The 114,748-nt window shown below is 59.5% G+C and carries 105 protein-coding genes and 1 riboswitch (2 of these 106 running past the window's edge); of the genes, 54 read left to right on the plus strand and 51 right to left on the minus strand.

The annotated features are described in order from the left end of the window. The 3 genes from ACN0SY_RS06235 to ACN0SY_RS06245 form a co-directional block, all read right to left on the minus strand. On the minus strand, positions 1-266 hold the 5' portion of the coding sequence (locus tag ACN0SY_RS06235) for a M16 family metallopeptidase (protein ID WP_417685434.1). It extends 1,021 nt beyond the left edge of the window; only the first 266 of its 1,287 coding nucleotides appear in the window; its start codon is at positions 264-266; its stop codon lies off the left edge, out of view. 2 nt (positions 267-268) lie between these two features. After that, entirely contained in the window at positions 269-1,675 is a 1,407-nt protein-coding gene (gene thrC, locus ACN0SY_RS06240; protein ID WP_417685436.1) for a threonine synthase, read from the minus strand. A 157-nt stretch (positions 1,676-1,832) separates the two neighbouring features. Next, on the minus strand, positions 1,833-2,414 hold the full coding sequence (locus tag ACN0SY_RS06245; protein ID WP_417685438.1) for a YqgE/AlgH family protein: 582 nt from the start codon (positions 2,412-2,414) through the stop codon (positions 1,833-1,835). A gap of 214 nt (positions 2,415-2,628) precedes the next feature. Between ACN0SY_RS06245 and ACN0SY_RS06250 the strand changes: the two genes are divergently transcribed. Beyond that, complete coding sequence (locus ACN0SY_RS06250; RefSeq protein ID WP_417685440.1) at positions 2,629-3,477, plus strand: protein-disulfide reductase DsbD domain-containing protein; 849 nt, start codon at positions 2,629-2,631, stop codon at positions 3,475-3,477. Positions 3,478-3,595: 118 nt separating this feature from the next. Continuing rightward, on the plus strand, positions 3,596-4,081 hold the full coding sequence (locus tag ACN0SY_RS06255; RefSeq protein ID WP_417685442.1) for a peroxiredoxin: 486 nt from the start codon (positions 3,596-3,598) through the stop codon (positions 4,079-4,081). 122 nt (positions 4,082-4,203) lie between these two features. Here ACN0SY_RS06255 and ACN0SY_RS06260 read toward each other — a convergent pair whose 3' ends face one another. The 8 genes from ACN0SY_RS06260 to coxB form a co-directional block, all read right to left on the minus strand. Further along, positions 4,204-4,974 carry an SURF1 family protein gene (locus ACN0SY_RS06260; protein WP_417685444.1) on the minus strand — a complete coding sequence of 257 codons (771 nt, stop codon included), beginning with the start codon at positions 4,972-4,974 and terminating at the stop codon, positions 4,204-4,206. A gap of 38 nt (positions 4,975-5,012) precedes the next feature. Then, positions 5,013-5,405, minus strand: a complete 393-nt coding sequence (locus ACN0SY_RS06265) for a DUF983 domain-containing protein (protein WP_417685446.1) — start codon at positions 5,403-5,405, stop codon at positions 5,013-5,015. A gap of 90 nt (positions 5,406-5,495) precedes the next feature. Continuing rightward, positions 5,496-6,365, minus strand: coding sequence for a cytochrome c oxidase subunit 3 (locus ACN0SY_RS06270; RefSeq protein WP_417685448.1), 870 nt, complete (start codon positions 6,363-6,365; stop codon positions 5,496-5,498). A gap of 51 nt (positions 6,366-6,416) precedes the next feature. After that, positions 6,417-7,025, minus strand: a complete 609-nt coding sequence (locus tag ACN0SY_RS06275) for a cytochrome c oxidase assembly protein (RefSeq protein ID WP_417685450.1) — start codon at positions 7,023-7,025, stop codon at positions 6,417-6,419. Positions 7,026-7,032: 7 nt separating this feature from the next. Beyond that, the gene (locus ACN0SY_RS06280) at positions 7,033-7,194 is read right to left on the minus strand and encodes a hypothetical protein (RefSeq protein ID WP_417685452.1); all 162 of its coding nucleotides are present in this window, start codon (positions 7,192-7,194) and stop codon (positions 7,033-7,035) included. Positions 7,195-7,197: 3 nt separating this feature from the next. Next, positions 7,198-8,133 (minus strand): heme o synthase, encoded by a 936-nt coding sequence (locus ACN0SY_RS06285; RefSeq protein WP_417685454.1) that lies wholly within the window; start codon positions 8,131-8,133, stop codon positions 7,198-7,200. A 146-nt stretch (positions 8,134-8,279) separates the two neighbouring features. Continuing rightward, on the minus strand, positions 8,280-9,875 hold the full coding sequence (gene ctaD / locus ACN0SY_RS06290; RefSeq protein ID WP_417685456.1) for a cytochrome c oxidase subunit I: 1,596 nt from the start codon (positions 9,873-9,875) through the stop codon (positions 8,280-8,282). A gap of 91 nt (positions 9,876-9,966) precedes the next feature. After that, positions 9,967-10,863, minus strand: a complete 897-nt coding sequence (coxB, locus tag ACN0SY_RS06295; RefSeq protein ID WP_417685899.1) for a cytochrome c oxidase subunit II — start codon at positions 10,861-10,863, stop codon at positions 9,967-9,969. A gap of 523 nt (positions 10,864-11,386) precedes the next feature. On the opposite strand from coxB, the gene ACN0SY_RS06300 reads away from it, so the two are divergent. Further along, complete coding sequence (locus tag ACN0SY_RS06300) at positions 11,387-11,899, plus strand: invasion associated locus B family protein (RefSeq protein ID WP_417685458.1); 513 nt, start codon at positions 11,387-11,389, stop codon at positions 11,897-11,899. Positions 11,900-11,949: 50 nt separating this feature from the next. Here ACN0SY_RS06300 and ACN0SY_RS06305 read toward each other — a convergent pair whose 3' ends face one another. Together ACN0SY_RS06305 and tldD are read right to left on the minus strand one after the other, a co-directional pair. Continuing rightward, entirely contained in the window at positions 11,950-13,740 is a 1,791-nt protein-coding gene (locus ACN0SY_RS06305; protein ID WP_417685460.1) for a monovalent cation:proton antiporter-2 (CPA2) family protein, read from the minus strand. A gap of 137 nt (positions 13,741-13,877) precedes the next feature. Then, complete coding sequence (gene tldD / locus ACN0SY_RS06310) at positions 13,878-15,302, minus strand: metalloprotease TldD (RefSeq protein ID WP_417685462.1); 1,425 nt, start codon at positions 15,300-15,302, stop codon at positions 13,878-13,880. A 338-nt stretch (positions 15,303-15,640) separates the two neighbouring features. Between tldD and ACN0SY_RS06315 the strand changes: the two genes are divergently transcribed. From ACN0SY_RS06315 to ACN0SY_RS06325, 3 genes are all read left to right on the plus strand, one after another. After that, on the plus strand, positions 15,641-15,889 hold the full coding sequence (locus tag ACN0SY_RS06315; RefSeq protein WP_417685464.1) for a hypothetical protein: 249 nt from the start codon (positions 15,641-15,643) through the stop codon (positions 15,887-15,889). Next, positions 15,886-16,113 (plus strand): hypothetical protein, encoded by a 228-nt coding sequence (locus ACN0SY_RS06320; RefSeq protein WP_417685466.1) that lies wholly within the window; start codon positions 15,886-15,888, stop codon positions 16,111-16,113. The genes ACN0SY_RS06315 and ACN0SY_RS06320 overlap by 4 nt, the downstream gene beginning before the upstream one ends. A 105-nt stretch (positions 16,114-16,218) precedes the next feature. Continuing rightward, positions 16,219-16,440: a DUF2093 domain-containing protein gene (locus ACN0SY_RS06325; protein WP_417685468.1), complete on the plus strand. Its 222-nt coding sequence runs from the start codon at positions 16,219-16,221 to the stop codon at positions 16,438-16,440. A gap of 41 nt (positions 16,441-16,481) precedes the next feature. Here ACN0SY_RS06325 and lpxK read toward each other — a convergent pair whose 3' ends face one another. Genes lpxK through ACN0SY_RS06355 form a run of 6 tightly spaced genes read right to left on the minus strand, consistent with a single transcriptional unit; the run spans position 16,482 to position 21,943 of the window. Next, positions 16,482-17,510, minus strand: a complete 1,029-nt coding sequence (lpxK, locus tag ACN0SY_RS06330; protein WP_417685470.1) for a tetraacyldisaccharide 4'-kinase — start codon at positions 17,508-17,510, stop codon at positions 16,482-16,484. Positions 17,511-17,514: 4 nt separating this feature from the next. Beyond that, positions 17,515-18,813, minus strand: a complete 1,299-nt coding sequence (locus tag ACN0SY_RS06335; RefSeq protein WP_417685472.1) for a 3-deoxy-D-manno-octulosonic acid transferase — start codon at positions 18,811-18,813, stop codon at positions 17,515-17,517. Then, positions 18,806-19,504, minus strand: coding sequence for a lysophospholipid acyltransferase family protein (locus ACN0SY_RS06340; RefSeq protein WP_417685474.1), 699 nt, complete (start codon positions 19,502-19,504; stop codon positions 18,806-18,808). The genes ACN0SY_RS06335 and ACN0SY_RS06340 overlap by 8 nt, the downstream gene beginning before the upstream one ends. A gap of 21 nt (positions 19,505-19,525) precedes the next feature. Further along, the gene (locus ACN0SY_RS06345; RefSeq protein WP_417685476.1) at positions 19,526-19,765 is read right to left on the minus strand and encodes a DUF4170 domain-containing protein; all 240 of its coding nucleotides are present in this window, start codon (positions 19,763-19,765) and stop codon (positions 19,526-19,528) included. Positions 19,766-19,800: 35 nt separating this feature from the next. Continuing rightward, positions 19,801-20,613, minus strand: a complete 813-nt coding sequence (locus ACN0SY_RS06350; protein ID WP_417685478.1) for a 3'(2'),5'-bisphosphate nucleotidase CysQ — start codon at positions 20,611-20,613, stop codon at positions 19,801-19,803. Then, the gene (locus ACN0SY_RS06355) at positions 20,600-21,943 is read right to left on the minus strand and encodes a TldD/PmbA family protein (RefSeq protein ID WP_417685480.1); all 1,344 of its coding nucleotides are present in this window, start codon (positions 21,941-21,943) and stop codon (positions 20,600-20,602) included. Before ACN0SY_RS06355 ends, ACN0SY_RS06350 begins: the two co-directional genes overlap by 14 nt. Before the next feature lie 353 nt (positions 21,944-22,296). Here ACN0SY_RS06355 and ACN0SY_RS06360 point away from each other — a divergent pair, with 353 nt between their 5' ends. Beyond that, positions 22,297-22,890, plus strand: coding sequence for a DUF6101 family protein (locus ACN0SY_RS06360; protein WP_417685482.1), 594 nt, complete (start codon positions 22,297-22,299; stop codon positions 22,888-22,890). A 205-nt stretch (positions 22,891-23,095) separates the two neighbouring features. Next, positions 23,096-24,322 (plus strand): GGDEF domain-containing protein, encoded by a 1,227-nt coding sequence (locus tag ACN0SY_RS06365; RefSeq protein ID WP_417685484.1) that lies wholly within the window; start codon positions 23,096-23,098, stop codon positions 24,320-24,322. Between the two features lie 36 nt (positions 24,323-24,358). Here ACN0SY_RS06365 and ubiA read toward each other — a convergent pair whose 3' ends face one another. The 3 genes from ubiA to ACN0SY_RS06380 all read right to left on the minus strand — a co-directional run bounded on the left by ubiA (position 24,359) and on the right by ACN0SY_RS06380 (position 27,260). Continuing rightward, positions 24,359-25,327: a 4-hydroxybenzoate octaprenyltransferase gene (gene ubiA, locus ACN0SY_RS06370; RefSeq protein ID WP_417685486.1), complete on the minus strand. Its 969-nt coding sequence runs from the start codon at positions 25,325-25,327 to the stop codon at positions 24,359-24,361. A gap of 59 nt (positions 25,328-25,386) precedes the next feature. Further along, positions 25,387-26,658, minus strand: a complete 1,272-nt coding sequence (locus tag ACN0SY_RS06375; RefSeq protein WP_417685488.1) for a GGDEF domain-containing protein — start codon at positions 26,656-26,658, stop codon at positions 25,387-25,389. 137 nt (positions 26,659-26,795) lie between these two features. Then, positions 26,796-27,260, minus strand: a complete 465-nt coding sequence (locus ACN0SY_RS06380) for a hypothetical protein (protein WP_417685490.1) — start codon at positions 27,258-27,260, stop codon at positions 26,796-26,798. Between the two features lie 166 nt (positions 27,261-27,426). Here ACN0SY_RS06380 and purD point away from each other — a divergent pair, with 166 nt between their 5' ends. The 7 genes from purD (at position 27,427) to ACN0SY_RS06415 (ending at position 36,654) form a co-directional block, all read left to right on the plus strand. After that, positions 27,427-28,701: a phosphoribosylamine--glycine ligase gene (gene purD, locus ACN0SY_RS06385; RefSeq protein ID WP_417685492.1), complete on the plus strand. Its 1,275-nt coding sequence runs from the start codon at positions 27,427-27,429 to the stop codon at positions 28,699-28,701. 134 nt (positions 28,702-28,835) lie between these two features. After that, on the plus strand, positions 28,836-29,759 hold the full coding sequence (locus tag ACN0SY_RS06390) for an alpha/beta fold hydrolase (protein WP_417685494.1): 924 nt from the start codon (positions 28,836-28,838) through the stop codon (positions 29,757-29,759). After that, a complete protein-coding gene (locus tag ACN0SY_RS06395) occupies positions 29,749-30,843 on the plus strand; it encodes a phosphotransferase family protein (protein WP_417685496.1) in 1,095 nt (364 codons plus the stop codon). The genes ACN0SY_RS06390 and ACN0SY_RS06395 overlap by 11 nt, the downstream gene beginning before the upstream one ends. Before the next feature lie 214 nt (positions 30,844-31,057). Beyond that, on the plus strand, positions 31,058-34,279 hold the full coding sequence (locus tag ACN0SY_RS06400) for an EAL domain-containing protein (RefSeq protein ID WP_417685498.1): 3,222 nt from the start codon (positions 31,058-31,060) through the stop codon (positions 34,277-34,279). A 74-nt stretch (positions 34,280-34,353) separates the two neighbouring features. Continuing rightward, positions 34,354-35,184, plus strand: a complete 831-nt coding sequence (locus ACN0SY_RS06405) for a patatin-like phospholipase family protein (RefSeq protein WP_417685500.1) — start codon at positions 34,354-34,356, stop codon at positions 35,182-35,184. Positions 35,185-35,390: 206 nt separating this feature from the next. Continuing rightward, positions 35,391-35,666, plus strand: coding sequence for a hypothetical protein (locus tag ACN0SY_RS06410; protein ID WP_417685502.1), 276 nt, complete (start codon positions 35,391-35,393; stop codon positions 35,664-35,666). 175 nt (positions 35,667-35,841) lie between these two features. Further along, positions 35,842-36,654 (plus strand): MBL fold metallo-hydrolase, encoded by an 813-nt coding sequence (locus tag ACN0SY_RS06415; protein ID WP_417685504.1) that lies wholly within the window; start codon positions 35,842-35,844, stop codon positions 36,652-36,654. Between the two features lie 26 nt (positions 36,655-36,680). On the opposite strand, the gene rsmD is transcribed toward ACN0SY_RS06415, so the two are convergent. After that, positions 36,681-37,235 (minus strand): 16S rRNA (guanine(966)-N(2))-methyltransferase RsmD, encoded by a 555-nt coding sequence (rsmD, locus tag ACN0SY_RS06420; protein WP_417685506.1) that lies wholly within the window; start codon positions 37,233-37,235, stop codon positions 36,681-36,683. Next, on the minus strand, positions 37,232-38,806 hold the full coding sequence (locus ACN0SY_RS06425; RefSeq protein WP_417685508.1) for a pseudouridine synthase: 1,575 nt from the start codon (positions 38,804-38,806) through the stop codon (positions 37,232-37,234). Before ACN0SY_RS06425 ends, rsmD begins: the two co-directional genes overlap by 4 nt. A 205-nt stretch (positions 38,807-39,011) precedes the next feature. Between ACN0SY_RS06425 and ACN0SY_RS06430 the strand changes: the two genes are divergently transcribed. Next, complete coding sequence (locus tag ACN0SY_RS06430) at positions 39,012-39,458, plus strand: nucleoside deaminase (RefSeq protein ID WP_417685901.1); 447 nt, start codon at positions 39,012-39,014, stop codon at positions 39,456-39,458. 224 nt (positions 39,459-39,682) lie between these two features. Beyond that, positions 39,683-42,898: an ammonium transporter gene (gene amt, locus ACN0SY_RS06435; protein ID WP_417685509.1), complete on the plus strand. Its 3,216-nt coding sequence runs from the start codon at positions 39,683-39,685 to the stop codon at positions 42,896-42,898. Between the two features lie 17 nt (positions 42,899-42,915). Here the strand turns inward: amt and mutL are convergent, their stop codons facing one another. Beyond that, entirely contained in the window at positions 42,916-44,820 is a 1,905-nt protein-coding gene (gene mutL / locus ACN0SY_RS06440; RefSeq protein ID WP_417685510.1) for a DNA mismatch repair endonuclease MutL, read from the minus strand. A 114-nt stretch (positions 44,821-44,934) separates the two neighbouring features. Between mutL and ACN0SY_RS06445 the strand changes: the two genes are divergently transcribed. Beyond that, entirely contained in the window at positions 44,935-45,807 is an 873-nt protein-coding gene (locus ACN0SY_RS06445) for a TIGR01459 family HAD-type hydrolase (RefSeq protein WP_417685512.1), read from the plus strand. 85 nt (positions 45,808-45,892) lie between these two features. Here ACN0SY_RS06445 and ACN0SY_RS06450 read toward each other — a convergent pair whose 3' ends face one another. Further along, on the minus strand, positions 45,893-46,567 hold the full coding sequence (locus ACN0SY_RS06450; RefSeq protein WP_417685514.1) for a protein phosphatase CheZ: 675 nt from the start codon (positions 46,565-46,567) through the stop codon (positions 45,893-45,895). Between the two features lie 179 nt (positions 46,568-46,746). Continuing rightward, positions 46,747-47,130: a response regulator gene (locus ACN0SY_RS06455; protein WP_150524660.1), complete on the minus strand. Its 384-nt coding sequence runs from the start codon at positions 47,128-47,130 to the stop codon at positions 46,747-46,749. 245 nt (positions 47,131-47,375) lie between these two features. Here ACN0SY_RS06455 and ACN0SY_RS06460 point away from each other — a divergent pair, with 245 nt between their 5' ends. The 7 genes from ACN0SY_RS06460 (at position 47,376) to ACN0SY_RS06490 (ending at position 56,644) form a co-directional block, all read left to right on the plus strand. Beyond that, the gene (locus ACN0SY_RS06460; RefSeq protein WP_417685517.1) at positions 47,376-47,822 is read left to right on the plus strand and encodes a MaoC family dehydratase; all 447 of its coding nucleotides are present in this window, start codon (positions 47,376-47,378) and stop codon (positions 47,820-47,822) included. Between the two features lie 180 nt (positions 47,823-48,002). After that, positions 48,003-49,001 carry a bifunctional riboflavin kinase/FAD synthetase gene (locus ACN0SY_RS06465; protein ID WP_417685519.1) on the plus strand — a complete coding sequence of 333 codons (999 nt, stop codon included), beginning with the start codon at positions 48,003-48,005 and terminating at the stop codon, positions 48,999-49,001. A gap of 312 nt (positions 49,002-49,313) precedes the next feature. Next, positions 49,314-52,274: an isoleucine--tRNA ligase gene (ileS, locus tag ACN0SY_RS06470; protein WP_417685520.1), complete on the plus strand. Its 2,961-nt coding sequence runs from the start codon at positions 49,314-49,316 to the stop codon at positions 52,272-52,274. Further along, positions 52,274-52,852, plus strand: coding sequence for a signal peptidase II (gene lspA / locus ACN0SY_RS06475; protein WP_417685522.1), 579 nt, complete (start codon positions 52,274-52,276; stop codon positions 52,850-52,852). Before ileS ends, lspA begins: the two co-directional genes overlap by 1 nt. 76 nt (positions 52,853-52,928) lie before the next feature. Beyond that, entirely contained in the window at positions 52,929-53,636 is a 708-nt protein-coding gene (locus ACN0SY_RS06480; protein ID WP_417685524.1) for a hypothetical protein, read from the plus strand. 281 nt (positions 53,637-53,917) lie between these two features. Continuing rightward, positions 53,918-55,309, plus strand: coding sequence for a M16 family metallopeptidase (locus tag ACN0SY_RS06485; RefSeq protein WP_417685526.1), 1,392 nt, complete (start codon positions 53,918-53,920; stop codon positions 55,307-55,309). A gap of 3 nt (positions 55,310-55,312) precedes the next feature. After that, complete coding sequence (locus ACN0SY_RS06490) at positions 55,313-56,644, plus strand: M16 family metallopeptidase (RefSeq protein ID WP_417685528.1); 1,332 nt, start codon at positions 55,313-55,315, stop codon at positions 56,642-56,644. Between the two features lie 97 nt (positions 56,645-56,741). Here ACN0SY_RS06490 and ACN0SY_RS06495 read toward each other — a convergent pair whose 3' ends face one another. Next, positions 56,742-58,241, minus strand: a complete 1,500-nt coding sequence (locus ACN0SY_RS06495) for an EAL domain-containing protein (RefSeq protein ID WP_417685529.1) — start codon at positions 58,239-58,241, stop codon at positions 56,742-56,744. Between the two features lie 511 nt (positions 58,242-58,752). Between ACN0SY_RS06495 and ACN0SY_RS06500 the strand changes: the two genes are divergently transcribed. The 9 genes from ACN0SY_RS06500 to ACN0SY_RS06540 all read left to right on the plus strand — a co-directional run bounded on the left by ACN0SY_RS06500 (position 58,753) and on the right by ACN0SY_RS06540 (position 67,300). After that, positions 58,753-60,228 carry a sigma-54-dependent transcriptional regulator gene (locus ACN0SY_RS06500; protein WP_417685531.1) on the plus strand — a complete coding sequence of 492 codons (1,476 nt, stop codon included), beginning with the start codon at positions 58,753-58,755 and terminating at the stop codon, positions 60,226-60,228. Positions 60,229-60,345: 117 nt separating this feature from the next. Then, positions 60,346-60,915 (plus strand): hypothetical protein, encoded by a 570-nt coding sequence (locus ACN0SY_RS06505; RefSeq protein ID WP_417685533.1) that lies wholly within the window; start codon positions 60,346-60,348, stop codon positions 60,913-60,915. 303 nt (positions 60,916-61,218) lie between these two features. Next, on the plus strand, positions 61,219-61,506 hold the full coding sequence (gene groES, locus ACN0SY_RS06510; protein WP_417685535.1) for a co-chaperone GroES: 288 nt from the start codon (positions 61,219-61,221) through the stop codon (positions 61,504-61,506). 53 nt (positions 61,507-61,559) lie between these two features. Further along, positions 61,560-63,203: a chaperonin GroEL gene (groL, locus tag ACN0SY_RS06515; RefSeq protein WP_417685537.1), complete on the plus strand. Its 1,644-nt coding sequence runs from the start codon at positions 61,560-61,562 to the stop codon at positions 63,201-63,203. A gap of 237 nt (positions 63,204-63,440) precedes the next feature. Then, positions 63,441-63,653 (plus strand): SlyX family protein, encoded by a 213-nt coding sequence (locus ACN0SY_RS06520; RefSeq protein ID WP_417685539.1) that lies wholly within the window; start codon positions 63,441-63,443, stop codon positions 63,651-63,653. Positions 63,654-63,769: 116 nt separating this feature from the next. Continuing rightward, complete coding sequence (locus ACN0SY_RS06525; protein WP_417685540.1) at positions 63,770-64,783, plus strand: efflux RND transporter periplasmic adaptor subunit; 1,014 nt, start codon at positions 63,770-63,772, stop codon at positions 64,781-64,783. Next, on the plus strand, positions 64,780-66,018 hold the full coding sequence (locus ACN0SY_RS06530) for an ABC transporter permease (RefSeq protein WP_417685542.1): 1,239 nt from the start codon (positions 64,780-64,782) through the stop codon (positions 66,016-66,018). The genes ACN0SY_RS06525 and ACN0SY_RS06530 overlap by 4 nt, the downstream gene beginning before the upstream one ends. 2 nt (positions 66,019-66,020) lie before the next feature. Further along, entirely contained in the window at positions 66,021-66,767 is a 747-nt protein-coding gene (locus tag ACN0SY_RS06535) for an ABC transporter ATP-binding protein (protein ID WP_417685544.1), read from the plus strand. Between the two features lie 42 nt (positions 66,768-66,809). Then, a riboswitch (SAM-I-IV-variant riboswitch) is annotated at positions 66,810-66,941 on the plus strand. 44 nt (positions 66,942-66,985) lie between these two features. Next, on the plus strand, positions 66,986-67,300 hold the full coding sequence (locus ACN0SY_RS06540; RefSeq protein WP_417685545.1) for a hypothetical protein: 315 nt from the start codon (positions 66,986-66,988) through the stop codon (positions 67,298-67,300). A gap of 18 nt (positions 67,301-67,318) precedes the next feature. On the opposite strand, the gene ACN0SY_RS06545 is transcribed toward ACN0SY_RS06540, so the two are convergent. From ACN0SY_RS06545 to ACN0SY_RS06565, 5 genes are all read right to left on the minus strand, one after another. After that, positions 67,319-67,675 carry an acyl-CoA thioesterase gene (locus tag ACN0SY_RS06545; RefSeq protein ID WP_417685903.1) on the minus strand — a complete coding sequence of 119 codons (357 nt, stop codon included), beginning with the start codon at positions 67,673-67,675 and terminating at the stop codon, positions 67,319-67,321. Positions 67,676-67,834: 159 nt separating this feature from the next. After that, positions 67,835-68,524 (minus strand): Crp/Fnr family transcriptional regulator, encoded by a 690-nt coding sequence (locus ACN0SY_RS06550; protein WP_417685547.1) that lies wholly within the window; start codon positions 68,522-68,524, stop codon positions 67,835-67,837. Between the two features lie 179 nt (positions 68,525-68,703). Next, a complete protein-coding gene (locus tag ACN0SY_RS06555) occupies positions 68,704-69,501 on the minus strand; it encodes a ChbG/HpnK family deacetylase (RefSeq protein ID WP_417685549.1) in 798 nt (265 codons plus the stop codon). 95 nt (positions 69,502-69,596) lie between these two features. Next, positions 69,597-71,099 carry a glycosyltransferase family 39 protein gene (locus tag ACN0SY_RS06560; protein WP_417685551.1) on the minus strand — a complete coding sequence of 501 codons (1,503 nt, stop codon included), beginning with the start codon at positions 71,097-71,099 and terminating at the stop codon, positions 69,597-69,599. 7 nt (positions 71,100-71,106) lie between these two features. After that, the gene (locus ACN0SY_RS06565) at positions 71,107-72,270 is read right to left on the minus strand and encodes a glycosyltransferase (protein ID WP_417685553.1); all 1,164 of its coding nucleotides are present in this window, start codon (positions 72,268-72,270) and stop codon (positions 71,107-71,109) included. Between the two features lie 334 nt (positions 72,271-72,604). Here ACN0SY_RS06565 and hisS point away from each other — a divergent pair, with 334 nt between their 5' ends. The 3 genes from hisS to hisG are packed head-to-tail and all read left to right on the plus strand — an operon-like array spanning position 72,605 to position 76,262. Next, complete coding sequence (gene hisS / locus ACN0SY_RS06570; RefSeq protein WP_417685555.1) at positions 72,605-74,152, plus strand: histidine--tRNA ligase; 1,548 nt, start codon at positions 72,605-72,607, stop codon at positions 74,150-74,152. A 5-nt stretch (positions 74,153-74,157) separates the two neighbouring features. After that, entirely contained in the window at positions 74,158-75,297 is a 1,140-nt protein-coding gene (locus ACN0SY_RS06575) for an ATP phosphoribosyltransferase regulatory subunit (protein WP_417685557.1), read from the plus strand. Next, positions 75,294-76,262, plus strand: a complete 969-nt coding sequence (hisG, locus tag ACN0SY_RS06580) for an ATP phosphoribosyltransferase (RefSeq protein WP_417685559.1) — start codon at positions 75,294-75,296, stop codon at positions 76,260-76,262. The genes ACN0SY_RS06575 and hisG overlap by 4 nt, the downstream gene beginning before the upstream one ends. 47 nt (positions 76,263-76,309) lie before the next feature. Here the strand turns inward: hisG and ACN0SY_RS06585 are convergent, their stop codons facing one another. Both ACN0SY_RS06585 and ACN0SY_RS06590 read right to left on the minus strand, forming a co-directional pair. Further along, positions 76,310-76,945, minus strand: a complete 636-nt coding sequence (locus ACN0SY_RS06585) for a DNA-3-methyladenine glycosylase I (protein ID WP_417685560.1) — start codon at positions 76,943-76,945, stop codon at positions 76,310-76,312. Positions 76,946-77,054: 109 nt separating this feature from the next. Then, positions 77,055-77,774: a protein phosphatase CheZ gene (locus ACN0SY_RS06590; RefSeq protein WP_417685562.1), complete on the minus strand. Its 720-nt coding sequence runs from the start codon at positions 77,772-77,774 to the stop codon at positions 77,055-77,057. Between the two features lie 266 nt (positions 77,775-78,040). Here ACN0SY_RS06590 and ACN0SY_RS06595 point away from each other — a divergent pair, with 266 nt between their 5' ends. Both ACN0SY_RS06595 and ACN0SY_RS06600 read left to right on the plus strand, forming a co-directional pair. Beyond that, entirely contained in the window at positions 78,041-78,757 is a 717-nt protein-coding gene (locus ACN0SY_RS06595; protein ID WP_417685564.1) for a DUF2927 domain-containing protein, read from the plus strand. 242 nt (positions 78,758-78,999) lie between these two features. Beyond that, positions 79,000-79,734 (plus strand): L,D-transpeptidase, encoded by a 735-nt coding sequence (locus ACN0SY_RS06600; protein WP_417685566.1) that lies wholly within the window; start codon positions 79,000-79,002, stop codon positions 79,732-79,734. A 68-nt stretch (positions 79,735-79,802) separates the two neighbouring features. Here the strand turns inward: ACN0SY_RS06600 and ACN0SY_RS06605 are convergent, their stop codons facing one another. From ACN0SY_RS06605 to ACN0SY_RS06620, 4 genes are all read right to left on the minus strand, one after another. Beyond that, positions 79,803-80,486, minus strand: a complete 684-nt coding sequence (locus ACN0SY_RS06605) for a hypothetical protein (protein WP_417685568.1) — start codon at positions 80,484-80,486, stop codon at positions 79,803-79,805. Between the two features lie 75 nt (positions 80,487-80,561). Further along, positions 80,562-81,896: a glycolate oxidase subunit GlcF gene (glcF, locus tag ACN0SY_RS06610; RefSeq protein WP_417685570.1), complete on the minus strand. Its 1,335-nt coding sequence runs from the start codon at positions 81,894-81,896 to the stop codon at positions 80,562-80,564. Between the two features lie 21 nt (positions 81,897-81,917). Next, on the minus strand, positions 81,918-83,108 hold the full coding sequence (glcE, locus tag ACN0SY_RS06615) for a glycolate oxidase subunit GlcE (protein ID WP_417685572.1): 1,191 nt from the start codon (positions 83,106-83,108) through the stop codon (positions 81,918-81,920). Positions 83,109-83,116: 8 nt separating this feature from the next. Then, positions 83,117-84,613, minus strand: coding sequence for an FAD-linked oxidase C-terminal domain-containing protein (locus ACN0SY_RS06620; protein ID WP_417685574.1), 1,497 nt, complete (start codon positions 84,611-84,613; stop codon positions 83,117-83,119). Positions 84,614-84,775: 162 nt separating this feature from the next. On the opposite strand from ACN0SY_RS06620, the gene ACN0SY_RS06625 reads away from it, so the two are divergent. After that, positions 84,776-85,729, plus strand: a complete 954-nt coding sequence (locus ACN0SY_RS06625) for a LysR family transcriptional regulator (RefSeq protein ID WP_417685576.1) — start codon at positions 84,776-84,778, stop codon at positions 85,727-85,729. 170 nt (positions 85,730-85,899) lie between these two features. Next, a complete protein-coding gene (locus ACN0SY_RS06630) occupies positions 85,900-86,280 on the plus strand; it encodes a c-type cytochrome (RefSeq protein ID WP_417685578.1) in 381 nt (126 codons plus the stop codon). Between the two features lie 63 nt (positions 86,281-86,343). Here the strand turns inward: ACN0SY_RS06630 and ACN0SY_RS06635 are convergent, their stop codons facing one another. Next, positions 86,344-87,681, minus strand: coding sequence for a DUF3422 family protein (locus ACN0SY_RS06635; RefSeq protein ID WP_417685580.1), 1,338 nt, complete (start codon positions 87,679-87,681; stop codon positions 86,344-86,346). Positions 87,682-88,358: 677 nt separating this feature from the next. Between ACN0SY_RS06635 and ACN0SY_RS06640 the strand changes: the two genes are divergently transcribed. From ACN0SY_RS06640 to ACN0SY_RS06685, 10 genes are all read left to right on the plus strand, one after another. Next, entirely contained in the window at positions 88,359-89,462 is a 1,104-nt protein-coding gene (locus ACN0SY_RS06640) for a TRAP transporter substrate-binding protein (protein ID WP_417685582.1), read from the plus strand. 82 nt (positions 89,463-89,544) lie between these two features. Beyond that, positions 89,545-90,129 (plus strand): TRAP transporter small permease subunit, encoded by a 585-nt coding sequence (locus ACN0SY_RS06645; RefSeq protein ID WP_417685584.1) that lies wholly within the window; start codon positions 89,545-89,547, stop codon positions 90,127-90,129. A 34-nt stretch (positions 90,130-90,163) separates the two neighbouring features. Then, a complete protein-coding gene (locus ACN0SY_RS06650) occupies positions 90,164-91,525 on the plus strand; it encodes a TRAP transporter large permease (protein ID WP_417685586.1) in 1,362 nt (453 codons plus the stop codon). A gap of 11 nt (positions 91,526-91,536) precedes the next feature. Beyond that, complete coding sequence (locus tag ACN0SY_RS06655; RefSeq protein ID WP_417685588.1) at positions 91,537-92,883, plus strand: amidase; 1,347 nt, start codon at positions 91,537-91,539, stop codon at positions 92,881-92,883. Positions 92,884-92,892: 9 nt separating this feature from the next. Next, positions 92,893-93,111: a hypothetical protein gene (locus ACN0SY_RS06660; RefSeq protein WP_417685590.1), complete on the plus strand. Its 219-nt coding sequence runs from the start codon at positions 92,893-92,895 to the stop codon at positions 93,109-93,111. Next, the gene (locus ACN0SY_RS06665; RefSeq protein ID WP_417685592.1) at positions 93,104-94,066 is read left to right on the plus strand and encodes a 2-hydroxyacid dehydrogenase; all 963 of its coding nucleotides are present in this window, start codon (positions 93,104-93,106) and stop codon (positions 94,064-94,066) included. Before ACN0SY_RS06660 ends, ACN0SY_RS06665 begins: the two co-directional genes overlap by 8 nt. Positions 94,067-94,184: 118 nt before the next feature. Further along, entirely contained in the window at positions 94,185-95,006 is an 822-nt protein-coding gene (locus ACN0SY_RS06670; protein ID WP_417685594.1) for a FadR/GntR family transcriptional regulator, read from the plus strand. A 25-nt stretch (positions 95,007-95,031) separates the two neighbouring features. Further along, a complete protein-coding gene (locus ACN0SY_RS06675) occupies positions 95,032-96,168 on the plus strand; it encodes an alpha-hydroxy acid oxidase (protein WP_417685596.1) in 1,137 nt (378 codons plus the stop codon). A 20-nt stretch (positions 96,169-96,188) separates the two neighbouring features. Then, on the plus strand, positions 96,189-96,845 hold the full coding sequence (locus ACN0SY_RS06680) for a hypothetical protein (protein WP_417685598.1): 657 nt from the start codon (positions 96,189-96,191) through the stop codon (positions 96,843-96,845). A gap of 75 nt (positions 96,846-96,920) precedes the next feature. Then, positions 96,921-97,838, plus strand: a complete 918-nt coding sequence (locus ACN0SY_RS06685; protein WP_417685600.1) for a DMT family transporter — start codon at positions 96,921-96,923, stop codon at positions 97,836-97,838. A gap of 32 nt (positions 97,839-97,870) precedes the next feature. Here ACN0SY_RS06685 and ACN0SY_RS06690 read toward each other — a convergent pair whose 3' ends face one another. Continuing rightward, positions 97,871-98,752, minus strand: a complete 882-nt coding sequence (locus tag ACN0SY_RS06690; protein WP_417685601.1) for a LysR substrate-binding domain-containing protein — start codon at positions 98,750-98,752, stop codon at positions 97,871-97,873. 104 nt (positions 98,753-98,856) lie between these two features. Beyond that, positions 98,857-99,738, minus strand: coding sequence for a LysR substrate-binding domain-containing protein (locus tag ACN0SY_RS06695; protein WP_417685603.1), 882 nt, complete (start codon positions 99,736-99,738; stop codon positions 98,857-98,859). A 262-nt stretch (positions 99,739-100,000) separates the two neighbouring features. Between ACN0SY_RS06695 and ACN0SY_RS06700 the strand changes: the two genes are divergently transcribed. Continuing rightward, a complete protein-coding gene (locus ACN0SY_RS06700; protein WP_417685605.1) occupies positions 100,001-100,345 on the plus strand; it encodes a DUF1127 domain-containing protein in 345 nt (114 codons plus the stop codon). A 73-nt stretch (positions 100,346-100,418) separates the two neighbouring features. Here the strand turns inward: ACN0SY_RS06700 and ACN0SY_RS06705 are convergent, their stop codons facing one another. The 4 genes from ACN0SY_RS06705 to ACN0SY_RS06720 all read right to left on the minus strand — a co-directional run bounded on the left by ACN0SY_RS06705 (position 100,419) and on the right by ACN0SY_RS06720 (position 105,347). Then, positions 100,419-101,189 carry a hypothetical protein gene (locus tag ACN0SY_RS06705; RefSeq protein ID WP_417685607.1) on the minus strand — a complete coding sequence of 257 codons (771 nt, stop codon included), beginning with the start codon at positions 101,187-101,189 and terminating at the stop codon, positions 100,419-100,421. A gap of 92 nt (positions 101,190-101,281) precedes the next feature. After that, a complete protein-coding gene (locus ACN0SY_RS06710; protein ID WP_417685609.1) occupies positions 101,282-102,655 on the minus strand; it encodes a glutamate--cysteine ligase in 1,374 nt (457 codons plus the stop codon). Between the two features lie 192 nt (positions 102,656-102,847). Next, positions 102,848-104,569: an adenylate/guanylate cyclase domain-containing protein gene (locus ACN0SY_RS06715; RefSeq protein ID WP_417685611.1), complete on the minus strand. Its 1,722-nt coding sequence runs from the start codon at positions 104,567-104,569 to the stop codon at positions 102,848-102,850. A 19-nt stretch (positions 104,570-104,588) separates the two neighbouring features. Further along, positions 104,589-105,347: a 16S rRNA (uracil(1498)-N(3))-methyltransferase gene (locus tag ACN0SY_RS06720; protein WP_417685905.1), complete on the minus strand. Its 759-nt coding sequence runs from the start codon at positions 105,345-105,347 to the stop codon at positions 104,589-104,591. A gap of 164 nt (positions 105,348-105,511) precedes the next feature. On the opposite strand from ACN0SY_RS06720, the gene xseA reads away from it, so the two are divergent. After that, complete coding sequence (gene xseA / locus ACN0SY_RS06725) at positions 105,512-107,092, plus strand: exodeoxyribonuclease VII large subunit (protein ID WP_417685613.1); 1,581 nt, start codon at positions 105,512-105,514, stop codon at positions 107,090-107,092. Between the two features lie 77 nt (positions 107,093-107,169). Here the strand turns inward: xseA and ACN0SY_RS06730 are convergent, their stop codons facing one another. The 5 genes from ACN0SY_RS06730 to ACN0SY_RS06750 form a co-directional block, all read right to left on the minus strand. After that, positions 107,170-108,537 carry a TRAP transporter large permease gene (locus ACN0SY_RS06730; protein WP_417685615.1) on the minus strand — a complete coding sequence of 456 codons (1,368 nt, stop codon included), beginning with the start codon at positions 108,535-108,537 and terminating at the stop codon, positions 107,170-107,172. Beyond that, positions 108,534-109,166, minus strand: coding sequence for a TRAP transporter small permease subunit (locus ACN0SY_RS06735; RefSeq protein ID WP_417685617.1), 633 nt, complete (start codon positions 109,164-109,166; stop codon positions 108,534-108,536). The genes ACN0SY_RS06730 and ACN0SY_RS06735 overlap by 4 nt, the downstream gene beginning before the upstream one ends. A 73-nt stretch (positions 109,167-109,239) precedes the next feature. Next, entirely contained in the window at positions 109,240-110,256 is a 1,017-nt protein-coding gene (locus tag ACN0SY_RS06740; RefSeq protein ID WP_417685619.1) for a C4-dicarboxylate TRAP transporter substrate-binding protein, read from the minus strand. A gap of 270 nt (positions 110,257-110,526) precedes the next feature. Continuing rightward, on the minus strand, positions 110,527-111,912 hold the full coding sequence (locus ACN0SY_RS06745) for a sigma-54-dependent transcriptional regulator (RefSeq protein ID WP_417685621.1): 1,386 nt from the start codon (positions 111,910-111,912) through the stop codon (positions 110,527-110,529). Positions 111,913-111,922: 10 nt separating this feature from the next. Then, a complete protein-coding gene (locus ACN0SY_RS06750; RefSeq protein ID WP_417685623.1) occupies positions 111,923-113,704 on the minus strand; it encodes a sensor histidine kinase in 1,782 nt (593 codons plus the stop codon). A gap of 132 nt (positions 113,705-113,836) precedes the next feature. Here ACN0SY_RS06750 and ACN0SY_RS06755 point away from each other — a divergent pair, with 132 nt between their 5' ends. Next, a protein-coding gene (locus ACN0SY_RS06755) for an acyl-CoA dehydrogenase family protein (RefSeq protein WP_417685625.1) crosses the window boundary here: on the plus strand, positions 113,837-114,748 show its 5' portion. The gene runs 243 nt beyond the window's last position; 912 of the gene's 1,155 nt are visible here — the first part of the coding sequence; the start codon lies at positions 113,837-113,839; its stop codon lies beyond the right edge, outside the window.

Below are 114,748 nucleotides of genomic sequence, written 5' to 3' on the forward strand. Positions count from 1 at the left end.
GCGTAGTAGTTGGTATGCTCGATGCTGGTCGAGGCGTTCAGCTCGCCCCCGACGGCTTCGATCTGCTCGGCAATCTCCCGGGCGTTGCGGGTCAGTGTGCCCTTGAACGCCATGTGCTCCAGCAGGTGCGTAATGCCGTTCTGGTCGCTCTTTTCGGCACGCGAGCCGGTGCGAACCCACACCCCAAGCGCCACTGTTTTCAGGTGAGGCATCTGATCGGTGACGACCGTCATGCCGTTGGCGAGGGTGGTGGTCCGTACCTGCATGATCAGACCTCGCTCTTCACGGCGCGGGCATGGTCCTCGATATGAACCTCGACCGCCCCCTGTTCGGCCGCAAGGACCGTCTGTCGTTCCTCGGCGCTCATCATCGGCTGCAGCTCGGGCGGCAACTCCGGCCGAACACCACACGCCGCCTCGACAGCATCCGGGAACTTCGCCGGGTGGGCCGTTCCGAGAATGATCATGGGAGCGGCGCCGTCATCGTGCGCCTTGGCAACGTGCACGCCAATGGCGGTATGCGGGTCGAGCAGGTAGCCGCTCGACTTCAGAACCTCGTCGACGGTCTGAGCCGTTTCGTCCTGGTCACAGCGCCCGGCGGCGAAGTTCTCGCGGATCTCGGCAAGAGCATCGGCTTCGATTGTGAAGCTGCCGGACTGCTTGAGCTGGTCCATCATGCGGCGGACGGCTGCACCGTCGCGCTTGCTGACCTCGGAGAGAAGACGCTCGAAGTTGGACGAGATCTGGATGTCCATCGACGGTGCAGTCGTCGCCGTGACACCGCGCATCTCGTAGCGGCCGGTCTCCAGCGTGCGAGCGAGGATGTCGTTGACGTTGGTTGCAACCACCAGCTTCTCGACCGGCAAGCCCATCTTCATGGCCGCATAGCCGGCGAAGATATCGCCGAAATTGCCCGTCGGAACGGTGAAGGACACCTTGCGATGAGGCGCACCGACTGCAACGCCCGAGACGAAGTAGTAGACGATCTGGGCCAGAATTCGCGCCCAGTTGATCGAATTGACGCCTGAAAGGCCGACCCGGTCGCGGAACGGGAAGTTGTTGAACATGCCCTTCACGATGGCCTGGCAATCGTCGAAGTTGCCCTTCAGTGCGAGCGCATGAACATTGGCTTCGCTCGGGGTCGTCATCTGGCGGCGTTGAACCGGAGACACGCGGCCCTCCGGAAACAGGATGAAGACGTCGGTGCGCTCGCGGCCGCGGAACGCCTCGATTGCCGCCCCGCCCGTATCACCGGAAGTCGCCCCCACGATGGTGGCGCGCAGGCCACGCTTGGTCAGGACGTGATCCATCAAGCGGCCGAGCAGCTGCATGGCGACGTCCTTGAACGCAAGGGTCGGCCCGTGGAACAGCTCCAGCACGAACTGGTTCGGCGCGATCTGAACGAGCGGTGTGACGGCGTCGTGACGGAAGCCGGCATAGGCCTCGCGAATCATGGCCCTCAGTTCATCGTCCGAGATCTCTCCGTCAACGAAGGGCTGAATGACTTCGAAGGCGACGTCCGAATAGGGCTTTCCGGCAAAGGACGCGATCTTCTGAGCGTCGAATGTCGGCCACGTTTCAGGAAGATAGAGGCCACCATCGCGCGCCAACCCCTGCAGAAGAACCTCGGAAAACCCGAGAACAGGTGCCTCGCCGCGCGTACTGAAGTATTTCACCGCCCCAATGCCTCCAAACAGTATTCTTCTTGCCGGCCCGCGCATCGCGACGACGACCGATCATCTCTGGGCGCACCCTAGAGCAAACTTTGCCGGAATTAAAACAAAACCCTGCGCTGCAACAGGCTTTTGATGCGGTTTTTCGCTGCAGGCCCGTTCAGGCGTGCCCGGCTTCACCGAACAACATTGCCGGGTCGATCCCGATGGACTGAAGTGCCCGGTGCCACTTGCTCTCGCACGCGGGATCGAACACCAGCTCCCTGCTGGCAGGGCCGGTCAGCCAACCATTCGCCAGGATCTCGCTCTCGAGCTGCCCTGGGGCCCAACCGGAGTATCCGAGCGCCAGCATCGCATGCTCGGGGCCCCTGCCCTCGGCCATGGCCTTCAGGATCTCGAGGGTTGCGGTCAGGCAAATGCCGTTGTCGATTTCGAGGGTCGAACGGTCGAGGACATAGTCATTCGTGTGCAACACGAAGCCGCGCTCGACTTCGACAGGCCCACCCTTGTGCACGTTCATCTCGCGCAGGCGAGGCGGCAAGAGGATGGCATTGTCATCGGTGAGAATGTTGAGCTGGTAAAGCAGATCCTCGAGACTGAGGTGCCGGGCAACCTGGTTCAGCACCAGCCCCATGGCGCCTTGCTCGGTATGGGAACAGACATAGATCACCGAATGGTCGAAACGGTTGTCTTCCATGTTTGGCATGGCAATCAGGAACTGCCCTTCGAGCGAATCCGTCATTTCCGGCTCCCTGGTGACACTTCGGGCAAAGGCATCAATCTCCGCACTTCCGGTCCCGAAGTCCAAGAGAGTACCCTCACTTTACCATTTTGTTAACGCGGTGGATTCCCCGGCCGCGACATACGGTCCGCTTCACAGACCGCTCACACACAAATGACCCTCTTGATGGCAGCAATAAGATGACCGGCCAACGTTGATCGGCTAGGGAATAGACATGATAAGACTGTTCGCATTTCTCTTGCTGTCGGCCTTTGCCAGTTTGCAGACGACCTACAATGCGTCTGCGGCCGTATCCCCCTGGTCCAACGTGCATGGCGGCGCCGTCCGCCTTATCAGCTCCGGTCCGGGCGAGAACGGGCTCTACAGGATCGGTGTCGAATTCTCGATGGACCCGGGCTGGCACACCTACTGGCGCTTTCCCGGAGAAGCGGGCATCCCACCCACATTTGATTTCTCGGGTTCTCAGAACCTCAAATCCACCGCAATCCTGTTTCCGGTTCCAGAGCGCTACGACGACGGTTTCTCGCAATCGATCGTCTACAAGGATGCGGTGGTTCTTCCCGTCGACGCCGCAGCTGCCGACCCATCTCGGCCCATCGAGATATCCCTCTCTCTGTTCTTCGGGATCTGCAAGGATATCTGCGTTCCCGGCGAGGCGGAGCTTACCCTGACGCTCGCCCCGTCCGCTGAGGTGGACAAGACCGCTGCTTTCCTGATCGACCGTGATCGTGCGCTGGTGCCTGGAGCTCCTGTCGAGGGCGGCCCGCGCGTCAAAGACATTCGGTCAGAGCAGGCCGGACAGTCGCACAAGCTGGTCATCACCGCGGAAGTTTCCGAGGGCGGAGCGCATGACCTGTTCGCCGAAGGCCCAGAAGGTTCTTACATCGCCCTGCCTGTCCTTGCAGAGTCGTCCGGCAGCCGCGCGGTTTGGACACTGTCGACCAGAGGATTGGCAAGATCCGGCGAGGGTAGCCGCTTGACCCTCGTTCTCAAGGACAATGACACCGCCGTCGAAGAGACTTTCGAACTGGGCCCTGCGTTGTTGCCACCTGCTGCAAAGTGATTTGCCGATTTTTAGCTGCAAAGATCGTTACCCCGCTCTCGACCAAGCCTGCAAGAAAGCTTATTTGAATAGCGAGAGCCCCTCACGCTGGGATGAGGGGCAAGATGGAGTGAGCAGAGTGACGATCAAGGTTGGAGACAAGCTGCCGGACGCAGCATTCAAGATCATGACCGCGGACGGTCCGGGCGAAGTCAGCACGCAGGACCTGTTTGCAGGAAAGACTGTCGTTCTCTTCGGAGTACCGGGCGCTTTCACCCCGACCTGCCACATGAACCATCTGCCGGGCTTCATCGAGCATGCCGACACCATCCTCGGCAACGGCGTCGACACGATTGCAGTCGTCTCGGTCAACGACGTGTTCGTCATGGACGCGTGGAAGAAGGCGACCAACGCCGGCGACAAGATCACCTTCCTCGCAGACAGCGGCGCTGAATTCGTTGAAGCGATCGGGCTCGGTCTCGGCCCGGCACCGATCTTCGGGCACCTGCGCTCGCAGCGTTTCGCGCTGATTGCCAAGGACGGTGAAGTGAGCTTCCTGAGCGTTGAGGAAACCCCGGGCACGGCGACCGCGACCGGCGCTGCTGCGATCCTCGAAAATCTTTGATTGCAGGTTTCCGCCAGCAGGCAAGCAAATTCAGGAAGGGGCGTGGCCTGGCCGCGCCCCTTTTTCATTTCCCGAACAGCATATCAAGTGCCGGGATTTTGCTTCAGTGAAGGGGGCGCGGATCAATAGGTCTTTCTCAGCGTCGCCACGGCGTAGGTGAGATAAACCCCGATCAGCGTCGCCGCCAGACCGAACCATGTCAGTGCATAGCCCAGATGGTCGTTCTTGAACCGGACAACGGTTTCTCCCGCCTGCGGCAAGCCGTCGGGTCCTGAGAATTCAGCATCCAGGTCGATGCTGTAGGGCGCAAGCTTCTCCGACTGGGCACCAAGGACCTGCGCCATGTGACCGGTGTCCCGTGCAAACCATATGCGTTTGTCTTCCTGAGCTGCGGGTGTCGTCCAGTTCGGTGTTTCCGAGCGACGAAGAAGACCCGTCAATGTCTTCTCACCGGGCCATTTCGCCGGTCCTGCGTAAACCTCCGCGCCGTAGCCCCAAAGTTCCTGGGGAACGAAGCCCCGATTGACCATGACCGTCCAGCCCTCGTCTGCCTCAAAGGGGCTGTAGACCATGTAGCCGGGCCCTGAGTAGGTTCCCTTCCTGTCATAGCCGAGCGAGGTGTAGTAAAAGACATCGCCCTCAACGAAACGCCCGGTGACGGACACGTGCCGGTAATCGGCTTCAAACGGCGGCAGGTCCGCCCATTCGCCGGGCCCTGGTGCGGGAACCGGATCTGCCGAAACGTCCCGCTCGACCTTGGCGATCAGGGCCTCCTTCCACGAAAGCCGGTCAAGTTGCCAGAAGCCGAGGCTGAGAAGGATGGCCAGCGAGATTGCGCCGGCAATCGTCGGGAGCAAGAGGCGTCGGTAAGGTGTGAGGTAGCGATCTGTCATGGTGGCGGTCTGAAGCCGGCTTTGGAGAGTTGAGGAGATCAGGTATCTTCGGGTCCGCCCTCCAGGCGTCCCTCACTGGCATTGTGCCGGTACTGCAAGGCAATGAGAAGGCCCTTGAGCGGTCGAAGAATGCCGCCCGCCAGAACGACAGTCAGCGGCAACCAGAGCACGAGGTGAAGCCAGATTGGCGGCTGGTAGGCAAGTTCGACGGCGAGAACAAGGCCGACGATGATGAAGCCGACGATCATGATGACAAAGACCGCCGGCCCGTCGCCGCTGTCGGCAAAGGAATAGCTCAGGCCGCAGTTGCTGCAGCGCTCGCGCAGTCCGAGGAAGCCACTGAAAAGCCGCCCCTCGCCGCAGCGCGGGCAGTTTCCTCTAAGCCCGGCAGATACCGGATTGACCGGTGGATAGTGCGCCTTGTCTTCCATAGCGATCGATTTCCCAAATTGTCCGCCTGAACGACGACGCCCGACCCGGTAGACCGGATCGGGCGTCTTCAATCTCAGCTATCGTGCCGATCAGTGGGCTGCAGGTCCAGCGCCCCAGATGTAGATGGCAACGAAAAGGAACAGCCAGACGACGTCAACGAAGTGCCAGTACCAGGCAGCGGCTTCGAAGCCGAAGTGCTGTTCCTTGGTGAAGTGCCCGGCAAGGGCACGGAACAGGCAAACCGCCAGGAAGATGGTGCCGACGATCACATGGAAGCCGTGGAAACCGGTCGCCATGAAGAAGGTCGCACCGTAGATGCTGCCATCGAAGGTGAAGGCGGCGTGGCCGTATTCGTAAGCCTGGCAGATGGTGAAGATCACGCCCAGCAGAACGGTCAGGGTCAGACCCCACTTCAGACCGTCACGGTCGTCATGCAGCAGCGCGTGGTGCGCCCAAGTGACAGTGGTGCCGGACAGCAGCAGGATCAGGGTGTTGAGCAGCGGCAGGTGCCAGGGATCGAAGGTCGCGATGCCTTCCGGCGGCCAGACGCCGCCAGTTGCCTCGACGCGAGCGAACTGGATCGCTTCACCAGCGTAGAGTGCGGCGTCGAAATATGCCCAGAACCATGCGACGAAGAACATCACTTCCGAGGCGATGAACAGCAGCATGCCGTAGCGCAGATGAAGGGAAACGACGCGGGTGTGATGACCGGCGTGTGCTTCCTTGATGGTGTCGCGCCACCAGGCGAACATCACGTAAAGAACCATCACCAGACCGGCTGCGAAGATGCCCCAGCCCGTCAGGTCCATGCCGAAGAGCACGAGTTCAGCGCCCTGCGACATCTTCATGAAGGCGATCGCACCAATGGCCATGAAGAATGCGCCGACGGAAGCCAACAGCGGCCACGGGCTGGGATCGACCAGGTGGTAATCGTGATTATTGGTATGTGCCTCAGCCATCGGCATGCTCCCCAAACACAATAGTATCCGTCACGGTCAAGTGTGACGGGTTCATAGCTTCGTTTCAGCGGTCGCGTTTTCGGTCCGCGCCGCAATCGGTTGTTCCGGTTGGTCTACAGGAAAGAAGGTATAGGACAAGGTAATTTCCTTCACGTGTTTCAGCTCAGGATCATTGTCCATATCCGGGTCGACGAAAAAGACGACCGGCATTTCGATGCTTTCGCCCGGCTGGAGGGCCTGTTCCGTGAAACAGAAGCATTCCAGCTTGTTGAAATAGGCCCCGGCCTCGTTCGGCGTAACGTTGAAAACCGACGTGCCGACTGTCGGCTTGTCACCGGTATTCATCGCAACGTAGGCCACCTGCGCCGTCTCGCCCATCTTCATGGAGACAGAGCGCTGCAGCGGCTTGAAAGACCAGCTCAGAGTGTGGTTGACGTTGCCGTCCAGACGAACGGTCACGATACGTTCGATCACCCGGTCCGACTCGCTTTCGGCAACCTGCGTGGTGCCCCCGAAACCAGTGACCTGGCAAAAGAGATTATACAGAGGAACCGCGGCATAGGCGGCGCCGATCATGGTCACGAAGATGCCGGCGCAAATCAGACCAACGGTCCGGTTGCTGCGTTGTCCCTTGTCCATTTTCGGGTTGGTCTCGCTCATTGGTTCCTCAAAGCGGGCGGTTCAGGATGTCCGGACCCATCTTCACGATGGTGACGACATAGAAAAGCACGACGAGTGCGCCGAGCGCACATGCGATCGCTATGGAGCGCGAGCGCCGGCTCTTCGCCTGAGTTTCCGTCAGCTTGACGCCCTTTTCCTCGATCGACATGGCTCAAACGCCTCCAAGAAGGCTTTCCGCCAGAAGGATGGCGAAGAGCATGAAGAGATAGAAGATGGAGTAGGTGAACAGCCTGACAGTCGCCTTGCGTGCCGGTTCACCCTCTCGAAGTCGCCATACATTGACGGCGAGTGCGAGGAAGACAGCGCCAAGTGCTGCAGACGAAACACCGTAGGCGATCCCGGCAAAGCCGAGGAAGTAAGGCGCGACCGCCAATGGCACCAGCACGAGCGAATAGGCAAGGATCTGGTGCCGTGTCGAGGTTTCCCCGGCAACAACCGGCATCATCGGAACACCGGCGGCCTTGTAATCGCCATTCTTGAACAGCGCCAGCGCCCAGAAATGCGGCGGCGTCCACATGAAGATGATCAGGAACAGGATGAAGCTTTCGAGGCTGACACTGCCCGTCACTGCGGCCCAGCCGATCATCGGGGGGAAAGCCCCGGCGGCGCCGCCAATGACGATGTTCTGCGGCGTCGAGCGCTTCAGCCACATCGTATAGACGATGACATAGAAGAAAATCGTGAAGGCCAGAAACGCCCCGGCGAACCAGTTGACCAGCAGTCCGAGCGTCAGGACGGATCCGACGGACAGGGTCATGCCGAACGCGAAGGTTTCCTCACGGCTGACCTTCCCGGCCGGGATCGGACGTTTCTGGGTGCGCGACATGACCTGGTCGATGTCTGCGTCATACCACATGTTGAGGGCGCCGGATGCGCCGGCACCGATCGCGATGCACAGAAGAGCCACCGCCGCCAACACCGGGTGAATTTGTCCGGGCGCCAGCATCATGCCTACGAAGGCCGTGAAGATCACAAGCGACATCACCCGCGGCTTCAGCAGGGCGATATAGTCACCGACAGAACCGTTCCCGCCTTCCCAGACGAGAGCTTCCGTGTCGATCGTATCGTGGCGCTCGGCGAGCGACATGTGCGCTTCCCTTGTCTTTGTTCTTGGCCGGGCCGACCTTGAGATGATCGCTTTTGCCCTTGCACTTTCAACATGCACCGCGCCGTCTCCGGCGCGGTGCTTTTTTATTCGGCAGGGACATCAGGCCCCGCCCCGTGCCGCGCGGCTTACTTGATGCGCGGCAGGGTTTCGAACTGGTGGAACGGAGGCGGAGACGTCAGCGTCCATTCCAGGGTCGTTGCCCCTTCACCCCACGGGTTGTTGCCGACAGCGCGCTTCTTCATGAGCGCCTCGACGATACCGAAGATGAAGACCAGCACTGCGAAGGCCGAGATGTACGAACCGATGGAGGAAACGAAGTTCCAGCCGGCAAGTGCATCCGGATAGTCGGCATAGCGACGCGGCATGCCGTTCAGACCCAGGAAGTGCTGCGGGAAGAAGATGAGGTTCACGCCAACGAAGGTGATCCAGAAATGGGCCTTGCCGATGAACTCGTTGTACATGCAACCGAACATCTTCGGGAACCAGTAGTACCAGGCTGCGAAGATCGCGAACACGGCGCCAAGCGACAGCACGTAGTGGAAGTGAGCAACCACGTAGTAGGTGTCATGCATTGCGCGGTCGAGACCAGCGTTTGCCAGCTGCACACCCGTCACACCACCAACGGTGAACAGGAAGATGAAGCCGATTGCCCAGACCATCGGGGTACGGAACTCGATGGAGCCGCCCCACATGGTGGCGATCCAGGAGAAGATCTTCACGCCCGTGGGAACCGCGATGACCATGGTAGCCGCCACGAAGTAAGCCTGCGTTTCGACGGACATGCCGACGGTGTACATGTGGTGGGCCCACACGATGAAGCCGACAACACCGATCGCCACCATGGCGTATGCCATGCCCAGGTAGCCGAAGATCGGCTTGCGGGAGAAGGTGGAGATGATATGGCTGATGATGCCGAAGCCCGGGAGGATAAGGATGTACACTTCCGGGTGACCGAAGAACCAGAACAGGTGCTGGAACAGGATCGGGTCGCCACCACCGGCAGGGGCAAAGAACGTCGTGCCGAAGTTACGGTCGGTCAGAAGCATGGTGATGGCACCAGCCAGAACCGGCAGAGACAGAAGCAGCAGGAACGCGGTGATCAGCACGGACCAGGCAAACAGCGGCATCTTGTGCAGGGTCATGCCCGGCGCGCGCATGTTGAAGATGGTCGTGATGAAGTTGATCGCACCCAGGATCGACGAAGCACCTGCCACGTGCAGGGACAGGATCGCGAAATCCATCGCCGGGCCAGGCTGGCCGGAGGTGGAAAGCGGCGGGTAGATCGTCCAGCCGCCACCGACGCCATTGCCGCCCGGAGGGCCTTCAACGAAGAGCGACAGGATCAGCAGCAGGAAGGCTGGCGGAAGCAGCCAGAAGGAAATGTTGTTCATGCGCGGGAATGCCATGTCCGGCGCACCGATCATGATCGGCACGAAGTAGTTGGCATAACCGCCGATCATGGCCGGCATGACCATGAAGAAGATCATGATCAGACCATGAGAGGTCGTGAAGACGTTGAACGTGTGGGCGTTCGAGAAGATCTGCATGCCCGGCTCCTGGAGCTCGAGACGAATGCCGACACTCAGTGCGCCGCCCACGATCCCCGCGAAGATCGCGAAGAAGAGATAGAGAATTCCGATATCCTTGTGGTTGGTCGAATACAACCACCGGCGCCATCCGGTCGGATGGCCATGTGCCGCATGTGCATCGGTCGCAGCCATTGTGTGCTCCCTCAATTAAGAACCTTGGCGGCGCGCATCCGGCAACTTGGATCGACCGGAGCGCGCACGCATTTCCAAAACTCTGTCGCCGTTACTTAGCGGCGACAGCAATTTCCTCAATCGGACGCGCTTCGGCGACCTTCTTGTCTGCGGCAATGGCAGCCCACAGCTGGGTGTTTGCCGTATCCAGGTCTTCCTGAGCGGCAGCAGCCCATACATCGAACTGCTCCTGCGTCACGACGCGAACCGCGATCGGCATGAAGGCATGCTTGATGCCGCACAGTTCGGAGCACTGGCCGTAATAAACGCCGGTTTCGCGAGCATGGAACCAGGTTTCGTTCAGGCGACCCGGAACCGCATCGACCTTCACACCAAAGGCCGGCATGGCGAATGCGTGGATGACGTCTTCCGCCGTAACCTGAAGACGTACGGTCTTGTCGACCGGGATGACCAGATCGTAGTCGACCGCGAGCAGACGCGGCACTTCGTTGACCGTGACGCCGCGAGCTGCAGCGACGTCGGCGCGATCACCATCCTCGACCATGATGGAGTCGAAGTAGAGGTCGCCCATGCCTTCGTCGGTGTACTCGTAGCCCCAGTACCACTGGTAGCCGATCGCCTTGACGGTCATGTCGTATTCCGGGATTTCCAACTCCTTGTAGAGGAGACGGAAAGACGGGATCGCGATCACCACGAGGATCAGGATCGGAGCAACCGTCCAAACGACCTCGATCATCGTGTTGTGAGAGGTGCGGGACGGCACCGGATTGGCCTTGGCGTTGAACTTCACCACCACCAGGATGAGCAGCAGCAGCACGAACAGGGTGATGACCGTGATGATGCCAAGGGTGAAGTTATTGAACCAGTTGATGTCGTCCATGACGTCGGTCACGGAAGACTGGAAGCCGAGCTGCCAGGGGCCGAACCCGGGCTCCGCGGCCAGGGCCAGGCTGGATGAGCCGGCAATTGCGGTCGCCGTTGCGACCATGTTGATGAGACGCTTGAAGATACCCTTCACGTCCGCGCTCCCTTCCCTCGACCGCCCGACAAAGGCGGTACACGCATGCAAGTTCTTGAACCCGTCGGGCCCAACAGCGACTGGCCGGTCGCGAAAGCGGTCCGGCCGATCAATTCGGCTCGCCAACAGGCATTGCCGTATAATAGTCACAAACGCTTCGTCTGCGCGATGGGACCTTTGGTGTGAGCGTCGAAGTGCCGCACAGCTCCAAAGCCACCGTTCCGGCGCACAAAAACCACAAGAAACGCAAAGCTGCAATGGCCATCAGCGCTTTTCGGAACGAACTCCCCCCTACATTTCGCTTGATGCCGATCAATGACACTCGTTTTCTGGTCAAAATTTGCAGCTTCCGCCTTACCCGCGGCCCTGAGGGGTGGTAACGCTTTCCCGCATGCGGCAATCTCGCCGCAGTGAACATTTGATCGATTCGCTGCCACGCAACTGCTTCATTCCGGAGGCAACATCAGGTGTGGCCGTGATTGGAGGACACCCTTTGCCTAGCCGAATTTCGTCTCTCGGAGCCTCTCTTGCCCTCGCAGTTGCCGTGAGCGTCGGTTCTCTGACGCCATCCCTGGCGCAGGGCGAAGTCAAGTCGACCCATGGCGATTGGCAGATGCGCTGCGACACCCCTCCGGGCGCTGCCAGCGAGCAATGTGCACTGATCCAGAATGTAACCGCAGCCGACCGCGAAAACGTCGGACTCTCGGTGATCGTGTTGAAGACTGCCGACAAGCAGGCACGGATCCTCAGGGTCCTGGCACCGCTCGGTGTGCTTCTGCCCTCCGGTCTCGGCCTTCGGGTCGATGACGCAGACATCGGGCGCGCCGGCTTTGTGCGCTGCCTTCCGAACGGCTGTATTGCCGAGGTCATTCTGGAAGATGCGCTGATTGAGAAGCTGCAGGCGGGCGCGCAGGCCACCTTCATCATCTTCCAGACTCCGGAAGAAGGCATCGGTATTCCGATTTCTCTGAACGGCTTCTCCGCCGGCTTCGACGCCCTGCCGTGATCCTGTTTTCGTCTGCAACTGCAGACCAAAACTGAAGTGCGGGAATCCGTCTAGCCGACGGTTTCCGTCGGCTGTATATCGGTCGAACGACGGCGCGGTGTCACCGAGTGCAGGCGGTCCGCCCCGGCGAAGATGCCCTCCTTGAGCTGCAGGGCCAACCTCTCCTCGTCCCGCTTTCGCACGTCTTCCTCGATCTGCTGAATACGTTCAACCGGGGTTCCAAGGGTTTCCAGGGCGACCTTGCCGAAGGCAATCGAGGACTCGAAGGTCTCCCGGATCTGGAAGTCGACGCCCTTGCGTGTCAGCTCCAGTGAATGCGCGCGGTCCGTCGCCCGGCAGAAGACCAGTGCATTCGGAAAGCCTTCGCGGATCAGGTCTATCGACTGGCCCATCACCCGGTCGTTCTCGACACACAGCGCGATCAGAGCAGCCTTGCCCGCACCCGCTGCAGCCAGAACGTCTGCACGGGTGGCATCGCCGTAATAGACCTTGAACCCAAGCTTTCGGGCATAGGCGATACGGTCGGGGCGATTGTCGATGGCCCGTACTTCCAGGCCCTCGGAGGTCAGGATCTGCGCGACGGTCATGCCAAAGCGGCCAAAGCCGACCACAAGGACCGTCGGAGTGGCTTCCTCGAAAGTCTCGATGGCCGGGTTCTCGACCCCCTTCTGCTTGAGTTTCGCCGCGATGAGCTCAAGACCCAGGCAGGCGAGCGGGGTCAGCAGCATCGTCAGAATGACGACCGAGTTGAGCAGATTGACCGTTTCATAAGACAAAATCCTGGCACCAATGGCGGCAGTGAACAGGACAAACGCAAACTCCCCGCCCTGGGGCAGGGTCACGGCAATACGGAACGCATCCGAATTCGATGACCCGGAGCCTCGGGTCAGTGCCCAGAGAAAGGCCCCCTTCACCAACATGACGATGGCGACAGCGCCGAGGATCGTGCCGAGGTTGTCGAGAAGGACCGAGAAGTCCAACGACATGCCAACGGCCACGAAGAACAAGCCCATGAGGAGCGAGCGAAATGGTTCGATGTCCGCTTCAAGCGTGTGGCGGAAACTTGATTCCGCCAGCAGGACACCGGCCAGGAAAGCGCCCAGCGCCATGGACAGGCCGACCGCGTGCATGATGCCGGCGCTTCCCAGTGCAACCAGCAAGGCCGCTGTCAGCATGACTTCGCGTGCCCGGCTCGCAGCCAGGAAAGAGAAGAGCGGCGACGCCAGATAGCGACCAGCCAGGACCACGGCAGCAATCGCACCGACAATGGTTGCGATCTCGATGGCAATGTCGGCGCCCCTCGAAGGTCCTTCGTGCGGCGCAAGGATGGCGACCATCGCCAGCAGCGGCACGATCGCGATGTCCTGGAGCAGAAGAATTCCGAAAGCGCGCTGGCCATAGGCCGAAGACAACTGGCCACGTTCCTGCAGGATTTGAAGGGCAAAGGCAGTCGACGACAAGGCAAGGCCAAAGCCGGCGACAAGCGAGGCCTTGGTCGAGAATCCGAAGTAATGACAGACCGAGTAGAGAGAGAGGCCGGTCAGCATGACCTGCGCGGTGCCAAGCCCGAAGATGTCACGCTTCATGCGCCACAGCTTTTGTGGGTCAAGCTCCAGCCCGATGACGAAGAGAAGAAGCACCACGCCAAGCTCCGCGACGTGGAGAACGTCCTCGCCGGAACCAAGAAAGCCGAGCCCGAACGGACCTATGGCAGCACCGGCCGCGAGATAGCCGACCACGGACCCCAACCCGAGACGCTTGGCGATCGGCACGGCGACAACCGTGGCGGCCAGGAAAATGATCGACTCGGTAAAAAACGGGGGCGCGCCTTCAGCTGCCATTTCCTCTCCCTCGGTTGGTTCAGCAATTCGAGCCTATTCGGCAAGCGTAAAGATTTAACAGCCTGCCGGGTGATACCTTGCCGAAACCGCAGATCGTTTCCTTGAGCTGAAACAATCGCCTAAGGAGTGGCTGTCAATCAGACCGCCGTACCTCCGACGGTCAGGGCGTTGATGCGCATGGACGGCTGGCCGACGCCGACCGGAACGCCCTGCCCCTGCTTGCCGCAGGTTCCAAGCCCCGGGTCGAGCGCCATATCATTGCCGATCATGGAAATGCGGGTCAGGGCATCAGGCCCATTGCCGATCAGCATGGCACCCTTGACCGGCTCACCGACCTTGCCGTCGCGAACCCGGTAAGCCTCCGTGCATGAAAACACGAACTTGCCGCTGGTGATATCCACCTGGCCGCCGCCGAAGGAAACGGCATAAAGTCCGTCCTTGACCGACGCCAGGATTTCTTCAGGTTCCTTGTCCCCCGACAGCATGACCGTGTTGGTCATGCGCGGCATTGGGATGTGCGCATAGGACTGGCGGCGGCCATTGCCTGTCGGCTCCATTCCCATCAGGCGGGCATTCTGGCGATCCTGCATGTAGCCGGTAAGGATACCATCCTCGATCAGGACCGTGCGCGAGGCCGGCGTCCCTTCATCGTCCACCGTCAGCGACCCACGGCGATCGGGAATCGTGCCGTCATCGACAATGGTGACACCGGGAGAGGCCACCCGCTGACCCATCAGGCCTGCGAAGGCTGACGTCTTCTTGCGATTGAAATCGCCTTCAAGACCATGACCGACCGCCTCATGCAGCAGGATGCCGGGCCAGCCCGGACCAAGCACCACGTCGAGCGTTCCGGCCGGAGCCGGGACAGCCTCCAGGTTGACCAGCGCCTGTCGCAGCGCCTCATCAACGCCGCCCTGCCAGTTTTCCGGTGTGATGAACCGGTCGAAACCTTCGCGGCCGCCGCAGCCATAGGAGCCGCTTTCCTGCCGTTCGTCACTGCCGGCCACAACGTTGATGCTGAGGCGGACCATCGGACGAACGTCCCGCACCCGGTGTCCGTCGGCGCGCAGGATATCCACGACCTGCCACGAGCCGGCCAGCGACGCCGTTACCTGCCGCACCCGCGGATCCTTCGAACGGGCATAGGCGTCAATCTCCTGAAGGAGCTTGACCTTGTCCTCGAAAGAGGGACCGCCGAGCGGATTGGCATCCGTGTAAAGCGACTGGTTGGTACGTGCCGGCGGCGCGGCATAGGTGCCGGAGTGGCCCGACTTGACGGCCGAGACGGCCTCGGCCGCCCGCACGAGGGCGCCCTCCGAAATTTCGCCGGCATGGGCGTAGCCGGCGGCCTCGCCCACGACTGCCCGCAGACCGAAGCCCTGGGCCGTGTCGTAGTTCGCGCCTTTCAGCCGCCCGTTGTCGAACACCAGGCCCTCTGACTGGCGATACTCCACGAAGAGCTCACCGTCGTCGGCACCATCGAGTGCCTGCGCCGTAATGCGCTTGGCCGTTTCCAGGCCGAGGCCAGAGGTTTCGATCAGGTCGGTGCTGAGATCGCTCATGGAAGATCCACTCCGTTTGATACTGGCACCCCATTGGCAGCCTTTGCATGAGTGCGGCTGTCGGCGGCCGGGACGCGGTCATTGTTTCCTAACATAGGGGATCGCCGCCGAATTTCACCTTGCAATCGCGGTTCTCCACTTGCGCGAACTTAAACTTGAATATAATACTCAACTTATTGACCTCCACGACCCACTGAGGCTCCCGCGCATCCCCGCGCGGGGGTTTCAAAGGCAGGGCCCCTCAGGCCGGTACAATCATGTTCCGCCAGCCGACGTCGCGTTGGCATCCTCCCCGGGGTCAATTCCTTCTCGCACCTATTGCAAAAGACGGACACATCATGACCCATGACGACCGGGCCGGCGAAAGCCTTGCGGGCCTGCACCCTTTGACTGCTTATATGGCGGCCCGTGGCGACGGTCCCGATCCGCGCCTGGCAGCGGCGCTCGCAACTCCGGGGTCCACGTCTGGCGAGATCGCAACGGCTTCCAATTCGCTTGATAACGTCATTCACGCAGACTTTTCCGCCGGCGGCAGCAGAGGCGCAAACCGACCTGACAGAGGCGTGGTGAAGGACCGTTCGCTGTGAAGGCGGTTCTGGTCGCCATGCATATCGTCGCCTGCCAACCCGACCTCCTCATCTGCAAGGACCTTTCCGATGACGGCCAGCGCTGGACGGATGTTTCCCATTGCGATGATGAGCGGGAAACGCGGATCGGCCGAGAACGAGCACATCTTCCTCAATGGGCGGTCGTGATGGCGCGTTGCCGCTATCTGATCACCAGAGACCGGCGCAGCCTGCAGCTTTTCTGAGGGCACACGGGGCCTAAGCCATATGAAACTTGCCCTTGCACCGCCGCGAGCCTAGGTTCTAAAAGGGCGCTGCCCCAAAACCCAGATCAGCCGGCGACAAGAACAATGATGAACCGCTACGAAAATCCGCGCATCCCGACCGAGGCCAAGGTCCGTTACCTGGATGGCGACTATCAGGTCGAGAGCCCGGGAACCTTTGTCCGTTGTGCGGTCACCGGTAGCGCAATCCCGCTGGATGAGCTGAAGTACTGGTCAGTTGAACTGCAGGAAGCCTATGTGGATGCCGAGGCTTCCCTGAAGCGCTACCAGGAAATCCACCCGGCATAAGCCTCAGGCCCTGCTCCGCTGCCCTGGCTGAAGCACAGGCGTCATTTTCCGGGCTTGAACGCTCGTGACCTGATCTTTTCCCGGATCGCCGCGACGAGGCGGTCCTCATCCTCGATCTTCATCCGCACGTTCAGGACTTCGGTGCGCGCGCAAAGCCACCTGAAGATCTCGTGTTGCGCCGTTTCCAGACGCACCATGTCCTTAGCCGTGGTCACGAGCTGATAGCCTTCGGCCTCTGCACGCCTCAACATATCCTCGGCCTGTTCGACCGTGTAGGCATGGTGGTCCGGAAAACTTCGGGTTTCCGCGACATCCAGCCCCGCATCCTGCAAGGTACTGAAAAACTTTTGCGGCCGCCCGATCCCTGCGAAGGCCAGGAGCGGAACGCCCTTGAGTTCCTCCTGGATGTCCGGCTCGACATGGGCGTGAAGGATGGGTAACCCGCGGCGGCCAGCAAGATGCAGTACTTCGTCCGCCGCGCTTCCCTGCCCCACCACCACCAGAACATCGGTCTTGCCGATCTGGTTCGACATGGGCGCGCGCAACGGCCCGGCAGGCAGGCACAGGCCATTGCCGAGGCCAGTTGCAGCATCGACCAGGACTACTGTCAGGTCCTTCGCGAGCGCCGGATTCTGGAAGCCGTCATCCATGATGATTATGTCGGCGTAGTTGCTCTCCGCGAGCGCAGCCCCGGCAACACGATCAGCGGCGACCACCGTGGGCGCGGTCTTCGCCAACATCAAGGCTTCATCGCCAACCTGTTCGGAATCGTGCCGATCGGCGTCCACGACAAGAGGCCCGCTTTCCGAGCCACCATAGCCGCGCAGCAGGAAACCCGGTTCAAAGCCCTCGGCGGCAAGACGTTTTGCGAGGCGGAGTGCAAACGGTGTCTTGCCGACCCCGCCAACAACGAAATTGCCGACGCAGACAACAGGCACCCGCGCCGCTCCTGAAGGCTTGCGCATCATCCGGGCGCCGGTCGCCCGGCCGTAAATCAGGGAGGGCAGATAGAGCGCAAGCGCCTGCCATTTGAGGCCTTTCTGCCACCAGAAAGCCGGTGCGTTGCGCATTTGCTTAAGTCTCCCGCTCGCCCGACCGCGAAGGTGCCAGATAGGGAGACAGGAAATCAAGCGTACGGTCCAGAGCGCCACGGCCTTCCGCGATCACTGCTGCGGCCGCGCTCGTCTGCTCCTTGCGGGCAACCGCATCATCCAGCAGACGACGAACCTCTGCGGCAAGCAACCGCGGCTCAGATACCCTGACAGCGCCACCGGTTTCCCAGAGCGCACGGTAGACCGGGCGCGCGTTGGCCACCTTGGGACCGCTGATCAGCGCGGTTTCAAACGACGCAGCTTCTACCGGGTTGTGCCCGCCCACCTCGACAAAAGAGCCTCCGAGAAAGCAAACATCTGCGGCGGAGTAGAAAAGGTTCATTTCGCCCAACGTGTCGCCGACGTAGACCTGGGCATCGGCTGGCACCGGCAGGTTCTGCGTGCGGCGCAGAACCGCGAAGCCCTTATCCGCAGCCAGACGGGAGATGTCCTCCCCCCTGGCCGGATGGCGCGGCACCAACATGAGGAGCAGGTCAGGCGTGTCTTCCAGCAAACGCTGATGCGCGTCCAGCGCGATTGCGTCTTCGCCCGGATGTGTCAAAGCCGCCAGCCACCTTGGTCGATTGCCTATCGTCGCCCTGAAGCCGCTCAATTCGCCGCGGGAAGGAGCATCAGGCGCCGCATCGAATTTCAGATTTCCCGGTGTCTCTACGCGGGTGCACCCCAGGGCGCTGAACCGCTTGGCATCTGCAGCACTCTGGGCAAGTACCAACTCTGGCAATCCGAAGAGATACCGGGAAGCGGTCTTCACCTGGCTCCAGCCATTAAACGACTTTTCCGACATGCGCCCATTGACGATGCAAAGGGGGACACCCCGACGCGCAAGAGCAACAAAGCTCGCCGGCCAGATCTCCGACTCCACGCAAAGCGCCAGATCCGGCTGCCAGTGTTCGAGAAATCTCTCCCAACAGGAAAGACTGTCATAGGGAGCGTATTGATGGATCGCTCCGTTGGGCAGCTGTTGCTGGGCGAGGCTTGCGGAGGTGCGCGTCACTGTCGTCAGCAGAACGGTGTAGCCGCGGGCCTGAAGGCGCGAGATCAGTGACAGCACCGAGGCTGTCTCACCCACGCTTGCGGCATGTATCCAGACGAGATGTCCCTTCGGGCGGACGACACCGGAAATGCCGAACTTTTCCTCCCCGCGGGCAGGATCGTCCTTGCCGGATTTGCAGCGGTAGGCATGGAGAAGTCTCAGAACCGGGCCGGCCAGCCGGGAAAGGGCCAGATAAAGCGTTACCGACAAAGGGCAACGCTCAGCCATCGCTGCGCCCAACGAGTTCGTAGGCACGCCGGGTTGCGGTGTTCAGTCCGGCTTCGACGGCCTGACGCGCAGTTTCCAACGCATCGTCATCGGCCTCACCGTCAACCCAAATCAGCTCGCCGACTGCAATCCCACCTCGACCGAACGGCATGTTCACGCTTGCCTTGTCCCAGGAGTTCAGCTCGATGCTCCGGCTCGTCGCCACGGCTACCGGAACAATCGGTCTTCCCGAATGGCGTGCCAACTGAACGATACCCGAACCCGCTACGCGCGCAGGTCCTTTCGGGACATCTGCGGTCATCGCCACCGACACCCCTTCGTTCAGGGTCCGCATCGCTTCGATAAAGCCACGCAAGCCACCACGCTTGGAGATCTGGTGCGACTTCTGACTGCCGGATGCCCGGATCAGCCCGAGCCCGAGCTTTTCCGCGGCTATGGCGTTGACTTCACCGTCGGCAGATCTGGAAATCATGACTTTCGCCGGCCAGTCGTCGGGCTTGGCAAAAGGCATCATGAAATGCTGGCCGTGCCACATGGCCACTATGACCGGCAGATCGCCAAAGATTTCGTCGTAGATGGTTGGAGGATCCAAAACGAAACGGTTTGTCCGATTGACAAACTTCAGATACCCCGCCAGCAGAGACCCGACACCCTTGAGCACTTTGGGGTGCCGGCCAATACGTTTAAGCATCAATTCGATGTCCAGTTGGCCTCAGGCGGCCGCTTCCGGGTCCAAGAGACGGTGCATGTGCACGATGAAATAACGCATGTGCGCGTTGTCGACAGTTGCCTGCGCCTTCCCTTTCCAGGCCGCGTAGGCTTTTGCATAATTCGGAAAGATACCGACGATATCAAGGTCGTCGAGATCCCGGAATGTCAGGCCTTCCGGGCTTTCCAGCTCGCCGCCGAACACCAGATGAAGGAGCTGCTTCTGTTCGTTGGCTTCGCTCATCACTCAAAATCCCGTTTTTAGTTATCTCTCGGCAATCATCCAACGGCCTTGGACATAAGCGCGCAAACCGGTTCCACGATGGGGGTTGCGGCTGCCACCAAGGCCGGGTGGCGGGTCTCCGTCTTGTTGTAAAAGACACCCTTGCCGGAGAAGTCTGTCAATCTGCCGCCCGCTTCCTGCACCAAAAGATCCGCCGCCGCAAGATCCCAATCGTGCGCATGTGCCCGGGCAGCTGCGACATCGACGCTGCCGAGGGCCACGAGGGCGATACGATAGGCAAGCGAACGGATATTCTCTGTGCGCCTCAGTCCCGCTGCCAGAACGTCCTTGTTGGCCGCAATGGAGTGCGGCCCGGTCAGGCTCGCGCCATGAAGGCTGGAGACGGTAGACACAGTGATCTGACGGTCGTTGAGAAAGGCGCCAAGCCCGGCCCTCGCGGTGAACATCTCTGCTCGAACAGGACAATAGACGACTGCCGAAACAGGTCGTCCTGCCTCGACCACAGCGATCACGATGGTCCATTCCTCTCCGCCTGCCAGAAAGGCGCGCGTGCCGTCGATCGGATCGACGATGAATGTTCGCTTGCGGTTCAGACGCTCCTGGCTGTCCGCCGTTTCCTCTGAAAGCCAACCATAGTCCGGTCGCGCCTCAAGCAGGCAGTCGGCAAGAAAGCGGTCAACAGTCAGGTCCGCTTCGGAAACCGGGGAGTTGTTGTCCTTGAACCAAGTCTTGGGATCACGCCCGTAGAAACCCATCGCGATGTCGCCCGCCTCACGGGCGCATCGCTCAAGCAGAAGCAGGTCCTCATCTGTTCCCGCGGGACGCTCCCCCGGATCATTCCCCGGCAATGGCCAGCCCCTCAATCATCATCGACGGCGTCGCAGAGGAATAGCGCGCATCGAGATCGCTCGCCGGAACCAGACGGGCGAACATGTCGGTCAGGTTGCCGGCAATGGTGATCTCGCTGACTGGATAGACTGGCTCGCCGTTCTCGAACCAGAAACCAGCCGCACCGCGCGAATAGTCGCCGGTCACGCCGTTGACGCCATGGCCGATGAGATCGGTGATCAGAAGCCCTTCACCCATTTCCTTCATCAGTTCTTCAGGCGATTTTTCACCCGGCAGGAAGGTAAGGTTTGTCGCCCCTGGCGCGGTACCGGCGCCACCGCGATGGGCCCGGCCATTTGGCTCCAGACCGAGTTCCCGGCCAGTCGCTCCATCAAGAAACCAATGTTGGAGGACACCGTCATCAATCATGTCGAGGACTGGACCACCGGTTCCCTCGCCGTCGAAGGGGCGGGTCGCTGCGCCGCGCGGCTTGAAGGGGTCATCGACGATGCGAATACCCTTCGCAAAGATCTGCTGACCCATCTTGTCGCGCAGGAAAGATGTCTTCCGGGCGATGGACGCGCCATTCACTGCCCCGGCGAAATGACCGAGCAAACTGCGCGCGGCACGCGATTCATAAAGGACACCGGCTGTGCGCGTTGCGATCTTGCGCGGGTTCAGACGGCGCACGGCACGTTCTCCGGCCCTGCGCCCGATGTCAGCCGGATTTTCCATGTCCTCGAAGAACATGCGGTAATCATAGTCGTAGTCGCGCTCCATGCCGGTTCCTTCTCCGGCAACCGCGGTCATGGAAAGCCCATGACGCGAGCTCATGTAGGAACCGGAGAAACCGTGACTTGTCACCAGGACTACGCCAGCAAGGCGCCAGGAGGCCCCAGCACCGCCTGATTTGGTGACACCCTTCACCGCCAGGCCAGCCTCTTCGGCCTCCCGCGCCAGATCGGCGAGGCGCACCGCCTCCATTTCCGTCGGGTCGAGCATTTCGAGTTCGGGAAAGGTCGTCAGAAGGCGCCCCTCATCTGCAAGCCCAGCGTAGGGGTCTTCCGGAGTGACCTTCGCCATCGCAACGGCTCGTTCGGCCAGCGCGTCCGGATCATCGAGCACGTTCGCGGAAACCGAAGCGGTTCGTTTGCCGACGAAGACCCGGAGCGTAACGTCGTCACCCTCTGCACGATCCGTTTCCTCGACCTTCCCGTCGCGGACATCAACGGACAAAGACACACCGGTGATCGCCACTGCGTCGCAGGCATCGGCGCCGGCACGCTTGGCAGCCTCGACGAGGCGCCCTGCACGCCTTTCCAGTTCGCTTTGGTCGATCACTTCTGACATGGGACTACGTATCTCCTGATGATGGCCTTTTCATAGGATGTGCACCCCGGCGTGGCAACATCCACCCTCTGCTGGCTCTGACGCATATGACCTGCATATGGGGGATGGAAGCGAGCCGGCAATGAACGCATCGCACCCGGTTTTCACTACAAGAAGCTTTGGGCGCCATGACTTTCCCAAGATCTCGAAAGCAAGATCTTGCCGATCTGTAAACGAGACGGTTAGATTCAAGTAACCCTCTTTAAAGTCAAACTTTTTTAACTCTACATCTTAAGCGGATGACCATTCACGCCTGCTAGTTTCTCCTCATTCGCGAGACCTAAAAAACAATCAAGGTCCGACGGAGAGGCAAATTGGCAAGTCAAACAGCAATAGACAGAGTTGATATCGGGCCGGGAACCCTTCCGGTTTCCGGCCCTGGTCAGCTACCGGTGGATTTCCACAGCAGGCTATTCGATGAGCCGGGTACGAACACTCGGGGAAAAAGCGTACGTGTCAGTCTCGACAGAGCCAATGTGTGCATCACACCTGACAGCGTCGGCGCTTCCGGCAGTGTGATAGCGCCCTTGAACTCCTATGCCGGCGTCATGGTTCAAATCGCTCCTTCAGATCAACCTGGCTCGGTGGCGGCAAGGCTGATCCTGAAGCATTCCGATCCGCAATTGAGCGTTCTACTCATCGAGACGGATCGTCCGGAAGCGTTGGCGACAGCCTGGCCCAGCTGGGCCTCGGCTCTTGAGCTGCCAATGCTCGTCTGTGACACCGGCGGTTCTGTAAAGCCCATCGAGGCCTACAGCGCCCGTCCGTCCGGCACACCGCATCCACGCCGCAAGCTTGCGCTCCTGACCGGTCGCCGCCCGCGTTTCCTGGTCCGCCGTACCAATGGGCCCAGACAAGACGAGCCGACGATACACACCGGCGAGCGCGAGATCATAGCGCGCAGCTAGGCTAGCAAGCTGAATTCCCAGAGCCGGCCCGCAATCGTCGGGCCGTTTTGCTTTTTGGACTTCACATTACTCTACGTGCGAACCGCGAAAATAATCGATTTTAACACCCCATAATTATGACAATGCTGAAACTGTCAGGCTTTCCTTTACCTCCATCGGATAACTTCCGCAGTGTTCTTTCATCGTATTGGGAAACACCCCAAGCATGTCTCTTGACGCAGTGACACTCATATTTGCGATTGTCGTCGTGAAATTCGTGGCAGCGCTCCTTCTCATACTGGTTTGGCAGGTCATGCCGCACCAGAGCGAGGAAAACCGCGCAAGCGTTCTGACATGGTCCATTTGCCTGATCACCGGTGGTGTCGGAACACTTATCATTGCCATGCGCCAGGATCTCACGGAGGCGTTCAGCATCATCCTTGGCAACTGTTTTCTTTTGATCGGTATTGGCCTTGGACGAGTGGCCGTCTCGACCTTGTGGAACCTGCCACGCCACTATTGGGCCGCGGTCGTTCCGGGTCTTCTTTGGGTCGCACTTTGCCAGGTTCCGGACTTCTACGAGTTCAAGTCGGCGCGTGCGCTGTATGTCCAGGTTGGCCTGGTGGCCATCGCTGCGTGGACGGCAAATCTTTGTTTCCGGCACAACGCCAACAATTTGCATACCGCGCGCTGGCTCGGCATCGTCTCGCTAACCGAAGCCACATACCATGCCGTGTTTGCGGCCATCTTCCATGTTGAATCCATGAGCACCCTTCCTGATCTTTATGTGGAGGGCTCGGGCAAACTGTATCTCCTGCTTCTGCTGATCACGACGGTTGCCAAGGCAGTCCTCGTGTTCGCGGTTGAGATCGAAAAGCAGCAGGACGTTTATCGCGTTCAGGCGACCAGGGACCCGCTCACAGGCCTCTCAAATCGTCGCGCCTTCTTCCAGGGCGCGCGCCAATGGATGTCGGAGCAAGGCGGCTGGCCCAAGCCTTATGCGGTCCTGATGCTTGATGTCGATCATTTCAAGCGTATCAATGACGAGTACGGTCACAGCGTCGGTGACGAAATCCTGCGCACGCTCGGCCAGATCTGCACCCACGAACTCAGGGTTGGCAGCATCGCGGGCCGGATCGGCGGAGAAGAATTTGCACTTTTCTTCCCCGACTGTACGCCGCACAAGGCAATGCTGAGGGCTGAGCGGATCCGCCGCCGCTTCATCGCTGAAACGCAAAGCCTGTCCGGCGGACAACTGACCGCAACCCTGAGCGGAGGACTGTTCACCGCCTGGTCTGATACGGCTCCTCTTGAGAATGCGCTTACCGAAGCAGATAGCCGCCTTTACTCTGCAAAGCGTGCCGGTCGAAACAGGATTATTTTTGAAACGTCCGAACGACAGGACGTTGCGACAGCACCGGAAGGTGCTTTCAGCAGAACAAAGGCTGCCTGAACGTGCTGCCATGCGGCCGCGTCAGCAAACCGATCCTCACAGTGCGAGAATGACGGCGTCCAGAACGAAGCCGGCGAAGACGATCCACCCATAAGTGGTGTTCGACCGGAAGAGCCTCAGACATTCATCCGGATCATCGACATCAAGCACGATGGCCTGCCACAGCAGATGAAGGGCGCCAATCGCAATTCCGGCAAAGGCGGCCGGACCGGCATCTGCCAGCGCCGCCGCCAAACCGAAGAGTGCGGTGGCCAGCGCATATAGCAGGAACATTGCCGGCTTGGTGAATATCCCGAACAGGCGCGCGGTGGACTTCACGCCGACAACCGCGTCGTCTTCCTTGTCCTGGTGGGCATAGATCGTGTCGTAGCCGATCGTCCAGGCAATCCCCCCAAGGTAGAGAGCCACGGGCGCCCAGGAGAGCGACCCGAATACCGCCGCCCATCCCATCAGCGCCCCCCAGGAAAAGGCGAGGCCAAGGAAGAATTGCGGCCAGTTGGTCACCCGCTTCATGAACGGATAGATTGCTACCGGCAGCAGGGACGCAATGCCAAGAACGACCGTGAAGGCGTTGAATTGAAGGAGCACCGCCAGACCGACGAGCGCCTGAACCACCAGGAACACCTTTGCCTGATTGCGGGAGACCTGGCCGGCCGGGATAGGCCGCGAACGTGTGCGTTCCACCTTGGCGTCGATGCCTTCATCGACCAGATCGTTGTATGTGCAGCCTGCACCGCGCATGGCAACGGCGCCCAAAAGAAACAGCAGGAGATGCCATGGGTTCGGCCCGGCCCATTGCCAAACGAGATTGCCGTCAGATGCCGCCGCAACTGCCGCCAGTGCCGCCGACCACCAGCAAGGCCAGAGCAGTAACCACCAGCCGATTGGCCGTTCCCACCGGGCAAGGCGGGCATAGGGCCGCGCCCACGCCGGAAGACGGGTGTCTACCCAATGGCGTTTGACCGCGTCAGCAACGGGTCCCGTGTCTTTTGTTCCGAATATCATAAAGCCGGTTTAACCCGCAGAAGTGTCCGGCGCGAGCATATTGTCACGACGGCCAAGGGTCAAAGGCGATCCTGAACCGCCGGACCGCAAACCCGGTTTCTTCCAGCATTCTTTGCGTCGTAAAGGCGCAGGTCAGCCGTCTGAAACAGGCCCTCAAGCGTCTCGCCGTCTGCCGGGGCACTGGCAACACCGATGCTGACGGTCACGCGCTCACTCTCATTGAGGCCGCGAAAGCTTGTGCACTCGATGATGCGCCGCAGTCGGTTCGCCATCGAGACCGCGCCCTCGCTGTCGAGTCGATCACACAGGAGGACGAACTCTTCGCCACCGAAACGATAGAGATAGTCATCGGTCCTGAGATTCTTCTTCAAGGTCTCCGCAATCGCTTTCAGAACCTCGTCACCGACCTGATGACCGTGGCGGTCATTCACGCTCTTGAAGTGATCGATGTCGATGACGAGCATGGTAATCGGGCGCTCCGCCTTCAGGCTGGCACCCAGAATACCAGGTGCGTTCAGGTCATAGTGACGCCGGTGATAGGTCCCGGTGAGGTGATCGCGGCTGGTCTCCTCAAGAAGGTCCATGTACCGCTCTCGATAGGTGAGCACCTGAAACACATCCCGGAAAGACCTGTGTGTGAGCCATTTCTCCTCGTCATCGAAGAACTTGAGATAGGCGATGAAGAAGCCTGTGTAGACGACGACCGCCGCCATCTTCGCGGCCCACCCGCCGAAAAAGACGCTTATCGGCGCGCCGGAAACATAATGAAGGGCAACGTAGAACCCCGCCTGATCGAACGTCAGTACGGCGACCCCGCAGATCAGGAACCGCCAGCCAAGATGCCGACCGAGAAAATCCCCTATGCGCTCGTAAAGAACGATGATCGCGATGGCGTCTATAAACAGCAAAATGGTGCCCCAGACCATCAACCAACCCATCTCGTCGACGAACCGGATATCCGGCAACCGGCCCGGGATCACCGAAACCGTCTCATGACTGCGCAGGATCATCACGAGTCCGACGATCAGGAAATTGCCGATCAGCAAGCCGTAGATTGGCTGCCTCACGACCGAAGCGTCTTCCCGAATGTAGAGCAAGAGGATCATCAGGAGCTTGCCGGAGAACAGCACCGTCGATCCTGGTGAGATGATGCCGAAGGGCAGCTGAATGTAGAAAACGCTGGCAAGGTATGTTTCGAGGAAGTGCATCACCCCTAGGGCGCACATGAACACCCCGATGCCGATCGAGCGGCGGGCCTGAAGCAGTCCCATCATGACCGTGAAATAAACGACCGCCTGAGAAAGCAATAGAATAATATTAGCAGTAACCATGCCTTTCTTTAGCAAGCCTGCATCGTTTGGCAAGCCACTTACCGCCTTGCCGTAACGGCATATCTTGCATGACATATTTTCTGCGTGGCAGGCGCGAAATCCGCTCAACCGGAGGCCGACACAGGGCCGGCGGCTGGTCAGTCGTCCCCCGGCTCATCAAGGGCAATCCGGTACATTCTTTCGCCCGACGGGGTGAACCCGACCCTTGCGACGACCTCCTCGATACCACAAGCGCCGGAGCAAAGCAGTGTCGCCTCCACGAGGCCAAAGGCCGAAAGGTCACGCAGGACAGCCCTGATGATCCGTTCCTCGAACCCGCTACCGCGATAGTCACGGGAGACGAAACACTCTTCGATCATGGCCACGCGGCCAGCGGACCGAACGGACACACCGAAGGTAACGATGACATGGCCAGCTTCCCGTCCCCTTACAAGCGCAAGATAGACACGGCCCGCTGCCGCGTCGACAAGCAGCCGGCGCAAGGTCTCCCTCTGAGGTTTCATCATACCTGCAGAGCGCTCGGCCGCCGCCTGTTCCGCCAGAGCCATGAGAACGGCGCCATGGGCAGGCCCTCCCAGCAGGATCTCCAGACTTCCTCCCATCACCCCTCCTTCCCCCGCTTGAACCGGCCGTCGTCAAGGGTAAGCGATGGCAGCATTGTCTGCCTCAACCACCCATGCTAGACCGCGCGCACATCGCTTGCCGGGAGCCGTCCTACCGTCGCCTTGGCAAGGCCACGCCGTGTGAACGTCGAGAGAGACCAACCTCATGAACATCCTTCTGATCGGCTCTGGTGGCCGCGAGCATGCCCTGGCATGGGCCATCTCCAACTCCCCCCTGCTGACGACGCTTTATGCCGCGCCGGGAAACGCGGGGATTGCGGAGGTCGCCACCCTTGTTGATCTGGACGTTTCGAACCATGCAGACGTGATCCACTTCTGTGAGAACCACAATGTCGAGCTGGTCGTTGTCGGACCCGAGGCGCCCCTGGTCGCAGGGCTTGTCGATGACCTCGAAGCAGCGGGCATCAAGGCTTTCGGACCCAGCAGGGCTGCAGCTCAGCTGGAGGGCTCCAAGGCGTTCACCAAGGGCGTGTGCGACGAGGCCTCGATTCCGACGGCAGGTTATGGCCGCTTCGACAACAAGGCCGACGCCCTCGCCTATGTCCGCGCCCAAGGCGCCCCGATCGTCGTCAAGGCCGACGGACTTGCCGCCGGCAAAGGCGTTGTCGTTGCCATGGAGGAGGCAGAGGCGCTTGCCGCTGTGGAGGCATGTTTCGACGGCAGCTTCGGAGATGCAGGCGCAGAGGTGGTCATCGAGGAGTTTCTTGAAGGCGAAGAGGCCAGCTTTTTTGTCATCGTCGATGGGAAGACGGCGCTACCCCTTGCCACCGCTCAGGACCACAAGCGCGCCTTTGACGGCGATGAGGGCCCGAACACCGGGGGCATGGGGGCCTACTCCCCCGCTCCGGTGATGACCGACGCCCTGATAGAGCAGACCATGCGCGAAATCATCGAGCCGACCGTGGCGACCATGGCCAAGCGCGGCACCCCGTTCAAGGGTGTTCTCTACGCCGGCCTGATGATCACCAGGGACGGCCCGAAGTTGATCGAATACAACACGCGTTTCGGCGATCCGGAGTGCCAGGTGCTCATGCTACGCCTCAAGGACGATATCCTGACCGTCATGCTTGCAGCAGCCGGCGGCGCGCTCGACAAGGTCAGCGTGCGTTGGCACGACCTCGTCGCCCTGACCGTCGTCATGGCCGCCAAGGGTTATCCGGGCGATTACGAGAAAGGCACCGTGATCAAGGGACTGTCGGAAGCGGCGTCAGATCCGGACGTCGAGATCTTCCACGCCGGCACCAAGTCCTCCGGTGGACATCTGGTCGCCAACGGTGGGCGCGTTCTGAACGTTACCGCACGCGGCGTGTCGGTCAAGGAAGCCCGCGACAAGGCCTACGCCGCTATCGCCAAGATCGATTGGCCTGAAGGCTTCTGCCGTAAAGATATCGCCTGGCGCGCGCTTGCCCGCGACAGCTGAGACTTCGATAGATCCTGCGACATAGCTTGTGGCCACCAAAGCAGTTTTGCCTCTCCGGTGGTCTTGCACAGGCGACAGGCCCCGTGCACTCTCAGCGTCCGCGATCCTAACGATGGGCCGGAATGGAGACATGCATGGCGCCAAAGCAGGAGCTGCCGGATCTTTTTCCGGGGTTCGAAACCAGGACATTCGACACGAGCGGTGGCAGCATCTTCTGCCGGATCGGTGGCGATGGGCCACCGCTGCTCCTGGTTCATGGCTATCCCCAGTGCAATGTGATGTGGCACAGGATTGCTCCGGCTCTGGCATCACGTCATCGACTGGTCATTCCCGATCTTCCCGGCTATGGCCGGAGCGCGATCCCGGCCCTCAGCGATGATCATGCGGCCTACTCGAAACGCGCGATGGCACGCACCCTCGTGGAGCTGATGGACGCGCTGGGGCACCGGAACTTCTCGGTCGTCGGTCATGACCGCGGCGCCCGCGTCGCTTATCGAATGGCCCTTGATCACCCGGGCAAGGTGAACCGGCTTGCCGTTCTCGACATCCTTCCGACGCTCGACTACTGGCTAAAGCTCGACCGGCCATTCGCGCTGAAGATCTATCATTGGGCATTCCTCGCACAGCCCGCACCATTCCCCGAGACCATGATTGCTGCGAATGCGGCGGCGTTCCTGGATCACACGCTGGCGAGTTGGACCGGCGCAAAGTCCCTTGATTGCTTTACCCCTGAAGCCCTCCAGCACTACCACGCCAGTTTTGAGCAAGCTGAACGGATCGCGGCAACCTGCGAAGACTACCGGGCTGGAGCGACCATAGACGTCGAGCATGACCAGGCCGACAGGGAAGCCGGGCGCAAGATCAAGGCACCGGTACTCGCTGTATGGGGCCAGAGTGGGATTGCCCCCGGCGCCGAGACACCGCTGGATGTGTGGTCGAAATGGGCGAGCGATGTGCGCGGAAGCGCGATCCCTGGCGGCCATTTCGTGGCAGAAGAAAACCCTGAAGCCCTGCTCGCAGAGCTTTTGCCCTTCCTGGATTCCGACCATGCAGCCTGAGACACCCGCAACGGATCGTCAGTCCGCAAACAGCGGCACCAAAGCCCCTGAAGCTGCCCTGGCGTTGCCAGAGGAAAGCCTGAGTTCGTGGCTAACGCAGCATGTAGACGGCTTCACGGGACCGATCACCGTCACCCAGTTCAAGGGAGGACAATCGAACCCGACATATCTGATCGAGGCAGCGTCCGGTCGATATGTCCTGCGCCGCAAGCCGCCGGGTAACCTGCTGCCCTCAGCTCATGCAGTCGAGCGCGAGCATCGCGTGATGGCAGCGCTTGGCCGACAGGGCTTTCCGGTTCCGGAAGTCCATGCCCTATGCGAAGATGAAAGCGTGATTGGCTCGGTGTTCTTCGTCATGGACCACATCGACGGCCGCATTATCTGGGAACCCTATATCCCGGATGCCTCTCCAGGTGACCGAGCCGAGATTTTCGATGCCATGAATGCCACCATGGCCCAGCTGCACAACCTGAAACCCGAAGAGATCGGCTTGGCGGATTATGGCAAGCCGTCCGACTACCTGAAGCGCCAGGTCTCACGCTGGACACGGCAATATCGTGCATCTGAAACGACCGCGATCCCGGCCATGGAAACGCTGATAGATTGGCTGCCCGAGAACCTGCCACCGGAACAACCCTCCAGACTGGTTCACGGAGATTTTCGCCTGGATAACCTGATCCTTGCGAAGAAAGCCAATCGCATCGAAGCGGTCCTGGACTGGGAACTCTCGACACTTGGCGACCCAGTGGCCGATTTCACCTACCATTGCATGCAGTGGGCAATGCCGGTGACAAAAGGCGGTATCGGGACCCTTCAGGGACATGATCTTGCTGCGCTCGGCATTCCGGAACTTGGAGATTATGTTGCAGACTACGAACGGCGGACGGGCTTGGTGATCGGGCACAACCTGCCTTTCTACTTCGCCTTCAATTTTTTCCGTCTCGCTGCAATCCTGCAAGGGATCGCGGGTCGACTGCGCGACGGGACCGCGAGCAGCGCCCATGCCAAGTCCATGGCGGCCCAGACCGAAGCTATAGCGGCAACCGGGCTCTACTTCTGTAATCAAGCCAAAGAAAACCGCTGATTTCTGCTGTACGACTGCAAGTTACCGAAATCACTTGCAAATTAACGGCAGGATTCAAACCAAGTTAACTTGTATCAGCTAATTTGCGGATAGTTTTGGGGCCAGAAACCGCACCTGCCATAACCTATCAGAGGTTGACACGGCATAAGTGACGTTACGTTTTCATGGCTTTGTTTAACTGGACCCCGGGTACGGGCTGCCAGAGGAGTGACGAGTGGACCGCGGAGTTCAACCGATCATAAAAGCCACGGCCGAAAGCAACGGCCATGCGCGCGGTTTTACAGCGCGGCTTGATGCCGTCATGCGCCATTGGAGCAAAAATGGCAAGCAGATATCACGCCCACTCCAGACAACTTTTCTGTGCTTCTTCTTTCTGACCCTTGCAATCCTGATCGGACAGAATTTCCTCAGCGAATATCGGCACCTTCAGCAGAATATCGAAAATACCGTCGCAACTGCCAAGTCGTTCCTTAAGCATGAAGAGCGGTCCACCGCAGCTGGCCTCGAGAAGGCCCTTCTCGGTATTTCTGCGAACCAGGCACTTGCAAATGCCTATATCAGCGGTGACAGGGCTTCACTCCTGGAAGTTGCCTCCTCCATCTTCCCGGAAATGGAGGAGCGCCACCAGATCTCCGAGTTCTCCATCTACGACCCGCGACTCAACCGTGTCGCCAGCGCCCACGCGAGGCAGACGGGCGCATCGAACAGTCCCAATTTCCTTGTAAGCGCCGCCGCAACGAGTACAGCGTCAGCATCTGGAATCGAGATGGGCGATGCAGGCACGAACATTATTGCCGCGGTTCGGCCATGGACCGTCAACGGTCACCTCATAGGGTATCTCAAGCTTGGAACGGAGATCCGGGGCCCTCTGGGGTTCATCGGCAATACCCTCGGTGCAAAGCTGATCGAAGTCCACGATATCGATCACCTCCCGCCCGGAACCGAAGTCGCCGATGCCGAAGAAGGCTGGACCGCAACCGGCCGTATCGTGTACCGGCCGGTTGGGGATTTTGCTGTCCCGTCGAGGATCACCGGGTTCCTGAGCGATGACCCTCAGTCCGTATCTCAATCGAACCGGATCTTTCTGGACAAGTCTTCAGTCAGGGTTGCCTACACGTTCCCTCTCGACCACGCAGATGGCTCTCGCGGCGCATATCTCGTCCTGATGCAAGACATCACCGGCACGGTGGTCGCCTCCTTGAGGCATTCGTTCGCGCTGCTCCTGCTTGCCTGCGTCATTACGGCAATTGCCGGTTATGTCATGTTGCGGCTGGTACGCAGCCTTCAGTCATCAATGCTGAAGACGCGTCAGAAGCTTGAGCAAGCGGTTGAAACAAACAATCGCGCACTCCACCACTCCGAGGAGCGTCTGGTCGAGGCGCAGAGAATTGCGTCTCTCGGTAGCTGGGAACGTGACCTGGACACCAACGAACTGTTCTGGTCCAAAGAAATGTATCGCATCGCGGGTCTCCCGGAGACAGTTCCTGCCAATGCCGCCCGGCGCAAGTTCTACGATCTGATCCCGCCATGCGAACGGCCTTACGTCGAAACCGAAATGGAACTGGCTATCAAGGAATGCCGGAACTTCAATTTCGAGCACCAGGTCATCCGGGCAAATGGCGAGGTGCGCCGGGTGCATGTGAGAGGGTATGTCATTGCCGACAAATACGGCAAACCAAGCAAGGTGCTTGGAACCACACACGACATCACCGCCCATCACAACACGAAGACCCGCAGCAACCAGATGGCGGCTATCCTTGAGGATTCCCTCAACGAGATCTACATCTTCGACACCGAAACGCTGATCTACGAATACGCCAACAAATGTGCCAGGGACAACGTCGGCTACAGCGCCGAGGAAATCTCCAAACTCCCTGCCTGGGATATCGTTTCCAGCAAGGACAAGGCCCGGCTTCGCCAGTCTCTGCAGTCGTTGCTGGACGGCTCGTCCAACGTCCTTCACGTCGAAGGATCACATCGCCGCAAGGACGGCAGCGAATATCCGGTGGAAGTTCGCATTCAGGTCCATCGCCAGCAAACACACGCATCATTCGTCGCCATCTGCAACGATATCACCGACCGCAAGAACCGGGAGCAGGAAACCCAGTCGGCACGCGAGGCGGCCGAGCGGATAGCCTACTTCGATGAACTTACAGGCCTTCCCAATCGCGCTGCATGCCAGAGGGATGCTGAGCGACTGTTTGCAGAGGACATTGCAGCAAAGCCCGCGTTCATCATTCATCTCGATATCGACAACTTCAAACGGATCAATGACACGTTGGGCCACAGTGCTGGCGATGCCTGCCTCCAGGAAGCCGGAGAAAGGCTCAAACTGTGCTGCATAGGTCTGGGAGAAGCCTATCGCTGGGGCGGCGACGAGTTTGTCATCCTAGCGCTGGACGAGACGGCCAATGCGGAAGAATTGTGCCAACGTCTCAACATCGTCATGCGCGGGCCGATGGAGTACGATGGCAAACAGATCTTCCCATCGGTAAGTATCGGCGTCGCAAAGTGCCCAGATGACGGGCACGATTTCAGCACGCTTCTCGTACATGCCGATCTGGCACTTTACCGGTCCAAGGAAGACGGCAAGGACCGCTGGAGCTTCTTCACCAGCGACATGAAGATCGACAGCGACGACGAGGCGCGGACGGAACAGGAACTCCGTCAGGCATTGCGCCGTGACGAGTTCTTCCTTGTCTTCCAGCCGCAGGTGAACATTCGTACGCAGCAGGTGACGGGCATCGAGGCTCTTGTCCGGTGGCAACATCCAACGCGAGGGGTACTCGGACCTGGCGCTTTCCTTCCAGTCATCGAGAAAACCAGTCTGGCGACCCCGCTCGGGCAAGTCGTGATCGACAAGGCGCTTGCAGCAGCAAGGGCCTGGCAGGACGCGAACATCGAATTTGGCCGCGTTGCCGTGAACCTGTCACCCTCGCACCTCACCTCTGGCACCCTCGTCACCGACTTCACGTCGGCAATGCAGCGATATGACGTTAGCCCGGAATACGTCACCGCAGAGGTCCTGGAATCGGTGTTCCTCGACAGCGAACGTGGCAACAACTCCGAGGTTCTCGAGACACTGCACAAGCTGGGTGTTCACATCGAACTCGATGACTTCGGAACCGGCTATGCGTCCTTGTCCCATGTCGCAGACCTTCCAATAAACGGCCTGAAGATCGACCGTTCATTCACCGCGAAAATCCTGACCGACGCCAAGAAGGAAATCGTGGTCAATCATTTGATCCATCTCGCAAGGTCGCTCGATATCGATATCGTATGCGAGGGGGTCGAGACGATCAGCCAGTTCGACCGGCTTCGGATGATGGGCAATTTCTCGGTTCAGGGCTACTATATCGCCCGGCCAATGCCCTACGACATGATCACCGACTGGCTCTCGACGACCCAGAATGATATCTCCTTCGAGGCCATCTGACCCCTAACCATGTCGGATTGCGGATCGCATCTTGATATACGGTCCTTGCAGGACAGCAGAACCGGGGTGATTTCATGACAGGTCTTCGTCTGGGGCTGGCTCTTGGGGGTGGCGGCGCGCGCGGGATGTCCCACATACCCGTTCTGGAGGCCCTGGATGACCTGGGAATCAAGCCTTCCGCAATTGCAGGCACGTCAATCGGATCCATTTTCGGAGCTGCCTATGCCGGCGGACTCAGCGGGTCGGAACTGCGGGCCATCGCCATGGAAACCTTCGGTGATCGGAACAAGGTGCTCAACTCGCTCTGGAAGCTTCGCCCGCGCAAGTTGACCGAGCTGTTTGACGGCAACATGGTGCAATTCGATCCGGCCAAGGTCCTGAAGGCTTTCGTCGCGAACCATCTTCCCGAGACGTTCGAGGAACTCGCGATTCCAACCACCATCGTTGCGACCGATTTTTACGGCTGCGGCGAAGTCTGCCTCAAATCTGGTCCGCTGATCGATGCAATAGCGGCGTCGATCGCCATTCCGGCAGTGTTCAAACCCGTAAAGCTTGGAGATCGCATCCTCATTGATGGAGGTGTGACAAACCCTCTTCCCTTCGATCGACTGCCTGCTGATTGCGACTTTGTTCTGGCTGTCGATGTTGTGGGCTCTCCCGTTCCGCGCAGAGGCCGAAGCCTGCCAACGTCGCTCGACGCCCTATTCGGAACGTCTCAGATCCTCATGCAGACGATCATCTCGGAAAAACTGAAGAGCCGGAAGCCCGCACTTCTTGTCAGCCCGCCCCATGACAACATCCGTGTGCTGGACTTCCTGAAGACAAAACACATCCTGGAGAGTGCCGACTCGCTACGCGATGAGGTCAAACTTACCCTCGGTCGCTTTCTCGATGGTCATAAGTAATAATGCGCCTACATGATATTATAACGATGTAAAATATAGCTATTTTTCTCAGTGAATAGTTTCACTTCGCACAACGTTAACCATTCATTAAAACTTTTTCTCAAATCTCGATCTCATACATAATTAGAGATCGTGCCATGCCCCATCCCACCCAACCCAGTGACCCGGATAACTGCCCCGTCCCAGAAACGGTTTTCGCGGCCTTGATGAATGCTTCGTTCGCTGCGGTCAGCGAGATCGCGGCAGCGCTTCCGGAAGACCAAAGAAGCCGCCTCGCTGTCTACTGCTACAGGCGCAGTCACCTGCGCCGTCTTGGATTGAAGATCGCGACGGTGTGCTCCAAGCGCTCGCTGATCGAGGAAGCAGGCCACGCGGGAGAACTCATTCATTTCCAGGCGCAGAATGTTGAAGGACCAGTCGCAGGTGACCGCTACATGGCACCGCGCCACATCAAGCGGCCGGTATCGCTACATAACTGCTGATCAGTTTCACGGGCCCGGACTTCCTCCCACCGGACCCCAACTGGCAACCGTTCCATAAAAATGTCACTCTCCCGGAACGGTTGCCGCCTTCCTTCTGCTTCCAATTTCACCTTGCAATGTCCCCCCACTGCCCTACCCTTGGGTCAGGTTGCTGAAACTCGTGGGGACTGACCGGATGATTTACACGCCCACCCGCCGCGGATCGCCTATCGCAATTCTCGCCATTCTGTTTCTGGCGGTGGCTGCGCAACCCGCTTTTGCCGTCTGTCAGCTCGTTGCGGATGCATCCGGATTTCAGCCGAACAGGGTCCAGGCGGCACTGGCGCCCGGCGACGTCCGCATCCGGTATATCGGGCACTCCACGTTCGAATTGGAAACGCCGCAAGGTGTACGTATAGCGACCGATTACAACGACAGTATTCGCCCTCTGCAAACCCCGACAGTCGCGACGATGAACCGGGCGCACAGTACGCATTACAGCCAGCTGCCCGACCCGGATATAGAGCACCTTCTTCCCGGCTGGAGTGACGACGGATCCCCGGTCGACTACGATCTGACTGTCAAGGATGTCCGCATCAGAAACATTCAGACGAATATTCGGGGCTGGGATGGCGACACACGAAGATTGGGCAATTCCATCTTCATTTTCGAGGTCGCGGACCTGTGCATCGCCCATCTCGGTCACTTGCATCACCGGCTGACCCAGGAAGACCTCACCCGCCTTGGGCAGATCGACATCGTCTTTGCAGCAATCGACAATACATCGACCCTGCGTATCGATAGCCTGATGGAGGTTTTGGCGGCAATTTCGCCCTCTCTGGTCATCCCCATGCACTTCCATTTCCATGGCGCGCTTGAGACCTTTATGGCCAGAGCCCAGCAGGAAGGCTTCAGCATCCAGCAGGCCAGCGATTCAGAGTTGATCGCCCGCCGGGATACTCTTCCGTCGCAGAAAACGACGTACATCATGCTTCCGGGCGGCGGTTAGGCACCGGACCTTAAACGGGCCGCGGATCAGTCTGCCTTTACGAACAGGACCTGGCTATCGCCGGCTACGCGCCGGTCCAGCTCTGAAAATCCCTCCGGCAATTCGATAATCGCGCTGGCACGTTCTTCAAGAACGCAGACAGCGCCAGGCTTCAACCAGCCGCCCTCCCGCGCCGTAGCCAATGCTTTTTCGCCCATGCCCTTGTCGTAGGGAGGATCGGCGAAGACCAGATCGAAAGGCTCGATGGTGCCCACCGCACCTAGGCGGGTCGCATCCCGGCGAAAAATCTTCGCCACACCGTTCAGGCCCAGGGCTTCCATGTTGCGGCGAATGACCCCACGCGCCTCTGCCCCCTCTTCGATGAAGGTACAGTGGCGTGCTCCCCGGCTGAGCGCTTCAAGGCCCAACGCGCCGGAGCCTGCAAAGAGGTCCAGAACACGTGCACCGTCGAGATCGACGTCAAGACCGTGCGACAGAATGTTGAAGATCGTCTCGCGGAGCCGGTCACTGGTCGGCCGTGTCGACTGTGTCTTGGGCGCAGCTATTGCTGCGCCCTTGAAACGGCCTGAAACAATCCTCAAGAGCGGTCTCCGCGACGCGGACCGCGGGGCCGGTCGGATCCGGGCCTGTCAGAACCGCTCCGGTCGGAACGGGGACGGTCCGAACGGGGGCCAGATGAACGCGGACGATCAGACCGCGGGCGATCGCCGCCCTTGTCACGGCCCGCCCGGCGCTCTTGCTGCTTGTCCTCGACAAGGCCCTCGTCACCCCAGATGCGGCGCTGGCGAAGCGGACGGCGCTCCTCCGTGTCGTTGGCCAGACGTGGACGCGGCTCGCTTGTCATGCGGAAGCGGCTGCGGGGAGAAACCTTGACCTGACGATCGCCGGCATTGCGGCGACGGTTCTGCTGCCCGTCACGGTCTTCGCGCTCGCGCCGTTCACCACGATCGCCATCGTCGTCCCTGCGCGGCGCGCCAGATGGCTTGCGCCCGGCTTTGGCGGCCTGACCTTCGCGGGCGGTCATCCACGAGCCCTTTGCGGCCTTCTGGCCTCCAGCAGCGGCCTTGCGGCCACCGCCCCGGCTTTCCTTTTCGGCCTCAGGCTTGGCTTCGTTGAAGATCGGCGCATCGAAATCGGCACCAGCTTCTTCCGCAAGCTTCTCACCAAGCTGATCGCGCAGGACCCGGCCGCGGATCTCGCGAACCCCACCTTCCTGCAGATCCATGAGCTGGAATGGCCCGAAAGACAGACGGATCAGACGGTTCACCGCCAAGCCGAGATGCTCGAGGACGCGCTTGACCTCGCGGTTCTTGCCTTCGCGAAGGCCGACAGTCAGCCAGACATTGTCGCCCTGCTCCTTGTCGAGCGTCGCCTCGATCGCGCCATAGAGCACACCATCGATTGCAACGCCATCGGCAAGCGTGTTCAGCTGCTCCTGGGTCACCTTGCCGAAAGCGCGAACGCGATAACGGCGCAGCCAACCGGTTGCCGGCAATTCAAGAACCCGGGCCAGACCACCGTCGTTGGTGAGCAGCAGGAGGCCCTCGGTGTTGATGTCGAGGCGGCCAACTGTCAGGACGCGCGGCAACTCATCGGGCAACCGGTCGAATACCGTTGGCCTTCCTTCCGGGTCGTGGTTCGTCGTAACCAGGCCACGCGGCTTGTAGTAGAGCCACAGGCGCGTACGCTCGCGAAGGGGCAATGGCTGTCCATCCACCTTGACGTCGTCGGCGTTGGTCACGGTCACGGCCGGTGTCTCGAGCGTCTTTCCGTTGACCTCAACCCGACCGTCAGTCACCCATGTCTCTGCCTCGCGGCGGGAGCAAAGCCCCGCGCGAGCCATCACCTTGGCAATGCGCTCGCCCTTTTCCAGGTTGAAGCCGCCCTCATCGCCGCGCGCTTCGTCCTGCGGCCTGGACCTACGGTCCGTATCCCTACGCCCCTTGCCGGCGAACTTGCCTGGCTTGGTGTTTCCGTCCCGATCCTTGCGCGGAGCGAACTTACCCTTTCCGCCCCCCGGCTTGTCGCCGAAGGACCGTGGGGCACGGCCTGCATCCTTGCGCTCGTCGGAGCGCTTGCCGGAAAATCGTTTTGTGGCACCGCCGGCCTTAGCAGGGCCGCGACGCTTCTTGGGGGGCTGTTCTGTGGTCATGTGCGCGTCATAGCAGAGCCGGAGGCTTTCTGGAATCGGCAAGTATGACGTTTTTCGCAACGTAGCTAATCCGGCTACGCATGGCTCGGGGCTGACAAGCTCGTCACGAGCGTCTAGACAGGCGAAGGACCCGAACAAGATCAGGCAGAAGATGACGGCCCAACCCCCGAGCACCAAGACCACGCCGACACCCACAAACGGCTTCATGGCTGAGGCTGTTCATCAGGCAGAACTCGCTGCCCAGCGTGGAGAAGTTCCAGTTGGCGCTGTCCTGGTCAGAGACGGAAGGATCATTGCCCGTAACGGCAACAGGACTCTGGAACTCAACGATCCCACGGCACACGCTGAAGTCCTCGTGATCCGTGACGCATGCAATCTGGCTCAAAGCCAACGCCTACCCGACTGCGATTTGTATGTAACCCTTGAACCCTGTCCAATGTGCGCTGCGGCCATCTCGTTCGCGCGCATCCGGCGCCTCTATTTTGGCGCCGGCGACGCCAAGGGCGGAGCTGTTGAGCATGGCACACGGTTCTTCACCCAGCCGACCTGCCATCATGCGCCAGAGGTCTATTCAGGAATTGGAGAACGCAGGGCCGCATCGATCCTGCGCGACTTTTTTGAGACTCGGAGAATTCCGGACAGGTCGAAATGAGTATTTGACGATTCTCAGGGGTTAATGAAAATATAATTCAGAAGTCGACCGCCCATCTTGTCGCCAATTGACCAATCAATAAGCACTCTCAAGACACTTCCTACTCACCTCGAGAAAACAAATCCAATTATCGATAATTATTTTTCCGCAAAAGGCGATTGAAAACCTCTACTTAACACTTTCGGTAAAACCTTCCGTCATTGATTTGGACTGGGGCATCCAAGATGAAGACGGTTTTCGCCGGCACGGCGGCACTAGGCCTGACCTGTGCCTTGGCAGTGGGTATCTTTCCTGAATATGCATTCGCCGACTCCCATGGTCGACTGGTAGGCGAATCTACAAACAGCCTGCAGCAGACGCTCGACATGATCTGGGTGATTATCGCGGCGGGTCTCGTTCTCCTGATGCAGGTCGGTTTCATGCTGCTTGAAGCCGGGCTTGTAAGGTCGAAGAACTCCATCAACGTCGCCCAGAAAAATCTGCTGGACTTCACTTTTTCGGCACTGATTTTTGCGGCCTTCGGCTTCGCGTTTGCGTTCTCGGCCTCTGACGGTTTTCTTTTCGGCCTGGACACGAGCCTCCTGTTGCTTGGCGACATGACGCCCTGGCATTACGCCTTCTTTGCGTTCCAGGTCATGTTCTGCGGAACAGCGGCCACGATCATCTCCGGGGCCGTCGCGGAGCGCATGAAGCTTTCAGCCTACATATGGTGCTCCGTCATCACTGCCGGCTTTATCTACCCCCTGTTCGCTCACTGGGCCTGGGGCAACGCACTCGTAGAGAACGCGAGCGCCTTCCTCGCGCAAAAGGGTTTTGTCGACTTCGCGGGTTCGACAGTCGTCCACAGCACCGGCGGCTGGATAGCCCTCGCCGCCTGCCTCGTCATCGGTCCGAGAATCGGACGTTTCGACATTCAGGGCCGGGCAATGCGGATCCAGGGCCACAGCAGTGTTCTGGCAACAGCAGGCGCATTCCTTCTTTTTGTCGGCTGGATCGGCTTCAACGGGGGGTCAACGCTTGCCGCGAGCCCCGCAGTGCCACTCATCATCGTCAATACCGTGATCGCGGCGGCAGCCGGTTCGGCTGGTGGCTACATGATGGGGTGGTTTCAGGACGGCGTCGTACTTCCGGAAAAATCACTCTCGGGCATCCTGGGCGGCCTTGTCGCGGTAACTGCGGGAGCGCACATCCTGGCACCGGCAGGAGCCGCAGTGATCGGGCTGGCAGGCGGTCTCGGCGCGGTCTACACGAACCACGCGCTGGAACACAGGTTCAAGATCGATGATCCGGTCGGCGCGATCGGGGTCCACGGATTTGCCGGGGTCATCGGCACTATCGGACTAGCACTTCTCGCTCCACTGGAGCATTTGCCCGCCGGAAGCCGTCTCGATCAATTCTTGATCCAGCTCGAAGGCGCCGCGGTCAACTTCATCTGGTGCTTCTCGACCGGCTTTCTGTTTCTCACGCTTCTGGTCCGCTGGCTTCCCTTGCGCGTCTCTGCCGCGGACGAAGAAATCGGCATGAACGAAGCCGAACACGGAACGCGTCTCGGCATCGGGCATGTCGAGGATGCATTGGAGAAGGTCATTGCCGGCAAGGCCGACCTCAATATGCGCCTCAAGGTTTCCCCGGGTGACGATTCCGAGCGCTTGACCCGCATGTTCAACGCGCTGATGGACACAATCCAGAACGAGGAGATCGCACAGGTCAAGGCAGCGGATGCCAAAAGGACCCGGGAGGAAGCAGAACGTCTTTCGGCTCTTGCAAACGCCACGTTCGATGCGATCGTCATTTCAGTGGATGGCAGGATCCTAGACGGCAACGCCGCTTTCGAGGAGCTGCTCGGATACAGCATCGAACAGCTGAAGATGCGCGGTCTATACGAATTTGTTCAGTCCGAACTTGCAGGGACACTGGAGAGCCACCTCGTTCAGGCAGAACGGCAACCGCGCGAACTGGAACTCGTCAGCCGTGAGGGAGAACCTATCCCGGTAGAGATCCGGACACGTGTGATTTCCTATCGCGGCATGCCGACGCGCGTATCCGCACTTGTCGATCTCCGGGAACGCAAGAAGGCCGAAGCCCAGATCCTCCATCTGGCCCAACATGATCCTCTAACGGATCTTCCCAATCGGGCTGTGTTCAATGCCGAACTCAACCAGATCCTGCTCAAGTGCCAGGACGAGAGACAAAGCGCGGCCCTGCTCCTGCTGGATCTCGACCGCTTCAAGGATATCAACGACCTGCACGGTCATCCGATCGGCGACAAGGTTATCCGGGTCACGGCCGATCGCTTGCGCCGTAGCGTCCGACAGCACGATATCGCATCGCGTCTGGGTGGCGATGAATTTGCCATCATCCTGCGGGGCATACAGTTCTCCAACCAGGCTGCAGACATGGCCCGCAGGCTCGTGGGTGAACTGTCCCAACCGATCGATTGCGGCGACGGATTGATCATTCGGCCAAGCGCAAGCATCGGCATCGCGATGATCGAGGGTGGCACGGCAACGGCAGACCATGTTGTATCGAATGCCGACATCGCCCTCTATAACGCCAAGGACATGGGTCGCCACACGTATTGCCTCTTCAAGGAAGGAATGGGCGACAAGGTCCGCCAGCGGCGAGAGCTTGAAGAAGACCTGCATTCAGCAGTGGCAAACGACGAGCTACAGCTTTACTTCCAGCCGCGCCTCGATCTGATGAGCGGCAGCATCTCATCCTACGAGGCCCTGATCCGCTGGAACCATCCAAAAAAGGGACTGGTAAGTCCCGCTGATTTCATTCCAGTTGCCGAAACGTCCGGCCAGATCATCCAGATCGGCAAATGGGTTCTGCAACAGGCATTGCTCGCCGCCACGAAGGAAATCCCGCGAGCCCGGATCAGCGTCAACGTCAGTCCGGTGCAGTTCCGCGACAACGACTTCGTTGAAGACGTTCGCAAGGCGATCGAGCTGGCCGACATTCCTGCAAACCGGATAGAGCTCGAGATAACGGAAAACCTTCTCATCGAGGATGATGCGCGCGCCCTGAGCATTCTGACCACATTGAAAGGGATCGGCGTGAAGATTGCGCTCGATGACTTCGGTGTCGGCTATTCGTCACTTGGCTACCTGAGCCGCTTCCCCTTCGACACGATAAAGATCGACCGATCCTTCATCCAGGATGCCGGCAGCAATCAGAGCTCCCTGGCGATCATCGAGACTGTGGTGCGCCTCGGCAAGGCTTTGAACATGACGATCGTGGCCGAAGGCGTCGAGGACCTGGACAAGCTGCTCTTTCTTTCCCGCAATGGATGCGATGAGATTCAAGGCTTCCTGATCGGCAGACCGGTGCCGCTGGAAAAACTTTGCACACAGGTTCCTGGCGAAGTCCGTGCTTTCCTGAGCAAGCACACGTCGGCCCCAAGCACACCGGACGGCATGACTTCGAAGTCCGCGTGAGCGGGATTTGATGCGAACTACTTGCGGCCGAACAGCTTCTCGATATCGGAAAGCTTCAGTTCGACCCAGGTCGGCCGTCCGTGATTGCACTGGCCTGAGAGCGGTGTCGCTTCCATCTCGCGCAGAAGAGCGTCCATTTCCTGCGCCCGCATGCGACGCCCGGCCCGGATCGATCCGTGGCACGCCATCGTCGCGGCAACATGGTCCAACTTTTCGCGCAGGCCTGTTGCGGTATCCCACTCGGCCAGCTCATCGGCCAGGTTGGTAACCAGTCCGCGAATGTCCATGTCACCGAGCATGGCCGGCGTTTCTCGTACTGCAATCGCTCCCGGGCCGAAGGCTTCGAGACTGAGACCAACTTCTTCAAGCTGTTCCGCATGCTCGACCAGACGGCCGACGTCCTCTTCAGGCAATTCGACCACTTCCGGGATGAGAAGGATCTGCCGCGAGACCGACTTCTTTGCCAAGGCCTCCTTCAGCCGCTCGTAGACCAGCCGTTCATGTGCGGCGTGCTGATCGACGATGACAACCCCATCTTCGGTCTGCGCAATGATGTATGTCTCATGCACCTGCGCACGGGCTGCGCCGAGCGGCAACGCGGTCCGTTGCTCATCCAATGGCGCGTCATTGGCCCGGGCGTCTGCGGAAGGCACCGACACGCCGTCAAGGCCCGTCTGGACGTACGAGGGTCCCTCGCCCCCCGATCCGACGCCTGACGGCTCCGCGAAGCCCGGGAAGCCGCCTGCAACAGCATCGGCAACAGGCGCGAAGGCATTGGCATCCCAACGCCGCGACGAGGCCGGACTATCATTCCGGGACCAGGATGACGGCTGGTAGGGCGCCGATTGGGCGGCTGTAGCCGACGGCGCAAAACCGTTGGCGCGGATCGCCTCCATCGCAACCGCGGCGTTGGACGTCGACGATCGGTGGCCCGACTGCACAAGTGCCTGCTTGATCGCGCCAACAAGCAGGCCCCGCACCAGTTGGCCGTCGCGGAAGCGCACGTCAGCTTTTGCCGGATGGACGTTCACATCGACCAGTGCCGGTTCCAAATCTATGAAGAGCACGACGACAGGGTGTCGATCGCGAGCGAGAACGTCGGCATAGGCTCCACGCAAACCCGACAGCAGCAGCTTGTCCTTTACCGGACGCCCATTGACGAAGAAGAACTGGTGCTGTGCATTGCCGCGGTGGTGGGTCGGAAGACCGGCGAAACCTGTCAATCGAACGCCCTCGCGCTCCGCTTCGATCTCCATGGCGTTATCGACAAAGTCCTGTCCGAGGATCTGGGCGATCCGGGAAAGGCGGGGATCCTCTCCGCGCGCTGCAGGCCAGGACTGGGCCGTACGATCGGCGCCCGAGAGAGAGAAACCTACATTCGGATAGGCGAGCGCGATGCGCTTCACGATCTCCGTGGTCGCAGCCGCTTCTGCCCGGTCGGATTTCAGAAACTTCAGTCGGGCAGGCGTCGCGAAGAACAGATCCCGGACCTCGACCTGGGTGCCCTTGTGACGAGCCGCCGGCATGACCGGGGCCTCCCTGCCGCCCTCGACCGAGATCTTCCAGGCGTGCTCTTCTTCCTCGTGGCGTGTCTGGATGGAAAGGCGGGCGACCGAACCGATGGAGGGCAAAGCCTCACCTCTGAAGCCGAGTGTCCGGATATCGAAGAGATCCTCCTTGGTGATCTTGGACGTGCAGTGGCGTTTCACCGCAAGCTGAAGGTCATCGCGGCGCATGCCATGGCCATCATCGGAGACGCGCATCAGCGTCTTGCCACCCGCTGCCGTCACGATTTCGATCGAGGAGGCGCCAGCATCAACCGCGTTTTCAACCAGCTCCTTGATGACGCTGGCCGGGCGCTCGATCACTTCACCGGCAGCGATCCGGTTGATGACGTCTTCACCCAGTTGCCTGACTTGCATGCAATGACCTTTCCGCGGTTTCACTGCGGGTTCGCTTCCTATATGGTCCGCCGCGACGGACCCGTCCGAATCCCTCGCACTCTACCAGATCACACAGCTTCCGAGTGACCCATCATGACCGCTTCTGCACCGCTTCTTATTCCCGGCCTCAGCGCAATTGCGTCGGACTACAAGGGGATCCTTTGCGACGTCTGGGGCGTGTTGCATAACGGCGTTGCAGCGTTCGAACAAGCTCACCGCGCCTTGGCTACCTACCGAGAGCGAACCGGCGGAAAAGTGGTTCTGATCACCAATGCACCACGTCCGAGCGCTCCGATCCGTGAGCAGCTGGCGAGCCTTGGCGTACCGCTTGATGCATACGACGATATCGTTACCTCGGGCGATGTCACGCGCGATCAGCTGTCGGCCAAGGCAGGTGAGAAAATCTTCCATATCGGTCCGGAGCGCGATCTGTCTCTCTACGACGGAACCGGTGTGATCCTTTCTTCCGAAGCGGACTCCACCGTCATCAGTTGCACCGGTCTATTCGATGACGAGGTGGAAACGCCTGAAGACTACCGCTACCAACTGTCCGCCCTGGCCAAGCGCGGCCTGACGATGATTTGCGCCAATCCGGATATCGTTGTCGAACGCGGCGACCGTCTGATCTGGTGCGCCGGATCGCTTGGCCGATTGTACGAGGATCTTGGTGGAACGGTTCTGATTTCCGGCAAGCCTCACGCGCCGATCTATCGTGCTGCCGTCGACCGTCTTTCTGCGCTGGCCGGAGAGCCGGTAGCGGATCAGAACATCCTCTGTGTGGGCGACGGTCTTCCCACGGACATCCGCGGTGCAGACTCGCAAGGCCTCGACGTCCTGTTCATTACAGGCGGTATCCACGCATCGGATTTCGGACCGGTCGATGCTCCGGACGAGGGTCTCGTTCGCAGACGGCTTGCCGAAGAAGGTTACACGGCAAGGGCCGCCGTGCCGCGTCTGGTCTGGTGAAAAGCGATCGACGGGATTGACTCACAGCAACGAAAAAGGCCGCCCAGAAGGCGGCCTTTGAAACTTGTCTGAAACTCCAGGGCTATCAGTCGAACAGCTTGTCGATATCAGCCTGCGGATCGTTCAGCATGGCGTCGATGTCATTCTGTGACACGCCTTCGCCATCGTGCTGCGGTCCATGCAGGATGAGTTCGCGCTGGCGGCGCTCTGCCTCGGTCTCCTCGGCCGGAGCTTCCATGCCTTCGCTGATACGCAGTCGATCGACGAATGCAGTCACGCGCTCATCGATATAGCTGAGCGTCGAAACAACCTTCGAAATTCGCTGACCAGTGATGTCCTGGAACGTGCAGGCCTCGAAGATCTCGATCATCTTGCCGTTGACCAGGTCCTGATAGGCAGCGGCATCGCTGGTATCGGCACCCATGATCTCTTCGGCCGCTTCCATGATCGAATGTGTCGCGGACTCGGTAGCCTCCACGATCGCATCCAGTTCACGTCCAGCATCCGGGATCCTGTTGGAAGTCATGTCGTTTGCGCGAAGCGCTGCGATCTCCGACTTCATTCGGGAGATTTCGCGGGCGATCATCGTCAACTCTTCAGTGACCGCCGGTTGCACAGCCGCGAGCAGATCATGCATCGAGCCCGACATCACCTCTGCAAGGTGCATGACATCGTTCAGTGATACATCGCCGCCGCGATTTTTATTTTCTTGAAGAAAGTCGATGACGCGAGCCACGCTTTCCTGCGACATTCCGGCCATACTACGCAGCCTTTCTTGAGAGATAAGCTATCCCGGTTTCCGGCGCCCGTCCCTTGGCTCCTGGAAATGAAAACCTTCAAGATAGCTCCTGGCGCCCATGCCCCCCGGCACGGTCCCCCAACAACTATTTTCAGCGCGGGCGGTCCCGGCATGCGGGATCCGCCAGCCGCGGGATCTTCTTAGTCAGAGAAGACGGCTTCGATCTTGCCCTTCAACGTCTGTGCATTGAACGGCTTCACGATGTAGTTGTTCACGCCGGCTTTCTTTGCCGCGATCACGTTTTCAGTCTTGGATTCAGCAGTCACCATGATGAACGGCGTCTTGCTGAGGCCGCTGTCGGCACGCACCTGCTTGAGCAGTTCGTAACCGGTCATCGGTTCCATATTCCAGTCCGAGATGACCAGCCCGTACTTGCGCTGTTTCATCTTCTCGAGTGCTTCGGTGCCGTCAGCTGCGTCATCAATGTCTTCGAAACCGAGCTGCTTCAGCAGGTTCCGGATAATACGAATCATCGTCTTGTAGTCATCGACCACGAGGACCGGCATCTGAAGATCAAGGGCCATCGTCTACTCCATACTGTCAAGTTGCGCGGCCCTTGGCCTTGGGCCGAAAGAAACGCGAATGACTTTTAAGGAGAGAGACACATTGAAGTGTCCTCGCCTCCCCACACTTCGACGACATTAGGCCAAGGCCCTGAAAAGTCCGTTAATGCGGATCACTTTATGCATCCAAAGCACAATTGCTGGTTCTGCGGGCGTCTCATAGCCTCTACGTTGACCTCAAACACTACGGAAAGTCGGCCACGACAATGCTTGAACTGCAAAGACTATGCTTCGAAGATCTCCAACCCGGCATGAGTGAAACGCTGACGAAACACGTCAGCTCATCGGATGTCGTCGGCTTTGCAGAAGTATCGGGCGACCGCAATCCAATCCATCTTTCGGAGCATTTCGCCGCCAAGACCCCTTTCAAGACCCGCATCGCCCATGGGCTCTACACAGCGAGTCTCATTTCTGCCGTTCTCGGCACTCGCCTGCCCGGCCCAGGGGCGATCTACCTTTCGCAAACTCTCAATTTCAAGGCGCCCGTCAAAATCGGCGACGACGTCATCGTGACAGTAAAGGTCGAGGAACTCATGGAAAAGGGCAATCGAGCCAAACTGTCCTGCATATGTACGGTCGATGGCACGGTGGTCCTGGAAGGCGAAGCGCTGGTCAAGGTTCCAACCCGCGAGGAAGACCGCAGCGACATGTAGTGCACCTCGCGCACTCCACAGCACGGGGAATGCTTTGTCCGGTTGCTTGACGTTTGCGTCGTCACGCGTCAGTTTCCCGCCAAGCCTGCGCGCCGGCAGCGCCCTACCCGGGCATGCCGGCATAGCTTGATGGGTTCCTGCTTCCGGCCGACAGTGACCGGAAGCCCGAAGGTTTTCTTGATGTCAGCCACGACTTCCGACGCGTTCACCGTAATCACCGACCTAGACGCCTTCCCGCAACATCTGAAAAATGGTGTCGTGGCGATCGGCAACTTCGACGGTGTTCACTGTGGCCACCGGGCCGTTCTTGGTGCCGCTCTGGAAAAGGGTGCCGAACTGGGGGCACCGGTCTACGTCATGACGTTCGAGCCTCATCCGCGCAGTGTCTTCAATCCAGACAGGCCGGTCTTCCGTCTTTCGCCTCTCGAACAGAAATGCGACATCCTTCGCGCCTGTGGCCTGAATGGCAGTCTCGTTCTGCCCTTCACCCGTGAATTCGCCGGTGTCGAAGCGGATGACTTTGTTCGCGATATCCTGATCTCGCGACTTGAAATCGTGCATGCCGTGACCGGCTATGACTTTCACTTCGGCAGGGCGCGGGCCGGAACGCCCGACTTCTTGCGGCAATCGGGTGCGCAGAACGGCTTTGGCGTGACCATCGTCGAACCGGAAAATGACGAAGGGAGAGACGTCATTTCCTCGTCTCGCATACGCGCAGCCCTCGCCGACGGAGATATGTCTCTCGCAAATGGCCTTCTCGGGTATCGCTGGTTCATCGATGCCACCGTCCGCCACGGCGACAAGCGCGGCCGCGATCTCGGCTACCCGACCGCCAACCTCGCCTTGGCTGAAGAATGTCCGCTGAAGCATGGCATCTACGCGGTGAAGATACGTCTGGGCGACCGGCTTCTCGGTGGCGTCGCCAGTTATGGCCGCCGACCAACCTTCGACAATGGCGCCCCTCTGCTTGAAGTGCATATCTTCGACTTCAAGGAAGATCTCTACGACAGGGAGCTTCGGGTCCATCTCGTGTCCTACCTGCGCGGCGAAGAAAAATTCGACAGCGTGGACGCTTTGATCGTGCAGATGGACAGGGACAGCGAAGAGGCGCGCGCTGCGCTCGGGTCCATGCAGCCGCTGTCAGAGCTCGATGTTATCCTTCTGAACGACCAAAGATGACCGAGCCGGCGCTCATCTCGTCGACCTGACAGCTAGCGGATCGCTTTATGGGCGCAGAGGTTGCGGAACATCTTTATTCGGCGCCGAAGTACTGCTATGTCCTGCGCCATGCCTAGATGCTTCGTGTTCATGCGAGACCGCTTCGGCTTCAGGTCTCATCGAATTATTGGCCCGGCCTTCGGCTGACGCTTTTCACAGCGGCGCCCAAGGACCGGGAATTTCCCTCTGCGTTTGCGGCCGGCGAGGCCGTATCGATGTTTGACCGATGACGTGCGCAAGATGATGCGCCCATCCGACCGGATCCCTCAAAAGATGACCGAGACCAAGACCCGCGACTATTCCGAAACGCTTAATCTGCCGACGACCGAGTTCCCCATGCGGGCCGGTTTGCCGAAGAAAGAGCCGGAAATCCTTGCCCGCTGGCAGGAGATGGACCTCTACGGGAAGCTTCGTGCTGCCGGACAAGGCCGCAACAAGTTCGTGCTGCACGACGGACCTCCCTATGCAAACGGCAACATCCATATCGGCCACGCGCTGAACAAGACGCTCAAGGACATCGTTACCCGCTCCATGCAGATGACGGGCTGGGACAGCAACTATGTTCCGGGCTGGGACTGTCACGGACTTCCGATCGAGTGGAAGATCGAAGAGCAGTATCGCGCCAAGGGCAAGAACAAGGACGAGGTTCCGGTCAACGAATTCCGTCAGGAATGCCGCGATTTCGCCAATCACTGGATCAAGGTTCAACGCGAGGAATTCCAGCGCCTCGGCATCGAAGGCGATTGGGACAATCCCTACCTGACGATGCGCTTTGAATCCGAAGCCGTGATCGCACAGGAACTGATGAAGTTTGCCATGTCCGGCCAGCTTTACCGCGGTTCCAAGCCGGTCATGTGGTCGGTCGTCGAAAAGACGGCGCTGGCCGAAGCAGAGATCGAGTACCACGACTACCAGTCAGACCAGATCTGGGTGAAGTTCCCGGTCGTCGAGGCCGGCAGCACCGATGAGGCGGCTGCCGATGAACTCCTCGACGCCGCCGTGGTGATCTGGACGACGACCCCATGGACCATCCCGGGCAACCGCGCCGTTTCCTACTCTTCGCGCATTGCTTACGGGCTCTACGAGGTCACGCAGGGCGGCCTGCCGGACGACAACTGGGTCCAGCAGGGCGACAAGCTGATCCTCGCCGATGCACTTGCCGGAGAAGTGTTCAAGAACGCCCGTATCGAGGAATTCCGAAAGGTTCGCGAAGTCAGTGCCGATGAAATCGGCGCGCTGACTCTCGCGCACCCTTATCGCGACCTGGACCTTGGCGGCTACCAGTTCGACGTGCCGCTGCTTAACGGAGACCACGTTACGGACGATGCCGGTACAGGCTTTGTGCACACTGCCCCTGGTCACGGCGTGGACGACTTCGAGGTCTGGATGGCGAATGCCCGAGACCTGGAAAATCGCGGCATCGATACCTCGATCCCGTTCACCGTTGCCGATGATGGATTCTACACCAAGGATGCGCCAGGCTTCGACGGCCACCAGGTGATCACCCACAAGGGTGAGAAGGGCAAGGCCAACAAGGCAAACATCGAAGCGCTGAAAGACAGCGGCAACCTGATCGGTCTTGGCCGTCTGAAGCACCAGTATCCGCATTCCTGGCGTTCGAAGAAGCCGATCATCTTCCGCAACACGCCGCAGTGGTTCGTCTACATGGACCGCGATATCGACGGCGCGAATGACACGCTGCGCGCCCGCGCCCTCAAGGCTATCGACGAAACCCGGTTCGCCCCGGCGTCCGGACAGAACCGTTTGCGTTCGATGATCGAGAACCGGCCGGATTGGGTTCTGTCCCGCCAGCGCGCCTGGGGTGTGCCGATCACCGTGTTCATTCACAAGGAAACGGCCGAAGTCCTCAAGGACGAGGCCGTCAACAAGCGCATCTTCGACGCCTTTGTCGAAGAAGGTGCCGACGCCTGGTTTGCGGACGGTGCCAAGGAGCGCTTCCTCGGCAACGACTACAAGGCCGATGACTGGAACATGGTCAAGGATATCCTTGATGTCTGGTTCGACAGTGGTTCGACCCATGCCTTCTGTCTCGAGAAGCGCGCTGACCTCAGCCCGAAGCGCAAGATCAATGGCGGCGAAGACTACGTTCTCTACCTGGAAGGCTCGGACCAGCATCGCGGCTGGTTCCATTCCTCGCTGCTGGAAAGCTGCGGCACCCGCGGTCATGCGCCCTATGATGCGGTTCTGACCCACGGCTTCACCATGGCCGAGGACGGACGCAAGATGTCCAAGTCGCTCGGCAACCAGGTGTTCCCGCAGGATATCATCAAGCAGTATGGCGCGGACATCCTGCGCCTTTGGGCGGCCTCCTGCGACTATGCGGAAGACCAGCGCATCGGTCCGGAAATCATCAAGACCAGCGTCGACAGCTACCGCAAGCTTCGCAACACTCTGCGCTGGATGCTCGGTTCACTTGCGCATGCGACGGGCGAAGATGTAGCCCTCGCCGACATGCCGGAACTCGAGCGGCTGATGCTGCATCGCTTGGCTGAACTGGACAAGCTTGTCCGCGAAGCCTACTGGGCCTTCGACTACAAGCGCGTGTTCCACCACCTGTTCACGTTCATGACCGTGGAACTGTCGGCATTCTACTTCGACATCCGCAAAGACGCGCTATACTGCGATGCCAAGTCGTCCGTGCGCCGCAAGGCTTCGCTCTACGTGATCGACAAGCTGTTTAACTGCCTTGTCACCTGGATGGCGCCTATGCTGCCCTTCACCATGGACGAAACCTGGACATCCCGCTACGGCGAGGGGACTTCGGTTCACCTTGAGCAGTTCCCTGCTGTTCCGGCGGAATGGAAGGACGACGCGTTGGCCGCAAAGTGGGCCAAGATCAAGACCGTACGCCGCGTTATCACCGGTGCCCTCGAGATCGAACGCCGTGAAAAGCGGATCGGTTCGTCCCTTGAGGCCCATCCGGTCGTCCATATCACGGACACCGATCTGATGGCGGCGCTGGAAGGCAAGGACATGGCGGATATCGCCATCACGAGCCAGATCACGATTACGGCAGACCCTGCCCCGGAGGGTGCGTTTGCACTGGACGATACGCCCGGCGTCGCCGTTGTGCCTGGCCTCGCACAAGGCCAGAAGTGCGCGCGCTCCTGGAAGATCCTCCCAGAGGTCGGTAGCGATGCGGACTATCCGGACGTCACCTTGCGCGACGCGGATGCCTTGCGTGAGTGGGACGCGGAGCATGCGGCGGCCTGATGGCTGCCCTGCCCCCACAGGAACAGGGCGATATGGCTCAGACCTTCAAAGACAGTAGCCAATCCCCCAGCGGCCAACGCGGCCGCTGGGTGTGGGGGCCTCTGAGTGGTCTGGTCTGCTGTGTCGCGTTGATTGGACTTGTCCTCGACCAGGCATCGAAGCTCTGGCTTTTGCATGGCTTCGACCTTGGCGCCAATGGTCCGGTCGACCTGCTGCCTGTTCTTGATCTGGTATTGGTCTGGAACCGTGGGATTTCCTACGGCCTGTTTCAGCAGGACAGCGAGCTTGGACGCTGGGTGCTGGCTTTGGGAACGGTGGGCGCCACGATTGCGCTGTGGGTCTGGTCAGTCAGAGCTGAAACCCGTTTCCTTGCATTGTCACTTGCTCTCGTGGTTGGCGGCGCGATCGGAAACGGTATTGACCGCCTCGCCTACGGCGCCGTAGTCGACTTTGTTTATTTTCATGTCGGCAGTTTCTCGTGGTACGTGTTCAACCTCGCGGATGTCTGGATCGTTGCCGGGGTTGCCGGTCTCCTGTATGACGGGATAAAGAGCGGTCCAAATTCAGCCGCAAAATGAAGGTTTAAGTATCCGGAAGCCAGTACGCTGACCTAGGCCAGCCTACTGCAGACGGCAAAGACTTAAGGAGTCCGGGGTGCTGCGGACAGTGATCTCGAATATTCGCCTGATTATCATGAGCGTTCTCGCTGGTGCCGTACTCGCCGGCTGCCAGGCAGCAGATGGCACGAGCCAGGCCCCTGATACCGCTCTGGTCGCCAGCTTGATGTCCGGTCTTGGTGCGGTCGACCCGAATGCGAAGCCGATCGACTATAAGCCGCGCGCACCGCTGGCCATGCCAGCCAACAAGAGTGCTCTGCCCGCGCCTGAAACCCAGGTAGCCGGAAGCCAGTCCGAGGCATGGCCGAAGAAGCAGAACAACAAGGATCTGGAAGAAGTCCGGGCGATTTACGCCAGTGCGGGCGGGCGCCATCCGGAACGCCTGACGCCGGAGCAGATGCGCGGCATCAACATCCAGTCGAACCGCCCACGCGATATCGCAGCCGAAAAGCGCGAGCAGGAGCTCGCCGAAGGCGAGCGCATGACAAATGCGGAGCTCAAGGCCCAGAGCGTCTCGGCAAACGATCTTACCAAGCAGGCGAATGCATTGACGATCAACAGCCTGCCGGCACGCCGGTACCTGACCGATCCGCCCACCGAGTATTCCATTCCGTCGGCGGACGCTCCAATGCCGGAGATCGTCAAGGAGAAGAGAGACGCCTTCCGCGACGAGTATGACAGCGCGCCGCTGGACATGCGTTGTCTCGAGGAAACTGGCGGCGACTGCCGACGCGGTGGAAACTGAGCCGCGTAAGTCTGGACATCTACGAATTATTGAACACCCCGGAGCTTCTCCGGGGTGTTTTTGTTTGAACCCACGCCTTGCGACCTTTGCAATATGACCGATCTTTAATGAAGGGATTTTCAGGCGCCGCCCTATAATTCCAAGTGCAGTGTCACAAAGCGGCAAAGACCGCCCGCTTCCCAACGACCCGAACAGTCACCTTGGAGCACACCTTGTCCCCACTCCCTTCCGTCCTTTCCAGATCCACCAGTCGTTCCTGTCTGTTCTTACTTGGCGCGGTCTTGAGCGCATCCCTGGCGGCAGCAACGGCCGCCCCCCCGGTTGAGGCGGCAGGGTCGAACAGTGCTGCAGGTACCGTATCGACCGATCTTCTGATTGCACCGAAGCTGTCGCATTTCGAACTCGACAACGGATTGCAGGTGGTGGTGATCCCCGACAACCGCGCTCCGGTCGTCACTCATATGATCTGGTACAAGGTCGGGTCCGCCGACGAACCCGAAGGGCAATCCGGCGTCGCCCACTTTCTCGAACACCTGATGTTCAAGGGAACCAAGGCGCATCCGAATGGCGAGTTCTCAACGATGGTCGCCGAGAATGGCGGTCAGGAGAACGCTTTCACCAGCACCGACTACACAGCCTATTTCCAGCGGGTCGCCAAGGAACATCTTCCGATGATGATGAAGATGGAGGCCGACCGCATGGAAAACCTCGTACTTACCGACGAGGTCGTCGCTCCGGAGCGGGACGTCGTTCTGGAGGAACGGCGCATGCGGGTAGAAAGCGACCCGGGCTCACGCCTGAGAGAGGCGCTGACCGCAATCCGCTTCGTCAATCATCCGTATGGCTCGCCCGTTATCGGCTGGGAAAGCGAGATCCAGGATCTGAACCGGGATGCCGCAATTGCGTTCTATGACCGGTTCTACACCCCGAACAACGCCGTGGTCGTGATTGCCGGGGACGTACGGGCCGAGGCCGTGAAACGACTCGCTGAAGATACCTATGGCAAGGTCGCCCGACGCGCCGAACCGGGCGCGCGCAATCGCCCAGTCGAGCCGCCACTTTCTGGTGAACGCCGGCTGGCCCTTGAGGACGAGCGGGTGCGTCAGGAAACCGTATCGCTCAGCTGGATTGTGCCCAGTCAGACAACAGGCGATGGGCGGGAAGCGGAAGCTCTGGATATCCTTGCCTACGTTCTGGGCGGAGGAGCAACCAGTCGTCTTTACAAGAGCGCGGTCCTTGATGCCAAGATCGCAGTTGGCGCCGGTAGCTATTACCAGGGCAGCGCGCTGAATGATGGGCAGTTCGGTTTTTACGGTGCGCCCGCTCAAGGGCATACGCTCGCGGAAGTGGAAGCTCATATCCGTGACGAGCTCGCGAAGGTTCTCGAAAGCGGCATAACTGCGGAGGAGCTTGAACGCGCGAAGCGCAGCATGGTCTCTGACGCAATCTATGCGCAGGACAGCCAGCAGACGCTCGCGCGTATCTTCGGCAGCGCACTGACCACGGGTCAGACCATTGAAGACGTTCAGACCTGGCCAGCCCAGGTCCAGGCCGTAACACTCGAAGACGTGCATTCGGCGGCGAAAAAGTACCTTCAAGGCTCACCGGTCGTCGGCGAGCTGAGAATGCCTGGCAAACCCGCTGCTTCCTCCGAAACAAGCAAGAAGTCCTGAATCATGCTGCACATATATCTTCGCGAAATGCGTAACCTGATGTCGGCCGGGGCGCTGGCGCTTGCCGGATCGGTCATGTCTCTTGCCCCCGCGCAAGCGGTCGAGGTGCAACGGGTTGTCTCGCCTGCAGGGATCGAAGCCTGGCTTGTGGAGGATGACACGGTGCCGATCGTGGCGATGAACTTCTCCTTCGAAGGTGGCGCCACACAGGATCCTGCAGGCAAGGAAGGTGTTACCCGCTTGCTTGCCGCCACGCTGGATGAAGGGGCCGGCGATCTCGATTCCGAGGCCTTCCAGGCAAGACTGGAAGACCTTTCCGTGAGCATAGGCTTTGACACCGGCAAGGACTATTTCTACGGCAACCTCAGAACCCTGACGCCGACGATCGATGAGGCATTCGAACTTTTGCGCATGGCGGTGAAGGAGCCTCGTTTCGATCCAGAGGCGGTCGAGCGGATGAAATCCCAGATCGCCGTTGGCATACGCCGCGACGAGCGCGATCCAGACAGCATTGCCTCGCGGAACCTCATGAAGACCATGCTCGGGGATCATCCTTATGCGTTACGAACCACCGGTTCTGAAGAAAGCCTGATGTCCCTTGCCCCGGAGGACCTGAGGAGCCAGCATGCCCACATTTTCGCGCTCGAGCGGCTCCGCATCGGCGTCGTCGGTGCGATCGACGCCGCCACGCTCGCGCCATTGCTGGACAAGGTATTCGCAGGTTTGCCCAAAGAAACCAGCCTGCGCCCGGTCCCTGAACTTACCGCAGAAGACAGCCTTGAGATCGAGGAAACCCTTCCGCTGCCGCAGACAAAGCTGGTGTTCGGCCTGCCTGCTCTGACCCGGACCGATCCCGATTACCAGGCGGCCTTCGTCATGAACCATATTCTTGGCGGTGGCAGCTTCACATCCTGGCTCTATGAAGAGGTCCGTGAAAAACGCGGTTTGACCTACAGCGTCGGAACCTCCCTCGCCCCATACAATGCCGGCGGCCTTCTGCTCGGTTCCGCCGCCACGCGTGCTGATCGGGCGGATGAGACGCTTGCGGTTATTCTCGAACAGTTCAACCGAATGGCAGAGGACGGTCCGACACAGGCGGAACTTGACAGCGCAAAGCGCTTCCTGACGGGCTCATATCCCTTGCGTTTCGACTCTTCCGGCAAGATTGCCCGCCAACTCGTCGCCCTTCAGAATGTCGGCCTCGGCATCGACTATTTCGAGCGCCGAAACGCCGAAATCGATGCGGTTACACTCGAAGACGTCAAGCGCGTCGCGCACCGTCTGCTTGCAGGAAAGACACCTACGGTTTCGATGGTGGGACCGAAATCAAACTGAGCAACTCATTGAGATTATATGGGCGCGCGGAAATCAATCTGCGCGCTCATTGGGGTTTCCGCCGGAATGCGGAAGCCGGTCCGCTCATTTAGACGGATTATTCTGCGGCCCGCTTGCGTGCTGCTGGCGCCGGGGTGCCCTGCAGGACTTCCGCACGAACCGGGCGTGGCGGCGAGAACAGATTGCCCTGCGCCATTCGAACATCATAGTCGAGCAGTTCGAGCACCTGGGACTCCGTTTCGACATGATCGGTGATCAGCTCGATGCCGTAGCGGTGGAGCAGATCTCCGAAATCAGACGGATGAATATGTCCGTGGTCGGTCGAACGCCGCCCGATCAGGTAATCCGCATGCAGCTTGGCGAACTTGAAGCCCTTTTGCGCCAGCGACTTGAAGTCCATGCGCATGTCGGTAATGCGGTCAACCGAGAAGTGGAAACCGATCTCGGAAAGAGCTCCGAGGCTTTCCATCTCCATCACTCCCATTTCCGCGACATCATCCTGGCTGAATTCGAAGATCAGAACGTCTGCAAGCTGCTTGTTGGCATTCACAAACTCCAGGAAGCCCGGGAAGAACGTCTCGTCGACAAGGGAAAGCGACGAGATGTTGCAGAATAGCGCTGCGTTCCGGTTTCGAGACGTCAGGCGGCGAATGACCTGCACCGACCGGAATAGCAAAAGGTTGTCGATGCGTGCAATCAGTCCGGAGCGGACAGCTTCCGGCAAGAAGACTGCTGCCTCGACCATTTCGCCACGAGAGTCGCGCAGACGCGTGAAAGCCTCGTAGTACTTAACCTGGCGCTGCGGCAGCGATACGATGGGCTGAAGGTGAAGCTCGACGCGATTGGCGTTCAGAGCAGACATGATCAGCTCCCGCATCAACGGATCGCTGGCCTGTGACGCAGGTTGTTGCCGGACCTCGCGTTGCCGTTCCTCTGCACGAGTATCTTCGAACATGTGCTCTTGAACGTCTGCCTGTTCACGTTCATTGGACCGCGCCCCTTTAGCCTCTGGCACCTGGCGCTGGGGTGCATTGCGCTGATCACGGAACGTGTCTTCCCGCGTTTCAGGAGCATAACGGCTTCGATCTGGTGCAGGTGCAGGAGATGGCGCCCCCCCATACCCGCCTTGCTGGGGCGTGTAGGAGGCAGGCGCGGAAGCCTGACTTTGGGCCAACAGGTGCGGCTGCGACATTGGCGGAAGTTCATGATGCGCGGGCATCGGAGGCAAGGCCTGCTGATCCTCGACCCGAGCTTCCAGATCCGACATTGCCTCGGCCATCTGCTTCACGAGAGTGCCGAGAACTTCGACCTCCGCAAATAGCGGATCGATTTCTTCCCGGGTCCGGCGCGGGATCGTATGCTCGACACCTGTCAGGCGTCCCTCGAGGTTTCCCACGTCCTCATCCAGTTCCGCCATGCGGTCTTCGAGACGGTCAACGGCATCGCTGACAGCTCCCCTGTCGCGCGCCCTGCTGACGAGCAGATGGAACACCATCATCGTGCACATGAGGGCCAATGCGAGCGAGGCCGCTTCGCCGATCGGGCGCTGAAACTGGTAGAACAGCACCGCTGCGACAGATGCCGCGATGATCGCCATGCATATTGCTATGAAGGTGGTCGCCGTGCGCCCCATGATCGGCAATCGCTCTCAACTCGAATCACAAATACAGGGTTAATCATGCCTTAATAAATGGGCTCAACCGAATCCAATGGCCAATACTGCTGGGGATTTAAGTGGTTGTCCCCTGTTATGCCGGTAAACTGCGGCGTCCTCGAGGCGCTCGCCATGGATAAAATTCAGGAGCCAAGCTGCCGCCGATGAACGAGCGATTAGCGAGAAGGCACTGCGACCGTTTCAAGGTACAAAGCCACAGGTTTCATATTTTGTTAACCATCCGGCTGGCCGCGCTCCCGGTTTTATCACGCTGAAGCTCATGTCGTATAGCATTGTCAACGCTGCGTTATTTGCAGCGTCTCTGCACAGGCCATTTGCATTTTAACAGCCACGACAACGGTTTGTTTACCGTGTTCGGCCAAACATTTCCAAGCCGGTCACATCTCGACCGACCCGAATCAAGCAAGCCACGAGTGACGGGGGACGCCCAGCAATGGGGAGTAATGAGGGCCAGAATCGGCCCGTTCTGGTTCGTATTCTGGAAACATCGCCAGCAGAAGCTGTTCGCACCGCCGCAGTGACTGGAAAGTTGACTGTTAACTGCGCAGACCCTGCTCTCTACGATGCACCGGATCGCTGCCTCGAAGATCTCAGCCGCGATAACACCGATGTCCTCATATTGGACCTTGAGGCCATCGGAGGTGAAGAGGCACTCGAAGGCTTCGCGGTAAGATGTCCAGCGACGGTGCTGATCGCCATCTCCTCCAAGGGATCTGTTTCGCGCGCAGTCAACGCCATGCGCTGCGGAGCCCACGACTTCCTCACGAAGCCCTTCTCTCTCGACGCCCTTGCCTCCAAGATCAATTTCCAGCTGAGCCAGCGGAAACCGGCACTGACGCAGAACACCGAACCGGATGTCGCCTCTGACGTTGCGCCCCTTGTCGTGAGGGCGACGAAGACCGCAACCAACCAGAACGCCTCTCCACTCGGGCAGCTGATCGGCTCGGCACCTGTCATGCAGGACGTTTACGGCCAGATCGAGCGCATGGCGCCCTCCAACGCTCCGGTCTTCATCACGGGCGAATCCGGCACGGGCAAGGAGCTTTGCGCCAATGCCATCCATTCGCTGTCAGATCGCGCCAACGAGAAGATCGTAACGATCAACTGCGCAGCGATCCCCCGTGACCTCATCGAGAGCGAAATCTTCGGACACGTTCGCGGCGCATTTACCGGGGCGAGCGAGAGCCGTGCCGGTGCAGCCGAACAGGCAGATGGCGGAACCCTGTTCCTGGATGAAATCGGCGAAATGGATCTGATGTTGCAGAGCAAGTTGCTCCGTTTCCTTCAGACCGGAACCTTCCAGCGGCTTGGCGATGCCACGACCCGCAAGGTAGATGCCCGCATCATTTGCGCCACCAACCGCAATCCGCTCGAAGAGGTGACCGCCGGTCGTTTCCGTGAAGACCTCTATTACCGTCTGCACGTTCTTCCGATCCAGCTGCCGCCCCTGCGCCAGCGCCGTGAAGATATAATGGAGCTGGCCAGCACCTTCCTGATGCGGTTCTGTTCAGAAGAGAAACGCAATTTCAAGGGCTTCGACGCCGATGCCGAGGCCCGGCTCCTGGCCTATAACTGGCCCGGAAACGTCAGACAGCTTGAGAATACCATTCGTCAGATCGTCGTGATGAACGATGGCAACGCCGTCACTCTCGGCATGCTGCCGATGCTCATACGCGATCCGTCCGGGCGCAGCGGAACTCTGGTCGACCTTTCTCGTGAGCGCGCAAGGGTTCAGGCCCCTTCCCGCCCGTTCGGAACGATCGAACCCCTTTGGGCGCAGGAACGGCGGATCATCGAAAGCGCACTTGACGCCTTCGATGGCAACATCGCCATGGCAGCAGCCGCGCTGGAGATCAGTCCTTCGACGATCTATCGCAAGCGCCAGGCCTGGATGGAGCGGAGCTGTTAACCGGCAACGCGTTTACTCCAACAGACGCAATTCCTTGTACATCAAGGTAACTCCGTCTATATCGGCTTAAAACAGGTTGAAAAACAACGTGATTGGGCTTGCGTGGGGTTGAATTCGATGAAGGCAGGTATTTTCGGACGCTCGGCGGTTGGAGCTGCAGCACTCTCTTTTGCGGTGTGCTTGCCGATCACGTCACAAGCTCAGACCAATGCGCCTGACGTTCCTGCTCCATCCGCTCAATTTACTGCTGCGCAGACGGCGTTCGATGCAGCCTGGACAGCCGAAAGTCTCAGCTTTTCGACGGCAACCTACGCTGACGGTGAAGCGACTGCCTACGGCAACTACGCACCGCGGGCGTCGAGCCAGTTCTCGATCGGCGAGGCCATAACAATCTATGCCGAGCCAGTCGGCTATTCCTTTGCAGAAGATGGCGACGGCTATGCTTATGACCTTGATGTCGGTTTCCGGCTTCTGAACTCGACTGGACAGGTCCTCGTGGAGCAGCAGGGATTTGCAAAGTTTTCCGGCAAGTCCCGCAGCAAGCGGCGCGAGCTGGGCGCAAGCCTGAGCTTCGCATTCGAAGGCCTTCCGGCCGGCTCATATGTTCTCACCGCCGACTTTAATGACAAGATTGGCGGCAAGGGTGCGTCATTGTCGCTGCCATTGACTGTCGTCAACGGCCAATAAACGGCATCAGGGTTAATTCGGGCCGACACGCCGCTTATCTGCAGGGCTGTGCGGAAACGCGCAGCAATCGCTTCAGTCCGACGCGGTCATTCCTACGGCGCATATAAAATCCCGTTTCTTTTTCGACGCTAGCAGCATTGACAAGGGCTGGCCCTGCTCCTACATCGTTTGGCGCTGTTAGCACTCGCCTTGAGGGAGTGCTAACATGCCGCGCGGGATCTCCCGCGTGATCTTTCGAACCAAATTATCATGCCCGCACGCTGCCTGAAGGTGGGGGCGTGCCACATGAGAGGAAAGAGCCAAATGACATTTCGTCCGCTGCACGACCGTGTCGTTGTTCGCCGCGTAGAGTCTGAAGAAAAGACTGCCGGTGGCATCATCATTCCGGACACCGCCAAGGAAAAGCCGCAGGAAGGCGAGATCGTTGCTGTTGGCAACGGCGCTCGCGACGAGTCCGGCAAGGTGGTTCCGCTCGACGTCAAGGCTGGTGACCGCGTTCTGTTCGGCAAGTGGTCCGGCACCGAAGTCAAGATCAACGGTGAAGACCTGCTGATCATGAAGGAATCCGACATCATGGGCGTGATCGCTTAATCAGCGAACCGCTTTTGATATCAGAAACATTCCAGAATAAGTGAGACGATCACATGTCTGCTAAAGAAGTAAAGTTTGGCACCGACGCGCGCAACAAGATGCTCAAGGGTGTGGACACCCTGGCAAACGCCGTCAAGGTCACCCTCGGCCCGAAAGGCCGCAACGTCGTTCTCGACAAGGCGTTCGGCGCACCGCGCATCACCAAGGACGGTGTCTCCGTTGCCAAGGAAATCGAACTTGAAGACAAGTTCGAAAACATGGGCGCGCAGATGGTCCGCGAAGTTGCGTCCAAGACCAACGACATCGCTGGCGACGGCACCACGACCGCAACCGTTCTGGCTCAGGCCATCGTCAAGGAAGGCGCCAAGGCAGTTGCTGCCGGCATGAACCCGATGGATCTGAAGCGCGGCGTCGACATGGCTGCCGCCGAAGCCGTCAAGGCCCTGATGGCTGCCTCCAAGACGATCACCACCTCGGCAGAAGTCGCACAGGTCGGCACGATCTCCGCAAACGGTGACGCCCAGGTCGGGAACGACATTGCAGAAGCCATGCAGCGCGTCGGCAATGAAGGCGTCATCACCGTCGAGGAAGCAAAGTCCCTCGAAACCGAACTGGAAGTCGTTGAAGGCATGCAGTTCGACCGCGGCTACCTTTCGCCGTACTTCGTCACCAACGCTGAAAAGATGATGGCTGACCTGGAAAAGCCGTACATCCTTCTCCACGAGAAGAAGCTTTCCAACCTGCAGGCCATGCTGCCGATCCTGGAAGCTGTTGTTCAGTCTTCCCGTCCGCTGCTCATCATCGCCGAAGACGTTGAAGGCGAAGCTCTTGCAACTCTCGTTGTCAACAAGCTCCGTGGCGGTCTGAAGATCGCTGCTGTCAAGGCTCCGGGCTTCGGCGACCGCCGCAAGGCAATGCTCGAAGACATCGCGATCCTGACCGGCGGCACCGTGATCTCCGAAGATCTCGGCATCAAGCTGGAAAGCGTCACCCTCGACATGCTCGGCACCGCCGAGAAGGTCTCCATCACCAAGGAAACCACCACCATCGTCGATGGCGCAGGCTCCAAGGAAGACATCCAGGGCCGCGTTTCCCAGATCAAGGCACAGATCGAAGAAACCACTTCCGACTACGACCGTGAGAAGCTTCAGGAACGCCTGGCAAAGCTCGCTGGCGGTGTTGCCGTGATCCGCGTTGGCGGTGCAACGGAAATCGAAGTGAAGGAAAAGAAGGACCGCGTCGACGACGCCCTGAACGCAACCCGCGCTGCTGTTGAAGAAGGCATCGTCCCGGGTGGCGGCACGGCTCTCCTGCGTGCAAAGCGCGCTGTCAGCGCCCTGTCTTCCGACAACTCCGACATCGCTGCCGGCATCAAGATCGTGCTGCGTGCTCTGGAAGCTCCGATCCGTCAGATCGCTGAAAACGCTGGCGTCGAAGGCTCCATCGTTGTCGGCAAGATCCAGGAAAGCAACGACGAGACCTTCGGCTTCAATGCGCAGACCGAAGAATTCGTCAACATGATCGAAGCCGGCATCATCGACCCGACCAAGGTCGTTCGTACCGCACTTCAGGATGCTGCATCGGTTGCTGGTCTTCTGATCACAACCGAAGCCATGGTTGGCGAGCTGCCGAAGAAGGACGCAGGTCCGGCAATGCCGGGTGGCGACATGGGCGGCATGGGCGGCATGGGCTTCTAGTAAGCCTAGTCCAAAGCTTTACGGAAAGGGCGGCTCTCGTGGCCGCCCTTTTTGTTTCGCGCTGCCGCCCATCATCTCTGTTTGCGCCGCGATGCAGCACGGGGACGGCATGGACTTTTAAGAAGCCTCAGTCCAAAGCTTTGCGGAAAGGGCGGCTCTCGGGCCGCCCTTTTGTTTTGCTTCAAGCATCGAAGATGTGATCTACAGGCTCAAAATCCCTTCAGGAAGGCAAAAGCAGTGAGCAGCGACAACGACGACAGGATCGAGAAGCTCGAGATCGATCTGGCGCATGCAAATCACGTGATCGACGAACTCAACGAAGTGGTCATCGAGCAGGGCAAGCAGATTGCACGCCTCACCCGTAAACTGACGGAAATGACCGATCAGGTCGAAGAGCTGATCGAAAACGCCCTTCCTGGTCATCAGGTCGAGAAGCCGCCTCACTATTGATCGGGAACGTATAGCGGGCTGCTGAGACGATTGCGGACACCAATTTGATCGAGGCCATGGCCTCTCACAGCAAGACATCTAGAATGGTGGGGCTATTGTGAAACAAAGGCCCATTCATGCGCTTTCTCCGCCTGACAGTCTTCCTCTTTCTCATTGGCGCTGCCGCTGCACTGACGATCTGGTGGACCAACAAGCCGCCTGAAGTCGGAACTGCTCGCCCCTTCCGCGGCACTGCCGTAGATGTGGTTTATGCGACCGCCGTTGTGGAACCCGTGACCTGGGCGAAGGTTACCTCTGTCATACGCAAGCGCATTGTGGACCTGTGCGGCTGCGAGGGAGCGGCCGTAAAAGAAGGCGACGAGCTCGCCAGGCTGGACAGCGGCGACGCACGCGCAACGCTGAAGGAGCTCGAGGCCCGTCAGCTGCTTGCACAGGCGGACCGAGAGCGCGCCTTCGAGCTATTGGAACGACGGGTCGTCAGCCAGCAGGTTTACGACAAGGCCCAGAGCCAGCTAGTTCAGGTCAACGCCCTGATTGCCGCTCAGAAGGAACGCCTGAGAGACTATGTCATCACTGCTCCCATGGACGGAACGGTGCTGCGTCAGGACGGCGCCGTCGGTGAAGTAGCCGAACCCGGCGACATCCTGTTCTGGATCGGCCCGCCGACACCACTTCAACTGATCGCAGAGGTCAATGAGGAAGACATCCCGAAGGTGGAACCCGGGCAACGCGCCCTGATCAGGGCCGATGCTTTCCCAAACACTGACCTTGAGGCAACCGTCGCGAGGATCACTCCCAAGGGCGACCCGGTCCTCAAGAACTACCGGGTCTATCTCGACCTGCCACAGGAGACGCCCCTGCGCATCGGCATGACCGTTGAGCTGAACATTCTGACCAGGCAGGTGGAAGATGCCCTGCTGATACCAGTGGCGGCCATCGACGGGACGCAAATCATGACAATCGATCCGGACGGCCGCGTGCGCACATCCGACATAGAGATCGGCATTCGCGGCTCTACAAGCGCGGAAGTTCTCGCAGGGCTTGATCAGGACGCTTTGATCGTCTCCCCCTTCGATGAAGACCTCGAAGATGGAGACAAGGTTTCTGCAGGGCCGGAGCAGCAACGGTGATCCTGCAACTCAAGATCGCGGCAACGCACGTCAAAAGCCGATTGCGGCAGACCGTCGTTTCGACGCTTGGAGTTGCGCTCGGCGTTGGCTTTTCGATTGCGATGGCGAGCCTGATGGAGGGATCGCAGAAGGACTTTACCGCATCCCTGATTGACGCCATTCCACATGTGGAAATCAGGGACGAGCAGCGCGAGCCTACTGTCCAACCTGCCAGCCGCGCTTTCGACGCGGTCGCCTTTCACGGATTGCGGCCGCTGGAAAACCTGCGTGGTATCCGCAACCCGACGGAAGCGGTCGCATCACTGCGCGAGTGGGTTCCCGGCCAGATAGCGCAACGGCTGTCAGGCCAGTCTGTCCTTCGCTACAGCGGTCAGGACATCGGCATGACTCTGATTGGGGTAGTTCCGGACAAGGAGCTCCTCGTTTCGAAAATCGGTGAGGACATGCGTGAGGGCTCGTTTCTGGACCTTGCTACGACGGTCAATGGGCTCGTCATCGGCGACACTGCAGCCGATCGACTGGGAGCAGGTGTCGGCGACACTGTGACCATGACCTCCGCCGACGGTCTGTCGAAGCGCTTCAAGATTGTCGGTCTGTTTCATACGGGCCAGTCAGCGACCGATGAAGGATTGGCCTATGTGCCGCTCAAGGCCGCGCAAATTCTTTTAGGCAAGCCTGACGTCATCAACCGGATCATCATTCGGCTCGAAACAATAGCCGTCTCCGACGAGATCGCTGCCCGGGCGGAACGGCAGCTCGGCTACAAGGCAGTTGCCTGGGAAGAGGCCAATGAAGGTCTGATGGAGGCCTTCGCGGTCCGCAACATCATCATGTACACGGTCGTCGGCGCGATCCTGCTGGTGGCGGGCTTCGGCATATTCAACATCATCTCGACCATCGTGCATGAAAAAGCTCGCGACATCGCCATATTGAAGTCGCTTGGGTTCCCTGAGGGAGACATTCAACAGATCTTCGTGCTGGAGGGACTGGTGATCGGCGTCCTCGGAGCGATCGCAGGCTGCGCACTCGGGTTCTCGCTGTCCAGCTACCTCGCAAGCATACGTTTCGAGTTCTCGGTGGGTCAGGAAATAACCCATCTTCCGATCTTTTTCTCACCGGTGCACTACGCGATTGCCAGCACGCTGGCCCTGGTCTCGTCAGGATTTGCCGGCTATCTGCCGGCGCGGCGGGCGGCGCGTCTCAACCCGGTCGACATCATCCGCGGGGCATCGTGACCATGGCCGCGCAAAACACCGAATTGAAAACACCACCGCCTTTGCTGCAAACGCGGAACCTGACCCGCATCCTGCAGGCCATCGTGCCGGTCACCCTTGTCAAGGACGTCAGCTTCTCGGTTGGCGCGGCCGAGTTCGTGGCAATTACCGGCCCATCCGGCTCCGGCAAGTCTTCGCTGCTGTATCTGCTCGGCCTGCTCGACCGGCCAACGAGTGGCGAGGTTCTGATCAATGGCAGCGAGACCCACGCGCTGGACAAGACGGAACTGGCGCGCATGCGCCTTGAGCACCTCGGTTTCGTGTTCCAGTTCCATTTCCTACTGCCCGAGTTCAGCGCGCTTGAGAACGTGATGATCCCGATGCAGAAGCTTGGCAAACTGAGTGCTGCCGAACAGAAGGAACGGGCATCCGGCCTGTTGGCAGGCCTCGGTCTCGGCGATTTCCTCGAGCGCCAGCCCATGCAGCTGTCGGGCGGTCAAAGGCAGCGAGTGGCCGTGGCAAGAGCTCTCGCCAACGATCCGGACCTGATCCTTGCGGACGAACCAACCGGGAGCCTAGATTCCGTGGCCACCGAGCAGGTGTTCGAAACCTTGCGCGACATCGTCGACACACAAAGGACGACTGTCGTTGCGGTTACCCACGACATGGACCTTGCAGCGAGAATGGACCGGCGTATCCATCTGGTCGATGGCAGGGTCGACTACGACAGAATTCAGAACACTGACGGCGCTGCCCAGTCGACGCCATAGTTGCGATGTACTTGCGAAGGCGATGAAGACATGGCATAAGCCCGCCATCATCAAGAGAAGGGCTGGCGCCCTCGCCAACCTGCCTGACCGGGCAAGGTGGTCCCCGCCAGGGATGCGGCCGGATAATCCAGAAGGTCTTGGACCCAAGGATAACCGGCAACCAAGCGGTTTATCAGTTCCATGCGCCAGTCCTCCTCGGGCAACCGATGGAGGATTTTTTGTCTAGAGACCCATTCGCCGGCAAGGCCAATCGACTGACCCAGCTTTCCAGATCCGTACTCGCGTCTGATACGACGGGAGAGGTGGACAACAATACCTGGCAAACCATCGCCGAGGACTGCGTCCTGACGCGCATCGACACCATCCGAATTCTGGGCGGTCTGCCGCTCCATCAGGAACCGTTGTCACAGGGCGACCGGCGGGCACGACTCAAGGCATTGCTTGGTTACTGGGCCAATGGCTGTCCCTTTGTCGTCGACGAAAGCCTTTTTGCAGACATCTTGCGCCGACGCAGACTCAAGCCGGCCGGATAACCCTCGCCGAACGGATCACTATTCTGCGTATGGGGCAGTCTTCGGCACTGGCCGGGGACGGCCGTCCTCGTCTACAGCAACCATCGTGAAGGTGGCCTGCGTGACCTTTTCGCGATTGCCGAACCGGTGACGGAGCGCCCAGGCCTCAAGCACGATCTCCATGGAAGAGGTGCCGACCTTGGCAACCCGGCTGTAGATGCAAAGAACATCGCCGACATGGACCGGCCGAATGAACTTCATCTTGTCGACGGCGATCGTCACGACACGGCCGCCAGCGCGCTGTCCTGCGGCAATACCGCCGGCAAGATCCATCTGTGACAGCACCCAGCCGCCGAAAATATCACCCGCGGCATTGGTATCGGCCGGCATGGCCATTGTGCGGAGTGTCAGTTCGCCCTGAGGCTGTTCATCTGGCACGAAATTTCTCCCATCTAGTCGAAGGCAAGCGTATCCAGCCTTCAGACCGAAGAAAAGCCAAGGCAGCACCGGGCCTTCAGCTTTCCACCGAACAGGCCATGCAAGGCATTGTTTCCGCTAGAGGGTCGCCGCCTGTCTCAGGACGTCCGGCTGTTCCAGACAGTAGTAGCCCGAGATCCTGCTGATGGTCCCTGCCCGCTTCCAGTCGTTGAGAACACGGCTTACGTTCTCACGCGCGGCCCCAGCCATATTGGCGATGTCGGCCTGGCTGAGCTTGTAGTGAATGAGCACACGCCCGTCGTCGAGAGGCTTTCCAAAGGTCTCCGACAGTTGAAGAAGCGTCTGCGCAACGCGTCCCGGCAACGGCAGGAACGATCTTGCAGCGAGAACATCGTTGGCCTGCCGCAGACGCTTTCCGACGATCGACAGCATGTGACGGTAGACGGCGGGATTTTCGTCAGCGAAACGCTCGAACGCGGCCTTGTCGATGAAAGCCAGTTGCGCAGCCTTGAGGGCGCTCACTGTGGCTGAGCGGGGACGGCCATCCAACAGGGCCAGTTCGCCGACAAGATCGCCAGGACCGAGGACCGCCAGCAACTGCTCGTCGCCGTCTATGGACAGGATCGAAACCTTGAGCGACCCTTCGAGCACCGCATAGCAGCCGTTGCCCGGGTCTCCGTTTTCGAAAAGGATCGTACCGGCTGGAATCTTCATCGGGCGCGCTAGAGCGGAGAGCTGCTGGGCCAACTCGATCGACAAGCCCTCCAGCGAGAAGCTGTTCCGCAGAAATTCCTGTATTTCGGCCACGATGAACCTGCCCCTTTACCCTGCCGTCTCGCCATGGGCGCTCGCCCATTCGCACAAATTGTGACGGGCATCACGTGCGATATCCGAAAGTAGACCTATATCTACTCACATGGAAGCGAAACCCCCCGCTTCCGACCTCCTCGAAAAACGGTTCCGTCCCCGCGGGACCGTTTTTTCGTTCAGTTCAGGAAAACGTTCTTTTCATCGAGCGTCCGAAAGAAACGTCCGCTGCTGAGCACTTCCCGGTGGCATTCACGAACGGAGATCTTTTCCCGGCTTTCATCGCGCCGCAACCTGTCATCCGCGGCGCCCGGCACGCCGGCCACGAAGGTCATGTCCGGCAAACCATCGAAATGATAGCGCAGCAGCTTGTGCAGCTTCTCCGTGTCGTTGGTTTCCGGCAAGGGCGGTCCCCACGGAAGAACCTTCAGCCCGGCAGCCTCCGCCATTTTTCTCACCCTGGCTGCCTGCAGTCCGGGTGGCAGTCCCGTGACGAGGTAAGGAGTTGATGACAGTTCTGCATCGTTGATCGCCTGCATGACATGCTTCGCAATCGCCGTTCGGTCGAAAAGGCCTTCCCGAACCGCCACGAATTCCGGCTCGCGGTCCATCCTGGCAACGTATTCCCGGATCTGCGCTCCGATTTCTTCAAGCAGGATTTCATCCGGCAACAGGCGCAGAAACGCGCGGCGCTCCAGATAGGAGCGGGTGGGCATGGCGTTGCCATAGGTCTTGGCCATGCGCTCGCTCAAAGGCTGCGCCCGGTCTCCGCTCAAGGTCACCGTCAGACCGAACAGTGCCCGGTCGCCGACCTCATCTGCCGTCTCGCGCAAAGGCAGAAACTCTCTGGACCACAGATCCGTCACCACGATTGATCCGACCGCACTCAATCGTCCTTCGCGAAGGAGGTCGCGCAACGTCCGGTCGACGCTGAAAGACAAGCCGTAGTCGAGGGCGCCGAGAGTAATTCGCTTCATACAATCAATGTCCGGCCGAAAGTTAACAGTCGAAACTTATCCCTGCGTCATTAGACGGAATATTTCAACCTCTGCCGTACACATGAGAGTGCGGTTCAGCGTTGGACAGTCGTTTCGACGGGATCGAGCGGCTGACCTCCTGCGTCCAAAAGGCGGTAGACGACCAGGTTCTCGAGGAAGACGCCGTTGACAGTGCGCGGCAGGACGGCAACCTTTTCAACGGTTCCGAATTTCGCGCCGAGGCGGGCGGCATTGTCCCGACGTTCCTCGCTGACATAGAGCCCAGTTCCGCCAAAGACCGACAAGTCAACAGGGCCCTGCATTACATAACGAATGCGTTCGTTCAGCTGGATGACTGGAAGATCGCCCCGAAACAGGAAGGACAGCTGTCCGGTCAGGCCGTAGCCGGTCGTTGCGATATAGGTCGCATCTTCCGTCGCCGCGATCGCGGAAAGCTCCGTTCCGATCTCCGGCCAACCGCGCAGCTGGAAGGTCGGGTCCTTGCGCCCAAGTGTCCCGGTCAAAGGTGTGACGGCATGAATCTGCACCACCACCGCAATCGCCATGCCCAGCGCGACACCCGCCAGTCCAACCTTCGGCCACAGACCCCGCGATGTCGAGCCGACGAAGACGGCTGCCATCAGGGCAAACGCGGGAAAGAGCGGTGCCGGCCAATTGGCCTGGACCCGCGCATGCAGCGAATGGAACAGAAGATAGGCCAGGAACGGGATGACGCTCAGCAGGATCAGCGAGGCCCCAGCATCGCCTCTGCGCCACCTGCCGGCAAGCGCGCCTGCCCCCAACGCGGCAGGGATCGCGATCAGCGGATTTACAAGCCCGGCGACGGCCCCAACGAACTCGAGGATGTACTTGACCGTCCAGGTTCCCCTGCCCGCCCGGCCGAACTGCTTGTAGAAGCTGACCCAGTCGTGGAGATGGTTCCAGTAGAGCACCGGCAGGAAGCAGAGCACTGCGACCGCACCGCCGGCCCAAAGCTGCCAGGACAACAGCCACTTGCGCGCCTGAGGCTCAACAAGCAGCCAAAGCACGATGCCCGCCCCCAGAAAGAGGACCGAGTATTTCGCCGTCAAGCCAAGCCCGGCAAACAGGCCGACCGCCAGCCACCATCCAGGTTTCTGTGAGGCGTGAAGCTCCGCCAGGGCCCATAGCGCCAGGCCCCAGAAAAAGACAGATGGCGCGTCAGGCGTCGCCAGGATGCCTCCGACTCCGACAAGAACGCTCGCATTGAGGAACAGAACGGCCCAACCGGCCACCGTCCGGTCGAACAGGATAGTCGCTGTGCGCCATAGGAAGAGGGAGCCAAGCGCAGAGGACAGAACGACTGCAAACCGCGCGGCCAGAACGCTGTCGCCGAAGATCCACTGCCCCAGCCAGATCCACCATGCGATCATCGGCGGGTGGTCATAGTACCCCAGAGCCGGCGACAGCCCCCAAAGGCGGTAGTATGCCTCGTCCTCGACGAAGTGAGAATTGGACGCCGACCAAAGCTTCACGACCGTCAGTGCCAGGACCAGCACCGCAAGAAACCACGGCTTCAGATAGAACCTCAGGTCACGGCTCATTGCATCGCCGGTCATCGTCGCCTCAGGCCTTTCGCCAGGTCAGCGCCGAGCTTGCCGCATAGTTCCATACCGCACCCATGACGGCGCCCGCCGTACCGGCGAACCACCAGTAGGACGGCTCGAGATAGATGAGGTTGGCGACACCAACATTCGCAAGGACGCCGACGCTACAAACCGCATAGAACGTCAGAAGGCCTTGCAGGGCCTTCAGTCCGTGCAGGCGACGGTCGCGGTAGGTCAGCTGGTTGTTCAGGAAGAAGTTCGAGGTCATGGCCACGAAAGAGGCCGCCGTTTGTGCCGCGTTGAACTCGAAGGCACCCAGAACGAGGAACAGACGCAGAGCAACCAGATGGACCACGAGACCGCTTGCCCCGACGAGTCCGAACATCAGGAAGCGGACCGAGATGACGTTGCCGAAGTACTTGGCCATCAAGAGCCCGAAATAATCGAGCGTCACCAGCGTATCAAGCTTGCTCTCGCCGAACTTGCGCTCGCGGAAGGTGAACGGCAGTTCCTTGATGCGAAGCGTGCCGGCGAAGCTGGAGACGATGTCGAGCAGGATCTTGAAGCCCTGCGCAGAAAGCTTGGGCGCAATCTCCTCTGCCTTGTCGCGGCGGATCATGAAGAAACCGCTCATCGGATCCGACAGGGAAACGTTCAGCAGCTTCTGCGCCAGTGAATTGGCAATATTCGATCCCCAGGCGCGAATGCTCGAAAGTCCCTCGCCAATGGCGCCGCCCTCGACCTTTCGGCTGGCGACAACCAGATCGAAGTCGCCAGACTTGAGCGCAGCCAGCATCTTCGGCAACAGGCTTTCGTCGTGCTGGAGATCCGCATCCATCACTGCCACGAAACGGGCGGAACTCGCCAACATGCCTTCGATGCAGGCGCCAGACAGTCCACGTCGACCTATCCGGCGGATCACCCGAACCCGGGGATCGCGCGCCGCAATTTCACGAGCCACATCCGCCGTGCCGTCCGGCGAGTTGTCGTCAACAACAATGACCTCCCAGTCGAGATCGGTCAGGGTTTCGTGCAGCAGCTGGACAAGGACCGGAACGTTCTGCGCCTCGTTGAAGGTTGGAAGAACCAGACTGAGTTCCGCAGCCCCCGCGGAAATCCCCCGCTGTGCCGGTTCTTGTCCGGCGCGGTCGATCGCGACACCTGGTTCGGCTGCACTCGTCATTGACACGCTCTGCTCCGCGTTTTCAGGTCCCGCAGACGTCTTCGCATTGACTGTGCGTGGCGGGAAAAAGAAGTGCGCGGACCATAGCCATGCCGCCCGCGAATGCAAGCTTGTAAAGACCGCAGGTCGCTTCGCAAGTGCCTGCATCGGAGTTCGCCAGGCAGATCTGGCAAATTTACGCCGCGAATGACATCTCTGGTGGTGTCATCCTTCGCCCCGCACCTTGCCCTCTACCCCGGTTTCGTCTAGGACAGCCGGGAAATTCACGGCCCGGTGCAAGCGCTTCAAGATGAAATGCATTTCGGGCCCAAACCTTGCCGGGACTGACGCATTCATGGCCAAGAAACCGAACAAGCTGAAAGCACGCCTGCCGCGGGGGTTTGTCGACCGCTCGGCGGAAGACATTCGCGCGACCGACGAGATGATCGGCAAGATCCGCGAAGTCTACGAGCGCTATGGCTTCGACCCGGTTGAAACGCCTGCCTTCGAGTATACCGACTGCCTCGGCAAGTTCCTGCCCGACACGGATCGTCCGAACGCTGGTGTCTTCTCGGTCCAGGATGACGACGAACAGTGGATGAGCCTCCGCTATGATCTGACGGCTCCGCTCGCCCGCCACGTTTCGGAAAACATCAACGAAATCCAACTGCCGTATCGCACCTATCGCGCCGGCTGGGTGTTTCGCAACGAAAAGCCAGGCCCCGGCCGCTTCCGCCAGTTCATGCAGTTTGATGCCGATACGGTTGGCGCACCCGGCGTCCAGACCGACGCCGAGATGTGCATGATGATGGCCGATGCCATGGAAGCGCTCGGGATCCCGCGCGGTCAGTACGTCATCCGGGTGAACAACCGCAAGGTTCTCGACGGCGTGCTCGAGGCTGTGGGGCTCGGCGGCGAGGACGACGCAGAGCGTCGTCTCACGGTTCTGCGTGCAATGGACAAGTTCGACAAGTTCGGCTCGGAAGGTGTCCGCCAGCTGCTCGGCAAGGGCCGCAAGGACGAGAGCGGTGACTTCACTGCCGGGGCAGAGCTTTCCGACAACGCCATCGACGCAATTGTCGAAATTCTCGAAGCTTCCGCCATCGACGACCTGATCGACTATACCAACGACCTGACCTTCAAGACGGCCGCCCTATCCAAGTTCGCCATCAACGAGAGCTTCGAGGCAGGCTTCCGCGAACTCAAGCTGATTTCGGACCTGGTCAAGGCCGGCGGATATATGTCCGACCGGATTTCCATCGATCCCTCCGTCGTGCGCGGCCTTGAGTATTATACCGGCCCGGTTTACGAGGCCGAGCTGCTGTTCGATGTGACCAACGAAAAGGGCGAAGTCGTACAGTTCGGCTCCGTTGGAGGGGGCGGGCGCTACGACGGGCTGGTCAAGCGCTTCACTGGCCGCGACGTCCCGGCGACCGGTTTCTCCATCGGCGTCTCCCGTTTGATGACGGCCCTGAAGAACCTCGGCAAACTTGATCAGGCGGAGGTCGTCGCTCCGGTGCTCGTGACCGTCATGGACGGCGATGCCGAAGGCCTGACACGATACCAGAAGATGGTGCAGGACCTGCGCGCAGCCGGCATCCGCGCCGAGATGTACCAGGGCAACTGGAAGAAATTCGGCAACCAGCTGAAATATGCCGACCGGCGCAATTGCCCGGTGGCGATCATTCAGGGCTCGGACGAACGTGCAGCGGGCGAACTGCAGATCAAGGACCTGATCGAGGGCAAGCGCCTGTCGGAAGAAATCACCGACAACGTGACATGGCGCGAAAGCCGTCCGGCGCAGATCACCATCAAGGAAGACGGCCTCGTCGAAACCGTCACCAAGCTGCTCGAACAACAGGCCGAAGACCGGCAGCGCGCAGCAGAAGGGGCAGGAGCATGAGTGAAATGGCGCTGTCTACCGACGTGGTAGAGAAGGCACTGTCGCTGCTCTCGTCCGCGGGTTACGAGGTCACGACTCCTCCGATCCTTCAGCCTGCTACTGTGTTCCTCGATCTGGTGGGCGAAGACATTCGCCGCCGTCTGTTTCTGACGACTGGCGCGGATGGAACCGATCTTTGCCTACGCCCGGACTTTACTATCCCGGTCTGCCGCCAGCACCTGGAGACCGGCGCAGCGGATCGGACCGCATCCTATTTCTACCATGGCCCTGTGTTCCGTCAGCGCACGGAAGGTCTTGGTGAAATCCCGCAGATCGGCGCAGAAAGCCTCGGCCGCCCGGACACTGCTTCGGCCGATGCGGACATGCTTGCGCTCGCCGTTGACACCCTGAAACAGTTCGATGTCTCCGACGTCGACATCCGGATCGGCGACGAGACCCTTTTTGCGGCGGTTCTCGCCGGTCTGAACCTTCCGACTGTCTGGCAGCGACGCTTGCGCGACCTGTTCGGAGACAGTGACAAACTCGCGGCCGCCATCAACCGCATGGCTGGCAAGGATGCCGGCAGCGATGAGGGCCGTGACGTTCGGCTCGGTTTTCTGGCCGCGCTGGAGGGCGCCGACCCCAAGGCAGCCCATGCGGTCGTTGAGGATCTTCTCTCCATCGCGGGAATTTCGGCAGTGGGTGGGCGCACACCAAGTGAGATCGCAGACCGTTTCCTGGAACAGGCTGCTCTTGCCAGCGGCTCGGGCGCCGATCCCAAGGCTGCTGAAACGCTGAAGCGCTACCTGGACATTGCCGGCCCCGCCGACGAAGTCGTAGGCAAGCTCGAGGGCTTCGCCTCCGATACCGGAATTGAACTCGACGGTCCGCTTGCCGGGTTCAAGGCACGACTGCGCGCACTGGAGGCGAAGGGCCTGCCCGGCTCGCGCATGAAATTTGCCGCCGAATTCGGGCGCCGCCTCGACTATTACACAGGCTTCGTTTTCGAAGTGCACGCACCGAGCGGTTCGGAAGGCGAACAGCTCGTCGGTGGCGGCCGCTACGACAAGCTTCTCCAGCTTCTGGGCGCAGAAAGCGAAGTCCCTGCAATCGGCTTTTCCATCTGGCTCGATCGGGTTTCCCGAGTTTGCGGAGCGCGCGCATGACCAAACTGACCATCGCCATTCCGTCCAAGGGCCGCCTGCAGGAAAACACGCATTCGTTCTTTGGCAATGCGGGACTGAAGGTCGTGCAGCCGGGAGGCGCTCGCAATTATCGCGGCGCCATCAAGGGCCTCGACGACGTCGAGATCGCGTTCCTGTCCGCCTCGGAAATCGCACGTGAGCTGGCAGAAGGTTCGGTTCACTTCGGCATCACCGGCCTCGACCTGATCCACGAGAATATCACCGCGCCGGAAAAGTCGGTCCATGTCGTGACACCGCTCGGCTTCGGCGCCGCGGACGTGGTCGTCGCCGTGCCGAAAGCCTGGATCGACGTGGAGACCATGGCAGACCTTGGCGACGTTGCCTCAGACTTCCGGAACCGGCACGGTCGCCGGATGCGCGTTGCAACGAAATACGTCAACCTGACCCGCAGCTTCTTCGCCAGCCATGGCATTGCTGACTATCGCATCGTCGAAAGCGCTGGAGCCACAGAAGGCGCACCGGCTGCAGGCTCGGCGGAACTGATCGTCGACATCACGACCACAGGTTCAACCCTTCAGGCCAATGCTCTCAAGGTGCTTGCCGATGGTATCATGCTGCGAAGCCAGGCACATCTGGTCGCGTCGCTGAACGCGGACTGGAGCGACACAGCACTCTCAGGTGCGAAGGCCATTCTCGACCGTGTGACCGCGGAAGAGCAGGCTCGCAGCAATCGCCTTGTCAGGGCCAAGGTCGGCAATCGCGACGCAGCTCTTGCCGCCCTGGCGGATGATGGCGTGACCTGTCCTTACGGTGACGAGAGCGAGAGCAAAATCGTGTCCGTGCTATGTCCGAAGGACGGTGTGGCCGAATGCGCGCGCAAGCTCATCGAGAGCGGGGCCGAGACCGTGACCGTTCAGACGCTGGAATATGTTTTCACGCGCGAGAACAGCCTGTTCGCTCCTCTACACGACAAACTGGGCAAGTAAGTCAACGCGGCGCAGAAAACCTGACCCTGCGCCGCGCGGCCTGACGTTCACGGACGAACGAAACGGTTACGGGCTTCCTCGATAAGCGGGCGGCAACAGCAATCTTCCAGGTGATCGTTGACGATCCCCATGGACTGCATGAACGCGTACATCGTCGTCGGTCCGACGAACTTCCAGCCCCGCTTCTTGAGATCCTTGGACATGGCAATGCTTTCGGGAGACGTTGCCATCTTTCTTGCCGTGGCATAATCCAACGTCGACGGGCGCGTGTCCGGCTTTGGCTCGAAGTTCCAGACATATCGGGCGAGAGAGCCGAACTCGTCCTTGAGTTCCAAGGCCCGTGCAGCATTGTTGATAACGGCAAGGATCTTGCCGCGGTGCCTGACGATGCCGGGGTCGGCGAGGCAACGCTCAACGTCTGCTTCGGTAAACCTTGCGACCTTTTCAAAGTCGAAGCCCGCAAAGGCGGCCCTGAACGCGTCCCGTTTGCGCAGGATGGTCAACCAGGACAGTCCAGCCTGGAACCCTTCAAGCGAGAGTTTTTCGAACAACCGGATGTCATTCGCAACCGGATGGCCCCACTCCTCGTCGTGATAACGTTGATAGTCCTCCAGACCGCCGTGCCACCAGCATCTCATCTTGCCGTCAGAACCCAGCATCAGTCCGTCGCCGACGTCGCTCATACGCCCCTCCAATATTCCTGTTTTGTTCTTGTGCCATACCTCGCACGCCACCGACAACAAAAAAGCCCGGGATTGACCCGGGCTTTGAGAATTCCAACAATCGCTGACATCAAGCGAACAGGGCGTCGATATCGTCCTGCGTGGCGACGTCCATGTCTGTCTCGAGCGACGGGCCATTGAGCAGAGCGGCATCGCCTTCTGCCTGCGCCTTGGCATGGGCCTCGATATCCTTGAAGCTCTCGATACCGCCCCAAATGTCCATCATCTGGATGATACGATCTTCAATGAAGCGCAGGGTACCTACGACCTTGGTGATGCGCTGTCCGGTCAGATCCTGGAAGTTACAGGCTTCGAAGATCTGGATAACGCGTTCCTGAATGTCGTGAGCAAGGTCCGCGTCCTGTCCGTTGAGGCGTGCGGACAGCGTGTTCGCGGTTTCATCAATGAACTCTGCGGCAGACAGAATGTTTTCGGTCGCACCTTCGGTTCCCGTCACGACTGCGTCCAGTTCATTGGTGACGCGCGTCATGTCCTCGCCTTCCGAACCAGTCGTGTGGTGCAGAGTGGCGATTTCCTTTTTCGTCTGGGCAATGGCTTCATAGATGGAATCGAGTTCCGTCTTCAGCTTGGCCGCCTCGGAGAGCTCCTTGCGGAACTCCTCGACAAATTTCTTGCTGACCGCTTCTGCGTCAACCGGCTCGGCCGTGGGCTGAGCTGAAACGCCCTTTGCCATCATCGCCTTCAAGCTGGCAATCTCGGCAAGCACTTCGCGGTGGCGTCTTTCTTCGACGATGATGGGATCGTCGTTCGCACCGGCATGCACGCGCATCAAGCTTTCAGCGCGAAAAGATCTTTTTACCGCGGCCATACGTCTCCCGTCCTCTGTCCGTCGTTCCGGTTTTCACGGTTATCAGTCGACAGGTATACGCTACGATGTTTAAGGAATTGTTTTTCCGGTGTTATCTATTTCGGAGCTAGAATGTACCGATACCCATGTGAAAATTACGGTTCCTTCGCCTGGGATGCTCGGATATGCTTGAATCTCCAACGTCAATTAACTGACTCAGGTTCGAGATTCATTAACCAGAAGCCTTCATGAGCCGCAACGCGCCATTCATCCTTGGCCTCCTCCTGTTTCTGGCCGGTGCAAGCGTACGGTCGGAGGCCCAGCCCTTTACCACCGACGAGTTGCTTGACGGCTTCAAAAAGACAGTGTTCGGACTTGAGTACCGCACATGGAGCTGGCGGCCTTATCTGGTCAAGAAGTTCACCGTTCCGGTTCGTTTCTACGTTCATAACCTTGCGCGCAAGAACCGGGGGCCGACCGTCACGCGGTTTGTCGACAGTCTGAGCCGCAAAATCGCCGGACTGGAAAGCGAATTTGCCGGAAGTGCCGAAACAGCGAACTTCCAGATCTTCGTCGTTGATCGCCACCAATATGCCGATGTCGTGCGAAAGCAGATCTACAAGGACGAAAAAGCGAAGGTGCCCGGGAGATGCCTTGTACGGGTCGTCTCGGGCAAACGCGGGATCAAGCGCTCGGCCGCAGTCATCGTTTCCGACGAGGGAGAGTTCCTGTTTCAACGCTGTCTCGTGGAGGAGGTGTTGCAGGGACTAGGTCCCATGAATGACGATGCCTCCCTCACCCATTCGGTCTTTAACGATACTTCCCGCCACAGCCGGTTCACAATCTTCGATCAGATCATACTGAACATGTTGTATGATCGGCGCATAAAGCCTGGCATGAGTGCAGAAGACACCGAGACACTCCTTCCCTTCATTGCCCGCGACGCCCAACGCGCGCTGAATTAACCAGTTTCTCGAGAATTACTGAGCAACTTCAATGCGGCCCGGAAAGCTCTGACCGCGGAGAGCGAAGGCATTCACTTTTCGCAAACCAAAACCTTCAACCGAACGCTAACCATATGATCAAATTGGCAATATGGTTACGGCGCGGTTTACCAAATACTTGGTGTGACCTCCTACCGTGTCATTGTTAGATCTTTGTCGCCCTTGGTGCCGGGATCGTTTGATGAAGCGTAGCGAGTACATCAATGAAAAAGACAGGTCATATTGCAGGACTTGTAGCGGGAGCTCTGGCGGCCATGTTCGTCGCGTCCACAGGAGCTCTTGCCGGCACGGCGGGCCGCGCGGCTCCCCCTCCTCTGGTTCTCAGCCCCAATCTGACCGAACCATGGGTTCTTCAGCTCAAGCCACAGCGGCGGGCCCTTGTTCGCACCGCGCCGTCTCCGACCGCCAACGGTTGGCTGAGACCGCAGACGGTTTCGCGGCGTCAGGCAGAACCACAACGTCAAGCTCGAACGCAGGCAGCGCCGCGTCAGGTCGCACCTCAGTTCCTGCCGACGATCGTGCAGTACACCGGATCGCACAAGCCTGGAACCATCGTCATCGACACCAATGAGCGCTACCTCTACCTGGTGCAGCGAGACGGAACCGCCCGCCGCTATGGTGTGGGGGTCGGCAAGCCGGGATTTGAATGGGCCGGGTCTCACAAGATTACCCGTAAGGCGGAATGGCCCGATTGGCGCCCGCCGGCGGAAATGCGCAAGCGGCGCCCGGATCTTCCAACCTACATGGAGGGCGGACCGAACAATCCGCTCGGAGCGCGGGCTCTCTATCTCGGCTCGACGCTTTACCGAATTCATGGCTCTAACCAGCCATGGACGATTGGCCACGCAGTCTCCTCAGGCTGCATTCGTATGCGCAACGAGGACGTGATGGATCTGTACCAGCGCGTGGGCGTTGGAACGACCGTTCACGTCATCTAGCGAACGGATTTACGAGAAGAAAGTTTGTTCAGGCCCTGGTGCGCACACACCGGGGCCTTTCATTTTGATCAAACAGCGAACGGATCCACGGAGCCGGTTTGCAGATAGCGCCGGAAAAGTTTTCGCCACTGCTTCTTGTCGCCTGTCCACTCGCTATCGTCTGCCTCGAGTATCGCAAGATGCGGAAGCTCGACCCCTCCGTGGCGCTTGGGATGGCTGACAACGAGATACTCACATGCCCGCCCCATGAACGCGTCAACGGCCTTTTGCAGACGCTCCAGTTCGCCCCGGTCAAAGTGAAGACGTTCGATGCCGGTATCACGTGCAACCTCATCGAGGTTGTTCTGGCTGTTCGAAATCACGAAGACCACACGGTGGCGCTTTTTCAAGGCCACGAATTTGTCGCGAAGATAGGAGAAGCGCGACAGGTCTTCGTCGAAGTGCGCGGCGATATCGGCATTGCCTCCGGGTTCCGCGCGGAAGTGATGCAGGAACCGGATCCCATAGGGTTGCCAGGTCGGGTGCCCTGGTCCGGGAGTGATATCTCCCCGTTTGAAGATCGGAAATCCGTCCTCGAACAACTGTGCCATGCCGGCGATCGGCGAAATCAGACCGTCAAAGAAGTGCCGCTCGGGCACGAACTCCTCTGCCAGTGCGTCACTCATGATCTCGACGCTGGAACGAATCTGCCGTGCGCTCTGGCATGACATGCCAAGACTGACGATGGCGGTGTTCGGACTGCCTACAGACATCGGTGCGGTGTTGCTCGATCCGTTTGGGTCGCGAGACCGACGCAGGTAGCTCCGGTCTCGCCACGAAGTCGCATGTTACTCAGCTGCAGCCTGAGAGACCAGATCGTCGAGCCCTTCAGGAACGGGACCGCCATAGACCCAATCAAGAAGTTCGGCCGTATGGACAATCGGGATGCCGGTGCCATTGCCGATCTGTGTCATGCAGCCGATATTCCCGGTGGCGATCAGGTGCGGCTCGGTCTTCTCGATGTTCGCAACCTTCCGGTCGCGCAGGCGTCGCGCGAGTTCGGGCTGCAAAATGTTGTAGGTCCCGGCCGAACCGCAGCACAAATGCCCCTCCGGCACATCCTTCACCTGGAATCCGGCAGCCTTCAGAAGCTCTTTCGGCTGACGGGTGATCTTTTGGCCATGCTGCATGGAGCAGGCCGAATGGTAGGCAACCCGAAGTTCCGGCCGGAGGACTGCTTCCCCGAGATCGACGCCCGTCAGGAATTCGGTGATGTCCTTTGCCAGCGCCGACACCCGCGCTGCCTTCTCGGCATACGCGGGATCCTCCCGCAGCATGAAACCATAATCCTTGATCGTCGTGCCGCAGCCGGATGCCGTGATGAGGATGGCTTCGAGCCCCTCCCCTTCGAGCTCTGCTGTCCAGGCGTCGACATTACGCCGCGCGTTTTCGAGGGCCGCTTCTTCCTTGCCCATGTGATGGACCAGCGCCCCGCAGCACCCCTCGCCTTTCGGCAGCACGATCTCGTAGCCGGAGCGTTGCAGCAGACGAATGGTGGCCTCATTGATCGATGGCTTCAGAACAGGCTGGGCGCAGCCGCTCAACAACGCAACGCGGCCCTTGCGCTCCGGCATGGCTGTCGCAAAGACCGCCGGGCCTTCGGCATTGGAGCGTACCGGCGCTTTTGCAGGCGCGAGGTCCAGCATGGCACCGAGTTTGGCAAACGGCCCGCCCAGCACCTTCATTGCGCCGGCAAAGGGTCGTGCGAAGAATGCGCCGACAAGAGCCAGGCGAAAACGACCGGGATGCGGCAGGACGAAAGCGAGCAGTTCGCGCAGCATCCGATCGGTGAACGGTCGCTTGTAGGTCTTCTCGATGTGGGCGCGGGCATGATCAACGAGATGCATGTAATTCACGCCCGACGGGCACGTCGTCATGCACGACAAACACGACAGGCACCGGTCGACGTGCTTGACGATCCGCTCGTCTGCCGGCTTGTCGTTTTCCAGCATATCCTTGATCAGGTAAATCCGACCACGCGGGCTATCAAGCTCGTCGCCAAGGAGGGCAAATGTCGGGCATGTCGCGGTACAAAATCCGCAATGCACACACTTGCGAAGGATCTTCTCCGATTCCGCCACCGCTGGATCCGCAAGCTGAGCGAGAGAAAAATTGGTTTGCACTCTTGTTTCCTCCCGGCGAACTCAGACGCCGCTGACCATGCGACCGGGATTCAGCACCCCGTGCGGATCGAATTGATGCTTGAGACGCTTGGCCAGTGCGGCCAGCGGGGCTGCCTGCGGCTGGAACACGTCGGCGGACGTGCGTGTCGCGGCATCCGCGCGGACCAAGGTCGCGTGTCCTCCACCGAGTTCGGCAATCGTCGAGCGGATTTCATCTGCGTGAGTGCCGCCGTCCAGGTTCTTTACCCAGACCAGGCCGCCACTCCAGTCGAAATAGGCATCCACAACGAACTGGTTACGCAGACGTTCAACCAATTGCGCACCGATTGTCGGCGCCACCGAGATGCGCCAGACCGGCTCGGCTCCCCCGACCAGCGGGCCGCAGTCGCGTACTGAACGCCATAGGGTCGAACTGTCCGCTTCATCAACGCGTTCTGCCTTGCCGAAACCCGCAAGCAGTTTGGCGAGCGCGCCGAAGCGATAGTCAACCGAGGTTGCGAACCCCTCCAGACGGAGCAGCGTTTGCGCACCACCACCATCGATCCCGTTCGGCAGATGCGCAGCACCCGAAACTTCAGCCGACGAACCCATCGCCTGACACATGGCCTTGATAGCGTCTGCGTTCCCAAGCCCCGACAGGACCAGTGTCGAAGATGTCTCCGAACGTGGGTTGACCTTGAGCGTGACGGTCGTCGCAACGCCAAGGGTCCCCCAGGAACCGCACAGGCCTCTCGGAAGGTCGTATCCGGTGACGTTCTTCACGACCTTGCCGCCGGAATTGAAGACCTCGCCACGTCCCGAAACGGCCTCCATGCCCAGGATGTGGTCCCGCGCCGCCCCTGCCTTGATGCGTCTCGGGCCTGCGAGGTTTGTCGCCAGAACACCGCCGATCGTTCCCTGGGCTTCCGGTTGCCCAAGAAGGGGACCGTAGTCCATTGGCTCGAACGAGAGTTCCTGATTGCGGCTTGCGACGAGCGCCTCAACTTCGGCAATCGGCGTTCCGGCCTTGAGAGTCAGGACCAGTTCTTCAGGCTCATAGCTGACCACTCCGGACAGAGCGGAAAGGTCGAGCACATGCGCCGTCTGCACCGGACGTCCCATCGCCCGCTTGGACCCGGTTCCGATGATCTCGAGCGGCTGCTCTTCTGCTGCGGCCCATTTGACGGCTTCGCAGGTTTCGCGCGTGTCGCGCGGCTTGAATGTCGCGTCCATGAGAAATCCTAGAACCTCGGAATGTCCGGGAAGGGAAGCTTGCCCTTGTGAACATGCATGCGGCCGAGCTCTGCACAGCGATGCAGAACCGGGAAGACCTTGCCCGGATTGAGCAGATGCTTGTCGTCAAATGCGCATTTGACACGCTGCTGCTGTTTCAGGTCCTCTTCGGAGAACATGTCAGTCATCAGGTCGCGCTTTTCGATCCCGACCCCGTGCTCGCCGGTCAGAACGCCGCCGACTTCAACGCACAGACGGAGGATATCCGCACCAAAGGCTTCGGCTGCATCGAGCTCGCCCGGCTCGTTGGCATCATAGAGGATCAGGGGGTGGAGATTGCCGTCACCGGCATGGAAGACATTCGCCACGCCCAACCCGTGCTTTTCGGACAGCTCGCGCATACGGGCGAGAACCTTCGGAAGCTCCTTGCGGGGGATGGTGCCATCCATGCAAAGATAGTCCGGCGAAATGCGGCCAACCGCGGGGAACGCTGCCTTGCGTCCTGCCCAGAAGGTCATGCGCTCTTCCTCGGAGGTGGAAATGCGCAGATGGCTGGCCTTGTTGACCTTGGCGATCCCTTCGACCCTGTCGATGAGGTAGTCGACCTCGGCCTCCGGACCGTCCAGCTCGACGATCAGGAGCGCCTCAACATCCAGCGGATAGCCCGCGTTGACGAAAGCCTCGGCGGCGTGGATCGCCGGCTTGTCCATCATCTCCAGTCCGCCCGGGATGATGCCGGCCGCGATGATCTCGGCGACGCACTGCCCCCCGTCCTCGCTCGTCGGAAAGCCGATCAGGAGGGCTCGTGCGGTCTCCGGCTTCTGCAGGATCCGGACCGTGACTTCAGTGACAACGCCGAGCAAGCCTTCCGAACCAGTCATCAGGCCGAGAAGGTCATAGCCCTCGCTATCGAGATGCTTGCCACCAAGCCGGATGACCTCGCCGGTGATCAGGACCATCTCGAGGCCAAGAACGTTGTTCGTCGTCAGACCATATTTCAGGCTGTGCACGCCGCCCGAGTTTTCGGCGATGTTGCCGCCAATGGAACAGGCGATCTGCGAGGAGGGATCGGGAGCGTAATAGAAGCCCTCATGCTCGACAGCCCGGGTGATACCGAGGTTGGTGACACCCGGCTGAACGACAACGGCACGGTTGTCGAAGTCGATGTCCAGTACCCGATTGAACTTCATCATCGACAGCAGAACGCCGTCGGCAAGGGGAAGAGCCCCGCCGGAAAGAGAGGTACCCGCACCACGTGGAACGACCTTGACGTCGTTGTCGTGACAATACCGCAGAACCCTGGAGACTTGCTCGACAGTTTCGGGGAGCACCACGATCAGGGGCATCTGGCGATAGGCCGTCAACGCATCCGTCTCATAAGGACGCATCTCGGTCTCGTCGTCGATCACACCTTCCCCGGGAATGATTGCCTGAAGAGCCTTCACGATTTCAGCCCTTCTGGCGATCACGGCGCTGTCTGGCGCCGGCATCGCGATCGCGGTCATGGCCTCTCCCTTTCCATTTCCGAATAAATATGTTTCATTATTGCCCTGAGGGCGTAAATGATCATACCTGCACTTGTCCAGTTCGTTATGTGGCATTTTGCCAAATAAGCAGCGCCGACGATACGCCGTAGGGGCACTAGAACGTTTTCCGGATGGTTGAAAATGAGTAATCTCACTGACATGGAGATCTTCGCGCGCGTCGTCAGCGCAGGCAGCATGTCGGCAGCGGGGCGTGAAATGAGCCTTTCACCCGCTGTGGTCTCGAAGCGGATTCGTCGCTTGGAAGACAAACTGGGGACGCGCCTGCTCCAAAGGACCACGCGGCAAATCGCCATGACGGAAGCCGGTCAGGGCTTTTACGAAAGGGTGATTGCCATTCTTGCATCCGTAGAGGAGGCTGAGGCGTTCGTTTCCCGTGGATCAGCGCAGGCACGCGGAACCCTGAAGGTTGCAGCCCCAACGTCTTTCGGTCGGCTTCATATCGCGCCCTACCTTGGTCGCTTTCTGGATGCCAATCCGGATCTTTCAGTCAATCTCGACCTTGATGACGGCTTTGTCGATATCGTCGGCGAAGGATACGACCTTGCGATCCGTATCGCCGAGCTGTCGGATTCCAGCCTTGTCGCCCGCCGTCTCGCCCCGATTCACCGCATTCTGTGTGCTTCACCGGAATACATCGAGAAGTACGGCGAGCCTAAGTCAATTCAGGACCTGATGGAAAACCACGTTTGTCTGGCGGCCGCGAACCAAGATCCCTGGCGCCTCGTCGGACCGAATGGCCTGGAAAACGTACGCATGGCAGCGCCGGTCCGAACCAACTCGTCGGAAGTCGTCCGCGAATGTCTTCTGGCTGGTGTGGGCGTCGCCTTGCGCTCCACCTGGGACATTGGCCCCGAACTCAGTGATGGCAAGCTGAAGATCGTTCTGCCCGAATACCGTGCCTCTAAGGACGTCGGCCTCCATGCGGTCTATCCGAGCCGGCGCTTCCTGCCAGCAAAGGTGCGGGTCTTTATCGACTTTCTTGCACATCTCTATGGCCCCTCGCCCTATTGGGACGACGGTCTTGATGAATGGCTGAACATCCAGAGGGAAGAACGGGCGGCATCGTCATTCTGACCGGTTGGCCCTGCAGGCATTCTTAGTACCAATTGGTTATGTCTGCGACATAGCCGCTCAGGCTACCTTAAAATCGACGTTTTGCGCGGGCTCCTGCTTGTCCTTGCGGGAATACTTCTATTGTTTAGGCCTGTGCGCTTAGGACGCGAAAACGACTGAGGGAGTAATAAATGAAGCGGTTTCTCGCAATCGCCGGCACCACCCTTCTGGCCCTGACGGTACAGGCACACGCCGAGGGCGACGCTGCAAAGGGCGAAAAGGTCTTCAAGAAGTGCCAGGCATGCCACGCCGTCGGCGCTGATGCGAAGAACAAGGTCGGGCCCCAGCTGAACGGTATCGTCGGACGAGCTGCCGGCGCGGCAGAAGGGTTCAAGTATTCTCCTGCACTGATGGAGAAGGCGGAAGCCGGGTTGGTCTGGGACGATACTGAGCTGGATGCGTTTCTGACGAAGCCGAAGGACTATCTTCCGAAAACCAAGATGGCATTTGCAGGCCTTCGCAAGGACACCGACCGAGCGGATGTCATCGCGTATCTGAAGCAGTTTCAGTAAGACGCGCGGAGACAGGACCAAACAAAAGGCCGGGTCGCGCTCCCGGCCTTTTTTCATTTGTATTCAGTCGTCACCCTTTTCCATGTGATGCGCCTTGATCCGGTTCAACGTCCACCAGATTACCAAGACGACCACAGGAACTGCGGCACCTGTCACCAGGCCCGGCGAGCCGATCGGGAGGCCAGCGTCCTTGGCGCCTTTTGCAAGATATGCGACCAGCCCGACAACATAGTAACTGATCGCTGCGACGGAGAGCCCTTCAACTGTCTGCTGCAAGCGCAGCTGCAGACGCGCCCTGCGGTTCATCGATTCAAGCAGCGACCGATTCTGTTGTTCAAGGTCGACATCAACCCGTGTACGCAGAAGGGTCGTTGCGCGGGCGAGCTTGCGCGACAGCGTGGCCTGCCTCTCCTCGATATACTGGCAGGTTCGCATTGCAGGGGCCAACCGCCGGCTCAGGAAGGCAGACATGCTGAGGTCACCGGGCAGCGGCTCTTCTGCCAGAGCGCGCAGGCGCGCCATGACAATCTCGTGGTACGCCCGGCTGGCCCCGAACCGATAGCTGGTAGCCGCGGCACCAGCCTCCAGCGCCCCTGCCAGCCTGGACAGGCTGTCCAGCAGCTCCTTGTTCGCATCCAGGCCTGAAGTGTCCTGCATCCGTTTGGTCAGCTCAACCAGTTCGACTTCGATGCCGCTGATTTCGGGCTGAAGCCTATTGGCTTCAAACAACCCCAACAGGGCCAATGAGCGGTAGGTCTCGATTTCCAGAAGTCTTTGCACGATGGCTCCGGCCTGTACTCCGGACATCGACCTGTTGAGTACGAGATAACGGGTATGGCCATTGCCATCGACCCTGAAATCAGTTGCCGCGGTCGCGCTCGCCCCTTCGACACGAAATGCCGTCAGGCTTCCCGGATCGAACTGGTCGCGCCAATCGCCTGCCTGTTCCTCCTCGAGAAATTCCAACCGCGTTGCGACCAGCATGAGACCCGGAGCGCGGAAGGAACTTCCGAAGGGATGGTTCGAGGGCATAGCGGCAAACGGGCGTCCCCCGTTTGCAGGTCCGTCCCAGGTGTAGGTGGTGAACTCGGTATGGCGCTCCCAGCTCAAGGTGCCGCCAGCCACAGCCAGTGAATGAAACCGTGCATCGTGTGAGGGCCCTGGCGCCCCGTAGTTGACGCAGTGCTCGGCAAACCAGGCGCGGTCGGCATCTGCTTCCTGAGCGTTGGTCAGAAAAGCATAGTGCAACACGATGCGCGGCGTCGCCAAAGGCCGGAACGGTCTGGCGTGTACCTCCCCCAGGACAACATCACGCAACGGATGCTTCTTGAACGTACGCATCGGCATACCGTCAATGTCGATATCTGCAGTCGATCCGCCGTCGCATTCCCCTTGAGCCATAGCTCGGTCCCCTCCGGTAAGCCTCACCAGCGTCACCGTATCGGCAAACAGCTTGGTCTACACCGCGAAAATTGCCACACCTGACCTCCCATTACACCCAACTGTGGCCAGACCCGCAAAAGGCATTACAAATTGTATTCACCAAGTTGAAACTGATACCCCACCAGTGAAAAAATTCGCAGAACCACCCATTCAGAGCAGATTTTATTCCCTGGAACGCACTCATGATCGCATTGCACCATTGCAATCACGATGGAGGCGTTCACCTCCAGATTTCTCAATCAAGCGCGACCAAGCAGCTGCAAAAACATGGCCCTCAATTTCGGTGCGCCTATCGTCCCGCACTCCTTCGCACATGTTAAGCAACCTATCGCGCTACGTTTTCGCAGTTCTGTTCTCGGACCAAGAGACTGCAACCATCTAAACTCCTCACACTTTACCAATAGAGAAAAACTCATTTTGCAACGCAGCATTACCGGAAGACAAACGGCCTCGACTTTCAACACTAAAGTCGAATTCGGGAATTCCGAAGCCCTTGGCAAACCTGCGCATATTTTTGCTTGCCTGATTAAATTAAAAAATCGCGGCGCACTTGTTCTCCAATTGCGAAGGTGGTTACCTTTCAATGTTTAGGCCCGGCTCTGCACTCTTGGGTCGGCATAAACGGGAGGAAAATCATGACTGATACTTTGAACCGCCGCCGGTTTCTGAAAGGCAGCGCGCTCGCAGCCACAGCCACTGCCGGCACTCTCGCAGCACCGTCGATCGCAAGAGCCGAGCCGGTGGTCCTCAAGATGCAGGCTGCCTGGGGCGGCGGCATCTTCCTTGAGAACGCACAGTCCTATGTGGAACGCGTTCACGCAATGGCAGGCAAGGATCTGAAAATCGACCTTCTCGCCGTCGATGCCGTTGTCAAGACCAGCCAGATGCAGGACGCGGTTCACCGCGGCGTTCTCGATGGCGCCCACTACGTTTCCGCTTACTGGTACTCCAAATCCAAGGCAGCGTCCCTGTTCGGTACCGGCCCGTGCTTCGGCTGGTCGTCGCAGGAAATGCTCGGCTGGATCTACTACGGCGGCGGCCAGGAACTGTTCGACGAGCTGATGGCTTCGCTTGGCCTGAATGTCGTATCGTTCTTCAACAGCCCGATGCCGGCCCAGCCGCTCGGCTGGTTCAAGGAAGAGATCAAGGACGCGGCTCAGATGAACGGCCTGAAGTACCGGACCGTCGGTCTGGCTGCAGACGTTCTGCTGGAAATGGGCATGTCGGTTGTTCAGCTGCCGGGCGGTGAAATCCAGCCGGCCATGAAGTCCGGCCTCATCGATGCGGCCGAGTTCAACAACCCGACGTCCGACCGCGACTTCGGCATGCAGGACGTTTCCAAGCACTATCACCTTGCATCGTTCCATCAGAGCCAGGAGTGCTTCGAAGTCACGTTCAACAAGAAGAAGTATGAGTCGCTGCCGTCCGAACTTCAGGCCATCCTGAAGTATGCTTCGGAAGCAGAAAACTCCAACTTCTACTGGCATAACACCAAGCGTTACGCCGAAGATCTGGTGAAGCTGCAGAACGAGCAGGGCGTGAACGTATACCGCACGCCGGATTCGGTCATGGCTGAGCAGCTGAAGGCCTGGGACGTGGTGGTCGATCGCATTTCTGGCGAAGACCCGTTCTTCGCGAAGGTCGTCGACTCTCAGAAGACCTATGCGAAGCAGGTGATGAACTACCTGAACCTGAACCAGCCTGACTACAAGCTGGCTTACAACCACTACTTCGGCTGACCGAAGCATTTCGCTCGCTCGAGCGGGCGCGGGGACCCTTGAGGCCCCCGCGCTTTTCCTTCTGAATTCGTCAGAGGCTGAAGTGACCAAACTGATATATGCGATCGAGGGTTTGAACGTTTGGGTCGGCCGAGCTTTCGGCTGGTGCATCCTGATCCTGACCCTGTCCGTTTCCTACGAAGTCTTCGTGCGCTACGTCCTGAATGCCCCAACCGTCTGGGCCTTCGACATGATGGTGCAGATGTACGGCGCCCTTTTCCTCATGGCCGGCCCCTATGCCCTGGCCCAGGACACCCATGTGCGCGGTGACGTGCTCTACCGGCTGTTCCCGGTACGTTGGCAGGCCCGTGTCGACTTCACCCTTTACATTCTCTTCTTCTATCCGGGCATGCTCGCGCTGTTCTGGTACGGATGGGAAATCGCAGCCGACAGCTGGCGCTACAAGGAAGTGAGCTGGAACAGCCCGGCCCGCATTCAGGTCTACTTCTTCAAGACCCTGATTCCCGTCGCCGGGGTTTTGTTGATGCTACAGGGCCTTGCCGAAATGATGCGCTGCTGGCGCGCAATGAAGACCGGTGTCTGGATGCCACGCCTCGATGACGTGAAGGAGACCGAGGACATCCTGGCCGAGGATCCCAACGCACTCCAGACCAGCAACACAATGTGAGCGCACAGTCGCTTTTGACGAAAGTATCAAGCAGATGACGAACCCTGAAGTCGCGATCCTGATGCTGTGCCTGTTCATCGTACTGGTGCTGCTCGGCTTTCCGATCGCTTTCACCCTGCTCGCGATGGGCGTCGGCTTTGGCTATTTTGCCTATTATACCGGCGTCGATTCCTTCGCGGACATCTTCAACAACAACATCTTCTACCTCCTGAACCAGAACACCTATTCGGTGATGGAGAACGACACTCTGGTTGCCATTCCGCTGTTCTTGTTCATGGGTTATGTGGTCGAGCGCGCCAACATCGTCGACCGTCTTTTCTATTCCCTGCAGATGGCGGCCCGGAACCTGCCGGGCTCCATGGCAATCGCCGCTCTGATAACCTGCGCGGTCTTTTCGACAGCATCCGGTATCGTTGGTGCAGTTGTGACCCTGATGGGCTTGCTTGCCTTCCCGGCGATGGCAAACGCGCAGTACAACAAGCAATTCGCCTCTGGCGTGATTTGCGCAGGCGGCACGCTCGGCATCCTGATCCCGCCGTCGATCATGCTGATCGTCTATGCCGCGATTGCCGAACTGTCTCCGCTGCGCCTCTATGCGGCCGCAGTTTTCCCGGGCCTGATGCTGGCTGGCCTCTACATCGTCTATGTGGTGATCCGCGTCCTGCTCAACCCGCAGATCGCTCCGAAACCGAACCAGAAAGACATTCCGCCGGTCAGCAAGATCTATCTGGACCTGCTGGTGTCGTTCGTTCCCCTGACCGTGCTGATCATGCTGGTTCTGGGCTCGATCCTCGGTGGTCTGGCAACGCCGGCGGAAGCTGCCGCAATGGGCGCTCTCGGCGGTCTTGTGCTCGCGATGATCTACCGGTCTCTCACTTGGCGAAAAGTCAAGGAAAGCGTCTTCCTGACAGCGAAGGCCACCGCGATGGTTTGCTGGCTCTTCGTCGGTTCATGGACCTTCGCCTCGGTGTTCTCCTATCTCGGTGGGCATGACGTCATCGAGCATTGGTTCCTGGGGATGAACCTGGAGCCGTGGCAGTTCCTGATCATGGTCCAGCTGATCATCTTCTTCCTCGGCTGGCCGCTGGAGTGGTCGGAAATCCTGATCATTTTCGTGCCGATCTTCCTTCCGATGCTCGACACCTTCGGGGTCAATCCATACTTCTTCGCGATGCTGGTCGCCCTGAACCTGCAGACCTCGTTCCTGACTCCGCCCATGGCCATGTCGGCATACTATCTGAAGGGTGTTCTGCGAAACGAGATCGAGCTGGTCGACATCTTCAAGGGCATCCTGCCGTATCTGGGGATCGTGATCTTCTCGATGGTTCTGATGTACCAGTTCCCGGGCATTGCGCTCTGGCTGCCTGACTATCTGTTCGGCCCGTACATCCCGTGACACAGATAGCCATGACAAGAACCAATCCCATCGAACTGACAGCAAGCGAGGCGGCCCGGAAAATCCGGGCCGGTCTCCTCACCTCTACCGAGCTGGTCAAGGCATGCCTTGCCCGCATCGATGAAACCGACGGTCAGTTGAAGGCCTGGGCCCATGTGGATGCTGAACGTGCACTTGCGCAGGCGGCTGATGCCGACGCCATGCGTCAGGCAGGCCGGCCCCTGGGTGCCCTGCACGGGGTTCCAGTCGGGCTCAAGGACATCATCGACACGAAAGACGCTCCGACAGAGCGTGGCTCTGCAATCTTCAAGGGCCGCAAGCCCGGCGAAGATGCCGTCGTCGTTCAACGCCTGCTGGAAGCCGGAACGGTAATCCTCGGCAAGACGAAGACCACCGAACTGGCCTTCGTCCATGCGACCGATACTGTCAATCCGCACAATGCGGACCGCACACCCGGCGGATCATCGAGCGGCTCGGCAGCGGCGGTCGCCGCATATCAGGTGCCCCTCGCGCTTGGCACGCAGACAAACGGCTCGGTCATTCGTCCGGCCTCGTTTTGCGGCACCTACGGCTTCAAGCCAACGCGCGGGATTATTTCCCGTACCGGAGTCCTCCAGACCTCTGTCTCGCTCGACCAGATCGGGGTTTTCGCCCGGAGTGCCGAGGACGTTGCCGCTCTTGGCGATGCATTGAACGGATATGACCAGCGCGACGCGATGAGTTATCCCCGGCCCCGTCCGCGGATTTTGGAAGGCTACATTTCCGAACCTCCGGTCGAACCTGTTCTGGCCTGGATAGACCTGCCATTCGCAGACCGTCTTTCCGAAGCATCCAAGGCCGGCTTCGAGGAACTGCTCGACAGCCTGGGAGGACGCGTCGAGCGCATCGAGGCTCATCCCTCCCTTGCCCAGATGGTGGATACCCAGCGGATCATCCACGAGTACGAGATCTGCCTTCACCTGAAACAGACCTTCGACGAGCACTGGGGCGACATCAGCTCCACGCTGCAGCCGATCGTCGAGCGCGGGCGTACGATTTCAACCGCACAGTATGAAGACGCGCTTGGTCAGATGAAGTCGGCCGAAGAGTTCTTCTCGGCTTTCCTGAAGGACTACGACGCGATTCTGACACCAAGCGCAGCCGGAGAGGCACCTGCGCTCGGCCCGACGACGGGAGACCCGATCTTCTGCACCCTGTGGACGCTGGCCGGTCTCCCATGCCTGTCGATGCCGCTGATGGTCGGAGAAACCGGATTGCCGATCGGCGTGCAGCTGGTCGGTGCACAGGAGCAGGACGACCGCCTTCTGCGAACGTCTCGCTGGCTGCTTTCAAGACTTCAGGCCGAAACGGCCTCATAGGAGATGCAAATGCTCGGATCCAAAACCAAAATACTTGCCGGACTGGTCGGCACAGCGCTGGTGACGATCTTTGTCGTCGGCCTGGCCCACAGTATCTCAACCGGATTTGCCGGATTCTGGGGTGGACTGCCGTTCTGGGTCATCGTTGTCTTCGTTCTCGGCCTTGCCTTCTACGATTTCTACGAAGAGTGCGTCCTCGGCAAGGAGTGGCACAATTCCGATGGCTGACAAACCAGTCCTCTGGCTTCCGCGTCGCGTGTCCGATGCGACGGTCGCCCGTGCACGGCAATCCTACGACGTCATCCTGAATGACGCTGATGACGTCAGCCCGCCAGAGCGCATCATCGAAATGAGCGCCAAGGTGGATGCCATGATGCCGTGCCATTCCGAGATCTTCTCCGCAGACGTTGTCGCCCGACTCGATCCGCGCCTGAGGATCCTCGCAAACCATTCCGTCGGAACGGATCACTGCGATCTGGAGGCCCTGCGCGCAAAGGGCATCGCTGTCACGAATACACCGGATGTCCTGTCGGATGCCACGGCCGAGATCGCCATGCTGTTGATGCTTGGTGCGGCACGCCGCGCGGTCGAGGGCGACCGGATCGTTCGGACCGGCGGCTGGGATTTCTGGAGCCCGTCCTTCATGGTCGGCAAACAGGTCAGCGGAGCCAAGCTCGGGATCGTCGGAATGGGCCGCGTCGGTCGTGCATTCGCAAGGAAAGCGCGTGGCTTCGACATGGAGATCCACTACTACAACCGCACGAGACTTCCGGAAACGGAAGAACATGGCGCGGTCTATCATGACACCCTCGAAAGCCTGTTGCCGGAAGCCGACTTTCTTTCCCTGCATTGCCCGGCAACGCCGCAGACGCGCGATCTGATCAATTCAGAAACGATCGCGAAGCTGCCGCGCGGGGCGGTCGTCGTGAATACCGCTCGCGGAGCACTGGTCGACGAAGACGCTCTCATTGCAGCATTGAAGTCAGGCCACATTGCAGCTGCGGGGCTTGATTGCTTCAAAGTCGAGCCGGGTGGCAATCCAGCCTTCGCAACGCTGGATAATGTCTTCATGCTCCCCCATATCGGCAGCGCCACGGTCTGGACACGCGATGCCATGGGCTTCCGGGCACTCGACAACCTCGACGCCTTCTTTGCCGGCAAGACACCGAAAGATCTGCTCTAGAGAGCTTCCGACAAGCCGGTTTCGAAATTGGATAATTTAATTGACCAATTTCGGATTTCCCGATTTATAGGATGCGGTGTTTCCTCACCGCGTCCTTTTTCGTTCCGGACCTTTCGCGATGTTCCAAAGGATCAAACAGCTCAGGACTTCCGACGCAGTCGTCCACCAGATCGAGGAATTGATCCTTGGCGGGGTACTGCGGCCCGGCGAACGCCTGCCGGCGGAACGCGATCTCGCCACGGAACTGGACGTCTCGCGGCCTGTCCTGCGCGAAGCTTTCAAGATCCTCGAGGTTCGTGGCCTCATTTGCAGCAAACGAGGCGGCGGCACCTTCATCGCCGACGTAATAGGCCCGATCTTTTCCGAGCCAATCGTTTCGCTGATCGAGCGGCACCCGGTTGCCACGTCGGATTATCTCGAATATCGCCGTGATATGGAGGCAACTGCGGCAGGACACGCGGCCATGCGCGCGACGCCTGCCGATCATCGTAATCTGCGCGACATCGTCGCTCGCATGCAGTCAGCCTACGAGGCCGATGACCGACAGCTCGAAGCTGAACTCGACATCGAGTTTCATCAGGCCGTTGGCGAAGCGGCCCACAACGTAATCCTGATGCACAGTCTTCGCTCCTGCTACCGCCTTCTCGAGAACGGCGTGTTCTTCAATCGGGGGCGCCTCTACGATCACCCGACAGCGCGCGAAATGGTTCTGAAACAGCACGCTTTCATCGCCGATTGCATCATCGCCGGTGATCCGGACGGAGCGCGGAAGGCCTCGACCGATCACATCGACTATGTCCGGAGCGCCATGGCAGAAGCGGAACAGCGCGCCGAACGTGGAGCGCTTGCCGACATTCGAAGGCAGCACCGGTCGCAGGCGAGCGAGACACAGCCATCCGAGCGCCCAGTACGACGGCGCAAGACATCGACATCTTTGTAGAGCTTTTACCAAAGGGGAGCCCATAATGGCGCCGATCACCTGTATTGCCGACCTTCAAGCCCTGGCCAAACGCCGCGTCCCGAAGATGTTCTACGACTATGCGGACACGGGCTCTTGGACCCAGAGCACCTATCATGACAACGAGGCAGCCTTTCAGCGCCAGAAGCTGCGTCAGCGCGTTGCCATCAATATCGACAACCGCAGCGTCAAAACGACGATGATCGGAGAAGAGGTCTCCATGCCTGTGGCCCTTGCCCCGGTCGGGTTGACCGGCATGCAACATGCGGATGGGGAGATCCTCGCAGCGCAGGCGGCGGAGGAATTCGGCGTACCGTTCACACTCACCACCATGTCGGTCTGCTCGATCGAGGATGTGGCAGAGCACACGAAGAAACCCTTCTGGTTCCAGCTCTACGTCATGCGTGACCGCGGTTTCTCGGAATCCCTGATGCAACGCGCCCACAACGCGGGCTGCTCCGCACTCTGCCTGACGCTAGACTTGCAGGTGCTTGGTCAACGGCACAGAGACATCAAGAACGGTCTGTCCACGCCGCCCAAGCCGACACCGCAGGTCATGCTCGACCTGCTGTTCAAGCCGCGTTGGTGCTGGAACATGCTGCAAACCAAGCGGCGGCAGTTCGGCAACATTCATGGCCACGTGAAGAACGTCGATGACATGTCCTCGCTCGCCGAGTGGACCGCAAGCCAGTTTGATCCGACGCTCGATTGGTCCTCGGTCGAATGGGTGAAGAAGCACTGGAACCGCAAGCTGATCCTGAAAGGCATCAACGACGTTGAAGACGCCAGGATCGCAGCGGAGATCGGCGCCGATGCAATCATCGTGTCCAACCACGGTGGCCGTCAGCTGGATGGTGCCCTTGCCTCCTATGACATCCTGCGTGAGATCGTTGACGCGGTCGGCGACAAGATCGAGGTTCACATGGACGGCGGCATCCGCTCCGGTCAGGACGTTTTCAAGGCTATGGCCATGGGCGCCAAGGGCACTTTCATCGGCAGGTCATATATCTACGGCCTGGGCGCGATGGGCAAGCCGGGCGTGACAACCGCCCTGGAGATCATCCACAAGGAGCTGGATGTGACAATGGGGCTTTGCGGCGAAACCGACATCACCAAGGTTGGTCGCCACAATCTCGTCCTCTAGGTTCACACGGGAAAATGGCCATGAAGACGCCGCTTCAAAACAGGGTGCTGCCTACCGGCGAGATTGTCTCCCTCCACGAGCGCGGTCTCTTCATGGGCAATCGCGGCGGTCGGATCCATGATCCCTCCACAAGGACATTGCTCAAGAGGCGATGGTCATCCCGCCGTTGGATATGCTGTGAAACCTCGTTCAAGGGGCGGAAGCGCGATATCATGGGGCAAGGCTACACGGAACTCTTCTTTCTCGATGAGGTCACATCCCTGGCAGCGGGGCACCGCCCCTGCTTCGAATGCCGCCGGACGGAAGCCAAGGCATTCCTGGGCGCTCTGGACATGGGATCGAAAGCCTCCGGTCGGCCTTCGTCAATGCTTTCGACTGACGATATGGATCACTTGCTTCACGAGGACCGTCTGGATGGACGCAAGCAACGCACTTTTCGCGCAGTACTTCGCGACCTGCCACCTGCGACAATGCTCGATCTCGATGGAACCCCCATCGCATTGCACGAGCGCGGCATGTTGCTGTGGACACCGGCAGGCTATCAGGACGTTCAAAGCGTATGCGATCCTGCGAAGGAAGTGACCGTGCTTACCCCTCGTGCAACGGTGGCCGCACTCGCGGCTGGGTATCGTCCCGCGTGGCACCCGACAGCCGAGCAAATTCATTTTCAAAACTGATTATTCGATCACCAACTATCGTTTGAAGTGAAGAAACGAATAGACCATCCTGCAGCTCTTCACAGGATCGGAACAATGTCTCTCGCAACCCCAATATCGAACGCGCCTCGCGCTCCGCTATCGTCCGTTGACCTCGGCCTTTACGGTGCCACCGTCTTTGCCTGGGGCTTCAGCTGGATTGCGATGAAGGGGCAGGTTGGCAGCGTTGCCCCGGAAGTCTCGGTCTTCTGGAGGTTCGTGATGGCCTCGTCCGTGATGTTTGGCTGGAGTCTGCTGCGCGGTCACAATCTTCGTTTCGCATTGGCTGATCACCTCAGATTTGCCGGACTGGGCGCACTCATCTTTTCGACCAACTTCACCCTGTTTTACTACGGCGCGGCCCTGCTCCCGTCAGGCCTGCTGGCGGTGGTGTTCTCCCTTGCGTCCGTTTTGAATCTGTTCCTGGCATTGCTGCTGTTTGGGCAAAGACCGAACCTGGCTGCGCTCGGAGCTGGATTGCTTGGCTTTTCCGGAATTGCCTTCATGTTCCGGCCGCAAATCCTTGCGACCGGCGTCGACTACGACGCGCTGCGCGGCCTCGGTTTCTGCGTCCTGGGAACCCTGTCCTTCTGCCTGGGCAACATGCTGTCTGCCTCAAACCAGAGGAAGGGATTGCCCGTAACTCCTGCGACCACTTGGGGGATGCTGTACGGAACGCTGTTCCTGGGATGCTTCGCTGCACTCAAGGGAAGCAGTTTCGCCGTTGAACCGACATTCGCCTATCTGGGGAGCCTTACCTACCTTGCAATCGTCGCCTCCGTGATTGCCTTCGGCTCCTACCTCACACTGCTTGGACGCATCGGCTCGACCAAGGCAGGTTATGCGACGGTCATATTCCCGGTCGTTGCCCTCGCCGTGTCCACGGTGTTTGAGGGCTATGTCTGGACCGGATCTGCGATCGTCGGGCTGGCCTGTGTGATCGGCGGCAATCTTCTCATGATGCGCAGCCGCTAACAGGTATCGATCGACCCGAAGGCCTGACGGGGCTACCGTCCGTTTGCCAAAGCCCCGACATTGCCGATCGCCGCAACCAGATGACTACACAGGGCATCATGCATACCCTGGTTGGCCTTCTTGGAGCGTAACAGGCTGAACTCGCAGTAGGGAAGCGCCGGAAAGCCTTCCTTTTCGTCAAGGATGCGGAACCCGGGTCGAATGACGCTTTCCGGGAATACCCCGATTGCCAGACCGGCCTGAACAGCGCCGACCAGGGCTGATGAGCTAGCACTGACGTAGGAAATCCGGTATGGACGCTTAAGATTGTCAAGAGCACTGAGCGCCATCCTTCGCCAGTGACACGATTTGGCTCCTACCGCTAGCCGCAGTTCAACATTCGTATGCACTTGATGCTCTGACGAAGTTACCCAGTGAATACGCTCACGCCGGATGACATCTCCAGTTCCCTCGGGCACGTCGGATGTGGTCACAATAGCGACGTCGACATCGTCGTTCTCGATGGCAAGCAGCGTTTCCTGGCTGTCGGCGCAAGCAACTTCGACCTCGATTGCGGGATTCAAGCGTGCAAAGGCTGCGAGCACCTGCGGCAGCAAACGGTCGGCGTAATCGTCAGGAAGGCCTAATCGGACGGTCCCCGCTTCCGCTCTCGGCCCAAACGCAGACAACGTCTCGTCATTCAGCCTGATCATCCGGCGGGCATATTCCACCAAACGTTCGCCATCTTCAGTCAGGCGGGACTGGCGTCCGTCCTTTGCGAAAATCGGCATGCCAACACGCTCTTCCAGACGCCGCATCTGCATGGAGACTGCAGACTGGGTCTTGTGAACCGCCTCGCCGGCCTTTGTGAAACTGCCCAATTCAGCTATCGCCAGGAATGTCCTGAGCTGGTCGATATCAAGGATTTGGGCCATTCTTTGCGTCCATGAGCTCTAACGAATACGCCGAAATTCGCCAAACCATCATCATTTTAAATACGTTTCGGCAGTTTACATAGAGGTTTCTTATTGTTCAATTCCTAAGTCACATCAACGGCCTGCGGGACGGAGAGATTGTCGAGAGATGAAATGATGTGCTCCACCAATGCTTCCGTGACGCGCTTGTTCTGACGCCAAGAGCGCATGATCCCGATCTCGCAGTCGGGCAGTTTCGGGAACCCATCTGCTTCGCACAGAACGCGCATACCCGGTCGAAGGGCAGATTCCGGCAAAACGGAAACGGCCAGACCTGCCAGGACTGCGGCACCAACCGCCGTCGAATTCCAGCTTGAATAGAGAAGCCTGCTTTCCCGCCCTATTTGATCCAGCGCGGAAAGCGCCGCCTTTCGCCAATCGCAGGTCGCACGGCCCAGCGCCAATGGAAGTGTTTCCTCGTTCTCGACGGCATGGCGGGCAGAGGCCACCCAAAGCAGCGGCTCACGCCGAACGACGTCGGCTTCCCGGCGTCCTTTCCGGCGCACATTCGTGACGATGGCAACGTCAAGTTCGTCCTGCGCCACCAGATCGGCGAGATTCGGGGTAGGCGCGCATACGACGCTGACTTCTGCCTTCGGATTGGAGCGAGAGAACCGGGCAAGGATTTCCGGCAAGAAGCGATCCGCGTAGTCATCGGGCGTACCGAGACGCACGAGCCCAGCAACCTCGGTATCGTCAAAGGCCGCCAGGGTTTCATCGTTCAGTTGGACGAGCCGGCGGGCATATTGCAGCAAGCGTTCGCCATTCTCGGTCAGTCTGGACATTCGGCCATCGCGAACGAAAATCGGTCTGCCGATGCGTTCTTCAAGGCGGCGCATCTGCATCGAAACCGCAGATTGGGTCTTGTTCACGGTATCGGCTGCGCGTGTGAAACTCCCGCACTCCGCGATTGCCACGAATGTTCGCAACTGGTCGAGATCAAGCATGCGCCGCCCTTCATCAGAGTTTCATATCAATGCCATAAGAAACATTCGTTGGCCTAATCGATCTTCAAATGGCATCAAGCGCCCGAGAAGATCAAGACAGGAAATCAGAATCATAACGATTTCCGATCAAATGCATAAAAAACATTCACTAGATTAATGTTCGGGTCTCTGGAACTATGATGTTGTTCCGGACCTCCCAGAACGAAGAACCTTAACCGCCAGCGCCGACGAACCCTGCGTCGGCGAACAGGAGCCTATTGCAATGTTGCACGCTTTCGTAACCAGCCCGATGTCCTTGTTCGGCGGCCTGGCCGCTCGTGTGTGGCGTGTGGCTCAAACCCGTCGCCAGCTCAATCGCCTCAACGATCTGAGCGATGCCCAGCTCGCCGATATCGGTTTGACGCGGAGCGATGTTCGATGGGTACGACAAGTATCGCGCACCGGGGATGCGACCTCCCTTCTGGTGAGACTGGCTCGCGAACACTCGATGGAAGCGAAGCTGGGCGTCTCGTCTGGTGAACCGCGACCCCAGTCCGATGAGGACGCTGTCATCGCGGCGCCCCTTACAAACAGCTTTCCGTCAGCTGCGGCACAACTGGCCGCCTGACCTTTCTTGCAGCCCTGTCGGCAAACCTTGCTGACACCCAACTGGCCCGTCGCCCCCGGCGGGCCTTTTTTTGTCAGGATGCGGGAGGCGTTCCCTTTCCGAGATCACGCACAGCGCGCTCAAAGAAACTGTCAAACGCCTTGAACTGGCTCGACTGGAAATCACGACCCGCAGTCATCCAATCGGCAACCATACCCTCCAATTCGCTTGCAGGAGCTCTTTCAGGGATTGCCTCCGATTCTTCCTGAGAAACGACTTCCTCTTCAGGCAATTCTTCGGCTTCTTCGGTTTCTTCAACGTCACCGGCGGTGGGCGGCCTTAGGAAGCCGCTCCAGAACGCCTGCATCGCCTGGGTATATCCGTTGATATAATCCGCCGGCCCCGGAACCGGTTTAGGCCGGCCACGTGCATATCCGCGCATGAACGCATCAAGAAGCTCGCGTGCTTCGCCCTGAAGATAGGGACGCGCCAGCTGCCCCATGGCCAGAGTCGCTGCGACGGGCATCATCTCTGCGATGGCTTCCTGCTGGAGACCTGTCACAGCCGCTATCTGCTGAGTTACTGCCTTCCTGATGAAGGAGGGACCGAAGAACGCTGAAAGGTGATCGTCACCGAATGTCGCCGCTTGCGCACCCCAGAACGGCGCGGCGTTCATACCGGGCATCAAGAAGGGCTTGAACTCGGGAAGGGAAGCACCGAAATGCCTGACCCCGCTCATCGCTGCCGGCATGAGCTGGGCCATCGCTGCTCCCAGATCCCCTTCCGTCCAGCCAAAGCGCTGCTGCATGTCCCGCGCAACGGCACCGAGATCAAAGGGAAGAGGAAAACCTGGTGCATCCGTCATTGCCGCTGCCTCGCTGCAGTTTCACGAGTCGGCATGATCATCTTTCTAAGGACCGACGTCAAACTGCGATTTGAAACGGCTCGACAGGCACCTCAGTAGGCATAGTCCTTGAAAATACGGGTGATATCCCCTTCCCAGGAACCGCCGTAGCGCTGCAGCATCACATCCGCGGGACACATGCCCGCAGCAAGTCCCTCTTCGACCGCGGCAAGGTGCACACGCTCGTCCAGATCGCCATCGCTCAACCGGTTGCGGCGGCGCAGACCTTCCTGGGAGAGGCTGAGCACCTCCTTGGCGACGTCGAGCACGGTCCCGGAACGGAACGGGGTTTGCAAAGCTGTCTTCGGCACGCCGGAACGCAATGCGGCACGCTCTTCTGCAGACCAGTCCTTCACAAGCTGCCAGGCCTGATCAAGAACCCCTTGGTCATAAAGAAGACCGACCCAAAGTGCCGGCAGAGCGCAGATGCGACGCCAAGGGCCACCATCCGCACCGCGCATTTCGATGTATTTCTTCAGCCGGACGTCCGGGAAAAGCGTCGAAAGATGGTTGTTCCAGTCGCCGAGCGTCGGTTTGGCGTCCGGAACCCGGCCTTCCAGAGCCCCGTTCATAAACTGGCGGAAGGTCGTGTCTGTCACATCGTGATAGGTATCGCCGCGCTTGACGAAATACATCGGCACGTCGATCGCCCAGGTCACGTAGGATTCAAACCCGAAGCCATCCTCGAACGCAAAGGGCATATCGCCCGTGCGATCCGCATCGGTGTCCGTCCAGATGTGGGCGCGGAACGACTTGAAGCCGTTCGGCTTGCCTTCTGTGAAAGGGGAGTTTGCGAAGATCGCAGTTGCGATCGGCTGCAGTGCGAGACCGACGCGCATCTTCTGCGCCATGTCAGCCTCAGAGGAAAAGTCGAGGTTCACCTGGATCGTGGACGTGCGGTACATCATGTCGAGGCCAAGCGAACCGACCTTGGGCATGTAGCGCGTCATGATCTCATAGCGGGATTTGGGCATGACCGGGACTTCTTCCCGTTTCCATGTAGGGGCCATGCCGGTCCCGAGGAACCCGATGCGAAGCGGATCGGCGACCTGACGAACCTGATCAAGATGCTGATTGGTCTCGCGGCACGTCTGATGCAGGTTCTCCAGAGGTGCCCCGGATAGCTCGAATTGACCGCCCGGTTCGATGGAAATCGCTCCGCCGCCAACCGGATCGGCAAGCCCGATGATCTTGCCACGGTCCTCGATACGTTCCCAGCCGAGCAGCTGCTCCATGCCGGTGAGGACGGCCTCGACACCTTTCGGGCCTTCATAGGGGATCGGCGACAGGTCATCGAGATTGAACCCGAATTTTTCGTGTTCTGTCCCGATGCGGAACTTCTCGCTGGGCTTGCATCCCGCTTCAAGGGTGGCAGCCAGATCGGCTACGGTTTCAATCGGCGTGGAGTCGACGGTGTCGCGGGCCATGCAGGGTTTCCCAATTCTCGAACGACGCGAACGATACCCGGCCAGACGGCCACGCAAAGACGCATAATAGAAATCTCGGACGCACGAATGCGGCGCCAGCTTGCTTCACCTAAAGTCGAAACAATTCAAGCCTGTCGCATTTAGGACTACAAGGTCCGGAAAGCAATACAGACCTCTGTCATAAACAGTCGGTCACGCAATTCTGAACACTGCGGTCTCGCTCTGACGCCCGCGCAAGGAGATGCTCCCAACCGGCGTCGCCCACTGGCCGGCCTCAATTCCGGACATCGTTTCCTTGCTTGCGAGCGCTATTATCCGGGCTTCGGGATCAACAGTCTTGCCGTATTCCTGGAGCCTTGCGGCGACATTCACCGCGTCTCCGATGACCGTATAGTTGACCCGGCTTTCCGAGCCGATGTTGCCAACAACGACCTTCCCGGTGTGGATCCCTACTCGCACACGGATCCGGTCGTCGGGAAGTGCCTCAAGCCTGGCTGCGAGCTTGCGAACCGCGGAAATCGCCAACTCACGGTGATCGGGCTGGTCTGTCGGAGCGCCCCAGAACGCCATGACCCCATCGCCGATGTACTTGTCTATCGTTCCGTCCTCCGCAGATACAGCATCGGAAACGAGCTCGAAATAGTCGGTCAGGAAGCCTGCAGTCTCTTCTGCACTCAGACGCGATGCCATGGTCGTGAAACCTGCGATGTCAGTGAAAACCACTGTCATTTCGCGGCTCTCGATCTGGCGTGGGTCGGTCATACCCTGCGCAATCAGTCGCTTGACCAGCTGACGAGGCACGTAGCGGGCAAAAGCGTTGAGCGCCCCGACTGTTCCGTTAAATGCGGTGTTCACATTGTCCAGTTCCCTCAGGCGTGAGGGCGGAAGCTGCTCTATCCCCTCGAAGTCCAGGTCCCTGATCCGGGCAGATGCTTCGGCCAACCGGGTCAACGGCTTGCCGAGGATCTTCCCGACCATGAACGACAGCAGAGCTCCAACCACGAGAGCGATCACGGCCGCGTAGAGGACGATACGAGTCTGATCGAGCGCCGCACCAAAGTCCTTTGCCTTGTACATCGTTCCCAAGGTCCAGCCCGCAGCGGGTCCCTCATCGATCTCCTGGTAGATCGCGGTGTACATTCCCCGCCCCGAGGGAAATACGCGACCGTCGACATAACCGCCCATTTGATGAGCTTCTGGTCGATCCTGCCAAAGCATGTGCAACGGATGATCGGTGATACCGCCCAAAAGGGGCAAAGCGTCTTCGTCTCCGTTCTCCGAAACCCTCAGATCATGTCCTGCGATGGCGATGACCCGGTCCTGTCCGGCAAGAAGGAATGGTTGCTGGCGCCCCTCCCACTTCATCTGACCAAGCAAATCCTGAAACACGGTCATCGGATAGCGGACCGAAAGCTGCGCTCCGCGACCGAGGCCATATACGGTTTCGAACAGTGTCTCCGGGCTGCCCTGCTGGCGCACGAACTGGCGAAGAAGCTCGCCCTCGGGCAAACCTGCTTCGGCGGGATCAGCAGGCTGAAATGCAAGCTTGGCATCAGGCGGAAACAATTCCTGATATCGACGCGAAAGATCATGTGGCGTGGCGCTTTGCGCGCCCAGTGAAACCGCCTTCAGCGCAAGTTCCTGTTCGGCAAAGAAACGATCGATGACCGCCTGGTTCACCTTCAAGGTCGCAACCGCCCCCTCATCAAGAAGACGTCCGGCAATACGCCGGTCTGAAGTCGCCATGTATCCGATTATCACACCGCAGATGACAATCATCATCATCGAGAAAACGAGGCCGAGAGCGATACCCACAGGTAGCCTCAGGCGACGGCGGTGATCATTTTCCGCAGAGGCGGCGGGACGATGCTCTTTATCGAAGTCTGTGCCCGGTGGCAGGATTTCCTGTGCCATGCTCCCCTTTCGGACGTGACTAGCGCCAGTCTCCGAGTGTTGCCTGAATGACGGTCAGTGCGGCCACTGCCGCAGTGTCAGCTCGCAGGATACGCGGGCCAAGTGGAATTGGCGTCACGAAGGGTTGAGCGCGCAACAAACTTCGCTCTTCCGCAGAAAACCCGCCCTCGGGTCCCACCAGAACCGCAAGAGGCTGCGGGCCGCTCTCGGACAAGCGTACGAGTTCGGCTAGCGGGTTTTGTGTCTCCTCGCCTTCGTCGCAGAAAAGCAAACGCCGGCTCGGATCACTCATCGTCCATCCCGCAAGCAATTCCTTGAGCGATCGTGGCTCAAGCACTTCGGGAACCGAGATGACGCCGCATTGCTCGGCTGCCTCAATGACATTCGCCTCCATCCGCTCGAGGTTCACACGGCTGGACTGTGTGTGCTGGGTCATCACCGGGCGCAGGGCACCCGCCCCCATCTCGACCGCTTTCTGAACCATGTAGTCCAGACGGGCATGTTTGAGTGGGGCAAACAGATACTGGATATCGTTTGCCACCGTCTGCTCGCGCACCCGTTCCACCAACGCAATCTGGCAGGCCTTGCGACCTGTCGCCCGGATTTCGGCGAGCCACTCACCGTCGCTGCCGTTGAAGACAAGTATCCTGTCATTGTCCTGCAGGCGCAGGACATTCAGGAGATAGTTGGCCTGACTGCGGTCAGCTTCGATGCTGGCCCCGTCTGCCAGGATGTGGCGCAGGTACAAACGCTGCATGCGGTAATCGTATCGGGTCATGCCGCCAAGGTAGGACCGTCGCACTGACAATTTCAATGCCACAATCGCCCTAAGATCAAATCAGCTTTGGGAAATCCACTTACTGCGCCCGAGCCATGTTTGACTGAGCTTGACCCTCGACACTGGCCTTGCCACTTTCGGGTCGAACCTCAAGGAACCAAGTCTTGTCGGAAACCCAATCCAACGTCGCAGAATTCTCCGTTTCGGAAATTTCCTTTTCCATCAAGAAGACGATGGAAGACGCCTTCGGCTACGTCCGGGTGCGCGGCGAGCTTGGCCGGATTTCGAGGCCCGGATCCGGACACATCTATCTCGATCTGAAGGACGACCGTTCGGTCCTGTCCGGTGTCATCTGGAAGGGGGTCGCATCACGTCTGAAGATCCAGCCGGAACAGGGGCTGGAGGTGATCGCGACGGGCAAGATCACAACCTTCCCGGGCCAGTCCAAGTACCAGATGGTGATCGACGCGCTTGAACCTGCCGGTGCCGGCGCGCTGATGGCGCTTCTCGAAGAACGCAAGCGCAAGCTGGCAGCCGAGGGTCTTTTCGCGGAAGAACGCAAACAGCTTTTGCCGAGCCTGCCGCGCGTCATAGGTGTCGTCACCTCGCCCACCGGCGCGGTGATACGGGACATCCTGCACCGGATTTCCGACCGGTTTCCGCTGCATGTACTCGTCTGGCCGGTTCGTGTGCAGGGCGAGACCTGCGGCGCGGAAGTCGCCAATGGTATTCGCGGGTTCAATGCGCTCGCTTCGGGCGGTCCCGTTCCACGTCCGGATGTCATCATCGTGGCCCGTGGCGGCGGCAGTATCGAGGACCTGTGGGGCTTCAACGAGGAAGCCGTCGTCAGGGCCGCCGCCGAAAGCGACATACCGCTTATATCCGCGGTTGGTCATGAAACCGACTGGACGCTGATCGACCTCGCCGCGGATGTCCGGGCGCCGACACCGACCGGCGCGGCCGAAATAGCCGTACCGGTCAAGGCGGAGCTGATGTCTCTGGTCGATGACCTGTCGCGGCGACTGTCGTCCGGCCTCAACCGTCTCGTCGCGACGCGGCGCACGGAGTTGCGCGCGGCGGAAGCAGCGCTGCCCGCCCCACGCGATTTGCTGGCTCTGCCGCGTCAGACCTTCGACACCTATGCAAACCGGCTCGAGCATGCGCTCACCGTAAACACGCGCAGCCATCGCAGTACCTATCAGAATTTCGCGATCCGTCTTAGCCCGATCATCCTGTCTCGGGCAACGGATAAAGCCCGATCCGATCTTGCCAGCTATGCCGACCGGCAACAACGCGCCCTCGGTGTTGCCGTTTCCCAGAAACGTCAGACTTTCTTGGCTCTTGCGGCACGTTTGTCGCCAGCTCCGTTGCGCCAACAGGCAGCTATCGGGCGGGAACGCTTGAACGGATATGACGAGCGGCTGCAGCGCGCTTTCTCGCAACGGATACTCAAGCTTCGTGACCGGTTGGACAGCCAGGAGAAACTCCTGAAGTCCCTGTCCTACAAGGATGTCCTTGCACGCGGCTACGCACTTGTTCGCGATGAGAATGGGCAACCTATTCGCTCCGCACATGCGGTCAGCGCTGGAACTGCCCTCTCCATTGAGCTGGCAGACGGCGTTCTGGAGGCAATTGCCGGCGGTGAAGGAACGGCCCCGGCAGCTCCGCCTTCTCCAAAGCCCGCGAAGAAGCCCAAGCAGGCCGCCGCATCGCAGCAGACTGGAAAACAGGGATCACTGTTCTGACCTGAACCGGGCGTTCGGAAAAACAAAAAGCCGCTGCGATCACGCAGCGGCTTCTTTTTTACAGGGTGTTAGATCCCTTACATCAGCGACGGCAGCAGTGTGATGATCCACGGGAAGGCCAGAAGACCTCCGATGGTCAGAACGTCTGCGACGAAGAACGGGATACATCCGCGGAAGACTTCCTGTACCGGAATGTCCGAGCGAACACCCGCCACCACGAAGCAGTTCAGCCCGATGGGTGGTGTGATCAGACAGAGCTCCGCCATCTTCACCACCAGAATCCCGAACCAGATGGCACAGGCCTCGCCGGACATGCCGAAGGCACTGTCGGCAGCAGATACTGCCTCACCGCCATTGAGCGCGATGACCGCCGGGTAGACGACCGGCAGGGTCAGGATCAGCATGCCGATGGCATCCATGAACATGCCCAGCACCGCATAGGCGCAAAGGATCAGGATCATCACGATCCAGGGCGAGAACTCGAGGCTGACAATGAAGGCCTTGAAGGCGTCCGGCAGACCGGCGAAGCCGAGGAAGCGGACATAGACGAGGACACCCCAGATCAGGGTGAAGATCATCACCGTGAGCTTTGCAGATTCATGCAGCGCCTGCCCGAGCTGACGGAAGCGCATGCCCTTGGCGATTGCGACGATCAGAACCACGAATGCACCCAACGAACCTGCTTCCGTCGGCGTTGCGAGGCCGAAGAAGAAGGAGCAGAAGATGATGCCCACGACCGCAATGATCGGGAATGTGCCCGGCAGGGATTCAAAGCGCTGTTTCCAGGTAAAGCCGCGCACTGGCGGGGCATCTCCGCGCCAAGCGGAAATGCCCACGATGATCGCGATGTAGATCAGCGCGGAGAATACCCCCGGCAGGAAGCCGGCGATGAGCAGCTTGCCTACCGACTGCTCGACCAGAATTGCGTAGATCACCAGGATGGCAGACGGCGGAATGAGCGATGCCAACGTGCCACCGGCTGCGACAACGGCAGCAGACAGACGACGAGAGTAGCCCGCGGCCAGCATTTCCGGGATGGCGACACGTGCAAACACGGCCGCCGTCGCAACCGATGCGCCCGACACGGCTGCAAAGCCCGCCGTGGCGAAAACGGTACCGACTGCCATGCCGCCGGGCATCCAGCCAAGCCAGCGCTTGGAAGCTTCGAAGAGCTGCTTGGTGAAGCCGGCATAGAACGCCAGAAACCCGATGAGGATGAATGTCGGGAGGACGGACAGCGTATAGGTGACCGATTTCGAATGCGGGATGGTTCCCGCCATCTTCAACGCGACAAAGAAGCCCCGCTCGAAACCCATTTTCATGGAGAAAAGCAGGATCAGGCCAACCATACCGGTGAAAGCTGCAGCAAACGCGACGCGCATGCCGATCAGGACAAGGACGAGCAGGACGCCCGTCATCAAGAGACCAACCTCATACGGGGTCATTTGTTGTCTCCTGCAATAGCTTCATCACCAAACGCTTCTTCGATCTCGTGCTGCGCCGTCTCGGTCACATCATGGATGAGCGGAACACCATAGGGCTCTGCATCCGGTCTCAGAACCAGCCGGAGGTAGCCATAGGCCTGCAGGAGAAGCCGGAGGAACAACAAGGACAAGGCCGCCGGGATGATCAGCTTTGACGGCCAGGTCGGAAGACTGATGTCCATGGTGCTGTCGCCGATCGTCCAGGATCGATCGAAATGATACCAGGAGCCCCAGATCAGGAGAGCGACGACCACTGCGATCAGCAGGACGCCAACCAGCTCTGCAATCCAGAGCGAGCGACCGCTGAGCTTACCAAGCACCATTTCCATGCGGATATGGCCGCCGACGCGCTGACAATATGCGATGCCGCCGAAAGCAAAAACCGCCATCGCCTGCTCGGTGATGTCGATGAAGCCCGGAACCGGAGTGTTGAAGACGAAACGTCCGACGACCTGGACGACGGCCAGCAGCATGAGCACGAGAATGCTTGCGGCTGCTATCAGATTGAAGAGATTTTCGACATGCCCGAGAGCCCCATCGAACTTGATATATGTTCCGGGCTGCTCTGGCCTGGATGCGGAACCGGCCATGGTGTTTTCCTGATATTTGGCCCCGGCGTTGCCGCCGGGGCCGATGTTTCAGATCAGTGCGGAAGCAACGAAGTTACTTCACGTTCTCCAGAACGAGGTCCAGGAGTTCCTGCCCCGGAATGCCGTTGGCATTCTGTTCGGCAACCCACTGATCCCAGATCGGCTGACCGGCTTTCTCCTTGAAGGCTGCCAGATCTTCATCGGAATACTCGATCTTCTGGATGCCGCGGTTTTCCAGCTCCGGCCACCACTTGTCATATACCTTGTCGTATGTGGCGACGTAGTGATCGACGGCTGCCGGAACGGTCTCGTCGAGTACCTTACGGAACTCTTCAGGCAGAGAATTGTAGGCATCGATGTTGACGATCACCGGACACTGAACCGTTCCCGGGTTCAGGTTGGCGGTCCACCACTTGCCTGCTTCAACAGTCTTGAAGGAGAGGTGAGCGTGCGGAGCAAAGGCAACACCACGTACCGTGCCGGAGTCGATTGCCTGATAGGCTTCAGATGCGGTCACGGAGGTCGGAACCGCGCCAACCGTTTCCATGGCCTTGCCGATACCACCCAGAGCGCGAACGCGCATGCCTTCGAAGTCTGCAACGTGAAGGGGTACGTCGCCGCCACCGAGGATGTTGTACTGCGGCATCGGAGACGGCATCAGAACCTGAGCATTCCAGCGTGCCAGGTCCTTCTTTACGGCCGGATGCTGGTAGACAGCGTCGCTGACCTTGATTTCCGTCGCCAGATCCTTGACGCCGAGGAACGGCAGTTCCAGCACGGTCAGGGTCGGGTTTTTGTCGGCATGGTAGGAGGCACAGATCTGCGCCATTTCGAATGCGCCGAAGGAAATGCCATCGAGGTTTTCGCGGGACTTCGAAAGCGCTTCGCCGTAGGCGAGCTTGATTTCGAACTTGCCATCGGTCTTTTCGCCGACCTTTTCGGCAAGGTACTCGATGTGTTCGGTGAATGCGCGGCGCTTGCCCCAGACGGACACGTTCCAGGTCACGTCAGCGGCAAAGGTTTCCGAAGCGAAAAGAAGTCCAAGAACCGCTGCAGATGCAGCAGTCGCAAATTTGCGAGCAGAGAGCATACTGATCCTCCCAGATAGTTTGGCTCATGCAAACCTTGGCGAGAGTACCCCCGGACACCGTGTCCCAAGCCTCACCAAGCTGGGTAAAGTTGTAGCACGTGAATTTCCAAATGCATGCCAAACTTGGCAAATTGCCGAATTTGGGACGCAGAAGGAAAAATTCGGATGCCGTTCCCGCGAAGTTTGAGCAAGAACCCGCCTGAGCAAATTCACGATCGGCAAAAAATTGCCGATCGCTCCTGAAGGGCCTGTTTGCCCTCTAGACCAGTGTCATTCCTCGCCCATGACCTTGGGACGACTCAAATTGAGCCGAGCCATCTTCTCGTTCAGCGTTCTACGCGGCAGACCAAGCTCCCGCATCACATCCGCAATACGTCCCTCATGCCGGCGAAGCGCGCGGGAAATGACGGTTCGCTCATATGCATCCATCAATTCTTTCAGTGATCCGCCCTCGTCGGAATCGACTGCGACAGTTCCACCCCGGACAAGCACCTCGAGCGGCTGACGGCCAACCCCGGCATTCAGCACGAAACGTTCGGCTGAATTCCTGAGCTCACGAACATTTCCCGGCCACTCGTAGGTTTTCAGGAACATCTCATCTCTCGCCGTAACAACCGGCGCGCCCACCCCATACTGCACAGCGAAGCGATTGACGAAGGTGTCGAACAGGAGGAGGCAGTCATTCCCGCGTTCGCGCAAAGGCGGGATGAAGATTTCAATCGTGTTCAGGCGGAACAACAGATCCTCGCGCAAGCGCCCTGCCGAAACCGCTCCACGCGGGTCGATGTTCGTGGCGCTGATGACGCGAAAGTCGACCGGAACCGGTTGCCGCCCACCGATCCGATCGACCTGCTTCTCCTGCAAGACACGCAGGAGCTTCGGCTGAACCGACAGTGGCATGGAGGCGATTTCGTCCAAAAAGACAACACCGCGATTTGCAATCTCGATCCGGCCAATCCGCCCCTTGTCCGCGCCCGCTATGGCTCCGGCCTCGTAGCCGAACAACTCTGTCTCGACCATCGCGTCCGGAAGCGCGGCGGTGTTAATGGCGGCAAATGCCTCACCGGACCTGTGGCCATAGCGATGGAGTGCCTGTGCGACGAGTTCCTTGCCGGTACCGGTTTCCCCGACAATGAGAACCGGCGCGTCCGTGCCGGCAAAATGCAGCAATCGTTCACGCAGGGTGCGCATGGCAGGGCTATTGCCAAGAAGCCGGGTTTCCAGGCTCGCTGCTCCCTCCAGGCGGCGCGAGAGAGAGCGGTTCTCCAGAACAAGTGCACGCCGCTCGCTCGCCCGGCGCACAAGATCCGCGATCTTCTCCGGGTCGAATGGCTTCTCGACGAAGTCATAGGCACCGCCCCGCATAGCCTCGACTGCCATGGGAACGTCGCCGTGACCGGTGATCAAAATGACCGGGATGTCAGAATCTACCTCTGCAATTTTCTGCATCAGCGAAACACCATCCTCGCCCTTGAGCATGACGTCGGAAACGACGCATCCCGGGTAGCCCGCGTGTATGTGGCGGAGCGCAGTTTCTCCGTCCTGAAACTCCGTGGTGTCAAATCCCTCCAGGCTCAGCCATTGACGAAGGGCTGCCCGCATCGACGGATCGTCGTCGATGATGAGAACTGGCGTCTTGTCCGATGTTCCACTCACTTCGCGATACTCACGCTACAAAGTCTTTTTCAGCGACGGACGATGTTGCCAAGCGTTCCACCGAAGCCTCGGCATGGGGAAGGAACAATCTGAAGGCCGCCCCGCCGATGCAACTGTCGTCAACTCGCAAGGAGCCCCCAAGGTCTTCGGCAATCCGGTCCGAGATCGCAAGACCGAGGCCGAGCCCACCATCGTTCAGCTTTGTGGTAAAGAATGGGTCGAAGATCTTGTCGCGCAGCTCCGCCGGTATGCCTGCCCCATTGTCGGCGACAATGATCTCGACCCCCGCATCTATCCGTCTTGCGCTGACGATCACCTCAGCATCTTCCCCCGCTGCGGCGGAGTCCGCTCCATTGCGCATCAGGTTCACAAGGACCTGCTCAACTTTCAAAGGCGCAGTCTCGGTTACAATCGGCTCGTCCGGCAAACGCAAGTCTAGCCGGACGCCGGTCTCATCGAGGTGCGGGCGAACCATCTTCGCCGCCGTCTCGACGCTGCTGCGAAGATCGACCATCTCGATCCTGCTCTCGGACGGGCGAGCAAACCGTTTCAACTCCTGCGTCAGCGTCGCCATGCGAAACTGAAGAGAGTCGATTTCCTGAAGGTTCTCCTCGACCGCATCGATGTTGCCGCCTCGAAGGAACTTGCGCGCGCCTGCGACGAACATCCGCATGGCGGCAAGAGGCTGGTTGAGCTCGTGCGCGACGGCTGCGGACATTTGCCCGACGGCGGCCAAACGGCTTGAACGTGCCAGGCGGTTCTGCGCGGTTCGAAGCTCTGCCTCGACACGACGCCTCTCCTCTACCTCCTCGACCAGCCGTTCATTCAATTCACGCAGTTCCCTGGACTCCTGACGCAGGAGCGCCGACGCACGGCGGAGAGCCCGGCCACGGTAAATCTGGACTGCCAGGATATAGAACAGACCTATGCCGAGCCCCGTACTCCAGATCACCCACTTGCTTCGCCCGATCTCCCCCCTGGGCACCAGGAAGTGAAGCTGCCAGCCCAAGAGGCCCACGCTCGCCGAATTGTGCCGGAAGGCTTCTTCACCGATCCGGAATTCCTTGCCATGCCCGATCGGTGTGTCCGAAAGTGGTATCAGTTCCTTTGCTGCAAACTGACGGGTCATGGCAATGTGCTCGCGCACCTCGGGGGTCAACCTGTCCAGCGTGCGGTAGCGCCATTCGGGACGGGACGACAAGAAGATAACGCCATTGGCATCGGCCACGAATACCGTCTCACCACCTTCGGACCACGTCCGCTCGAGCGGCGCCATGTCGACCTTCACTGCAGCTACCCCATTCGGCTCACCGCGCACGGGTGTCGGTAGCGACAAGAACAACCCCGGCTCCCCAGACGTTGCGCCGATGGCGAAGAACTGTCCCTCCTCCCCGCGCAAGGCTGCATGGAAGTACGGGCGGAAGGAATAATTCTGTCCGATGAGGGATTGGGGCTCACGCCAATTACTGGACGCAAGCGTCAAACCATTCCGGTCCATGACATATAGAAGATTGGCGCCAGACTTTTCGGCCATTTCCTCCAGAAAGCGGTTCGAGGCTTCCGTCGGCTCACCCATACTGAGCACCACGGTGGCACGCGGGTCGCGGGCCAGCATGTAAGGCAGGTAGCGGTGCTTCTCATATTCGCCGAGGATGGTCTGGCGATAGAGCGTCAGCCGCTCGGCAGCCTTCCGGTCCACCGCAGCCTCCTCGCGTTCAACCGTCAGCTGAACGAGCAGTGCTGCAGCGATCATCACCACCAGAGGCGGCACCGCGAATATGGCCATACGCATCCACATGCGCTTCTTATGTCCTGTTTGGCAGTTTGCCGCAAACCCTTGCTTTGACATGGACAACGCATGTCCATCGCAGATACCTTTCGGCCAAACCGGCGCAGCCGGGCAAAAGATCGATGGGAAACGTCAATGGATTTCAACCTCACCGAAGAGCAGCAGATGATCGCTGATACGGCAGCGAAGCTGGCTGCGGACAGGCTGGAGCCGGTTGCCGAAACGCTGGACCGGGGCGAAGGCCGCGAGGAACTGCTCTCAAACCTCAAAATTCTGGCCGAAAACGGCTTCATGGGTTTGAACGTTTCTGCCGACTACGGCGGAACAGAAGCTGGTTCGGTCGGGTTTGCGCTCGCAATAGAGGCCCTGGCAGGCGCGTGTGCGTCAACTGCGGTCACCGTTTCGGTCAGCAACATGGTTGGTGAAGTGATTCAGGCGGTCGGCTCCGAGGAGCAGAAGGCATTGCACCTGCCTCGGCTGACCGACGGCACCTATCCTGCCGGCGGTTTCTGTCTCACGGAATCTTCCGCCGGATCTGACCCCTCCGCGATGAAGACCCGCGCGGTCAAGGATGGCAATCACTACGTCCTCAATGGCTCCAAGCTCTACATCACCTCTGCTGAATATGCCGGCGTGTTTGTCGTGTGGGCGGTGACAGATCCCGACGCGCCGAAGGGCAAGGGGATTTCCTGTTTTCTCGTTGAAGCCGGGACGCCCGGCCTCGTCATCGGGAAGGCGGAAAAGAAGATGGGCCAGACCGGTTCGGCGACGAACGAAGTCCTCTTCCAGGATTGCCGGATTCCCGCCACGTCCATGATGGGAGATGAAAACGACGGTTTCCGTATTGCAGTCGGTGAGTTGGCAGGGGGGCGCATTGGCATCGCATCGCTTGCGCTTGGCATTGCAAGGAAGGCGATGCTCGCCGGCAAATCCTACATCAAGGAACGTCAGCAGTTTGGCCGCTCACTCGGCGACATGCAGGGACTGCAGTGGATGATTGCCGACCGGGAGACCGAACTCGAAGCCGCACGACTGCTTATCATGCAA

It is taken from the genome of Roseibium sp., assembly GCF_048261595.1.
Taxonomy (GTDB): domain Bacteria; phylum Pseudomonadota; class Alphaproteobacteria; order Rhizobiales; family Stappiaceae; genus Roseibium.

What these genes read in the sequence shown, in the direction of transcription:
- ACN0SY_RS06245 (WP_417685438.1), bottom strand. Translation starts at nt 2,414, where the DNA reads ATGACGGATTCGCTCGAAGGGCAGTTCCTGATTGCCATGCCAAACATG.
- ACN0SY_RS06250 (WP_417685440.1), top strand. Translation starts at nt 2,629, where the DNA reads ATGATAAGACTGTTCGCATTTCTCTTGCTGTCGGCCTTTGCCAGTTTG.
- ACN0SY_RS06260 (WP_417685444.1), bottom strand. Translation starts at nt 4,974, where the DNA reads ATGACAGATCGCTACCTCACACCTTACCGACGCCTCTTGCTCCCGACG.
- ACN0SY_RS06265 (WP_417685446.1), bottom strand. Translation starts at nt 5,405, where the DNA reads ATGGAAGACAAGGCGCACTATCCACCGGTCAATCCGGTATCTGCCGGG.
- ACN0SY_RS06270 (WP_417685448.1), bottom strand. Translation starts at nt 6,365, where the DNA reads ATGGCTGAGGCACATACCAATAATCACGATTACCACCTGGTCGATCCC.
- ACN0SY_RS06275 (WP_417685450.1), bottom strand. Translation starts at nt 7,025, where the DNA reads ATGAGCGAGACCAACCCGAAAATGGACAAGGGACAACGCAGCAACCGG.
- ACN0SY_RS06280 (WP_417685452.1), bottom strand. Translation starts at nt 7,194, where the DNA reads ATGTCGATCGAGGAAAAGGGCGTCAAGCTGACGGAAACTCAGGCGAAG.
- ACN0SY_RS06285 (WP_417685454.1), bottom strand. Translation starts at nt 8,133, where the DNA reads ATGTCGCTCGCCGAGCGCCACGATACGATCGACACGGAAGCTCTCGTC.
- ctaD (WP_417685456.1), bottom strand. Translation starts at nt 9,875, where the DNA reads ATGGCTGCGACCGATGCACATGCGGCACATGGCCATCCGACCGGATGG.
- coxB (WP_417685899.1), bottom strand. Translation starts at nt 10,863, where the DNA reads ATGGTCGCAACGGCGACCGCAATTGCCGGCTCATCCAGCCTGGCCCTG.
- ACN0SY_RS06305 (WP_417685460.1), bottom strand. Translation starts at nt 13,740, where the DNA reads ATGGCAGCTGAAGGCGCGCCCCCGTTTTTTACCGAGTCGATCATTTTC.
- tldD (WP_417685462.1), bottom strand. Translation starts at nt 15,302, where the DNA reads ATGAGCGATCTCAGCACCGACCTGATCGAAACCTCTGGCCTCGGCCTG.
- ACN0SY_RS06315 (WP_417685464.1), top strand. Translation starts at nt 15,641, where the DNA reads ATGACCCATGACGACCGGGCCGGCGAAAGCCTTGCGGGCCTGCACCCT.
- ACN0SY_RS06325 (WP_417685468.1), top strand. Translation starts at nt 16,219, where the DNA reads ATGATGAACCGCTACGAAAATCCGCGCATCCCGACCGAGGCCAAGGTC.
- lpxK (WP_417685470.1), bottom strand. Translation starts at nt 17,510, where the DNA reads ATGCGCAACGCACCGGCTTTCTGGTGGCAGAAAGGCCTCAAATGGCAG.
- ACN0SY_RS06335 (WP_417685472.1), bottom strand. Translation starts at nt 18,813, where the DNA reads ATGGCTGAGCGTTGCCCTTTGTCGGTAACGCTTTATCTGGCCCTTTCC.
- ACN0SY_RS06340 (WP_417685474.1), bottom strand. Translation starts at nt 19,504, where the DNA reads ATGCTTAAACGTATTGGCCGGCACCCCAAAGTGCTCAAGGGTGTCGGG.
- ACN0SY_RS06345 (WP_417685476.1), bottom strand. Translation starts at nt 19,765, where the DNA reads ATGAGCGAAGCCAACGAACAGAAGCAGCTCCTTCATCTGGTGTTCGGC.
- ACN0SY_RS06355 (WP_417685480.1), bottom strand. Translation starts at nt 21,943, where the DNA reads ATGTCAGAAGTGATCGACCAAAGCGAACTGGAAAGGCGTGCAGGGCGC.
- ACN0SY_RS06365 (WP_417685484.1), top strand. Translation starts at nt 23,096, where the DNA reads ATGTCTCTTGACGCAGTGACACTCATATTTGCGATTGTCGTCGTGAAA.
- ubiA (WP_417685486.1), bottom strand. Translation starts at nt 25,327, where the DNA reads ATGATATTCGGAACAAAAGACACGGGACCCGTTGCTGACGCGGTCAAA.
- ACN0SY_RS06375 (WP_417685488.1), bottom strand. Translation starts at nt 26,658, where the DNA reads ATGGTTACTGCTAATATTATTCTATTGCTTTCTCAGGCGGTCGTTTAT.
- ACN0SY_RS06380 (WP_417685490.1), bottom strand. Translation starts at nt 27,260, where the DNA reads ATGGGAGGAAGTCTGGAGATCCTGCTGGGAGGGCCTGCCCATGGCGCC.
- purD (WP_417685492.1), top strand. Translation starts at nt 27,427, where the DNA reads ATGAACATCCTTCTGATCGGCTCTGGTGGCCGCGAGCATGCCCTGGCA.
- ACN0SY_RS06390 (WP_417685494.1), top strand. Translation starts at nt 28,836, where the DNA reads ATGGCGCCAAAGCAGGAGCTGCCGGATCTTTTTCCGGGGTTCGAAACC.
- ACN0SY_RS06395 (WP_417685496.1), top strand. Translation starts at nt 29,749, where the DNA reads ATGCAGCCTGAGACACCCGCAACGGATCGTCAGTCCGCAAACAGCGGC.
- ACN0SY_RS06405 (WP_417685500.1), top strand. Translation starts at nt 34,354, where the DNA reads ATGACAGGTCTTCGTCTGGGGCTGGCTCTTGGGGGTGGCGGCGCGCGC.
- ACN0SY_RS06410 (WP_417685502.1), top strand. Translation starts at nt 35,391, where the DNA reads ATGAATGCTTCGTTCGCTGCGGTCAGCGAGATCGCGGCAGCGCTTCCG.
- ACN0SY_RS06415 (WP_417685504.1), top strand. Translation starts at nt 35,842, where the DNA reads ATGATTTACACGCCCACCCGCCGCGGATCGCCTATCGCAATTCTCGCC.
- ACN0SY_RS06425 (WP_417685508.1), bottom strand. Translation starts at nt 38,806, where the DNA reads ATGACCACAGAACAGCCCCCCAAGAAGCGTCGCGGCCCTGCTAAGGCC.
- ACN0SY_RS06430 (WP_417685901.1), top strand. Translation starts at nt 39,012, where the DNA reads ATGGCTGAGGCTGTTCATCAGGCAGAACTCGCTGCCCAGCGTGGAGAA.
- amt (WP_417685509.1), top strand. Translation starts at nt 39,683, where the DNA reads ATGAAGACGGTTTTCGCCGGCACGGCGGCACTAGGCCTGACCTGTGCC.
- mutL (WP_417685510.1), bottom strand. Translation starts at nt 44,820, where the DNA reads ATGCAAGTCAGGCAACTGGGTGAAGACGTCATCAACCGGATCGCTGCC.
- ACN0SY_RS06445 (WP_417685512.1), top strand. Translation starts at nt 44,935, where the DNA reads ATGACCGCTTCTGCACCGCTTCTTATTCCCGGCCTCAGCGCAATTGCG.
- ACN0SY_RS06450 (WP_417685514.1), bottom strand. Translation starts at nt 46,567, where the DNA reads ATGGCCGGAATGTCGCAGGAAAGCGTGGCTCGCGTCATCGACTTTCTT.
- ACN0SY_RS06455 (WP_150524660.1), bottom strand. Translation starts at nt 47,130, where the DNA reads ATGGCCCTTGATCTTCAGATGCCGGTCCTCGTGGTCGATGACTACAAG.
- ACN0SY_RS06460 (WP_417685517.1), top strand. Translation starts at nt 47,376, where the DNA reads ATGCTTGAACTGCAAAGACTATGCTTCGAAGATCTCCAACCCGGCATG.
- ACN0SY_RS06465 (WP_417685519.1), top strand. Translation starts at nt 48,003, where the DNA reads ATGTCAGCCACGACTTCCGACGCGTTCACCGTAATCACCGACCTAGAC.
- ileS (WP_417685520.1), top strand. Translation starts at nt 49,314, where the DNA reads ATGACCGAGACCAAGACCCGCGACTATTCCGAAACGCTTAATCTGCCG.
- lspA (WP_417685522.1), top strand. Translation starts at nt 52,274, where the DNA reads ATGGCTGCCCTGCCCCCACAGGAACAGGGCGATATGGCTCAGACCTTC.
- ACN0SY_RS06490 (WP_417685528.1), top strand. Translation starts at nt 55,313, where the DNA reads ATGCTGCACATATATCTTCGCGAAATGCGTAACCTGATGTCGGCCGGG.
- ACN0SY_RS06495 (WP_417685529.1), bottom strand. Translation starts at nt 58,241, where the DNA reads ATGGCGATCATCGCGGCATCTGTCGCAGCGGTGCTGTTCTACCAGTTT.
- ACN0SY_RS06500 (WP_417685531.1), top strand. Translation starts at nt 58,753, where the DNA reads ATGGGGAGTAATGAGGGCCAGAATCGGCCCGTTCTGGTTCGTATTCTG.
- ACN0SY_RS06505 (WP_417685533.1), top strand. Translation starts at nt 60,346, where the DNA reads ATGAAGGCAGGTATTTTCGGACGCTCGGCGGTTGGAGCTGCAGCACTC.
- groES (WP_417685535.1), top strand. Translation starts at nt 61,219, where the DNA reads ATGACATTTCGTCCGCTGCACGACCGTGTCGTTGTTCGCCGCGTAGAG.
- groL (WP_417685537.1), top strand. Translation starts at nt 61,560, where the DNA reads ATGTCTGCTAAAGAAGTAAAGTTTGGCACCGACGCGCGCAACAAGATG.
- ACN0SY_RS06525 (WP_417685540.1), top strand. Translation starts at nt 63,770, where the DNA reads ATGCGCTTTCTCCGCCTGACAGTCTTCCTCTTTCTCATTGGCGCTGCC.
- ACN0SY_RS06535 (WP_417685544.1), top strand. Translation starts at nt 66,021, where the DNA reads ATGGCCGCGCAAAACACCGAATTGAAAACACCACCGCCTTTGCTGCAA.
- ACN0SY_RS06545 (WP_417685903.1), bottom strand. Translation starts at nt 67,675, where the DNA reads ATGGCCATGCCGGCCGATACCAATGCCGCGGGTGATATTTTCGGCGGC.
- ACN0SY_RS06555 (WP_417685549.1), bottom strand. Translation starts at nt 69,501, where the DNA reads ATGAAGCGAATTACTCTCGGCGCCCTCGACTACGGCTTGTCTTTCAGC.
- ACN0SY_RS06560 (WP_417685551.1), bottom strand. Translation starts at nt 71,099, where the DNA reads ATGACCGGCGATGCAATGAGCCGTGACCTGAGGTTCTATCTGAAGCCG.
- ACN0SY_RS06565 (WP_417685553.1), bottom strand. Translation starts at nt 72,270, where the DNA reads ATGACGAGTGCAGCCGAACCAGGTGTCGCGATCGACCGCGCCGGACAA.
- hisS (WP_417685555.1), top strand. Translation starts at nt 72,605, where the DNA reads ATGGCCAAGAAACCGAACAAGCTGAAAGCACGCCTGCCGCGGGGGTTT.
- ACN0SY_RS06575 (WP_417685557.1), top strand. Translation starts at nt 74,158, where the DNA reads ATGGCGCTGTCTACCGACGTGGTAGAGAAGGCACTGTCGCTGCTCTCG.
- hisG (WP_417685559.1), top strand. Translation starts at nt 75,294, where the DNA reads ATGACCAAACTGACCATCGCCATTCCGTCCAAGGGCCGCCTGCAGGAA.
- ACN0SY_RS06585 (WP_417685560.1), bottom strand. Translation starts at nt 76,945, where the DNA reads ATGAGCGACGTCGGCGACGGACTGATGCTGGGTTCTGACGGCAAGATG.
- ACN0SY_RS06590 (WP_417685562.1), bottom strand. Translation starts at nt 77,774, where the DNA reads ATGCGCGTGCATGCCGGTGCGAACGACGATCCCATCATCGTCGAAGAA.
- ACN0SY_RS06595 (WP_417685564.1), top strand. Translation starts at nt 78,041, where the DNA reads ATGAGCCGCAACGCGCCATTCATCCTTGGCCTCCTCCTGTTTCTGGCC.
- ACN0SY_RS06600 (WP_417685566.1), top strand. Translation starts at nt 79,000, where the DNA reads ATGAAAAAGACAGGTCATATTGCAGGACTTGTAGCGGGAGCTCTGGCG.
- ACN0SY_RS06605 (WP_417685568.1), bottom strand. Translation starts at nt 80,486, where the DNA reads ATGTCTGTAGGCAGTCCGAACACCGCCATCGTCAGTCTTGGCATGTCA.
- glcE (WP_417685572.1), bottom strand. Translation starts at nt 83,108, where the DNA reads ATGGACGCGACATTCAAGCCGCGCGACACGCGCGAAACCTGCGAAGCC.
- ACN0SY_RS06620 (WP_417685574.1), bottom strand. Translation starts at nt 84,613, where the DNA reads ATGACCGCGATCGCGATGCCGGCGCCAGACAGCGCCGTGATCGCCAGA.
- ACN0SY_RS06625 (WP_417685576.1), top strand. Translation starts at nt 84,776, where the DNA reads ATGAGTAATCTCACTGACATGGAGATCTTCGCGCGCGTCGTCAGCGCA.
- ACN0SY_RS06630 (WP_417685578.1), top strand. Translation starts at nt 85,900, where the DNA reads ATGAAGCGGTTTCTCGCAATCGCCGGCACCACCCTTCTGGCCCTGACG.
- ACN0SY_RS06635 (WP_417685580.1), bottom strand. Translation starts at nt 87,681, where the DNA reads ATGGCTCAAGGGGAATGCGACGGCGGATCGACTGCAGATATCGACATT.
- ACN0SY_RS06640 (WP_417685582.1), top strand. Translation starts at nt 88,359, where the DNA reads ATGACTGATACTTTGAACCGCCGCCGGTTTCTGAAAGGCAGCGCGCTC.
- ACN0SY_RS06650 (WP_417685586.1), top strand. Translation starts at nt 90,164, where the DNA reads ATGACGAACCCTGAAGTCGCGATCCTGATGCTGTGCCTGTTCATCGTA.
- ACN0SY_RS06655 (WP_417685588.1), top strand. Translation starts at nt 91,537, where the DNA reads ATGACAAGAACCAATCCCATCGAACTGACAGCAAGCGAGGCGGCCCGG.
- ACN0SY_RS06660 (WP_417685590.1), top strand. Translation starts at nt 92,893, where the DNA reads ATGCTCGGATCCAAAACCAAAATACTTGCCGGACTGGTCGGCACAGCG.
- ACN0SY_RS06665 (WP_417685592.1), top strand. Translation starts at nt 93,104, where the DNA reads ATGGCTGACAAACCAGTCCTCTGGCTTCCGCGTCGCGTGTCCGATGCG.
- ACN0SY_RS06670 (WP_417685594.1), top strand. Translation starts at nt 94,185, where the DNA reads ATGTTCCAAAGGATCAAACAGCTCAGGACTTCCGACGCAGTCGTCCAC.
- ACN0SY_RS06675 (WP_417685596.1), top strand. Translation starts at nt 95,032, where the DNA reads ATGGCGCCGATCACCTGTATTGCCGACCTTCAAGCCCTGGCCAAACGC.
- ACN0SY_RS06680 (WP_417685598.1), top strand. Translation starts at nt 96,189, where the DNA reads ATGAAGACGCCGCTTCAAAACAGGGTGCTGCCTACCGGCGAGATTGTC.
- ACN0SY_RS06685 (WP_417685600.1), top strand. Translation starts at nt 96,921, where the DNA reads ATGTCTCTCGCAACCCCAATATCGAACGCGCCTCGCGCTCCGCTATCG.
- ACN0SY_RS06690 (WP_417685601.1), bottom strand. Translation starts at nt 98,752, where the DNA reads ATGGCCCAAATCCTTGATATCGACCAGCTCAGGACATTCCTGGCGATA.
- ACN0SY_RS06695 (WP_417685603.1), bottom strand. Translation starts at nt 99,738, where the DNA reads ATGCTTGATCTCGACCAGTTGCGAACATTCGTGGCAATCGCGGAGTGC.
- ACN0SY_RS06700 (WP_417685605.1), top strand. Translation starts at nt 100,001, where the DNA reads ATGTTGCACGCTTTCGTAACCAGCCCGATGTCCTTGTTCGGCGGCCTG.
- ACN0SY_RS06705 (WP_417685607.1), bottom strand. Translation starts at nt 101,189, where the DNA reads ATGACGGATGCACCAGGTTTTCCTCTTCCCTTTGATCTCGGTGCCGTT.
- ACN0SY_RS06710 (WP_417685609.1), bottom strand. Translation starts at nt 102,655, where the DNA reads ATGGCCCGCGACACCGTCGACTCCACGCCGATTGAAACCGTAGCCGAT.
- ACN0SY_RS06715 (WP_417685611.1), bottom strand. Translation starts at nt 104,569, where the DNA reads ATGGCACAGGAAATCCTGCCACCGGGCACAGACTTCGATAAAGAGCAT.
- ACN0SY_RS06720 (WP_417685905.1), bottom strand. Translation starts at nt 105,347, where the DNA reads ATGACCCGATACGATTACCGCATGCAGCGTTTGTACCTGCGCCACATC.
- ACN0SY_RS06730 (WP_417685615.1), bottom strand. Translation starts at nt 108,537, where the DNA reads ATGACCCCGTATGAGGTTGGTCTCTTGATGACGGGCGTCCTGCTCGTC.
- ACN0SY_RS06735 (WP_417685617.1), bottom strand. Translation starts at nt 109,166, where the DNA reads ATGGCCGGTTCCGCATCCAGGCCAGAGCAGCCCGGAACATATATCAAG.
- ACN0SY_RS06740 (WP_417685619.1), bottom strand. Translation starts at nt 110,256, where the DNA reads ATGCTCTCTGCTCGCAAATTTGCGACTGCTGCATCTGCAGCGGTTCTT.
- ACN0SY_RS06750 (WP_417685623.1), bottom strand. Translation starts at nt 113,704, where the DNA reads ATGCGTATGGCCATATTCGCGGTGCCGCCTCTGGTGGTGATGATCGCT.